We start from the raw sequence: 114835 nt of genomic DNA on the forward strand, positions 1-114835 counted from the left end.
CATCGCCACCAGCGCCCGCCCGCCGGGGACGAGCACCCGCCGCCAGGTCTCGACGGCGGCCGTGGCGGTCTCGTCGTCGAGATGCTCGAGGACGTGGATCGCCGTGAGGCCGCGGAACCCGTCCGTCGGCAGGTCCTCGGGCGACGTGTAGACAGGGCAGCCGGGCGCGGTGCGGCGCGCGACCTCGGCCGACCAGGCGGAGACCTCGACGCCCGACGCCGGGCCGTGCTCGGCGAGCCGGCGGACCAGGTGCCCGGTGCCGCAGCCGAAGTCCAGGTACGGGCCGCGGCCGACGTACCGCAGCACCATCTTGACGTACCAGCGCAACGCGGGCCGGTCGCCCGCCTGGCCGTTCTCCGCGTAGTAGGCCTCGTCGTAGTGGTCCGGTCCGAACGACGTGCTCATGGGACGTACTCAGTGCTCATCGGACGTACTCAGGGCTCATCGGAAGTACTCAGCGTCCCCTTCGCGCATGCTTGTCGAACAGCACCTCGTAGGCGTCGAGCACGCCGTCGACCGAGAACGCCCGGCGCGCGGCGTCGGCCCCGGCCTCCCGGTCCGGCGGGTCGGCGAGCAGGCGGCGCATCGCGGCGGCCAGCGCCTCGGTGTCGGCCTTCGGGGCCAGCGTGCCGAACCCGGTCTGCGCGACCGGCTGCCGGACGCCCGGGATGTCGCTGGACAGCACCGGGACGCCGGCGAGCATCGCCACGGCCTGCACGATCCCGAACGCCTCGAACGCGTTGACGGACGGCAGGCTGAACAGGTCGAGCGAGGCGTAGAAGTCGCCGATCCGCTCCTCGGGGACGAACCCGAGCAGCCGGACCCGGGGGTCGTCGCCGATCGCGGCCCGCACCTGCTCGACGACCGACCCGCCCGCGACATGCGTGAAGTCGCCGCCGATGAGCAGCCGGGCGTCGGGGTCCTCGAGCGTCCGGAACGCGCGGACCAGGTACTCCAGGCCCTTCTCGCGCACGATCCGGCCGAGGAACCCGATGTGCGGCCCGTCCGTCTCGCGGTAGGTCGGCTCGCCCCGGGGCGGCGCGTGGCACGGCGGCGGGATGGACTCGACGGTCGGCGCGATCCACGGCCACATCCGGCTGTGCCGGCCGTAGTCCTCGCTGGTCACCGCCACGGCTCCGGCCCGGCGCATGGCCCGCCGGTTCGACGCGTCGACGACCTTCCGCTGCACCGTGTTGACCAGCCCGGGCGGCAGGGTGACGTCGCAGTGGTACGTCGCGACGATCGGCGCCGAGGTGAACTGCGCGATCGCCCCGGCCTCGAGCATCGGCAGGTGCAGGTTGACCACCCGGGCGCGGTTCGCGGTGGCGACGGCGAGCCGCACGAACTCCGGGCTCACCACGCCGCGCCCGAGCCGGAGCAGCACGGGGGCGCGCAGCACCCGGACGCCGTTGATCTCCTCCTCGCGCGGGAGGTCGGCGTCGTACCGGCTGGTCACGACGGTGACGCGGCGCCCGCGGGCGGCCAGGCCCTCGGCGATGTCCCGGGCCATGTTGGTCAGCCCGGAGACGTAGGGCGCGTAGTAGGTGAGCGCGACGACCAGGTCGTCCTCGCGGTCAGACACGGGTCAGCTCCCTGTTCCGGGTCCGGGACAGCATCAGGACCGTGCCGACCACCCACCCGACCGTCGAGCCCAGCACGAACGCGAGTTCGGCGCTGAGCAGCAGGTCGGGCACGACGAGCACGGTGACGACGGCGACCACGACGCCGGACAGCCAGGCCCAGGCGACGTGCGAGTGCCGGACGGACGCCACGAGCACCTGGGTGACCAGCACCATGCCCAGGTAGGCGGCGACGCCGACGGACAGCAGGGCCATGTCGAACGCGCCGAGGCGGTAGCCCTGCCCGAAGACGAGGCCGACCAGCCACGGCCCGATGGCGTAGCCGAGCCCGAACGCGACGACGGCCAGGGCGAGCAGACCCGCGCTGAGCCGGAGGGTGACCTTCCGCAGGACCGCCCGGTCGCCGCCGTGCAGCAGGCGGGTGAGCACCGGCAGCAGCGCCGTCTGCAGCGGGACCATGAGGAAGAGCGGGATCCGGGCGAGGGTGTAGCCCGCGACGAACCGCCCGGCCATGTCGGCCTGGGCCAGGTCGCGGGCGAGCAGCGGGACCAAGATCGGCGGACCGTTGAGCAGCAGCTGGGCGCACAGCGAACCGAGCAGCAGCGGGAGCACGGCCCGCCGTACGCCTCTCGGGGTCATGGTGGCGTCGCCCAGGTCCGGGACGCTGCCCATCCGGGTGCGTCGCCGGGCCAGCGCGAGCAGCTGCGGCCCGTGCGCCAGCAGGATCGCGAGGACCAGCGTCCAGGCGAAGATCGAGCTGTCGGGGTCGGCGATGAGCAGCGCGACCGCGCCGGCGAGCGCGACCCGCAGCACGGTGTCCCAGAGCATGACCAGGGCGTGCCGGTCCATCCGGTCCATGCCGATCAGCGCCCCGCGCATCACGAACTGGCCGGCGGAGGCGATGCACAGCACGGCGAGCGCGGCGATCGTCCAGACCTCGCCGCCGAACGCCCGGACCAGCACCGGCGACAGCGCCAGCACCACCACGACCTCGGCCGCGGCGAGCAGCAGCGCGGTGAACAGCGAGGCGTGCAGCACACGGCCGGGCCGGTCCGGCACCTGCATCAGCCGGGCGGTCTCCTGCTCGATCGGGAGGAACACCCCGAAGCCGACGACCAGGGCGATCGACCAGAAGGCGCCGAAGTAGGCGTACTCCGCGGCGGGGAGGCTCCGGGCGATGATCGCGAGGTAGCCGTTGACGAGCAGTCCGGACCCGATGATGCCGAGCCCGACCAGGCCGAGCGACCGCGTACGGGAGCGCGTCGTCGGAGTCAGGGCTCTTCCCCTTCCTGCGGACGACGTGCGGGCGGGTACCTGTGGGACGTCTGAGATTGGCGTGACTCTACCGGGCGGGTACCCGGGGGTCCCGGGACCAACGCCCCGGAAACGGCCGTCGGTTACCGGACCGCAATCATGCCCCGACCCCTCCGCGGCGGGTTGTTCGGGTGCCCGGACGGGTGGCATGACACTCTCGTTGCCGGCCAGGACGAGTGAGGAACCGAGGACTGACGACGTGGGATCGCCGCCGGAGACCAGCGGAGCGGACACCGGGACCGACACCGGGACCGCGACCGGGTCGACCGAGGGAACGGCCGTGTCGCCCGGGTCCGCGCCGGCGGCCCCGCCGGAACCGTCGACACCGACCCCGTCGGGACCGGACGCCGGGGCAGAGGCCGTCGCGTCGCCGGTGACCGACCCCGATCCGGCACGTCCGCCCCGCGACCTGGGCCGCGTCGACCCCACCGTGCGCCCGGAGCGTGAGTGCCCGGCGTGGCCGACCCGGCGCCCGCCGCGGCTGCCGTTCGACCTCCTGGCCGGCCTGTTCGGCCTGCTCGCGCTGGTGTGCGCCGCCGCGCTGCCCTTCGCGCCGGTGAGCGTGAGCACCCCCACCGTGTCCTGGCCGCAGCGCGCCACGGCGCCCGAGCCGACCACGCTGCTGCTGACCTCCTACCGGCCGTTGACCCTCGACGTCCGGGTGAGCTGCGACGCCGTCCGCGCGGCCGCCGGCACCACCGACCGGATCGTCGTCGCCACGATGCGGCCGGACTCCGCCGCCGCCGGGGCCGCGGGCCTGGTCGTGACGGCCACCGGGACCCCGGAGTCGCCCGGTGTCCGGGTGGCCGCGGTCGGCCGGGTCCTCCTCGACGCCCCGGTCCCGGGCGGGAGCTGCCGCTACACCCTCCACTCCGACGGCGACGGCACCGTGCTCGACCTCGACGGCGACCGGCTCGCGTCGGCCTTCGGCGCCACCGTGCCCGACGTCGACCTGCTCACCACGTCGATCTCCGCGCTGCCGGGCCCCGGGGACCTCGGCGTGACGATGCGCGTCGACGACGAGATGGCGAGCAGCCCCACCCCCGCCAAGACGGCGCTGACGTGGCTCACGGGGCTCCTCGCGGTGGCGGCGGTGCTCTGCCTGGTGCTCGTCGACCGCCGGGAGCCGCGGGAGAAGCGCCCGTGGAGGCTGCGTCCGCCCGCGCTCGTGGACCTGCTGGTCCCGGCGCTGATGACGCTATGGCTCTTCCTCGCCCCCAGCACGGACGACGACGGCTACTACGCGGCCATGGCCCGCAACTTCCGCGCGTCGGGGTTCGTGGGCAACTACTACCAGCTCTACGACCAGAGCTTCGTCCCGTTCACGTGGTTCTACCACCTGCTGGCCTGGTGGCAGACCGTCGCCGGCGACTCCGCGCCCGCCCAGCGCGTCCCGGCCCTGGTGTTCGGGCTGATCGCCTGGGCGGCGGTGCGCCGGTTCACGGCGACCGCGCTGCGCGAGACCGCCCCGGACCGCTGGTGGATCCGGTCGCTGTCGCGGACCGTGCTGGGTGTCGCGTTCCTCGCGTGGTGGCTGCCCCTGGACATGGGCGTGCGGCCGGAGAGCGCCGTGACCGTCGGCGGAGCGCTGGCTCTGCTCGGGGTCGCCGTGGCCGTGCGCCGGTCGCGGCTCTCGGTCGCCTGGCTCGCGTTCGTCGCGGCCGCGGCCGGATTCGCGGTGCACCCGACGGGCTTCACCGCGCTCGCGCCGATCGTCGCCGGGCTGCCGGCGCTGTGGCGGCTGGTCCGGACGGGCGGAATGGTCCGCACGCTCGCCCGCGCCGTCGCCGTGGTGTCCGGGGCGGTCGTGGCCTCGCTGCTCGCCTTCGCCGACGGCGCCTTCCGCGACTTCCTGCACGGCCAGGAGATCTTCCTCGGGATCCAGGACCAGAACGACTGGGCCGACGAGATCCAGCGCTACAACTTCCTGCTCTCGGACATCGCGATGGGCTCGTACGCCAAGCGCGTCGCGGTCCTGGTGACGATCGTCGCGCTGCTGTGGTTCGCGGTGCTGTTCGCAGCGGCCCGGGCGCGGCGGATCCCGCTACCGTGGCCGCTGGTGTTCTCCGGCTGCACCGCCGCGCTGGCGTTCCTGCTGCTCTGGCCCACCCCGTCGAAGTGGACCCACCACTTCGGGGCGCTCGCCGGCACCTGCTCGGTCTTCCTGGCGTTGCTGGTCGTGCTCGGGATCCCGGTGGCCCGGCGGCTCGAGGCGCGGTTGCCGGTGCCGCTCCTGGTGGCGATCGCGGGGTCGTTCGTGCTGGCCCTGGCGCTGGCCGGGCACGGGCCCAACGCGTGGCCGTACACCTGGCTGGTCGGCGTCCGGCGGCCGGAGCTCGCACCGGCGGTCAACCTCGTCGAGTTCGGCGACCCGGTGTGGTGGGTCCTCGGCCTCGTCGTGCTCGTCGGCCTCCTGGCCCTGGGCGCACGCCTGCGCGGCACCCGCGACCTGCGGCTGCACCTGCTGCGGGCGGTGCCGGCGATGGTGGTGCTCGGCCTCCTGGCCAATGTCGTGTACCTGGTCGGGACGTTCGGCCTCGCCGTCGACCGGACGAACGGGTCGTGGTCCTTCTGGGGCGACAACTTCCGCGATCCCGGCGCGACGGACTGCAACGCGGCCCGCGCCGTGCGCGTCCTCGATCCGGCGGGCGCCCGGGCCCTCACCCCGGCCACCGGGCTGCCCGCACCGGCCGAGCCGCAGGGCTTCGCGGAGAACGGCTTCCCGCGCGGCGACGGGCCGCCGCTGCCCGCGGGCGAGGGGATGTTCGACCGGGCGTGGGGCAGCTTCGTCGCTCGGGACGGGGCGCCGGAGTGGACGACCGGCCAGGTCACCACGCCCTGGTGGGACCTCCCGGCGCTGCCCGCCGACGGGTCCGCCGAGGTCGCCGTGCTCGCCTCCGGCACCCTCGGCGACGGCAACTCGCTGGTCGCCGAGTACGGCCGGCGCGGCGCCGACGGCACCGTCCGGACCGTGGACACGGTGCCGCTGACCGACACCGCCTCGGACACGACCTGGCGTACCTTCGCGCTGCCCGATGCCGGCGGCCAGGCCGACCTCGTCCGGCTCACCGCGGTGGACCGCAGCGGCGGTGTCGGCGGTTGGCTCGCCTTCACCGCCCCGGCCGTGGCACAGCAGGTGCCCCTGCGCGAGGCGCTCCCGGCGGGTCCGGTCGCGCTGTCGTGGCAGGTGGCCTTCCAGTTCCCGTGCCTACCGCTGCCCCGGGTGGCCGACGGCATCACCGAACCCCCGCGCTCCGCCGTGGTGTGGGGCGATCCGTCGCTCGGCGGCTTCGCCGACGCGACCTGGCAGCCCTTCCGCGGCGGCCTGTTCGGGCAGGTCCGGCGCATCTCAACGGGCCTGCAGCTGGCCACGACCCTCGACGGCGTCCCGGAGGACGAGCGCCACCTCGAGGTCTACCTCTTCGCGCCGCCCTATCCCGACGACGCCTACGACCTCACCCGCGGCGAGCGCGTGACGGGCGGGGGGAACGCCGGCTCGGACGCCCCACCGCGGCCGTCCACCCCGGAGGCGGAGCGGGCCGACCGCGACGACTCGTGAGCCGCTAGCGGGCCTGGCGCTCGGGTCCGCGCTGGCCCGCGATGTGCGGGGCGGCGTGCGGGCGGGCGTTCTTCACCCGGTGCTTCCCGCGGGCCAGCCGGGCGCCGACGAGCTGCTCGGACAGCTCCCGGGCCAGCCGCGGGTGCGGCGAGCGGAGCTCGGCATTGCGGGCGTCGAGGAGCCTGCGGAGGGGACTCGACTGCTCCGGCAGCGGCGCGACCGCGGGGAAGGCCTGGGTCGGCGGCTCGACGAGCGGCAGCGGGACCACGGTCGGCAGTGCCCGGGTCGCCGGGTCCCGCCGCGCCTCGGTGCTGTCGACTGCCGCAGCGGGCTCCGGTGCGGGGCGCGGGCGGCGGGGCTTGCGCTCCGGCCAGGAGCCGGCGCCGCTCAGCCCGATCGCGACCTCGGGCTCGAGATGGACGGCGGGCAGGACGGCCGTGGCGGGGTCGCGACGGGCCGCGTCGGTGTCGATCGGCACACCCAGAGCAGGGCCGTCGACGGCCGGGACGACCGGGAGCGGCGCGGTCCGCGGGGCGGACGGGGTGTCGGGACGGTCAGCGGCGGCCGGCCGCGGGCCGGTCGGGACGGACGGCATGCGGGCCACCTCCGGGTCGGGATCGGGAACGGCGCGGCCACCGGCGGGCGCCGCGAGCTCGGGAACGGGCGCGACGGCCCGGGGGTCCGGCGCGGTCCGCGCGGGGGGCACGACGGGAACGGGCGCCCCACCGACGCGCACGGAGCCCCCCTCCTCCGCCCGCCGCGGCGCGGGGGCCACCGGCACCGGCAGGACCACGGCGGGGCCGGTCGGGACGAGCCGGGCGAGCACCGCGGGCAGGTGGTCCCGGACCTCGGCCACGCGCTGTGCCCACAGCGCCGGCAGCTCCTTCATCGCGGCCCGTGCCGGCTCCTCGACGTGCCGGTACAGCAGGTGCGCGGCGGGCACGGCCCCGACCAGCACGAGCAGGGCGAGGACGTGCGCCAGGACGCCGTGGGGTGCGAGGAGGGAGCTGCCGCCGAAGCCGCCGTAGCGGCGCAGCGCGAGCCAGAAGACCTCGAACATCGGGATGTGGATCAGGTAGAGCGCGTAGGAGATCCGCCCGCCGTGCACCATCGCCGGCCGCGAGAGCCACCGCGCGACGCCCCGGTCGGCCAGGGCGAGCGCACCGACCAGCACCGGGAACAGCACCAGGACGGCGCCCCCGCGGCCCGGGCCGACGAGCTCGCCGGCCACCAGCCCGACGGCAATGAGCACCGGCGTGACCGAGGCGACGACGGAGGCCGGGCGGCGGACGCCGGACCGGTGCCGCAGCCGTCGCACCGCGAGGAAGGTCAGGATCCCGGCGCCGAACCCGCAGAGGATGCGGACGAGCCAGCTCCACGGGTAGTAGGGGCTGCCGGTGGTCAGGTAGGACGCGGCGATCGGCGTCATCAGCGCGAGCGCGCCGCCGGCCAGCACCCCGACGGGCAGGTTCCGCATCCGGTGGAACCCCACGGCGACCAGCGGGAACAGCAGGTAGGCGAGCCATTCGGCGCTGATCGACCAGGTGGCCCCGACCCAGGACGCGCCGTCGAGGTACGGGTCGTCCCAGAGCTGCACCATGACCAGCTGCTGCAGCCACTCGCCGGGGCTCAGCACCGGCTGGACGGCCTGGAAGGCGATGTCCCGGTCGCTGCCGTAGACGGCGCGGGCCACGAGCCAGATGCCGAACATGTGGAGGACCAGCGCGTAGGCCGGCCAGATCCGGCAGGCCCGCGCCCACACGAAGCGACCGGTCGCGCCGGCGGTGAGCCGCGGACCGAGCTGCTCCAGGTACGTGTAGGCGATCACGAACCCGCTGAGCACGAAGAAGAGGTCCACGCCGAGCGCACCCTGCGTGACCCACGGCCCGAGCAGCCCGCTCACCACGGCGACGCCCGGCAGCGCGGTGAAGTGGAAGTGGAACAGCACGACCCACGCGGCGGCGACGGCGCGCAGACCGGTCAGGGCGCGCAGCTCGCCGCCTCCGGCAGGGGGAGAACCGGGGGCCGGCCCCGTGCTCGGCATGGCGTCCGACACGGTCGCGTGCTCGGCGGTCGTGGTCACATCGACCACAACGATGCCTCCGAGTAGCCGTCACGGGCGTCCCCCACAGAGCGCCCGAACGGCCCAACGTGTTACACAGAGTGTCGTAACTACATGGATGTAGTTCTGAATGCCCGGACCGGATGACAGCCGGACGACAGTGTGCCGCACCACCCCGGAGGACGGGTCGAGCGGCCCGCCGGGCCGGGAGATAGCCTCGGGCGTCGTGCTGACCACCGACACGGTGGACGAGGCACGCCGCAGCTCCCCACCCCGGCGTGACTCCGCTCCCCCACACCACCGTCCCGGTCTGCGACGGCTCGCCGCCGGACTCGGCCTGCTCTCGGCCGTGCTCGCGCTCGCGATCCCGTTCCTGCCCGTGTCGCAGAACACCGCCCAGCTCAGCTGGCCCACGGCCGGCGGGGGCACCGCCCCCGTGACCGCTCCCCTCGTCGCCCTGCGCCCCGAGAGCTTCGACGCCACCGTCGCCTGCGCCGCCGTCCGCAGCCTCGACGCGCGGAGCCCGCTTGCGGGCACCGTCTTCACCACGACCGCACCCGGAGCCCCCGACGGCGCCGCGGTCGGCATGCGGTTCAGCGTCGACGCCGGGCGGCTCGCCGTCGACGACCGCGGCGAACGGATCGCGGAGGCCGACCTCGCGGCGGGCGACTGCACCCTGGTCGTCCACTCCGACTGGGCGAGCACGACGGTCACGGTCGGTGGCCGGCAGCTCGCCGCGTTCGACGACGACCGGCGCCCGCAGGTCGTCGGGATCTGGTCGGACCTGGACCGGGACCTCGACCCGGTGGCCGGCACGGACATCCGGTTCGCCACGGACAACCGCTTCGACAGCGCCCCCTCCGGGCTGAAGGTCGCGGCCGGGGTGCTCGCGGTCGTCGCCCTGCTCGGCTGCCTGCTGGTGCTGCGCCGGCTCGACGACCGGGACGGGCGCCGCCTCGTGCCCACCGGCCGGCTGTCGGGCCGGCTGCGCGGGCACGACTGGGTCCGCGACTCCACGGTCGTCGTGCTGCTGGGCGGCGCGACCGTCTTCGGCAGCATGACCCCCGACGACGGCTACATCCTCAACATCGCCCGCGGCACCTGGACCTCGGGTTACGTCGGGAACTACTACCGCTGGTACGACGTCCCCGAGGCGCCGTTCGGCTGGTTCTACGAGCTGTACTCGAAGTGGATCGAGGTCAGCGACGCGGTCCTGTGGCTGCGGGTCCCTGCCTTCGGAATGGGCGTCGCGTCGTGGTTCCTGATCAGCCGCGCGCTGCTGCCGCGGCTCGGCACCCGGGTGCGGCGCAGCCGGTCCGCGGGGTGGGCCGCGGCCGGCGTGTTCCTCTGCTTCTGGATCCCCTTCGACAACGGCCTGCGCCCCGAGCCGGTCGTGGTGATCGCCGCGCTGCTCTCCCTGGTGCTGCTGGAGCGCGCCCTGGTCACGCAGCGGCTGCTGCCGATCGCCGGCGCGCTCGTCTCCGGTGCCTTCGCCGTGGCCGCCACGCCCACCGGTCTGATCGCCTTCGCGCCGCTGCTCGCCGCCGCCCGTCCGCTGCTGCGGCTGCTCGCGAAACGGGCCCGCCAGGCCGGGTGGCTGGTGGTGCTGCTGCCGCTGCTGGCCGCCGGCGTGATCGTCCTCGTCGCGGTGTTCGACGACCAGACCTGGGCGTCGGTCGCGGAGGCCACCCGGGTGCGCACCGAGATCGGCCCCAACCAGCCCTGGTACCAGGAGCTCTCCCGCTACCAGCTGCTGTTCTCGGACAGCCGGGACGGCTCGCTCATGCGCCGCTTCCCGGTGCTGCTGCTCCTGCTGCTGCTCGGCGTGAGCATCGCGGTGCTGCTGCGTCGCGGCCGCATCCCGGGCGCAGCCCTGGGCGTGTCCCGGCGGCTGATCGGCAGCAGCCTGCTCGCGTTCGTCGTGCTGGCGTTCACCCCGACCAAGTGGACGCACCACTTCGGCGCGTTCGCCGCGCTCGGCGCCGGGATGGCCGCGATCGCCGCGCTCGCCACCGGCACGAGCGTGCTGCGGTCCCGGCGCAATCAGGCGTTGCTCGTGGCGGCGCTGCTCGGCGCGACCGCGCTGGCCTTCGCCGGCCCGAACACCTGGTGGTACGTCTCGAACTGGGGCGTGCCGTGGTTCGACAAGCCGCCGTCGGTGAACGGGATCTCGGCGACCTCGCTGCTGCTGGTCGCCGCGGCGCTCGCGCTGGTCTACGCACTGGCCGAGCACCTGCGCGGGCCCGCGATCCCGCGTCCCCTGCCGGCCGACGGGCGGGGCCCGCGACTGAACAACGCCCCGATCGCCGTGATCTGCGCGCTGGTGGTGGTCTTCCAGATCGCGTCGCTGGCCAAGGGCGTGCAGAAGCAGTGGGGCACGTACTCGCTGGCCGCGGACATCGTCCAGGACCCGACGGGCTCGCGGTGCGGGCTGGCCGGCCGGGTGCTCGTGGAGACCGACCCGGAGGCGGGCGTGCTCCCGCCGGCGGCCGGGCGGGGCGCCCCGCCGGAGACCGTCGGGTTCGTCCCGGACGGGCTCCCGCCGAGCGGGCCCGGCTCGTTCCGCGACTCCGACGGCGCCGGCAACCACGATCCCACCGTCACCGGCACCGGCCCGCACGGCGGGCGCGTGACCGGCAGCTGGAGCGCCGACCAGCAGTCGGTCGGCGACTACCGCAGCGGCTGGTACGCCCTGCCGCAGGCCGCGCGAAGCGGGTCGGTCCCGCTGGTCCTCGGCATTGCCGGGCAGGTGGGCGGCGGCACGTCGCTGACCCTGGAGTTCGCCCGCGGCGGCCAGGTCGTGGACCGGGTCGAGCCGGACGGCGCGTCCGGCACCGTCACGGCCACCGCGGACCCGCTCGGGACCGCCTCGTCCGGGCTGGGCTGGCGGGACGTCCGGCTGCCCCTGTCCGGGGCGGCGGCGACCGCCGACGCGGTGCGGGTCGTCGCGTCCGACCGGGCCCTCGGTCAGGACGGCTGGATCGCCGTGACCGAGCCGCGGGTCCCGCAGCTGACCCCGCTCACCACCGTGACCGCGGGCATCGCCGGCTACACCGACTGGCCGACCGCCTTCCCCAGCCCGTGCCTGCACCCCTTCGGCGTGCACCGCGGGGTCGCCGAGATGCCGGGCTACCGGATCCTTGCCGACACCCAGCAGCGCGAGGTCGGCGACAACTGGGGCTTCCCGTCGACGGGCGGCCCGCAGGGGTGGATCGACCAGGTGGCCCGGCAGCGGGTGCTGCCGACCTACCTGCAGGGCCAGTGGGACTTCGACTGGGGCCAGCTGCGGATGCTGGAGCCGTGGTCGCCGACCCCGGCCGGGCCCGACGTGGAGCGGGGCACCCGCACCACGTGGGGGTGGCAGAAGGTGGGTGAGATGGGCGAGGCCCCGGCGGACCCGCCGCTCGACCGCCCGTGACGGGTCAGGCGCCGCAGCGGGCGGCGGCCTCGGCCGCCTCCCGCGGGTACCGGTAGGACGTCCGCTCGACCGCCCCGGTCAGGTTCTGCCGGAACCGGTCGGCGGTCAGCGGGTCCCGGTACGAGGCCAGCATCTCGCGGGTCGCGGGGCAGGTCAGCGCGCGGCGGGCGTCGTCGACGAAGGCCGGCCCGACGAAGCCGGTGTCGCCGCGCACGCCGGCGTCGGCCAGGAACCACTCCGGCAGCAGGTCCTTGTCGTGCCCGATCCGTCCGCCGGGCACCCCGGTCGCGTGCCCGGCGACAGGGTTGACGAGCCCGACGCCGTCGAGCACCCGGACGTCGAGCGGCGCGAGCTCGCCGGCCACGCCGAGGTTGAGCCACACGAGCGTGCCCCGCGCCGTGTCGGCCGGGTGGACGTACCACTGCCCGCCGCCGACGATCGCGAGCGACGGTCCCGGCGTCGCGCCGAGCCGCGCGACCCCCTCGCCGACCATCGGGTGCGCCGCGTAGTCCGCGGCGGTGACCGGGTGCGGGTGGTCGAGCAGCAGGACGTAGTAGAGCCGCTCGTTGGCGATCCAGTGCGGGCCGAGGTGCTCGCCGTAGGCCGGCCGCAGCGAGGTCAGGCAGAACGCCGCCCACACAAGGGTGCCGAGCACCGGGACCAGGGCCCAGCGCGTCGCCGGGACCACCATCACCGGCAGGAGCAGCGAGAACAGCGCGGGCAGCAGCATCCGGCCGTGCATGAAGTCGCCGCCGACCCGGGTGACGTACAGGCCCAGCAGCAGCCCGGCGACGACCGGCGCCAGGGCCACCACCGCCGTCGCGCCGCGGGTGCCGGCGGGCGCCGGGCCGGTACGGCCGCGCCGGCTCAGCAGCGCGAGCGCGACGAGCGCGATACCGGCGCTCGCGAACCACAGCTCGTAGGTCTGCAGCAGGTCCAACAGGTACCAGCCGCCCTGGTCCCAGCGGGAGTCGCTCGCTTCCTTGGCCAGCGCCGTCGACGGGACGAGCAGGCCGTAGTAGCCCATCCGGAAGATCTCGTAGCCGACCGGCACCACCGCCGCGACGGCGGCGAGCGCGAGCAGCCGGCGCACGCCCCGGCGCCGCTCCAGCACCACGAACGCGGCCGCGACGACCAGCCCGGCGAGCGCGAGGTCCGGCCGCACCAGCGGTGCCAGCCCGACGACGACGGCGAGGGGTACGGCCGATCCTGCCCGTCCGGTCGCCTCGCCCCGGCGCACCTGCAGCCGCCGGACGAGCAGCCACCAGCTCAGCCCCAGCCACCCGGTGATCAGCCCGGTCTCCAGGCCGGAGGTCCCGAAGTCCCAGAACGGCGGCAGCACCAGCACCACCAGCGCGCCGGCCGGCAGGATCAGCCGCGCGCGGTGCAGCCGGCGGGCGGCGTCGACCGCGAACCCCAGCCCGGCCAGGGACAGCAGCAGCCCGAGGACGACGGCGGCCCAGTTGAGCGAGATCCCGGGCACGAGGCCCGGGATCGCGAGGAGGTAGGTCCAGAGGGTGGAGGTGTTGGCCTCCACCCGCTCGCCGGCGTTGAAGACCGGCCCCTCCCCGGCCAGCAGGTTGCGCACGGTCCGGAGCACGATCAGGCCGTCGTCGCTCACCCAGCGGCGGTTCCAGATCAGCGCCGCGAACACCCCGAGGAGCACGACCAGGACGGCGGTGTTCCAGAGGCCGGGCCGGGGCCGGCGGTCGGTGCGGGCGGGCGGGAGCCCGACCGGGGCGTGGTGGACCGGCGTGACGGTGTCGATTGCCTGCTCCTCATCACTCGCGTGCGGTGTCCTCGACGAGCCTTCCCAGGGGCAGGCCGGGACATTCTGGCGGATGGATCACGAATCGCGGCCGACCCGCCGCCCCGGGACGCCGCGTGTCGCGAGCGGGCTGGCACTGTGTCCGCGTGGTCTCCCCCGCGCGCCCCGCCCCCGACGCGACGCGGGAGGACCCTCCGGTGCCCGTCGCCCCGCCGCGGCGGCGGCCCGGGGTCCTCGCCGCCCTGCTCGGGCTCGTCGTGCTGGCGTGCGCGGTCGCCTTCCCGTTCGCGCCGGTCGTGCAGCCCGAGGCCCGCTACGACTGGGGCGGGCCGGGCGCGGTCCCCACCGCGCTGCCGCTGATGCCCTACCAGCCCGTCTCGCTCACGGCCACGACCACGTGCGACGCCGCCCGCGCGCTCGGCGAGGGCACGCTCCTCGCGACCACCCCGGCCGCGCCGGACCCCCGCGCGACCCCGCTCGACGGCCTGCGGATGGAGGTCGCCGCCGGATCGCTCCGCGTGACCACGGCCGGCGTCGACCTCGATCCGCTGCCCCTGCCCGCGGGCGGCTGCACCGTCGAGTTCCGCAGCGACACCACGGCCACGACGCTGCTGCTCAACGGCGCGCCGGTCGTCTCCCGCCCCGGCGACCTGCGGCCCGCCGTCGCCGCGGCCCTCACCGACGCCCCCGACACCTCCGGCCTGCGGCTGCAGCTCACCGCCGACACCCGCTTCCAGACCTCGATCACCCCGCTCAAGGCCGCGATCGCCGTCGTCGGTGTCCTGGCGCTGGTCGCGATGGTCGTGGTGCTGGCCCGCGGCGAGCGGCGCCGCGCGGTCCGGGTGCTGCCCCGTCGCTGGTGGCGGCCCCGGCTGCCCGACCTCGCCGTGACCGCGGTGCTCGCGGTCTGGTGGGTGTCCGGGCCGGTGACCGTCGACGACGGCTACATCGCCGGGATCGTCCGCGACCGCGGCAGCAGCGGGTTCGTCGGCAACGTCTACCGCTGGCTCAACGCCCCCGAGGCGCCCTTCAGCTGGTTCTACGACCTCTACCACGCCTGGTCGCAGGTCTCGGCGTCGACGGTCTGGATGCGGCTGCCGTCGATCCTGCTCGGGCTGGTCACGTGGGGTCTGCTGTCCCGCTGCGTGGTGCCCCGGCTGCTGCCGCGGGCCGGCCGCGGCGTCGCCTGGCTCTCCGCGCTCACGTTCCTCGCCTGGTGGCTGCCCTACACGCTCGGCCTGCGCCCCGAGCCGTGGGTCGCCGTCGGGACGGTGCTGGCCTTCGTCGGCGTGGAGCGCGCGATCACGCTGCGCCGGGTGACCCCGCTGGTCCTGGCCCTTCTCGTCGCGGGCGTGACCACGGCCGTCACGCCCGGCGGGCTGATGGCCTTCGCGCCCGTCGTCGCAGGCCTGGTACCGGTGCTGCGGACGCTGCGCCGCAGCGGCCTCGGCCCGGTCCCCCTCGTGCTGGTGCTGCTGGCGGGCCCGGCGGCCGCGGTGTTCCTCATGGTGTCCGACCAGAGCCTCGCCGCGATGCTCGAGGCCACCCGGGTCCGGACGCTGATCGGCGGAGGCCAGCCCTGGTACGACGAGTACGACCGCTACGCCCTCCTGCTGACGCAGGACGACATGCAGGGCTCGCTGGGCAAGCGCGCGCCGGTGCTGCTCACGCTCCTCGCGGCCGTCGCGGCGCTGTGGGCCGCGGGGCGCCGGTTCCCGCCGGGCCCGACGCGGCGGATCGCCGTGGTGTTCCTGCTCGGGCTCGCGTCGATGACCGCCACCCCGACCAAGTGGACCCAGCACTTCGGCGACCTCGCCGGCATCGGGGCGGCGGTGCTGCTGGTCGGGATCGTGGCCGTCGGGCGCCGGGCCCTGGCCCGGCGTACGGCGCCGTGGCTCGCCGGGCTCGGCGCGCTCGCCGTCGTCGGGTCGCTGGTGCTCGCCGCGCAGAACGTGTGGCCCTTCGTCTCCGACTGGTGGGGCCTGACGTGGAGCACCCTCCCGCCGTTCGTCGCGGGCGTCGAGCTCGCGCCCGTCTGGCTGGTGGCGGGGCTCGTCCTGGTCGCCGGGGCGCTGCTCGTGCTCGCCTGGCGGCGCTCGGGCGGCGGCACCGGGCGGCTGCCGCGGTGGCTCCCGAGCCCGGCCGCCGTCACGACCGTGCTGCTGACGGCGGTGGTCCTGCTGCAGGTCGGGTCGTTCGCGCGCACCGGCTGGCAGCACCGCGACAGCTACACGCTCCTGTCCGACGCCGTGTCGACCGCCCGCGGCGCTCCGTGCGGGCTGCAGGAGCGGTTGTCCGTCGAGACCGACCCGGCCGCGGGGCTGCTGCCCGCCCTGCCCGGACCGTCGGCGCTCCCACCGGAACCGGTCGACGCGGGCGGCACCGAGCTGCCGGGGATCCGCGTGCTCGGAACCGGCGACACGGCGTGGTTCGCCCTGGACACCACCCAGCGGTCGCGCGAGCTCCCCGTCGTCGTGACGGTCGCGGGTGCGCTGCGGCCCGGCGACACCCTCGCCGCCGAGTTCGCGGGCGACGACGGCGAGCCGCTCGAGCGCGCCGCACTGAAGCCCGACGGCCAGGTCCCGCAGGACGTCCGGCTGCTCGCCCCCGACGGCGCGACGCGGGTCCGGCTCGCCGTCGACGTCCGGGAGCCGGCCGACACCCCCGCCGTGGTGACCCTGCCCCGGGTCCCGCGGCTCACGCCCATGGACGAGGTCCTCCCGGCCGGCACCGAGGCGATCCTCGACTGGCCCGTCGCCTTCGTCTTCCCGTGCCTGACCCCGGCCCCGCTCCCACTGGGCACCACGGTGCTCCCGCAGTGGCGGGTCGCCCCGCCGCAGCGCGACGACTCGGCCGGGATCACCTACGCGCCGAGCTACGGGGGACCGTTCGCCGCAGCCCGCACGCTCGTGATCGAGCAGCGGATGGCGACCTACCTCGCCGGCGACCCGACCCGCGACGCCGCCCAGGTCTACCGCTGGGTGCCGGTCCGGCCGTTGGCCTCTGCGACGCCGCAGGTCAGTGAGCACACGGTCGGTGGCTGGACGCACACCGGCCGCACCCGTGTCCCCGGCCTCGATCCCGTCGGCTGAGGCGCGCCCGCCCGCCTGCGACGCACGTCATACCCCACAATGGGGCGACCGACGCCCTTCGGCCCGGCCCCGCCGGTCCGACCCCCGCACGGAGGACTGAGCCGCACCCATGCTTCGCACAGAGACGCCGGACGAACCCCTGGCCGCACCGGCGTCCCCGGAGCGTCGCCCGGACGGCCCGGTGCGGCTGACCGTGCAGCGCGGGCTCTTCTTCGGCCCCTCCGCGCTGGCGCCCGAGGACCTCTACTCGGTGGTGGAGAAGGGCGTGGCGCGTCGCGAGCGCGGCCGGGTCCGCCTCACCCCGGGCACCCGGGTCCACACCAACACCTACTTCGGCCGGCTCTACGCCACCTACTGGCAGCGCTGGACGGCCGTCGACCGGGTGGACGTCACGGCGGTCGCCGCGGGCGAGGGCCGGGTCCGGCTGTTCGCCTCGGACACCAACAAGGTCTCCCGCATCGTCGACGCGGTCGACGTCGGCACCGCCGCCGGTCCCGAGACGCGGGAGATCCGGCTGTCGGGCCCGATCGACCGTTTCCTCGACGGCGGCGGCATGTGGCTGGAGATCACCACCGAGACCGGTGAGCTCACCGTGTCGGAGGTGCGCTGGAGCGTCGTCGCCCCGCGGTCGGTGCCGCCGACCGACATCGTGATCTGTACGTACAACCGGGTCGAGGAGTGCCTCGACACGATGCAGGCCCTCGCGGACGACCCGGAGGCCCTCGCCGCGGTCGGCGTCGTCCGGGTGGTGGACCAGGGCAGCGACCCGCTGGAGTCGCGGGACCGGTTCGCCGCCGTGTCGAAGGCGCTGGGCGACAGGCTCGTCTACCTGCGCCAGCCCAACCTCGGCGGCGCGGGCGGGTTCACCCGCGGCCTGTACGAGGCCACCGCCGGGGCGCCGGAGGAGCACCGCGACGTCCTGTTCATGGACGACGACGTGATGCTCGAGCCCGAGATCCTGATCCGGCTCACGTCGTTCGCGGCCTGCACCCCGCAGCCGACGATCGTCGGCGGGCAGATGCTGAACCTGCTCCACCCGGCGCACCTGCACATCTCCGGCGAGCGGGCCGACCCCGAGAACCTGATCAACGGCCTGCCGACGCCGGGCTCCCTGCGCGAGGCCTACCTGCTCGGGCTCGACGAGCGCCTGCTCCCCATCAACCAGGAGCGGCGCACCGACACCGAGTACAACGGCTGGTGGTCCTGCCTGATCCCGGCCGAGATCGTCCGCCGGATCGGCTACCCGCTGCCGATCTTCTTCCAGTGGGACGACGTCGAGTTCGGCTACCGCGCCCGCGCGGCCGGCTTCCCCACGGTCTCCCTCCCCGGCGCCGGCGTGTGGCACGGCGACTTCGGGTGGAAGGACTGGGACGAGTGGCACCGCTACTTCAACCTGCGCAACGGGTTGATCATGGCGGCGCTGCACACCGGCTTCTCCACGAAGACGATCGTCGCCCGGGTCCGGCACCTCTTGTCGGTGTACCTGATCGGCATGCACTACGGGCTGTCGGCCACGCTGCTGCAGGCCGTGGAGGACTTCCTCGAGGGCCCGGAGATCCTGCGGGACGGTTCGGCCGGGTCCGCGGCGCGGATCCGCCGGGTCCGCGCCGACTACCCCGAGACGACGGTCCACAAGCTCACCGACCTGCCCGAGGACTTCCGGGCCCTCACCGTGCAGCGCGCCGGCGGCGAGCCGAGCAACGAGAGCCTGACCTGGGTCAAGCGGGCCGTCTACCAGCTGCTCGGCAAGGCGCCCTACCCGATGGGCTTCATCCCCGCCGGGGACGCGCACTGGTGGCACGTCGGGCTGTTCGAGCGGGCCGTCGTCACGGACATGGGCGAGCAGGGCGTCCGCATCCGGCAGCGGGACAAGGCCAAGCTGATCGCGCTGGCCCGCCGCGGCCTGCAGGCGATGCGCCGGCTGCACACCGAGGGCCCGGCGGTGGCCGAGCGCTACCGCGCCGCGGTGCCGGAGCTGACGAGCCGGGAGAACTGGACCCGGCTGTACGGGCTCACCGACGAGGCCCGTGAGGGCGGCAACACGTAACACAGGCGACATAGAACGTGACATTTCCTACCCCTGAGAACCACTCGTCCGGGTGACAATCGGAGGAGGGGCCGAGTCCGTCCGGCCCGACGACCTCGGTACCCGAGGTCGTGTCACGTTCGTACGCCGGAGTGTTCGATGCCGTTCTGGGCCGTCCTGGTCCTCGTTCTCCTGGCGGTGGTCGCGCTCGCGGCCGGCGCCGCCCTGTTCCTGAGGGACCGCCGGGAGGTCGGCCGGTCCCGCGCCGCGGATCCGGCGGCCCCACCGGAGGTCCGGCCCGCCGCGGTCCCGATCCCGCGCTCGTCCGCCGAGCCGATCCCCTACCGGCACCCGAACCGCCGTCTCCTGACACCGCCCCCGATGGTCGGCGACCTCCCGCTCCGGGACTGGCTGGTGCACTACTCGGTGCACGGCGACCAGGTGTGGCCCTCGGTGGTGGCGACCTTCTACGCCCGCGCGGCCGCCGTGCCGGAGATCGCCGACTACTTCGTCGGCACGGACATGGCCCGGCTCCAGCAGCACTTCGCCCGTGCCCTGACCATGCTCACCGGCGAGGGCCTCACCGAGGGCACCCTGCGGCGACTGCAGGACGCGCACCTGCCCGTGACGAACTCGCACGGCCGCGCCATCACGCCGGCGGTCTACGACGCCGCCGTCGAGACCCTGCTCGGCGTCCTGGCGGAGCACGGCGTGCCGAAGGGTGCGCTGGCCCAGCTCGCGGTCGCGGTCGGCCCGCTGCGCGACGCGATCGCGCGTCCCGCGCCCTCGGAGACCGGTTCTCGGTCCTGAGGCTCAGCGGTCGAAGATCTCCTCCGACCACGCCTGCCGGCTGGTCAGCCAGGCGAGCGCGTCGGTGTAGCGGGTGCGCAGCAGCGGCCACTGCCGGGCGACCTCGCGGTGGAGCTCGAAGGACTCCTTCACCATCCGCTTGAACATCTCCGGGTCGCGGCGGCGGAAGGTGACCCCGCGCCCGTCCGGCGTGGACACCGTGGCGGAGTCGAGCCCGGCCAGCACGAACCACTGGGCCTGCTTCCACGGCACGTTGCGCTGCGGCACCTCGGCGTGCGCCGGCTTCGGTGTCCTGAGGTTGCGCAGCACGCCCTTCGCGAGGCCGAGGCCGACCTTCACCTTGCCGACCGGGGGCTCCGGGAACAGCTGGGCGCCCAGGGCGTCGAGGGTCGACAGGGGCACCTCGGTCGCGGACTGCAGCGGGCGGCCGTCGTCGTACTCCGCGCGCTCGGCCCGGATCTCGCCGAGCACCACCGGGAGCTTCGCGAACAGCGCCTCGGGGCCCGCGAGGAAGTCCTTGAGGCCCTTGATCTGCAGCGCGACGGCCGAGTACTCCATGAGCATCAGGTGCCGCAGGGTGCGCTTGAACGACTCCTGCAGCAGCGCCTTCGGCGAGTCCGGCCCGTGCAGCGCCGCCGCGACGTACCGGTTGCGGTAGTGGAAGTACGCCTGCCAGTCCGAGCTGTCGTCCTTCTCGATGAACGACATGTGCCAGATGGCGATCCCGGGGACGGTCGCCGTGCGGTAGCCGCGGCCGCGGGCGCGCAGGCCGTACTCGGCGTCGTCCCACTTGATGAACAGCGGCAGCGGCAGGCCCAGGTCCTCGGCGACGGCGCGCGGGATCAGGCACATCCACCAGGCGTTGTAGTCGACGTCGACGCGGCGGTGCAGCCACGGCGTCTGCCGCAGGGTCTGCTCGGCCAGGTCGTGGTGCGGGTGGGTGTCCGGCGCGACCCGCCACATGAACTGGTTGCGGTCGACGACCTCGCCCATGGTCGACAGCTGCGAGCGGGCCTGCAGGGAGAGCATCTGCCCGCCGACCAGCATCGGCTCGCGGGAGAACCGGGAGAACGCGACGGCCCGCAGGATCGAGTCCGGCTCGAGCAGGATGTCGTCGTCCATGAAGAGGATCTGCTCGCAGTCGGTGGACCCGAGCGCCTCGTACATCACCCGCGCGTAGCCACCGGAGCCACCGAGGTTGGGCTGGTCGACGATCCGCAGCCGGTCGCCCAGGACCGCCGCGGCCTGCTCGTAGCCGGCCTGCTCGCGAACCTTCTGCGTGCCCTGGTCCGGCAGGATCACCGCGGTCACGGCCGCCAGCACGGCCGGGTCCTCGCCGATCGCGGTCAGGGTCGCGACGCAGTCCGCGGGCCGGTTGAAGGTCGGCATGCCGATGGTGACGGCCGCGCGACCGGGGGCGGCGGTGGGCGCGTGCCAGCCGCCCTCGTGCAGGACGAGCTCGCCGTCGTCCGTGGTGAGGTCGAACCAGTACCAGCCGCCGTCCTCGAACGGGCGCAGGTCCAGCGGGAGGTCCAGCTCCTGCCGGCCCTCGACCCGCTGCCCGGTGACGTAGATGTGCGAGCCGTCCGCCTTCGACCGGTAGACGTCGACCCGGCCCGACCCCTCGAGCGCGAGCCTCAGCCGGATGTCGGTGAGCGTCGACCAGGCGCGCCAGTAACCTGCGGCGAAGCCGTTGAAGTAGGCCCCGAAGGACACCTCGCTCTGTGCCGGCAGCACGGCCGAGGTCCGCGAGGTGACGCGCAGCGCCCGCCCGGTGCTCGCCGAGACGGTGAGCGTCATCGGCTTCTCCTGCGACCCCGGCGTCGGCTCGGTCGGCGCCAGCGTGGTGCCGGTCCGCTCGTCGACGTAGAGCGCGCGCACCGCCAGCGGGTCGGCCGGGCGGGGGAGGATGATCCGCTGCAGCAGCGTGTCGGCGGTCCCCCCGTGCGTGGGCACGGAGGCGGGCTTCTCAGCCGAGGTGGTCGTGGGCACGGTCGTCGTCACTCGGTCCTCGGTGTCTCGCTACCGGTCAGGGGCAACGGCCGAGGGTAGCCACGCCGCGTCAGGAGGCCGACGACCGGGTACCGGCCGCCTCCCTGGCGATCTCCTCGCGGAGCACGGCGAGGACCCGCTGTGCCGAGTTGCCCGCGCCGAAGAGCTCGTCGACGGTGCGCCGCTGCGCGTCGGCGAGCGGATCGGGGTGCCCGGAGAGGAACTTGTCCGCCAGCCGCCGCGCCTCGTCGACCGCGCCCACGGTGTGCACCCCGCGCACGACCCGCCGGCCGATCTCGTTGAACGGGCGGTGACCCTCGCGCTCCACGAACACCAGCGGCTTCCCGAACAGCTGGTACTCGACCAGCATCGACAGCCCGTCCGTGATCATGAGGTCCGACGCGGCCAGGGTCGGCCCGTACTCCGCCTCCGACAGCACGGCGGTGTTGGGCAGGTCCGCCCACCGACGCATCCAGTCGTCGAACTCCTCCCGCGAGATCGGGGACTCCGCCGCGTCCGGGAACGGGAGCAGGGCCGGGTGCGGCATGAACACGAACTCGGTGTCGGGGCTGCGCGCGGCCCAGTCCAGCATCTCCGCCCGCATCAGGTGGAAGGCGCCGAAGTCCGTCCAGCCGCGGGCGATCGTGTGGTGCGCCGACCAGACCACGCGCCCCGGCCGTCCCGGCCGGTCGCCGGACAACGGCCACCGCGGCGCGGCGGCACGCAGCCGGTCGGCCTTGGGGTGCCCGACGACCCGGAACTGCGTGCCCGCCCGCGCACCGTCCCGGACGGCGATCTCGCGCATCAGCTCGTTGGCGCAGAAGACGAGCCAGGCGGCGCGGTGGAACGGGGCGTCGACGGCGGTGTTGGGGGTGCGCGGGTCCGGGACGTTGCGGACGATGTTCATCGTCTCGTACGGGACCAGACAGGTCCGGGCGAAGCCGAGCCGCTCGGTCGCGAACTCGTCCGGCACGTCCGCGTCCCACTGCGACTGCCGGAAGATGACGTCCGGCTCGATGGCCTTGACCAGCTGCAGGAGGTCCTGCTCGCCGTCGGCCGCCAACCGGAGGTGGGGCACCCCGCGGCGGGTCAGGCCCTCGTGCACGTCCTCCTCGCCGTACAGGCCCCCGGACCCGCGGAAGCGGCGCGGGATCGACGCGACGACCGGCTCGAAGTCCGCGCTGTCCTGCATCGCCTCGACCAGCGACTGGGAGGCGTCCCAGGAGCCGAGCACGTGCGCGAGGAACAGCACCCGGATCGGGGTGCGGTGCAGGGTCGCGCGACGGGCGACGAGGTGGATCGAGTCGCGGAGCTCCGAGTAGCGGTCCGGCACCCCGTCGACCGTCGACCCGACGTCGTCGAGCCGGGCACGGACCGCGCCCAGCTCCTCGCGGGTGTGGTGCAGCTCGGTGTCGATCGCCGACAGGTGCCGGTCGAGCTCCCGCATCTGCACCGGCAGCTCCCGCAGCCGGCGGAACTGCGCCCGGGCACGGCGGGGCAACGCGCGGAGGGCACGCAGGCGCGCTGTGCTCACCTCGCGTGTCCCACAGGCCGACGCCGGGTGAACGTCCGGTGAACCGCCATACGTACGACCGTACGGATCATCGCGCCGCGACCCGCCCGGCCCGGCGATCGTCGTCGGGCAGCGGCCGCCCTCGATCGACGACCGGCGGACGGACCGGGACGAACCCGGCCTGCCTGACTCGTCAGTCACAACTACACAGCTAGAACTGGCCAGTTTTGCCTGTCTAGTTGTACCGTCGCCGACATGGACGAGATCTCGGAGTCGGCACTGCGGGCGTCGCAGGACGTGCGGACCGTCGTCGGACGGCTGCGTCGCAGGCTGCGCGAGGTCGCGTCGGGCGAGGGCGCTGGGCTGACCCCGTCGCAGACGGCCGTGTTCACCCGGCTCGCCAAGGAGGGGGACTCGTCCGCGAGCGTGCTCGCCGCCGCCGAGGGCGTCCGGCCGCAGTCGATGGCCACGATCCTCGCCGCGCTCGACGGGCACGGGCTCATCGAGCGCCGCCCCGACCCGGAGGACGGGCGCCGGCAGCTGATCACGCTGTCGGCCGCGGGGCGCGAGCGCGCGGCCGGCGACCGGGCGGCGCGCGGCGAATGGCTCGCCCGGCGCCTGCAGGAGGACTTCACGGAGGGGGAGCGACAGACGCTGATCGAGGCGGCTGCCCTGCTCGAGAGGCTGGTGGAACGGTGAGTGCCCTGCTCGACCGCGTGCGCCGGTCCGACGACGGGGCCTTCGACCGCAGGCTGATCGCGCCGATGATCCTCGGCGCGATCCTCAACCCGATCAACTCGTCGATGGTCGCCGTCGCGCTGGTGCCGATCGGGATCGCCTTCGGCGCGCCCCCGGCCGAGACGGCGTGGCTGGTGTCCGGGCTGTACCTGGCGACGGCGATCGGCCAGCCCGTCGTCGGGCGCCTGGTGGACACCTACGGGCCGCGGCCGCTGTTCCTGGTCGGGACCACGCTCGTCGGGCTGGCGGGCGTCGTCGGTGCGCTGTCCCCACAGCTCTGGGTCCTGGTGCTGGCCCGGGTGCTCCTCGGCTTCGGGACCTGCGCCGGATATCCCGCGGCGATGTACCTGATCCGCAGCGAGTCCCGGCGCACCGGGCTGGCGAGCCCGGCCGGCATCCTCACCGTGCTGTCCGTGTCGACCCAGACGATCTCGTTGGTGGGGCCGACGCTGGGCGGCCTGCTGATCGGCCTGGGCGGCTGGCGGGCGGTGTTCGCCGTGAACGTGCCGCTGGCGGTCGTCGCCTTCACGCTCGGGGCGTGGCGGCTGCCGCGCACTCCGCGCACCGGACCGGCACCCCGGATCGACGTGGCCGGGATCGCGCTCTTCGCGGCCACACTCGTCGCGCTGCTGCTGTTCCTCATGGAGCCGGAGCGCTGGTGGCTCCTGCCGGTGGCCGCCGCGGCCGGTGCCGGGTTCGCCCGGTGGGAGCTGCGGAGCGGCGACCCGTTCCTCGACCTGCGGGTCTTCGGCGGCAACGGCCCGCTGCTCGCGACGTACGGGCGCACGCTGCTGAGCTACGTCGTCGCCTACGCCTTCCTCTACGGCTACACCCAGTGGCTGGAGGAGGGGCGCGGGTTGTCGGCGTCGGTGACCGGGCTGATGCTGCTGCCGATGTCGGTCACGGCGGTCGCGGCCTCCGCGCTCACCGGCCGGCGCCCCGAGGTGCGCGGCAAGCTGCTGGTCGGGGCGACGGCGCAGGTCCTGGCCTGCGCGGCGCTGCTGACCTTCGGTGGCAGCACCCCGCTCTGGCTGATCGTCGGGCTCGCGATCCTCATCGGGATCCCGCAGGGCCTGGTCAGCCTGGCCAACCAGAACGCGCTCTACCACCAGGCCGACCCGGAGCGGACCGGCGCGTCGGCCGGGCTGCTGCGGACCTTCGGCTACCTCGGCGCGATCGTCGCGTCCGTGGGAAACGGCGCCTTCCTCGCCGAGCGCGCCGACACCCCCGGCCTGCACCACCTCGCCGCGTTCCTGCTCGCCGTGGCGTGCGGGTTCCTCGCCGTCAACCTCGCGGGCCGCTCGCTGCGGAAGGTCGGCGGCGACGCCTAGTCCTCGGCCTCGGTGCCGGACAGCGCCTTGCCGTCGACGAAGTGCGGGGTCAGCCGGTTGTCGAACATGGTCAGCGCGGAACCGATCGCCATGTGCATGTCGAGGTACTTGTAGGTGCCGAGGCGGCCGCCGAACAGCACGTTGCGGTTCGCGGTCTCCTTGCGCGCCAGCTCGCGGTACCGCTCCAGCTTGGCGCGGTCCTCGGGCGTGCCCACCGGGTAGTACGGCTCGTCGCCGGACTCGGCGAAGCGCGAGTACTCGCGGACGATGACCGTCTTGTCCTTCGGGTAGTCCCGCTCCGGGTGGAAGTGCCGGAACTCGTGGATCCGGGTGTAGGGGACCTCTTCGTCGTTGTAGTTCATGACGGAGGTGCCCTGGAAGTCACCGGTGTCGTGCAGGACTTCGGTCTCGAAGTCCAGCGTGCGCCACGACAGCTCGCCCTCGCTGAAGTCGAAGTACCGGTCCAGCGGGCCCGTGTAGACGGTCGGGATTCCGGCCGGCAGCTCGTCGCGGATCGCGAAGTAGTCCGTGTCCAGCCGCACCTCGATGTTCGGGTGGTCCGCCATCTTCTCCAGCCACGCGGTGTACCCGTCGACGGGCAGGCCCTCGTAGGTGTCGTTGAAGTAGCGGTTGTCGAAGGTGTAGCGGACGGGGAGCCGCGAGATGATCGAGGCGCCGAGCTTGGTCGGGTCCGTCTGCCACTGCTTCGCCGTATAGCCCTTGACGAACGCCTCGTACAGCGGCCGCCCGATCAGTGAGATCGCCTTCTCCTCCAGGTTCTCCGCCTTCGCGGTGGCGAACTCGGAGGCCTGCTCGGCGATCAGGGCGCGCGCCTCGTCCGGCGTGTGCGACTTCCCGAAGAACTGGTTGATCAGCGCCAGGTTCATCGGGAACGCGTAGACCTGGTCCCGGTACCGCGCGAACACGCGGTGCTGGTAGTTCGTGAAGTCCGTGAAGCGGTTGCAGTACTCCCACACGCGCTTGTTCGAGGTGTGGAAGAGGTGCGCGCCGTAGCGGTGGATCTCGATGCCCGTCTCGGGCTCGGGCTCGGAGTAGGCGTTGCCGCCGATGTGGGAACGCCGCTCGAGCACCAGGACCTTCTTGCCCAGTTCGGCGGCGGCCCGCTCCGCGATCGTCAGCCCGAAGAAGCCCGAGCCCACCACGACCAGATCGAACTGTGCGTCAGTCACGGGCACCGAGGGTAGCGGCGTGGTGATCCGCGCCCGTGACAGGGCGGACCGGGCGACCGCCGAGATCCCTCAGCGCACGGCCACGAGGTGCCTGCTCAGGTTGCGGACGCCGCTGTGCTGCTTGTGCCGCACGGCCTTCGGCAGCAGGGTGGCCGCGTTCAGGCGCGACGACAGGTGAAGCCGGGCGACCCCGGCCGCCCGGTTCCAGCCGCGCTCCCGCATCTCCGCCGCCGTCTGCAGGAAGAACCGGCGTTCCTCGTCGAACCGCGTGCCCTCGAGGGCACGCCACGACGAGTCGCTGGCGCAGTGGCGCCGGTAGCGGAAGCAGACCGTGTCGTCGACGACGAGCGAACCGCCGGCCGTGACCACGTCCAGCACGAGGGCGAGGTCCTGCACGACGTCGAGCCCGGGACGGAACCCGCCGGGCGGCAGCGCGTCGGCCCGCCAGCACAGCGACGGGAAGTACAGCCAGTCACCGCGCAGCAGGCTCACCGCGAGCTGCTCGCCCTGCAGCTCCCGCAGGCCGGTACCCCGAGGGGCGTACCAGCGCTTCGCCCGGTCGACGAGCGGACGGGACGGCACGCCGTGCTCGTCGATGACCTCCACACCCGGCTGGACGATCGCCGCGTCCGGATGGGCGGCGAGCGCGCGACGGACGGAGTCGAGATAGTTCGGCAGCATCACGTCGTCCGCGCCCATGACCACGAAATGCGGGTGCCCGACGAATTCCAGGCACCGGCGGTAGTTTCCGTTGGCGCCGAGATTCCGCTCGTTGCGGTGGTAACGCACGCGCGGGTCCTCGACGGCGGCGAACCATTCGCGGACGGCAGGATCCGGATAACCGTCGTCGACGACCGTCAGCAGCCAGTCGGGGTCGTCCTGCCCGAGCACGCTCTCGACCGCCGTCTTCATCAGCGCGACGTCGCCGTAGTAGGGCAACAGGATGTCGACGGTCATCGTCGCCTCCGCTCCGAGTCGTGGGCCTCGGATCGTGGCGGAGCCCTTCCGGACGAACGCGCAAACCCGCCGGATCGCTTCGCGGAAACACCCGAACGCGTCACGCCGGCGGCCCGGAGCGATCTCGACCGCTCATTACTCTGATCGTCCCCGCGACGAATCACCTGTGGTGTCCCACGGCTGCACTGGAGCAGTTCATGTCGTTGCACGCGATCCTCCCGCTCGTGGCGCTGGCGCTCGTCCCCGGACTGGTTCTGGGCGCGGCGCTCGGTCTCCGGGGCTGGGTCCTCGTCGGGGCCGCCCCCGTCCTGACCTTCGGCGTCGTCGGGATCGCCGGCCCGCTGGTGCCCGCCCTCGGTCTGCGCTGGTCGCCCGTCACCTTCGTCGGCGCCGTACTCGTGCTCGCCGCCGTCGGGCTCGGGGCCCGCCTCGGGCTGGCGCAGGTCGTGCGGAGCGACCCGCCGGCCGCCGAGGAACGGCCGTTCTGGGGCCCGCACCAGCACCTCGGCGTCGCGGCCGGTCTCGTCGTCGCGACCGGGACCGGGCTGTGGATCGGCTGGAACGCCACGCAGGGGCTCACGGCGATGCCGCAGTGGTGGGACGCCTTCTGGCACATGAACGCCGTGCAGTTCATCCGGGAGACGGGCGCGTCGGGTCCGGGTGCCCTGCAGGCGCTCAACAACCCGTCGACGACGAACTTCTTTTACCCGAACGGCTTCCACGTCCTCGCCGCCACGCTGTCGATGCTCACCGGCATCGGCCCCGTCGCCGCGATCGACGCCACGGTGACCGTCCTCGGCGGCGCCTTCGCGCTCGGCACCGCCGCCCTCGTCCGGGCCTGCGGCGGCCGCGCCGCGGTCGCCGCCGCAGCGGCGCTGCTGAGCTGCGCGTTCACCGGCTTCCCGTACGACGTGGTCGCCTGGGGTCCGCTGTTCCCCTACGCGACCGGCCTGGCCATGATCCCGGCGCTGCTCGCCCTCGTGGCCACGCTCCTGCGGCGCCGCAGCGGCAACCCGGTGGGCGTGCCGGCGGCCACCGCCGTCGGCGCCCTGGGGGTCCTCGCGCTCCACCCGAGCGTCCTGATCGCCGCGCTGGTCTTCGCCGCCGCCCTCCTGGTCCAGGAGTCCCTGCGGCGGGGGCCGCGGGCCGGCGACCTGGGCGCGTCGGCCGTCGTCGGCCTGATCGCGCTGGTGCTCGGCCTGCCGTTCGTCCGCGCCGCCCTCGGCGCCACCGAGGGCACCGCCGTCGACTGGGCCGCGACCGTGACCCCGTCCGACGCGATCGGCGCGGTCCTCACCTTCGGACACGGGCAGGCCCACCCGCAGTACTGGCTGGCCGGACTGTGCCTGGTCGCGCTCCTGCGCCGCCGTGCGGTCCGACCGATGGCCTGGTTCGTCGTGTCGGGTGCGGTGTTCGCCGGGCTGTTCGTGCTCGCCGCCTCCTACGAGGGCTCGCTCGTCGCGACACTGACCCGGCCGTGGTGGAACGACCGCTGGAGGTTCGCCGCGCTCTGGTCCCTCGCGGCGGTGCTGCCGGCGGCTGCCGGCCTGGTGACGCTGTCGGACCTCCTCACCCGCGTCGTCCGGCGCCTCCGGGTCTTCCGGGGCCCACGGGTCGCGCTCGCCTCCTCGGTCTCGCTGGCCGTCGTGGCCGGTCTGGTCGTCGTCGGCACGGAAGGGCTGTACCACGGGCGGAACGAGGCGCGGCTCGCCAACGCCTATCTCGCCGACCGGTCCGTCGGCCCGGACGAGCGGCGCGTCTACGACTACCTGGCCCGGCTCGTGCCGCCCGGTCAGCCCGTGATGAACGACCCCTTCGACGGGTCCGCCGCGATGTGGGCGCTGTCCGGGGTCCGGCCGCTCTTCGCGTCGCCGACGATCGAGCCGCAGGAGCTCGTGGAGATGGACCCCGACCGCCGCATCCTGTGGACCTCCTTCCGGGACATCGGGCGGAACCCCTCGGTCCGGGCGGCGGCCGACCGGCTGGGCGTGCACTACGTGGTGCTGGGCGAGGGCTTCATCGCCGGGGAGGAGCACGTCCTGGGCCTCCGCCGGCTCGCCGGCTCCCCCGGGCTCGTCCTCGTGCACGTCGACGGCGACGCCCGCGTCTACCGCATCGAGCCGTGACGGCCACGTCGGTCCGCGCCGGCGGCCCCGTCGGCGCGCTGACCGTGGCCGGCGGTCTCCTGGTGCTGGGGGCCTCGTCGTTCCTGGTGCTCGGGATGGCGGGGCACGCCCTCGAGCCCGGCGCCTACTCCGCCGTCGCCTCCCTCTACCTGCTGGTGGCGATCGTCGGGCCCGGTGCGTTCAGCGCGGTCGAGCAGGAGACCAACCGCGAGGCGTCAGGGCTCCGGGCGGCGGGGAACCGGGACGAGCCGGTCGTCCGCGCCGGTCTGCTCGCCGCCCTGCGGCTCGCCGCGCTCGTCGGCGGCCTGGCCGTGGCCGCGGGTCCGCTGGTCGTGCCGCGGATGCTCGGCGGCTCGTGGGCGCTGCTCGGCTGCCTCCTGCTCGCGGTCGCGGGCTCGGCAGGCCTCGCCGCCGTCCGCGGTGTCCTCGCCGCCCGGGACCGGCGCAGCTGGTACGGGCTGAGCCTGGCGGTCGAGGGAGGCAGCCGCATCGCCGGGTGCGGGGCGGTCGCGGCGATTGGTGCGACGCATCCCGCCGCGTTCGGTCTGGCCTTCGCCGCGGGTGCCGGCGTGGCTTTCCTGGTGTGCCTGCCGGGGCTCCGGTCCCCCACGCACGACGGCCCGGCGGCGGGGGTCGACGTCGGTGCGATGACCCGGTCGGCGGGCCTGCTCGCGCTCGGCAGCGCGGTGACCTTCGTGCTCGCGAACGCGGCGCCGCTCGTGCTGGTCGCGCGGCTGACCGACCGGCCGGAGCTCGCGGCCTCCTACGTCTCGCTCTTCGTCCTCGCCCGCACCCCGCTCTTCGTCTTCGCCCCCGTGCAGTCCTTCCTGCTGCCGGGCCTGACGACGGCGGCCGAGCACGGCGACACCGAGGCGTTCGGGCGACGCCTGCGGCACCTCCTGGTCGCGATCTGCGCGGCGGGCGTCGTCGGGACGGCGGGCGCGGCGGTGGTCGGGCCGTGGGCGGCTCGGGTCCTCATGGGCGCCCCGCTCGACCTCCCGGCCACCGCCGCCGCGTTCCTCGGGCTGGGCACCGCCGGGATGCTGGCGGCACAGCTCCTGCAACCCGCCCTCGTCGCGACGGGCGCGCACCGGGCCGCCACGGGCGCCTGGATCGTCGGCGGGTGCGTGTTCGGCGCCCTGCTCGCGCTCCCCCTCGACCCCGTCGCCGGCGCCGTCGCCGCGCAGGTCGTGGGCCCGGTCGTCGTCGGCGTCGCCATGCTGCTCGCCCTGCGCTCCACGCGCCGGTCCCGAGCTGGTCGGAGGTCCGTCTAGGAGCTCGGAACGAGCTCGGGATCCTCAGGCGGAGGGGCGCTCCGCCGGGGCGGCCGCCTCCTCGAGCGCCTGCACCCGTAGCCGCAGGGCCCCGGTCTCCTCGGCCAGCGTGCGGCTCTGCTCCTCCAGCAGCCCGATCTCCCGGGAGAGCTGCAGGGAGACCGCGAACAGCACCACCAGGGAGCCGAAGAACAGGAGGTTGCTCGGCGTCCGGATCCCCAGCAGGCCCGCGATCCCCACCAGCACCTCGGGGAAGACGGCGACGACGAGGGTGCCCAGAGAGATCAGCACCCAGATCACGGCGTACTTCTCCCGCAGCCGCCGGCGCCGCAGCAGCTCGACCACGAGGCCGAGCGCCACGAGCGCGACGACGACGGAGACGACGGTCAGGCGAAGGCTGGGCACGGCTGCGCGCTCCCGGTGCGGCGGCGGGCGAGGGCGAGCCCGACCGCCGAGACGACGCGGAGCAGGTAGACGGCCGAGCGCAGCGGGTTGGTGCTGGCCGTGCCCGTCTCCCGGGGCCGCATCGCGACCGGGACCTGGCGGATGCGCAGGCCGGCACGGTGGGCGATGACCAGCGCCTCCACCGTGTCGCCGAGGTACTCCTCGGGGTACTGCTCGGCGAACAGGGCGACCGCGCGGCCGCGCACGAGCCGGAAGCCCGAGGTCGGGTCGGTGATACGGGTGTCGGCGATCCGGCTGAGCACCGCGCCGAGCAGGCGCATCGCCCACCGCCGCGGACCCCTGACCTCGTAGTCCCCGCGTCCGGCGAAGCGCGCCCCGATCACGATCTCGGCGTCCGTGACGGCCGCGAGGTCGGCGATGTCCCGGGGGTCGTGCTGCCCGTCGGCGTCGACCTGCACGACGGCCTCGTACCCGTTCTCGTGCGCCCACCGGTACGCGGCCCGCATCGCACCGCCCACCCCGAGGTTGAACGGCAGCTTCAGCACCGCGGCGCCGGCCTGTGCGGCGCGCCTTCCGGTGAGGTCGGTCGAGCCGTCGTCGACGACGAGCACGCGGGCCGCGGGGCACGCGGCGCGGACCTCGCCGATCACCCGGGCCACCGAGTCCTGCTCGTTGAGGGCGGGCATGACCACCAGCAGCCCGGCCCCCAGCGCCGAAGGCGGCGGGAAGTCGAGCGGCAGTTGGTCGAGATGGACAGCCGACATCAGTGCGCCTTTGCTCCTGCGGGTACACGCGGTCCCCGAATCCGACGTGTGCGAACCGAATTCGGGAAATCGCGGAGTGCGCGGCGCGTACCGGCTGAGCTGCGACGACCCCGGATCCTCGAACCCGATTCCGTCGGCGACGATAACCAGCGTGATACAGAACACCCGCCCGGACACGACGTCCCGGACGGGTGAAAGGGATCGGGGCGGCCGCCCCGGCGGCTCAGAGATAGACCGCCAGCGTCAGCATCGCGACCCACGCGATCGCGAGGACCTGCAGGACCCGGTCGCCGAGGGCGATCTCCTCGGGCTCGCCGCCGTCGCCGTTGTCGACGTCGACCGAGTATCGCAGCACCGCGACGACGAACGGGACGATGGAGATCACCGACCACACCGAGTTGTGGTGCGCCTCGCGGATCTCGAAGGCCCACAGCCCGTAGGTCATGATCAGCACCGTGGCCGACAGCGCCCACACGAACCGCAGGTAGGACGGGGAGTAGGACTCCAGCGACTTGCGGATCTTCGCGCCGGTGCGCTCGGCGAGCATCATCTCGGCGTAGCGCTTGCCGGAGACCATGAACAGCGAGCCGAACCCGGCGGCGAGCAGGAACCACTGCGACAGCGGGATGGCCGCGGCGACACCGCCCGCGATGGCGCGCATCAGGAAGCCGGAGGCGACGATGCAGATGTCGAGCACCGGCTGGTGCTTGAGCCAGAAGCAGTAGGCCAGCTGCACGCCGACGTAGACGCCCAGCACGATCAGCAGCTGCACCGAGGCCAGCAGCGACAGCGCGATCGCCGCGGCGAAGGCCACCGCCGCGACGCCGTAGGCCACCGGGACCGGGACGATGCCGGCCGCGACGGGTCGGTTGCGCTTGGTCGGGTGGGCGCGGTCGGCCTCGACGTCCTTGGCGTCGTTGACCAGGTAGACGCCGGACGCGGCCAGCGAGAACGCCACGAAGGCGATGGCGAGCTTGACCGCCACGGCGCCCTGGAACAGGTCGCCCGAGGCGAACGGGGCGGCCAGCACCAGGACGTTCTTGACCCACTGGCGCGGGCGCATCGTCTTGACGACGCCGGCCGCCAGACCGATCGGGGTCCGCTGCGGGGCCTCCATCGTCGGGGGTACGTCCGTGCTCGTCATCAGCGCTTCTTCCTGTGGATCAGGCGCGGGATCACGCGCCGGGCGGCGAGGGCGACGCCGGCGCCGAGCGCCGAACCCGTCGCCACGTCGGTCGGGTAGTGCACGCCCAGGACCAGCCGGGACAGTGCCATCACGGGCACGACGGCCAGCGGCGCGGCGGACCGCAGCAGCCCGCCGTAGAGCACGGCGGCGGCGGTGGTCGAGGTGGCGTGCGAGGAGGGGAAGGACAGCCGGCTCGGGGTGCCCACGAGCACCTCGACCGACGGGTGTTCGGGACGGGGCCGGCGCACGACGCGCTTGACCCCGATGGAGGCCCCGTGGGCGAAGGCAACGGCCGCGGCGGACCAGAGCCACTCGGCGCGCCGGCGGCGGTCGACGGCCGCACCGACGAGACCCAGCGCGAGCCAGCCGCCGGCGTGCTCGCCGAAGTGCGACATGCCCCGGGCCGCCGAGACCGTCCGCGGCCGGGCGATCCCGCGCTGGACGGCGGCCAGGACCTGCAGCTCGGGCGAGGCCGGTGCCACATCGGGCTCGAACGGCGCAACGGGGGGTACGGCGGGGACCGTGGGTGCGTCCGGCACGGCCGGTACGTCGAGCGACCGGTCGGTCACGGGCAGGCCTCCTCGCGCTCGCGGCGGGGTTTCCGCGGGCGCCGATCTGCGGGGTGTACGGCGCAGCCATGCTACGCGTCAGCCCCCGGCTCCCCGGTCCGGCGTGCCGGGGCGGATCGTCCCCGCTGGTCAGCCCCGGGTCAGAACCACCGCTCGAGGACCAGCGCGACACCGTCGTCGACGTTGGTCGCGGTGGTCTCGTCCGCCGCCGCGACGACCTCCGGGTGCGCGTTGCCCATCGCCACCCCGTGCCCGGCCCACCGCAGCATCGCCAGGTCGTTGGGCATGTCGCCGAACGCGACGACCTCGTCCGCCCGGATGCCCGCGAACTCCGGCGTGCGCTCCATGAGGTCGAGCAGTCCGGTGGCCTTCGAGACGCCCGCCGGCGCCACCTCGATCAGCCCGCCCGGGTGCGAGAAGGTGATGTCGACGGTGTCGCCGACCAGCGGTTCCAGCGCGGCGGCCATGGCGTCGCTCGACATCCCCTTGGCTCGGACGAGCAGCTTCACCGCGGGGTGGGACAGCAGCCGGTCGCGCTCCTCGGTCGGGGGCCCGCCCCCCGGCCAGGCGTGCTCGTAGTCAGGTTCGGCGACGAACTGGGCCACCTGGTCGTCGAACGCGTGCTCGCCCACCCGCTCCACCCCGAGGGTGGCACCCGGCAGGGCCTCGGCGACGGCCAGCTCGAGCCGGGTGAGGTCCTCCGGGTGCAGGGGGCGGGAGCCGACGATCCGGTCGGCCTCGACGTCGTAGAGCACCGCGCCGTTGGCGCAGACCGCGTACCGGACCACGCCGAGCTGCGTCGCCACGGGCGGGATCCAGCGCGGCGGGCGCCCGGTCACCAGGACGAACGGGACACCGCGGGCGACCAGCCTGCCGACCACGGCCGCGGTGCGGGGGCTGACCTCGTGGTCCTCGCCGAGCAGGGTGCCGTCGACGTCCGTCGCCACGAGGCGTGGGGCCTCCATTGACTACACCATCCACCCGGACACGCCCCCAGCGTACGGGCAGCGGCCGACGCGATCTCCGGGATAGCGTGCGCCTATGCGCGTGCTGCTGGTGTCGGCGCCGCTCACCGGGCACCTGCTGCCGATGCTGCCCCTCGGTGAGGCGCTGTGGGAGGCGGGGCACGACGTGCTCGTCGCCACCGGCGGGGACGCGATGGGCGCCGACACGGGCGACCTTCCGGTGATCGACATCGCGCGGGACCTCTCGTTCGCCCGGATCGCCGCGCGGAGCATGGCCGCCCATCCCCTCGACGCCCGCGCCGAGCTGGCCGGCACCGCGGGCACCCGGATGGTGGCCCGGCTGTTCGGGGCCGTGAACGAGGAGCTCACGGACGGGCTGGTGACCGTCGTCGAGCAGTGGCGGCCCGACGTCGTGGTCCACGAGCCGCTCGCGGTCGCCGCCGCCGTCGCCGCGGCCCGGTACGACCTGCCCACGGTGCTGCTGGAGAACTCGCTGTTCGACGGGCCGTCGCTGGTCCGGGTCACGTCGGAGTCGAAGATCATGCGGCGCGCCCTGCGCCGGCACGGGCTGGAGGATCGCGGGCTCCCGCCCCCCGAGGTGGTGCTGACGACGGCGCCGCGCAGCGTCGTCGGCGAGCGGACCGGGCTGCCGATGCGGCCGGTGCAGCGCGGCGGCGGGGAGATCCCGGCCTGGCTGCGGGTGCCGTCGGACGCGGCGGACCGGCCGCGCATCCTGGTCTCGCGCAGCACGGCGCCCGGCCCGGGTGCCGACCCCATGCCGGGTGCGCTGGCCGCCGCGGCGGAGGTCGACGCCGAGATCGTGCTGGTCCGACCGGAGCCGCGGATCGAGCGCCGGGCGCGCGACGTGGACCGGGTCCGGACGGTCGGGTGGGTGCCGCTGGTCGACGTCATGCCGCTCTGCGCGGCGATCGTCCACCACGGCGGTTCGGGCACCGCGATGGGCGCGCTGTCCGCCGGGATCCCGCAGCTCGCGGTGCCCGGGGCCGGGGACCGGCGGCACAACGCCGAGCTCATCGCGCGGCGCGGGGCGGGCCTGTCCGGGAAGGTGACCGCCGAGGCGCTGCGCCGGCTGGTCGCCGACGGCGAGCTGGCCGCCAACGCCCGCGAGGTCCGGACCGAGCTGGAGGCGATGCCGCCGCCCGAGGCCCGGGTGCCGGACGTGGCCGCCCTCGGCTGAGGCTCGTTTCCGCTGCTCATCCGTGGTGGTGAGTGGCGGGCGCCCCTCTAGGGGCAGTTGCCGCTCACGGTTCCCAGGCCAGCAGCGCCGTCCGGAGCAACGCGGCCAGCGACTCGCGCTGGGCCGGGGTGAGGGCCTCGAGCAGCTCGGCCTCGGCGGCGAGCTGGCGCGGGAGGACCTCGTCGACCAGGCGTTCACCCGACGGGGTCAGCGCGACCCGGGCGGCGCGGGCGTCGTCGGGGTCCGGGGTGCGGGTGACCAGGCCCGCGGCGGTGAGCTTGTGCAGCCGCTTGGTGGTCGCGGCCGGCGAGCCCACCACCCCGGCGGTGAGGTCTCCGGGACGCAGCGGGGCGTCGTTGCGGCGCAGCTGGCTGAGGACGTCGAACTCGGCGCGGGTCACGCCGGCGTCGGCCAGCCAGTCGTCGGCCGCCTGCTGGAGGAACCGCGCGGCCCGCAGGATCCGCCCGACGACGGCGATGGGCTCGGTGTCCAGGTCAGGGCGCCGGTCCGCCCAGACCGCCCGGATCTCGTCGATCGCGTCACGGTTCGCCGTCATCGGCTTCCCCTTTCGTACACCCGTGAAGTAAATTGCTACACCGGTGAAAGGAGTATGCGTGCAGGGGACGCTGGTCCGTGAACTGGTCCGCTTCGAGGCCCACGCCGGGGCGCACCGGCCCGCGCTGCGGTGCGGGATCTCGGTGGGCGTCCCGATGCTGGTGCTGCTCGCGCTGGGCCGGCTGGACCTGCTCGGGGCGGCCACCTTCGGCGCCTTCGCCGCCATCTACGGCCGGAACCTGACGGTCCCGGCGCGGACGGGGGTGCAGGCGGTCACCGGCCTCGGGCTGGTCGCGAGCGTGGCCGTCGGGCTGCTCGCCGCGCACCTGCCCGCCTCCCCCTGGCTCGCGCTGCTCGCCCTGGTGGGGGTGGCCGTCGCCGGCACGATCGGCGGCGAGGTGGTCGGCTGGAAGCCGGGCGGGCCGCTGTTCTTCGTGTTCGCGGCCGGCGCGTTCGCCGGCGCCCCTCCGCTCGGTCTCGCCGCGTCGTTGCAGGTCGTGTCCGTCGCCGCGGGCTCGGCGGGGTTCGCAGTGCTCGTCGGGAGCGCCGGCGCGCTGCTGCCCGGGCACGTCCGGCGGCGGGCGCCGCTGGTCGCGGTCCCACTGCGCGAGGCCGTGCGCCGGGAGATCGTGCTCGAGGTGCTGCTGACCTGCGCGGTCACCGCGCCGCTCGCGGTGCTGCTCGGGGTGGAGCACCTGTACTGGGCGCTGGTCGCGGCCGTCGTCCCGCTGTCCGTGCCGGGCTCCCGGGCCCGGGTGACCCGGGGCGTGATGCGCATCGGCGGCACGCTGGGCGGGCTGGCCGTCGCCGCGGTCCTGCTGGCCCTGCACCTGCCGGGGTGGGCGATCGTCGTCACGGCGGTGGTGCTGCAGACCGGGGCGGAGCTGCTGGTGATGCGGAACTACGCGATCGCGCTGCTGCTCATCACGCCGCTCGCGCTGGTCGTCGGCACGACGATGCATCCGGCCGACACCGCGACCCTGCTCACCGACCGGCTCGTCGCCACGGTGGTCGGGGTGCTGGTGGCGCTGGCCGTCCTGGGCCTGCGCGGCCGTGCACGGGCCCGCCGCGCCGGGTACCCGGAGGGATGAGCACGCCTCAGGACACCGTGACCGCGCTGCTCGACGAGGCCGGCGAGACCTACGCCGAGCAGGCCGGGATCACGCTCAAGGACACCCCCGCACCGCTGTACCGGCTGCTGGTGCTCGCGGTGCTGCTCTCGACCCGCATCCGGGCGGACATCGCCGTCGGCGCGGCGCACGAGCTCGTCCGCTCCGGCATGGGCACGCCCGAGAAGATGCGCGACGCGAGCTGGCAGGACCGCGTCGACGCCCTCGGCCGCGCCCACTACACGCGCTACGACGAGAGCACCGCGACCGCCCTCGGCGAGGGCGCCGAGCTGCTGCTCGACCGGTGGAAGGGCGACCTGCGGCGGCTGCGCGAGGAGGGCCGCGGCGACCCGGCCCACCTCCGCGAGCTGCTCACGGAGTTCCCCCGGCTCGGGCCGACCGGCGCGGACATCTTCTGCCGCGAGGCCCAGGCCGTGTGGCCCGAGCTGCGTCCGGCCCTCGACGGCAAGGCGCGGCAGGGCGCCGAACGCCTGGGCCTGCCGACCGATCCCGACGACCTCGCCGCGCTCGTCCCCGACGACAGGCTCGCGCACCTCGCGGCCGCGCTGACCCGCGCGGCGCTGGCGAAGGACGTCGTCGCGAAGGTGCGCGAGGACGCGTGACCCGGCTCAGATGATCGCGACGGCCACCACGAGGCCGAGCGCCACGTGCGCGGCCGCGACCACCCATGCCTCGGCGTTGAGCTCGTCGGCCGCCAGCACCTCGCCGATCCGGATGCCGGTGACCCACTCCAGCAGCCGCACCGCCGCGACCTGCGCGATGATCCCGACCAGGCCGAAGATCAGGGCCGCGAGCAGCCCCTCGGCCAGCAGGCCCGAGGCGCTCCAGATCGCCACGACCACGATGAACGCCATCGAGATCATCCCGGCGGCGGTCACCAGCACCGCGCCCGGGCGGCCGTCGCGGACCAGCCGGTTCAGCTTGCCGGGTGTGGTGATGTCGATGGCCCAGAAGCCGATGAGCATGAGCAGCGCGCCGAGCAGCGCGTAGAGCAGGATCGCGCCGACGCCACGGCCGATGTTCGCGAAGTACACCGCATCGAGGGCGAGGGTCATGGGGTCCTCCGGGAGGAAGGGGACGGGGAGCGGGGTGCGGGGCGAGGATCAGTCCTCGGGGATGCGGTGCGGCACGAACGCGGCGCCGTCGTCCGTCACCAGTCCGGCGGTCTCGCGGATGCCGAGGCCGGCCGAGCCGTCGCCCACGATCCACGCGCCCAGCGCGGGCCGGAAGCCGTCGAACTCGGGCAGCGGGTCGAAGAGCTGGTAGACGTAGCCCTCCTCGCCGTACACGCCGCCGGTCGAGACCTGCGAGCCGGGCGAGACGATGTCGACGTTCGCGCCCTCGCGGCCCAGCAGCGGCTTGCGCACGTACTCCGTGAGCAGGCCCGGGTCGTGCAGGTACGCGGGCAGCAGGTTCGGGTGCCCGGGGTACATCTCCCACAGCACGGCGAGGATCGCCTTGTTCGACAGCAGCGTCTTCCACAGCGGCTCGAGCCAGAGCGTCTCGGGCAGGCTGCGCACGACGTGCTTGCCGAACTCCTCGGCGAGGATCCACTCCCAGGGGTAGAGCTTGAACACCGTGGCGATCGACGCCTCGGCGAGGTCGACGAAGCGGTCGAGGTCGACGTCCCAGCCGAGGTCCTCGATGCGCAGGCCCACCGTGTCGAGGCCGGCCTCCGCCGCGGTCTCCTGCAGGTACCCGACGGTCACGTGGTCCTCGCCGGTGGAGTCGCCGCCGGACCAGGTGAAGTGGACCTCGGAGCCCGGCAGCGTGCCCTTGATCTCGCCCCACCGCTCGACCAGGCGCTCGTGCAGCGAGTTCCACTGGTCGTCGTCCGGGTGGGTGTCCTTGAGCCAGTACCACTGAAGGATCGACGCCTCGAGCAGCGTGGTCGGGGTGTCTGCGTTGTACTCCAGCAGCTTGGCCGGGCCGGAGCCGTCGTAGCGCAGGTCGAAGCGGCCATAGACGTGCGGGTCGTGCCGCTTCCACGAGGCCGCGACCTTCTCCCACGCCCACTCGGGCAGGGCGAAGTCGCGGAACCGCTCGGTGGTGACGATGTGGTCGACTGCCTCCAGGCACATCGAGTGCAGCAGCTCGACGTCCGCCTCGAGGGAGAGGATCTCGTCCATCTCGAAGACGTAGTGCACCGACTCGTCCCAGTAGGGACGCGCCAGCCCGTTCCGGTCCCGCCCCGGGGCGTCGTACACCAGCCCCTGGTCGCGGACGATCTGCTGCCAGCCGGGGCGCGCGGCCCCGCGTTCACGGCGCACCGCTCAGCTCCCGCTGCTTCCGCCGGACTTCCCGCCCGACGACGAGGACCCGCCCGACGTGCCCTTCGACCCGCCGGAGGACGAACCGCCGTTGCTCACGCCGAGGCCGCCGCGCGAGATCGTCTTGCCCGAGGGCGTGCGGACGGTCCCGTTCTGGGGCACGGTCGTGGTCCCGCCGGTGGCGACCTGGCCGATGTTGCCCGTGCCGCCGTAGTTGTAGTGGTACTGGCGGCCGCCGGTCCCGATGAAGATCGGGAAGAAGCCGCCACCGCCGTAGTAGGTGTTGTTGCTGGCCGAGGCGGGGGTCACGCAGTTCGCGTCGTCGACGACCACGTTGTTCTCGTCGACGCAGCGGGCCTCGACCTCCTCGTCGTCCGAGGCCACGGCGTACCCGACGGCGATCAGCGCGACCACGCCGACCACGACGCCGGAGCCGATGAGGATCCGCTTGCGCTTCTTCCGGCGCCCGGCGTCCTCCTCCGCCTGCCGGGCCTCCTCGGCACGGCGGCGGGCGCCCTGCTCGCGGGCGCGCTTCTCGGCGAGGGTGGGTTCACGGGGCGTGGTGGAGGCGTCCTGCTGCGCCATGCGCCCGCGGACCCTCTCGACGGGCCGGGTCTCCCCGGTCTCGTCCGGCGGCCCGGGCTGGTCCCGGCCGTCGTTCTCCGTCATGCGTCCACCCCCGCCGCGCACCGTATCCGGTCGGGGCGGACGTGCGGAACCGCCCTCGGTCTCGGCTCGGTATCGACCCGACCAAGATCGTGACACCGTTCACCCGACCCGGGAGGCCTCCCGTCGCGCAGGATCACCGGATCGGGGTTCCTCGTCGTCCCCCGGCGACACCTCGCAGCACACGCCCGACCGATGACCGAGCGACGGCGGCACCGGATCGGGGTCGCCCGGACGGGGACGGCAAGATGGTCGCCGACATGGACGAGCTCCCCACCCCGTCCGGCGGCCGCTCCCCCCTCGCCGTCGCCGACCGCCCGGCCCGCTCCCCGCGGACGAGCCCGCCCGCGCCACCCCGCCGGGGTGCGCGCCTGCCGGGCCGCCGCCAGGCGCGGCGGATCGTCGCGGCCGTACTCGTGGGCGCCGGGGTGATGCTCGGCGTGGCCACGCTCGACACCGTCGCCGGCGCCACCGTGCCGGTGCTCGGCTCGCTGGCCGCGCTGCCCTCGCCCAACGGCACCTCGGCGGACGTCCAGGACATCCCGCCGCCGCCGACCACCCCCGGCACCTGCCTGAACTGGGCCCGCGCCGACGCCGCGGACACCGCGGTCGTCGACTGCGCGCAGCCGCACCTGTTCGAGCAGTCGGGCACGGTCCAGCTCGCCGACCAGCAGGCCCTGCCGGACGACGCGACGATGCGCCAGCTCGTCAACGAGCGGTGCACCCCGGTCGTCCTGCAGTACCTGGGCGGCAAGTTCGACCCCAACGGCAAGTTCCGGGTGGGCGCCCTCAAGCCGTCGCAGAAGAAGTGGGACGAGGGCGACCGCGAGCTGCGCTGCGGCGTGCAGAGCGCCTCGCGCTCCGGCGCGCTCTACCCGCTGACCGGCAAGGCCGCCGACCAGGACCAGTCCGGGGTGTACGAGCCCGGGACCTGCCTGGCGATCGACGGGCCGCGGGTCGGCGACCCCACGGACTGCGCGGGGCCGCACGCGGTGGAGACGGTCGGCGTCGTCGACCTGTCCCAGAAGTTCCCGGAGGGCTTCCCCGCGGTCGGCGACCAGGACGGGTTCCTGCAGCCCGAGTGCAGCCGGATCGCGGGCGAGTACGCCGGCGGCCCGCAGGTCATCACGGACAAGAAGCTCACCGTCTACTGGGACAACATCACCGAGGACTCCTGGAACGCGGGCACCCGCAAGGTCAACTGCAACCTGGCGGCGCTGCTGCCGGACCGCAGCGGGTTCGCGCCGGTGACCGGTCCGGTGAAGGGCGCCGTGACCGTCGGCGACCAGCCCGCGCCGCCCGCGACCACCACGCCGAAGCCGGGCGTCCCCGCCCCGCCGACGCAGTCCACCACGCCGACCACGGACCCGAGCGCGCCGCCGTCGAGCTCGGACCCGGCGGCTCCGCCGAGCACCGAGGCGCCCGCGCCGTCGGAATCCGAGTCGGCGGCGCCCGCGCCGCTGCCGGTGGAGGTCCCTGCGGCACCCTGACGTCGTGGTGGAGATGAGCCGGGCCCGGTTCGACGAGCTGGTGTCCGACGCCCTGGACACGATCCCCCGGCGGCTGACCGCGGCGATGGACAACGTCGTGGTGCTGGTCGAGGACCGGCATCCCGACGAGCCGGGGCTGCTGGGGCTGTACGAGGGCGTCGCGCTCACCGACCGGACCAGCGACTACGGCGGCGTCCTGCCCGACCGCATCACCATCTTCCGGGACGCCGTGCTGGACATCTGCGCGACCGAGGAGGAGGTCGTGCACGAGGTCGCCGTGACGGTGGTGCACGAGATCGCCCACCACTTCGGGATCGACGAGCACACGTTGCACGAGCTCGGCTGGGGCTGACCCCGTGAGTGCCGAGTGACCCTAGAGGGGCAGCCGGCACTCACGACCCCCGCTGAGCTGCGCAGATCCGGTCAGGGGGCGTAGGCGCGCAGGAACGCGTCGACGCCGGTCGCGACGATCGTGTCGATCTCCGCCTTCGGCACCGGGAGCGCGCCGTGGAAGGACCGGCTGGTCACCTCGCCCGCCGCGAGCAGCACGAGGTGGCGGGCCGTGCGGTGCGGGTCCGCCTCGCGCAGCCTGCCCTCCGCCATGAACCGCGCGAGGTGCCCGGTCAGCGCGCGCTGCACCCGTCGCGGGCCGGTCTCCTGCCAGGCCTCGAGCGCCTCGGCGGGGATGTGCAGCACCTCGGCCTGGATCTGCCGGACGAGCGCGAAGTGCTCCGCCGCCGTGGGCTGCGCGTGGGCCCGGCCGAAGGCGAGCAGCGCCTGCTCCAGCGCCTCCGGACCCTCGCCGACGTGCGCGAGGTGGCGGTCCATCTCGGCGATCTGCTCCTCGGCGACCCGCTGCGCACTCTCCTGGATCACCGTCTCGAACAGCGCCGCCTTGTCACGGAAGTGGTTGTAGATCGTCCGCGTGGAGACCCCGGCCTCCCGGGCGATGAGGTCGATGCTCGCGCGGGTGTAGCCCTCGCGCGCGAACACGGCGAGCGCGCCGCGCAGGATCGCCCGCCGCTTGTCCGCGAGCCCCCGGCGCATCCCGGTCCCGACCGTCGTCACGGTCGACTTCCTACCGGATGCAACGAGCGTTGTCACTTTGCCATGCACGTTGTACTTTACCGGTCGTGAACAGCGACATCAGGATCGGGATCATCGTGGGCAGCACGCGCCCGCAGCGTCGGGGCGGGATCGTGGCGGGCTGGGTCCAACGGGTCGCCGAGGCCCACGGCGCGACCGTCGAGCTCCTCGACCTGGCCGCCTTCGACCTGCCCATGCTCGACGAGCCGAGCCCGGCGATCCACGGCGACTACACCGGCCCGCACACCCTGCGCTGGGCCGCGGCGGTCGCGGCCTGCGACGCCTTCGTCTTCGTCGTCCCGGAGTACAACCACTCCTTCCCGGCCGCGGTGAAGAACGCGATCGACTACCTGTTCGCCGAGTGGAACGACAAGGCCGCCGGCCTGGTCGGGTACGGCGTGCAGGGCGGGGTCCGGGCCGTCGAGGCGCTGCGGCCGGTGCTGGCCGAGGTCGGGATCGCCGACGTCCGGACGCAGGTCTGCCTCAACCTCATGACCGACTTCGTGCTCACGGGCCCGACCGACGTCGGCCGGATCGCCGCGGCCGAGCACCAGGAACCGATACTGCGCCGGATGCTCGACGAGGTCACCGCCTGGGCCGGTGCCCTGCGGAGCCTCCGAGCCCCGGTGTGACGATCCGGGACCCCGCGACCCGGAGGATCGCCGCGGTCGTGGTGCTGGGGGCCCTGCTCTCGATGCTCGACGCGACGGTGGTCGCCGTCGGGCTGGAGTCGATGGCCCGCGACCTCGGCGCCGGCCTGGGTGCCGCACAGTGGATCGCGCACTCCTACCTGCTCGCGCTGGCCGTGGCGTTGCCCGCGTGCGGGTGGCTGGGCCGTCGGATCGGCGCCGGGCGGCTGTGGGTGCTCGCGCTCGCCGGGTTCACGGCGGCCTCGCTGCTCTGCGCCGCTGCACCGACTCTCGGGCTGCTGGTGGCCGCGCGGGTGCTGCAGGGAGTGGCGGCGGGGTTCCTCGTGCCGACCGGGCAGGCGCTGCTGGGCCAGGCCGTCGGGCCGGACCGGCTCGGCCGGGTGATGGCGGTGCTCGGGTCGGTGGTCAGCCTCGGCCCGGCGCTCGGCCCGGTCGTGGGCGGCGTGCTGCTCGACGTGGCGTCCTGGCCGTGGCTGTTCCTGGTCAACCTGCCGATCGGCGTGGTCGGGCTCGTCGCGGGGCTGCGCGTGCTGCCGCGCGGGGTGCCGACGCGCACCGGGACGCTCGACGTCGTGGGCCTGCTCCTGGCGGGGATCGGCCTGTCCGCGCTGGTGTACGGCCTCACGGCGTGGGGCGAGCAGGGCGCGCCCGCCGTCGTGGGCGGGACGGTGCTCGGTGGAGGAATCGCGCTCGTCCTGTTCGTGGCGCGGTCGCTGCGCCGCCCGCACCCGCTCACCGACCTGCGCCTGTTCGCCGACCGCCGGTACGCCACCGCGACCCTCTGCAGCACCCTCACCGGCGCGTCGCTCTTCGGCACCGTGCTGGTCTTCCCGCTGCTCCTGCAGCTCGGCCGCGGCACCGACACGACCGGCACCGGCCTCGCGCTGCTCTCCTACGGGCTCGCGACGGCGGTGTCGACGCCCCTGGCCGGCCGGCTCACCGACCGTGTCGGCGGCGGCGTCGTCGCGACGGCGGGCTGCGCAGGGCTGGTGCTCACCGCGCTCCCCTTCGCAGTCGCCGAGCCGGGGCCGGTGCTCCTGCAGGTGTTGCTGGTCCTGCGCGGGATCGCGATCGGCTTCGCGGCCATCCCACCCACGGTCGCGGCCTACGCGGCGGTGCGGCCGGAGCAGCTGCCGGACGCGACGACCCAGCTCAACGCCCTGCAGCGGGTCGGCGGGGCGGTGGGCGGCGCACTGGTGGCCACCACCCTGGCGGCGCTGCTGCCGCACGGCGCGGGGCCGGCCTTCGCCGCGGTGTTCTGGCTGCTCGCGGGCCTGGGGGCGGTCGCCCTGGTCCCGGCGGCCCTCCTCGCCCGGAGTCCGGTCACCGCCACGGGTCGGTGATCTCCCGCAGGTCGGCGAGGAGGGTGCGGAGCTGCGCCATCCGCCGCGCGCCGAGGTGCGCGGTCCACTCCGCCTCCACCTCCGCGACGATCCCGCGGGACACCTCCACGCTGCGTGCGCCCCGCTCCGCGACCCGGACGAGGCGGGCCCTGCCGTCGGCCGGATCGGGCACGCGCTCGACGTACCCGGCACGTTCCAGCTGGTCGACGAGGAAGCTCGCGCTCTGCTTGGTGATCCCGGCCTGCTCGGCCAGCTCGGTCGTGCGGCTGCCGCCGGGGGCGATCCGCTGGAAGACACGGGCCTGGGCGGGGGTGAAATCGTCGAACCCGGCCGCAGCCAGACCCTCGAACACGCGGAACTCGAGAGCCCGGTAGGGCAGGAAGAGCAGCAGCCCGGTGTTCAACGACTCCGTCACGCTTGACGATCCTACGAGATGGTAAGAGACTCTGACGAAGTTGGTCAGTTTCTCTGACTGAATCGGGGTGGCCGATGGAGCGCGACGAGAAGTGGGCGGTGATCGCCGGACGCCGGCGGGAGCTCGCCGACCTGCTGGCCGGGCTGCACGAGGAGGAGTGGGAGCGCCCCTCGCTCTGCTCGGAGTGGCGGGTCCGCGACGTCGCCGCGCACGTCGCGCTCACCCCGCAGTCGCCGGGCATGCTGCGCATCCTCGCCGCGGGCGTGCGCGCCGGCGGCGACCTCCAGGCCGTCAACAGGGACCTCTCGCTGGCGCACGCGCGGCGCCCCACCACCGAGCTCGTCGCCGAGCTGCGGGAGCTCGCCGACAGCCGCGCCCGACCGGCGATCACGACGCTGGACAACCTGCTGTTCGACGTCCTGGTGCACGTCCAGGACATCGCCCTGCCCCTCGGGCGCGCGGTGCCGATGCCGCTCGCCGCGGCGCGGGAGGGGCTGGACCGGGTGTGGCGGATGGGCTGGCCCTTCTGGGCGCGGCGGCGCTTCCGTGGCACGCGGCTCGTGGCCACGGACGTCGACTGGACCGCGGGCGACGCCGACGGCGCGGAGGTCCGCGGGCCCGCCGCGGCCCTGCTCCTGCTGCTCACGGGGCGCAGCGCGGCCGCGCTGCCCCGACTCGCCGGGGACGGGCTCGTCCGGCTCGCCGCACCCTGACGGCCTCCGGGGGGTGGCCGTCAGGGCGCCCGCGTCAGTGCGCCTCGGGTGCGGCGCCCGCCGTGACGTCGCCGACCAGCGCGGGACCGGAGTCCCACAGCTCCAGCGCCCACCCGGTCTCGACGGACCGGTCGCGGCGCAGCACCACCCGGCCGGCGTTGGGCACGTACCGGGTCTCGGCGGTGTCGCCGAGCAGCGCGGCGGCGGCGAGCCGGATCGCGGCGCCGTGGCTCACCAGGACGACCATCCCGCTCGGCCCGTAGGCCCGCTCCGTCTGCTCGACGATCCGGTCGACGGCCGGCAGGTACCGGGCGCGCAGGTCCAGGGCCGACTCCCCGCCCGGCAGGGTGCGCGCGAGGTCGCCGCCCCACCAGGCGTCGTACACCTCGTCGAACTCCCGGCGGGCGGGCTTGTCGGAGCGGCCCTCCAGCTCGCCCACGAAGATCTCGTGCACCCCGTCGACCACGGTCACGCCCAGCCCGTGGGCCAGCGCGACCGGCTCGGCGGTCTGCCGGGCGCGGATCGCCCGGGAGGCGTGCACCGCGCGGATCGGCCAGTCCGCGATCAGCTCGGCGACGCCCGCCGCCTGGGCCCGGCCCGTCTCGTTGAGCGGCGCCCCGGGCGGGACGGTGTCCAGCGCCCGCGCGACGTTGGCGTCCGTCTGACCGTGCCGCAGCAGGACCAGGCGCAGCTCGTCCTGCTCGGGCTCCTCGGGGGTCATGTCCACTCTCCGTTCCGCACTCCCTGCAGCCACTCCTGTGCCGCCCGGTACGCCGCCGCGTCGGCCCCGTGCAACGGGACCGCGGGCGCCCCGACCCCCTCCACCGGCTCGGGCGCGCCGGCCGCCCGTGGGTAGGAGCCGAGGAACCGGACGCGGTCGCAGCGGCGGTGCAGCGCGGCCAGCGCCTCGCCCATCGCCGGGTCCGCGACGTGCCCGCTGCAGTCGAGGTGGAACCAGTAGTCCGCGTGCCGGTCCTTGATCGGGCGGGACTCGATGCGGGTCAGGTCGATCCCGCGCACGGCCAGCTCGGTGAGCAGCCCCAGCAGCGAGCCGGGCCGGTTCTCCGTGGTCAGGGCCAGGGTCGTGCGGTCGTGCCCGGTGGCGGGCGGCGGCGTGCCGGGCCGGGTGACGAGCACGAAGCGGGTGACCGCGCCGGCGTTGTCGGCGATGTCGTCGGCCAGGACCTCGAGCCCGTGCTGCTCCGCGGCCAGCGGCGACGACACGGCGGCGTCGACCTCGCCGCGCGCGACCTGCGCCGCACCCTCCGACGTGGAGGTGGCCACCCGCACGTCCGCCTCCGGCAGGTGCGCGGCGATCCAGCCGCGGGTCTGCGCGATGCCGTGGCCGTGCGAGGCGACGGACCGGACCCCGGCGAGGGTCGTGCCGGCGCGGCCGAGCAGGACGAACCGCACGGGGATGACCGCCTCGCGGACGATCACCAGCGGCGGCTCCTCCACCAGCCCGTCGAGCACGGGCGGGACGGCGCCCTCCACGCTGTTCTCGATCGGCACACAGCCCGCGTCGACGGTGCCCTCGCGCACGGCGCGGAGGACGGCCGGGTTGCCCGGCAGCGGCACCAGCTCCGCGTCCTCGGACTCCGGCAGCGTGCGCAGCGCCTGCTCGGTGAAGGTGGCGTGCGGGCCGAGGAAACCGATGCGGGATCGGGGACGGGGCACGATCGGCCAGCCTAGTCGGGCCGCCGGCGGCCGCCGCGCTGCCCCGTCCCGACCAACGGAGAGGGCCGGAGGGCCGAACTTCGCGATCCGGTCGAACCGGCGCGCCCTCGCGCTCGTAGGTCAGGACAGGGAGTCGCGATCCGAGGTGACGGGGGGTCTTCGGTGCGCGGACGCCCCCAGGGGTCGCCGGACCCCGCGCCCGGGGTCCGGCGGCTCACCGACGCGCCTACAGCAGGCCGAGGGTGGCGAACTCGCTGATCGACATCGGGTCGGGGTCGATCCCGCAGCAGGTGAACAGCCCGCGCACCGTGTCGACCGTGCGTCCGGACAGCGCCTCGGCCTCGGCGACGAGCGCCTGCCCGTCCGTCTCGCGGAGGGCGTCGGCCACGGTGCCCGCGCCGCCGGTGCCCAGCTCGCGGGCGACGGCGAGCAGCAGGTTGAGCACGCCGTGGCGGCCCCGGTCCGTCTCGTTCTCCGGCATCGGCCGGACGGCCTCGCGCAGCCCGATCGCGGTGAACCCGCGCCCGGCCCCCACGGTGACCTGCAGGAACCGCTCGACCTCGGCGACCGACGGCACGTCCGACTGGCGCGGACCACCGCAGCGCAGCTTCGGGGTGCACCCGTGCTCGGCGACCCGCTGCACGGCGTCGAGCCAGGCGTCGATCTCCTCGGCGGTGCCGCCGAGCGGGCGCCGCGGCTCGACCACGGGCGTGACCTCGTCCGGCACGAACTCGGACACGCGTTCGAGCCAGACGGCGTCGACGTCCGGCGGCGCGGCCGTCTCGACCGTGCGCGGCGTGAGCAGGCTCGACCGGGAGAAGACCGTGGACAGCGCCTTCGGCACCGCGCCGAGCCCGGTGTCCACGACCAGCGAGAGGTCGACGGGCCGCGACGGCGCCGAGCGGGCCAGCTCGGTGACCAGGGCGGGCAGGCGCGAGACGGGGCAGACCAGGTGACCGATCATGCCCCCGTAGGCCCCGTCGCGGGCCGACAGGTAGCGGGCCACCACGGCGTCGATGCTCGGGGCGACCATCCGCGGCTGGACGAGGCTCGCGTCGTCGACCAGGCCGGCGAGCAGGGGACGGATCGGCCACGGGTCGGCGGAGGATCCCGAGGGCACGGTCGTCACGGGTACGCACGCTAACCCGCCGTTCACACGGGCCCGACAAGGGGTGGCGCTCCGGCCCTGGACAGGCTCGTCGTCCGGCAGCTAACTTAGCCTCACCTAACTCGGAGGTGAGCTACGTGGGACAGACCCGGCTCCGGCGTCCGCCGGCACCTGCGGACGCCGAACGCGCCCGGAGCGTCGCGGCGCGCGGCGGGGAGGCGGCACTGGTCGGGACGGGCGGACCGGAGCCCGTCGTGCCGCTGGTGCACCACGTCCACGCCGACGGCTCGGCCGTCGTGCTGCTGCCCGACGAGTCGCCGGTCCTCGAGGCGATCCGCACCTCGGACCGGGGCGAGATCCCGGTGATGCTCGAGCTGACCGACCGCGCGCCGGTCGAGCTGCGCGAGCCGGTCCGCGCGCTGCTGTGGATCAGCGGCTGGCTCCGGATCCCCGACGCGATCTCGGCCCGCCGGGCCGCGATGCAGGTCGCCGACGTCGCGCCGCACCCGCGGCTGCTCGACCTGGGCCACGGCGCCACGCTGGTGAAGCTCACCCCGAGCTCGGCCGTGCTGGCCGACGCCGAGGGCACGGCCGCGCTCGCGCCCGTCGACCTGGCCGCCGCGCGTCCGGACCCGTTCTGCCGGATGGAGGACCACTGGCTGTCGCACCTCGAGGAGGCGCACCCCGAGGTCTTCGACGCGCTCGCGCGGCACCTGCCGGCGCCGCTGCGCTGCACGATGGGTGCGCGCGTGCGCCCGCTCGGCGTGGACCGGTGCGGGCTGCGGCTGCGGGTGGAGACGCCGGAGGGCGACCACGACGTGCGGCTCGCGTGGCCGCAGGAGGCCACGACGGCCGAGGAGCTGCGCGTGCAGCTCGGGCTGCTGGTCGGGTGCCCGTTCCGCCAGGTCGGCGGCGGCGCGCACGACCGGGTCGACGAGGCCGTCGACGAGGCCTGAGCTACGCCTCCTGCTGCAGGGCGCGCTCCCGCTCCTGCACCCGGTGGGTGACCTTGCGCTCGGCGATGAACGAGCAGATCGGGATCGTGCCCGCGAGCAGCACCAGCAGCGCGAACACCGGCGTGAACCGTGCGCGCTCGGCCAGCACCAGCGTGGCCACGATGTAGGCCATGTAGAGGAAGCCGTGCAGCATGCCGATGATCGCCGTGGGCCGCGGGTCGCCGGCGAAGTACTTCATCGGCATGGCGTAGAACACGAGCAGCAGCAGCCCCACGCCGGTGATGTAGGCGAACACGCGGTACAGCGGCAGCCGCCACCCGACGGGTCGCCGGGCGGTGGACGTCCTGGGGCTGGTCACGCCTCGACTCTAACCGCGGCGGCTCACCGCTCGTCCGCGGTCTCCCGGTCCCGGGCGACGCCGTGAGCGGCGTCGCGGGCGGCCAGGCCGGCCAGCATCCGGTTGTACTCGGCCAGGCCGGGCGCCTCCGCGTCGGTGACGGGGGCCGGCGCGGCGACGGGGCTTCGGGTGAAGGGGCTGGCGTCCCACGGCGGCGGGGCGTCGTCGGCACTCGTCCCGGCCCGGACGTCCGCGCCGGTCCCGGCGCCGGTGTCGGCGCCGGCTTCCAGCGGGGCGGGCTCGGGTGGTGTGGGAACCGTCTCGGGCTCCGCAGCCGCGGGCCCCTCGGCCGCCGCGGTCTCCCGGTGCTCCAGTAGCTCCAGCCGCAGGAAGCGCCACCACATGTAGGCGAAGAACACGGCGAAGATGGGCCACTGGATGCCGTAGCCGACGTTCAGCGCGGAGCCCAGCGCCGATCCGGCGCGGTCCCACTGCCAGATCGCGGCGAGCACGCACCCGGCCACCGCGAGGATCGCCAGCACGTGCCAGAGGATCCAGCGGGGGGACAGGACCACGCGCCACACGCCGCCCACGATACGCGGTCCGGCGCAGGCCCCGGCCGCCCTCGCCGCGCCCGGGTGACCACCGGCGAGGAGGCCGCGCACGGGGTCCGGTACCTGCGGCGGCGGTGGGCGGTAGTTTCGGGTCGTGGCGGCAGGTCGGGTCGGGCGGTGGCTCGCGGCCCCGCCGTCCGGGATCGCGGAGGTCACCGATCCCCGGGCGCGCCGGCTGATCGGGCTGGAGATCGCCGTGGTGCTCACGGTGACGCTCGGGCTCTCCGCCCTGCGCAGCGCCCTGTCCCTGATCGACGCGCTCCTCTCCCCCACTCCCCTGTCGGAGCAGCAGGTCGCACTCAACGCCCCCGCGGCCCAGGCCGACCTGGTCGACCTCGCGCTGCAGCTGGTCCGGGTGCTGCAGCTCGTCGGCTGGGGCGCCCTGGCGGCGTACCTGCTGCTGCGGGCCGGGATCCCGCTCGCGCGGATCGGGCTGGACCGGACGCGCCCCGGGAGGGACGCGCTCGGCGCCGTGGGGCTGGCCGCGCTCATCGGCATCCCCGGCCTCGGGCTCTACCTGCTGGCCCGGGCCCTCGGCGTGAGCCTCGACGTGGCCCCCAGCACGCTCGACGACGTCTGGTGGCGCACCCCCGTCCTGATCCTCGCGGCCGCGGCGAACGCCTGGGCCGAGGAGATCGTGATGATCGGGTACCTGCTGACCCGGTTGCGCCAGCTCGGCTGGTCGGCCGACCGCTCGGTGCTCGCGGCCGCGGTGCTGCGCGGGGCGTACCACCTGTACCAGGGCGTGGGCGGGTTCGTCGGGAACCTGGTGATGGGGCTGGTGTTCGGGCGGGTGTGGCAGCGGACCGGCCGGCTGTGGCCGCTGGTGGGGGCGCACGCGCTGATCGACGTCGTGGCCTTCGTGGGGTACGCCCTGCTGCCCGCGAACCTTCGCCCGTAGGGTCGCCGAGGTTACCCTTCCCGGGTGTCCGACTCGAAGTTCCTCGCCCTGCTCAAGGACCAGATCCGCAGCGAGTTCACGGCCTCGCAGCAGTACACGGCCGTCGCGGTGTGGCTCGACGGGGAGGACCTCCCCCAGCTGGCCGCGCACTTCTACGCCCAGGCGCTCGAGGAGCGCAACCACGCGATGAGCATGGTGCAGTACATCCTGGACACCCACGAGCGCGTGCAGATCCCGGGGATCGACGAGGTCCGGAACGACTTCGCGACGGTCGAGGACGTCGTCTCGCTGGCGCTCGAGCAGGAGAAGCGGGTCACCGAGCAGATCACCACGCTGGCCCGCACCGCGCGCGACGAGGGCGACTACCTCGGCGAGCAGTTCATGCAGTGGTTCCTCAAGGAGCAGGTCGAGGAGGTCGCGTCGATGTCGACGCTGCTCACCGTGGCGCGCCGGGCCGGCGACAACCTCTTCCACATCGAGGACTTCGTGGCCCGCGAGCTCACGAAGGGCGAGGCGGCGGACCCGTCCGCCCCGCCCGTCGCGGGCGGCCGCGTCTGAGAATGCGCATTACGGAACCATGATGCGCACAATCCGGCCCGAGAATCGCGTTATGGAACCATAATGCGCTCGATCCGGGCTCGAACGCGCATTATGGTTCCATAGCGCGGTCAGCGCAGGGTGATCTGCTTGCCCGCGAGCGCGTCCCGGGCCGAGCGCTCGGCCGGGGTCAGCTCGTCCGTGGAGGCCAGCGCCTGGGACAGCCGCTTCGCGAAGGCCACCGCCGGGGCGGCCCACTCCTTGGCGTGCATCTCCCGGTCGACGTCCCACACCGGTACGAGCAGGCCGTGGGCGCGGAAGGCGCCGGCGTAGCGGCTGCCCTCACCGAGGTCGAGCTCGCCGGCCGCCTGCAGCCGGGCCAGCGCCGGCATGAGCGCGTCCTCGGCCTCCGGGCGCACCCAGCGCACGTGCGCCTTCGTGCCGGTGTCGACCCAGTACGCCGCCCGGACGCCCTCGCCGCCGAGCGCCTCGGTCGGCATGATCACCGAGTTCGCGCGCTCGATGGTCGCGGCGATCTCGGCGCCGGGCTCCTCGCCGTCGGCGGGCAGCCACCAGGCGAAGTCCTGGTGCAGCTCGAGGTCGAGCTCGGCGTCGGCGACCAGCAGGTCCTGCAGCCGGACGACCTCCCCTTCGCCCACCCCGGGCCCGACGACGGGCAGCGCGGACCCCGGCTCGGCCGCCTCGGCCCAGCGCAGCGCCTTGGTGAGGTCGGCGGACAGGTCGCCCGAGCGGGTCTGGACCTGCATGCCCAGCAGGATCTCGCCGTTCGGCCGCACGAGCGCCGCGGAGGCGCCCGGCAGCACCGTGGCCAGCCGGACGGCGCGCTCGCCGGTCTCGCGCAGCGGGAGCGGGGCCACGGCCGACGGCAGGAACTCGCGCATCGCGACGAGGTCCGGCTCGGCGGCGAGCCCCTCGAAGGGCCGGGTGACGATCACGTCGTCGCCGGCGCCGTGGCACGCCTTGTACCGCTTGCCCGAGCCGCAGGGGCAGGGGCGGCGCGGGTTCTCGCCGGTCGCGGCGCTGGACTTGTCGCGGTTCTTCTTGGCCATCAGGGCGCCACCGTAGCGCCGGGCGCCGCCTCGTCCTCCGCCGGTCCCGGCGGCCGCACGGCGACGAGCGTCTCGCGCCGGACCGGCCGGGCCGGCTCCAGCAGCGCCGTGAGGTAGCGCAGGACCCGCACCGTGACCAGCGCGGTCGCCGCGGCGAGCAGGTCGAGCACCGCGTGCAGCAGGACGCCGTCGGCCATGGCCTGCACGCCCCCGCGGAACGACCACAGGAACACCACGACGCCGAGCACCACCCCGGCGCCCCACAGCCCCCACCACACCAGCAGCAGCCGCGACGGCCGCGGGCGCTCGGCGGGCGGGCGGTCCAGCCCGGCGTGCTCGATCTCGGCCAGCAGCGAGCCCGGCAGCGACAGGTTGAGCCCGGGCACCACCCACCCGGCGACGACGGCGGCCGCGGGCCGCGCCGGCACGGTGCCGGTCCGTTCGGCGGCGGCCTCGCGGGCACGCAGCGTCCAGAGCACCATCAGCACACCGCTGCCGACCAGCCCCGCCAGCGACGCCCAGCCGCCGAACGCGACCGCGGCGTCGGAGAACGCGACCAGCCCGGCCGGCAGCGCGTCGGCGCGGCTGAGCACCAGCAGGACGTACCGCAGGATCTCGGCGAGCGCGGCCACGACGGCGACGCCGGCGGTGACCCGCAGCAGGACGTCGAGCGGGTGCGCGATCCGGGCGGCCCGCTCGAGCGCCGGCACACGCTCGGCCTCGGGCTCGCCGCGCCACGGGAGCGGCGGGAAGCCCCAGCGTGGCACCTCCCGGTAGCGGGGCGGGCCGGTGTACCGGAAGCGGGGGCGGACGGGCGGCCGCGGCTTCCCGTCCGGCGGTGGCTCAGCCACCCAGGCCAGCGCGGCGAGGTAGCGGCCGCAGTACGGGCAGAAGGGCCCGGACCCGGGCGGCGCTACCCGCCCGCACCGCGAGCACGCCGGTGGCCGGGCGGGGGCCCCGCCCGTCGGGCGTGCGGACGCGTCCGGCATGAGGCTCACCCGGTCGCTCAGATGATCTCGGGGGTCCGGTCCGGGTCGGCGACGATCTCGCGGCCGGAGCCGGCCCAGGCCTGCATCCCGCCGTCGACGTTCACGGCCGGGTAGCCCTGCTGGGTCAGGTAGGCGACGACGCGGGCGGAGCGGCCGCCGGAGCGGCACACGACGTAGAGCGGCTCGTCGCCGGGGATCTCGTCGATCCGCCGGGTGAGCTCGGACATCGGCAGGTGCCGGGAGCCGGGGGCCCGGCCGGCGGCCCACTCGTCCGCCTCGCGGACGTCGAGCAGGGCGGCGTCGGCCGGCAGGTCCGCGACGGGCACGGACGGAACGCTGGTCATGTCCCCATGATGGCACCCGGCCCCGTCAGGCTCCCGTGAACGCACGAACGGCACTCCCGTGCGGACCTACCGCACGAGAGTGCCGTTCGTGGGTGCAGCGCGTCAGGCGTCGACGGTGGCCTTCTCGGACCCGGCGCCGGTGAGCGAGCGGACCTCCATCTCGGCGTACTTCTCCGAGTCGAACGGCTCGCGCCGGCCCGCGAACGTGCCGATCACACCGAGCAGGAACGACACCGGGATGGAGACGATGCCCGGGTTCGACAGCGGGAACCACGCGAAGTCCGCGCCCTTGATCATCGCGGTCTCGCTGCCGGAGACGGCCGGCGAGAACACGATGAGCACGAGGCAGACGGCGAGGCCGCCGTAGATGCTCCAGAGCGCGCCCATGGTGTTGAACCGCTTCCAGAACAGCGAGTACAGGATCGTCGGCAGGTTCGCCGAGGCGGCCACGGCGAACGCCAGCGCCACGAGGAAGGCGACGTTCTGTCCGTTGGCCAGGATGCCGCCGGCGATCGCGACGATGCCGATGAGCAGCGCGGTGCGCCGCGCGACCTTCACCTCGGCACCCGGCGAGGTCTGCCCCTTCTTCAGGACGTTGGCGTAGACGTCGTGCGCGAAGGAGGCCGACGCCGTGATCGTCAGCCCGGCGACGACCGCGAGGATCGTGGCGAAGGCGATCGCGGAGATGAGCCCGAGCAGGATCTCCCCGCCGAGCTCGAAGGCCAGCAGCGGCGCGGCCGAGTTGACCCCGCCCGGCGCCTTGCTGATCACGTCCGGGCCGACGAGTGCGGCGGCACCGTAGCCCAGGACCAGCGTGAACAGGTAGAACACGCCGATCAGCCAGATCGCCCACACCACGGACTTGCGGGCCTCCTTGGCCGTCGGGACCGTGTAGAAGCGCATCAGGATGTGCGGCAGGCCGGCGGTGCCGAGCACCAGCGCGACGCCGAGCGAGATGAAGTCGATCTTGTTCTTGTACTGCAGGCCGGGCGCCAGGAGGGCCTCGCCCTTCGACGACTTCTCCACCGCCCCGCCGAGCAGGGCCGAGAAGTTCAGGCCGTACTTGCCGAGCACCCAGAAGGTCATCACGAACGCGCCCACCACCAACAGCGCGGCCTTGATGATCTGCACGTACGTCGTGCCCTTCATGCCGCCGACCAGCACGTACGCGATCATGACGAGACCGACGACGGCGATGACGATCGACTGCCCGAGCTTGTCCGAGTTCGGGATCTGCAGCAGCAGCGCGATCAGCCCGCCCGCGCCCGCCATCTGCGCGATCAGGTAGAAGAACGACACGACCAGCGTCGACGTGGCCGCGGCGGCCCGGACCGGGCGCTGGCGCATCCGGAAGCTCAGGACGTCGCCCATCGTGAACTTGCCGGTGTTGCGCAGCAGCTCGGCGACCAGCAGCAGCGCCACCAGCCAGGCGACGAGGAAGCCGATCGAGTACAGGAAGCCGTCGTAGCCGTAGACCGCGATGGCCCCCGCGATGCCCAGGAACGACGCGGCCGACAGGTAGTCGCCGGAGATCGCGATGCCGTTCTGCGAGCCGCTGAAGGAGCGGCCGGCGGCGTAGTAGTCCGACGCCGTGCGGTTGCTGCGGCTGGCGCGGTAGACCACCACCAGCGTGAGCAGCACGAACGCCGCGAAGATGCCGATGTTGAGGCCGACGTTGCCGACCGTGCCCTGCGCCTGCGCGAGCTGCGCGGTCACGCCTCCCCCTCGATCTCGTGCCGCAGGCGCTCGGCGGCCGGGTCCAGCGTCCGGTCGGCGAAGCGCACGTACAGGGTCGTGATCAGGAACGTCGAGACGAACTGCAGCAGGCCGATCAGCAGGCCGACGGTGAAGTTGCCGGCCAGTCTGGTCGCCATGAAGGCGGGCGCGTACGAGGCCAGCAGGACGTAGACCAGGTACCAGATCAGGAAGAGCGCGCTCATCGGGAAGACGAACCGGCGCAGCCGGCGGCGCAGGTCCCCGAACTCGGGGCTCGCCTGGACCCGCTGGTAGATCGTCCCGTGGGCGCTCCGTTCCCCGGTGGTGCTCATGAGAAGTCCTTCCGTGCGTGTCCGGCGCCCTCCTCCGGCGCCGGAGCCACTACAGGGCGAACGACTCGGAACGACGATCGAGACGGTTCCGCGACGAAACCGTCCGTGTCAGCGCAGCCACGGAGCGTGAGCGGTCGGTCGGGTCAGTCGGACGGCCGGCGCACGTTCTCGACGTGCTCGCGGAAGAGTCCGAGCCGTTCGGGCGCGTGCAGCCGCAGCAACAGGGCGTCCGTGTTGGCCGGGCGGTGCTTCCGCGTGACGAGGCTGACCACGATCATCACCAGGAAGGCCAGCGGGACCGTGACGATCGCGGGCCGGTAGAGCAGGACGCCGACCCAGCCGCTGCCGCCGACGCCGGCCAGGCTCACCGCCACCGCGCCGGCCGAGAGCAGCCCGCCGACGAGCAGCCCCGAGATCGCGCCGCGCGCGGTGAGCCCCCGCCACCAGATGCCCAGCACCAGCAGCGGGCAGAAGGTCGACGCGGCCACCGCGAAGGCCAGCGCCACGGTCTCGGCGAAGTCCAGCCGGGTCACCCCGAGGGTGAGCGCCAGCGGCGCCGCTGCGGCCAGCACCGTCGAGATCCGCAGCTCGGCCATCCGCCGGTCGGCCGCCGCCGAGCGACCGCGCAGCACGTCCGTGGACAGCACCCCGGCCAGGCTGACCAGCAGGCCGGACGCCGTGGACAGGAACGCGGCCCACGCCCCGGCCGCGACCACCCCGCCGAGGATCGCCCCGGCGAGCCCGCTGCCGAGCACCGCCTCGGGCAGCAGCAGCACCGCGGCGTCCGTGGGGCCGGCGACGAGCAGCTGCGGGGTGTAGAAGCGCGACAGCGCGCCGATCAACGTGACCAGCAGGTAGAACCCGCCGAGCAGGGCCAGCACGATCACCGCGCTGCGGCGTGCCGCCCGGCCGTCCGGGTTGGTGTAGAAGCGGCCGAGGACGTGCGGCAGCCCCATCGTGCCGAGGAAGGTCGCCATGATCAGCGAGTAGATGGCCAGCAGCTGGTACGGTCCGTCGCCGGCCAGCGGGGTGAGCCAGCGGGCGTCCGTGGTCGGCCGCCCCGCCGTGGTCGGGACCGGCGAGCCGGCCGGGAACACCAGCTCGGAGCCGGCGCTCACCTCGTGCCGGGTGCCGGTCTCCCAGGTGAGCACGGTGCCGGCCGGCACCGGGGCGCCGTCGACCACCCCGCCCGCCGGGCCCACCTGCACGCGGGTGGGCGCGCCGGTGTCGAGCCGGACGTCCGTCTCGACCGTGACGGTGGTCTGCTCGCGGAAGTCCGGCGCCTGCGGCCGGTCGAAGGTGTGCCCGCTGTTGAGGAAGAAGACCAGCGCCACCGCGGCGGGCACGGCGAGCGCGGTGAGCTTGAGCCAGTACTGGAAGGCCTGCACGAAGGTCACCGAGCGCATGCCGCCGAACACCACGGTGAGCACCACGATCACCCCGGCCCCGACCGTGCCGATCCACTGCGGCAGCCCGGTGACGACCTCGACGGTCAGCCCGGCGCCCTGCAGCTGCGGCAGCAGGTAGAGCCAGCCGATGACCAGCACGAACACGCTGCAGAGTCGGCGCAGCGACGTCGAGCGCAGGCGCAGCTCGGCGAAGTCCGGCACCGTGTACGCGCCGGAGCGGCGCAGCGGCGCGGCCACGAACAGCAGCAGCGACAGGTAGCCCGCGGTGTAGCCGACGGGGTACCAGAGCGCGTCGACGCCGTCGCGGAGCACCAGTCCCGCCACCCCGAGGAACGAGGCCGCGGACAGGTACTCGCCGGAGATCGCGCCGGCGTTGGCGGAGGGCCGGACCGTGCGCGAGGCGACCAGGAAGTCCGACGTCCGGCGGGCCCGGTGCCCGAGCATGCCGATGACCGTCGAGGCCACCGCGACCAGCAGGATCGCGGTGAGCGCAGCGACGGCCGTCGCACTCACGAGGGTTCCCGGCTCAACCGGTCGCGGGACAGGCCCAGGCGTTCGGGGGCGTGCAGCTGCAGGAGCGTGTGCTCGGCGTCCATCGGCACGGCGCGGCGGGTCGCCCGGCTGACCACGACCATGGTGAGGAAGGCCAGCGGCACGGCGACGGCGGCGGGCCGCAGCAGCAGCACGCCCACGGCTCCCTCCGGCACGCTCCCGGCCAGCGCGAACCCGACCCCGATCGCGGACAGCACCCCGCCGACGAGGATGCCGGCCGTCGCGCCGGCGGGGGTGAGCCCGCGCCACCAGACGCCGAGCACGAGCAGCGGGCAGAAGGTGGCGGCGGAGACCGCGAAGACGAGCGGCACGGTGAGCGCCAGGTCCAGCCGCGTGACGAGGAGGGCGGGCGCCACCGGCACGATCGCCGACAGCAGCGCGGCGAGCCGGAAGTCCCGCAGCTTCCCCTTCAACACGTCCGTGAACAGTACGCCGGCCAGGCTCACGACCAGGCCCGACGACGTCGACAGGAACGCCGCCGCGGCCCCGGCGGACACGAGGCCGCCGAGCAGCCAGCCCGCCCACCCGTCGCCCAGCGCGGCGGTCGGGACGAGCAGGACCGCGCCGTCCGTGCGGCCGTCGACCAGCAGCTGCGGGGTGAACGCCCGCGACAGCAGGCCCATGAGCGTGACCAGCACGAACACCCCGCCGATCAGGGCCAGCACGACGACGGTGGTGCGGCGGGCGGCCCGGCCGTCCGGGTTCGTGTAGAAGCGGACCAGCACGTGCGGCAGGCCCATCGTGCCGGCGATGCCGGCGACCAGGATCGAGTAGATCTCGAGCAGGTTCAGCGGGCCGGACCGCGGCTCCAGCCACTCCCGGTCCGTCGCGGGCGTGCCGGCCGGGACGGGGACGCCGGTGCCGGCCTCGAACCGCAGCTCGGTCCCGGCCTCGACGCCGTGCAGGCCGGGCTGCCAGACCAGCGGGCCGTCGACGGGCGCGCCGTCGACCTCGCCGCGGGCCTCGAGCGGGGTGGGCGCGACGACCTCGAGTTCCACCGGCGTGCGGACGTCGATCGTGGTGGCCTCGGGGAACTCCGGCGCGGCGGGCCGGTCGAGCTCGCGGTCGCCCCCGAGGAACAGCGCGAGCGCGACGAGCGCGGGCACCGTGAGGGCGGTGAGCTTGAGCCAGTACTGGAAGGCCTGCACGAAGGTGATCGAGCGCATGCCGCCGGCCACCACGCACAGCACCACCAGCACGCCCGCGCCGAGCACGCCGACCCACGAGGGCAGCGAGGTCAGGGTGGTGAGCGAGAGTCCCGCACCCTGCAGCTGCGGCAGCAGGTAGAGCCAGCCGATCAGCAGCACGAGCGCGGTGCACAGCCGGCGCAGCCGCGGCGAGTGCAGCCGGGCCTCGGCGAAGTCCGGGATCGTGTAGGCGCCGGAGCGGCGCAGCGGGGCGGCCACGAACAGCAGCAGCGCCAGGTACCCCGCGCAGAAGGCGATCGGGTACCAGAGTGCGGTCGCGCCCTCGCGGAGCACCAGGCCGGCGATCCCGAGGAAGGTCGCCGCGGAGAGGTACTCGCCGGAGATCGCCGCGGCGTTGGGGACGGCGCCGACCGTGCGGGAGGCGACGAGGAAGTCCGAGGTGCTGCGGGCGACGCGCACGCCCAGCGACCCGATGACGACGGACGCCACGCCGACGAGGGCGATGGCGACCAGCGCGATGACGGACGGGGTGGGCAACGGCGAGCTCTCTGGGGGATCGGGCGCGGGGGAACGGGCGGGGTCAGTCCTGGACGTGGTCGGCGAAGTTCTGCTCGACCCGCTCGGCGGCCTTCGTGTGCCACCAGCCCAGGACCAGGAGGAACGGGTAGACCAGCACGCCGAGGAGCAGCCAGGGCAGCCGCAGCCCCAGCACCTCGAGCCGGCCGAGCTCGGGGTAGAAGGCGAACAGCGCGGGCAGCATGCCGAGCACCAGCAGCGCGAGGCCGCCGATGCGCAGCGCGACCGCGAGCTGGCCCCCGATGAGGTTCGTGCGCAGCAGCTCGCCGACGGCGGTGCCCTCCTGCACGTCGACCACCGTACGGACGGTGCGGGCGACGCCCTTGCGCTCGGACAGCACCACGCGGACGCGGCGGGGCGCGCCTTCGGGCTGTTCCTCCTCGACGGGCCGGAACCGGGCGCCGACGGGGCGGCCGGGGCCGGTGTCGCCGGTGGGCGCCGTGGGGGCGGTGGGAGCGACGGCGGGCGAGGGTGCGCCGGCGGTGCGGGCGGAGAGCGGGAGCCGGCTCGCGGGGTCGACGGCCTGTGTGGCGTCGGCCGTCCCGTGCGGCGCGGTCCCGGGCTCGGGGGCCTGCTCGAACGCCGGCGCGGGGTGCCCGGGCTGTCCGGGGGTCTCCGTGGGCGGGACCGGCGGGATGACGCCGACGTCCGTGCGTTCGGCGTCGGGGTCCGGCATCGGGCGCGGGAGCCCGGGGTGGGTGCCCGGCGGGGCCATGGGCGCGGACGGGGGCGGCGCGGGCATCGCGCGGAAGGACGGCTCCGGGGTGAACTCGCCGGTGAAGGCCTGGGGGTACGGATCACCCGACGGGGGCCGGACGGCCGGCGGCAGCCCGCCCAGGGAGTCCGGCGCGAGCGCGGGGCGGCCCGCCCGGGACAGCGGGCTGCCCGGGGCGCCGCTCTGCCGCATCCCGCCGGAACCGCCCGACGGGCCCTGCGGGTCCGGTCCGGGGCCGCCGCGGCCGTCGTCGTAGGTCTCGGGCGGCGGCATCCGCAGCGGCACGCTGGCCGGGCCGAGGACCCGCTCGAACCGCTCGACCTCGGGGCCGCCGAACGGCTCGTCGTCCCCGTCGTCGTAGTCGTCGTCGTAGTCCGGGTAGGCGGTGTAGTCCGGCCCGCCCGGCGGCGGGGTGTCGCCGCGGGCCACCCGGGCCCGCAGCTCGCCGACGCCGAACTGCTCGGTGTCCGCCTCGTCCCGCGCGTGCCGGCCGCGGCCGGAGCGGGCGTTGGCGTCCATCCGGCGGCGCATCTCCTCCTGCAGCCACAGCGGCCCGGAGTCCTCGGGACCGCCCGGCGCCGCGCGCCGGCGCCGGGTGGACCCCTCCCCGTCTCCCGGGTCGGGGCTCATCGACGGCGGGGAGCCGTCGACGGCAGCGCTCATGCCTCCTCCGCGGGAACGAGTGCGTCGTCGGCGCTCACCTCTGGCTCCACGCCTGCTTCGTCGCGCGGACCAGGCGGTCCTTCAGCTCACGGGTGTGCCGGCGGGAGACGGGCAGCTCCGCGGTGTCGGGGCCGGAGCCGACCCGCACCACGTACCCCGACCCGGACAGCCGCAGCTCGGTGACCAGCGGCAACGCCACCAGGAACGAGCGGTGGATGCGGACGAACCCGGCGTCGCGCCAGCGGTCCTCCAGCACCGACAGCGGGATGCGGACCAGGTGGCTGCCCTCGGTGGTGTGCAGCCGGGCGTAGTCGCCCTGGGCCTCCACGTACCGGACGGCCGAGCGCGGCACCAGCTTCGTGGTGCCCGCGAGCTCGACGGGGATGACCTCGTCCTCGTCCCGCTCCTGCGGGGCGGGCTCGACGGGCGCCGCGGTCGCCCGGTTGGCGATGATCCGGTCCAGGGCGGCGGCGAGCCGCTCCTCGCGCAGGGGCTTGAGCAGGTAGTCCTTGGCGCCGACCTCGTAGGCGTCGACCGCGCGGTCGTCGTGCGCCGTGACGAACACGACCTCCGGCGGCTGGGCCATGGAGGAGAAGACGCGGGCGAGCTCGAGGCCGTCGAGACCCGGCATGCGGATGTCGAGGAAGACGACGTCGACGTCCGTCTTCTCGGCCACGCGCGTGCCGGCGGCCGGGTGCGGGGCGCCCGCGGCGCGGGCGGCGTTCGCGGCGTGCACGCTCTCCCGGGAGCTGCGGGCGTTGAGGATGCGGAGGGCCTCGGTCGCGTCCGAGGCCTTGAGCACCTCGCCGACCCGCGGGTCCTCGTTCAGCAGGAACGCCAGTTCTTCGAGAGCCGGCTGTTCGTCGTCCACTGCGAGGACGACCAGACCTCCGGAGCTGTCGGTGCTGTCCACGATCTCCTCATCCTGCGTTCCCGGTGCGCGGCCGGGCGCGCACCTCGTCGGTGGCGGCCCCGGGCCCTGCCGACCATGGTGACGGTGATCGGTGCGGGATGCCAGGGCATCTCATCAATCTGCGACCGATCGGCTACTGATCGAACGGGTGAGGACCGGGGCTCCTCTCGGGCTCGCCCACCGCCGGCGAGGCTACAGACCGTAGCGCGCCCATGTCGCCCTGATGTCGGCCGCCTGGACCAGACCGAGCGCGGCGTCCGCCGCACCGCCTGCACCGAGGGCCCCGGGGAGCCCCGCGGCGGGGGCGCCCAGGCCCAGCCGGGCGAGCAGCGGCTTGCGTCCCTCGACCGGGGCCAGCTTGGCGTCCGGGAAGCGCTCCGTGAGGACGGACCGCGCCGTGCCCAGGCCGTCGACCAGGCCGAGCTCCAGCGCCCGCGCCCCGGTCCAGACCTCGCCCGTGAAGAGATCGTCGCCACCGGTCAGCCGGTCGCCCCGGCGGTCGACGACCCACTGCCGGAACAGGCCGTGCAGCTCGTCCTGCAGCCCGCGCAGCCAGGCGACGTCCTCGTCCTTCTCCGGCAGGAACGGGTCGAGCCGGGACTTGGACTTCCCGGCGGTGTGCAGCCGGCGCTCGATCCCGAAGCGCTGGATGAAGCCCTCCAGCCCGAACCCGGAGCTGATCACGCCGATCGAGCCGACGATCGAGGTCGGGTGGGCGTAGATCTCGTCCGCCGCGCAGGCCAGCCAGTACCCGCCCGAGGCCGCGACGTCCTCGCAGAACGCCAGCACCGGCACCTCGTGCTCGGCCGCCAGCCCGCGGATCCGGTCCGCGACCAGGGCGGACTGGGTGGGCGAGCCGCCGGGCGAGTTCACCAGCAGCCCCACCGCGACGACCCGCTCCGTGCCGAACGCCCGCTCCAGCACCTTCTCCGTGGAGGCCGCGTTGATCACCGCGCGAGGTACCGGACCGGGCTGCGGCGAGATCACGCCGTGCAGCCGGACGAGCGGGACGACCGGCGCGTCGCCCTTCTCGCCGAGCCGTCCGGGAAGGCGCGAGGTCAGGCGGTCGGGCAGGCGGAGGGCGTCCATGTGCACACGCTACAGATCAGGACCCGCCGTTGAGGCGATCTTCGAGGGGCCGCGCGTCAGACCCGGATCCCCGCGCGGAACTTCGGCACCCGCAGCGTGATCTTCATGCCGGCGCCGACGGCCGTGTCCACGACCAGGCCGAAGTCGTCCCCGAAGGCCGAGCGCATGCGGTCGTCGACGTTGCCGAGGCCGACGTGCGCGCCGGACAGGTGGGCGTCGTCGAGGTCCTCGGTGAGGCGGGCGGGGTCCATGCCCACGCCGTCGTCCTCCACGATGATCACGCACTCGGCGCCCGCGTTCTCGGCGGTGATGGTGATCGTGCCGCCGTTGGGCTTGCCGGACAGGCCGTGCCGCACCGCGTTCTCCACCAGCGGCTGCAGTGCGAGGAACGGCAGCACGACGTTGAGCACCTCGGGCGCGATCTGCAGCTTGATGTTCAGCCGGTTGCCGAAGCGGGCCTTCTCCAGGGCGATGTAGCGCTCGATGTTGGTCAGCTCGTCCGACAGCGTCGTGTACTCGCCGGCGGTGCGGAACGAGTACCGGGTGAAGTCGGCGAACTCGATCAGCAGGTCGCGGGCGCGCACCGGGTCGGTGCGGATGAAGCTCGCGATCGTGGTCAGCGCGTTGTAGACGAAGTGCGGCGAGATCTGCGCGCGCAGCGCCCGGACCTCGGCCCGGTTGAGCCGGGCGCGCGACTCGTCGAGCTCGGCGAGCTCGAGCTGGCTGGAGACGTACCGCGCGACCTCGGCGGTGGCCCGCAGCAGCACCGGGCCGGCGGTCAGGGTGGTGAGCGCGGCCAGGGTGCCGATGATCGCGCCGTCGCTCTCCAGCGGCACCACGACGATGCCGCGGACGTCGCAGCTCGGGTACTGGCAGGCGATGGCCGAGTGCGAGAGCACCTGCTGGCGGCCGGTGGAGATCACCTGGTCGGCGAGGGCCACCACGTCGGGCTTGTGCTGGTCGGCGTCGCCGTCCCAGGCCAGGACCTCGCCCCGGGCGTCCGTCATGGTGAGCGCAGAGGTGTCCAGCAGGGTGCGCAGGTAGGGCAGCGCGTACGCGGCGGAGTTGGGGTTGAGCCCGTCCCGCAGCGCGGGCGCGGCGAGCGCCACCGTGTGCAGCGTGGAGAAGGTGGCCCGCTCGAGCGGGCTCGCGAAGGTGTGCCGGCGGGCACGGCGCACGAGGAGCACCACGATCACCACGACCAGCGCCACGATGACCGCCGCGAGGACGAGCACCAGCGGCGACGAGAGCACGTCCGCCACCGTGGTCACCTCACCAGTCTGGAGAGCCGCCGGTCGGCCAGGGGTTTGCCGCCGGTCTGGCAGGTCGGACAGTACTGGAACGACCGATCGGCGAACGACACCTCCCGGACGGTGTCGCCGCACACCGGGCAGGGCAGCCCGGTCCGGGCGTGGACCCGCAGGCCGGAGCGCTTCTCGCCCTTCAGCGAGGCGGCGCGCTGGCCCACGGAGCGGTCCACGGCGTCGCTGAGGACCCCGCGCATCGCCTCGTACAGGACGTCGACCCGGTCCTCGTCGAGCCGCCCGGAGACGGCGTACGGGGACAGCCGGGCGGTGTGCAGGATCTCGTCGCTGTAGGCGTTGCCGATCCCGGCCAGCACCTTCTGGTCGGTGATCAGGTTCTTGATCCGCTCGGTGCGCCCGGCGAGCAGCGCGCCGAACCCGGCGCGGTCGATGTCGAGCGCGTCCGGCCCGAGCTTCGCGACGCCCGGCACCTCCTGCGGGTCGTGCACCAGGTACACCGCGAGCCGCTTCTGCGTGCCCGCCTCGGTGAGGTCGAAGCCCGGCCCACCGACGGCGTCGAGGTGCACCCGAAGGGCCAGCGGGCCGCGCCCGCTGGGCTTCGGCGGGGTGGCGGCGGCCTGGTCGTGCCAGCGCAGCCAGCCCGCCCGCGACAGGTGCGTGACCAGGTGCAGGCCCGGCTCGTCCTTGCGGTCCTCGAAGTCCACCGAGAGGAACTTGCCGAACCGGCTCGCCCCCGTGACCACGCGGCCGGCCAGCCCCGACACCGGCGGGTCGAAGGTCTTCAGCACGCTCATGCTGGCCACGTCGACCCGCGCCACCGGCCGGTACAGGGCGTGGTCGCGCAGGTGCTGGGCGAGCGCCTCGACCTCGGGGAGCTCGGGCATCAGTTGACCGGCTGCAGGGGGCTGTCGGCGTGGCCGGGGGTGCCGCGCTGGCGCAGCGACAGCACCACCACGCGCATCTCCTCCTGGGCACGGCTCATCCCGCGGACCTTGCCCACCCAGTGCTCGCGGCCGGCGTCGGAGCCGTAGTGCCCGTCCGTCTCCGCGACGATCTTCCACGGCCGGCGCAGCCACCAGCGGACCGGGAAGAAGCCGAGGATCACGATCGCGGCGAACCAGTAGGCCAGCGGCACGTACACCTGCGACTGGGCGAGCAGCGGCCAGGCCACGATGGCGACGCCGAACACGATCAACGCGCAGACGACCATCACGACGGCCCCGCGGCCGCCGTCCACGTCGTGCTCGAACTCGTCCCCGACGGCGGGCGGCGACCAGTCGATGCGCCTGCTGACCTCCCACGTCCGCCCGTCGTTGGCGGTCACGGTCTTCCTCGCCATGCACTCCGCCCGGTCAGAAGGGTCCCCGACGCGGACCATCGTCCCACACCCGCGAGCCCGGGTGCCGCCTCTTCCACCCCGGCGGCGGACGCGTCACCCCTTCACCGCACCCTGCGTGAACCCGGCGACGAAGCGGTCGAGGAAGAGGGTGAACACCACCGCGATCGGCACCGCGACGAGCACGGCGGCCGCCTGCAGCGACTGCCAGAAGAACACGTCGCCGCGGACGAGCTCGGTGGGCACGCCGGTGCTGATCACCTTCTCGGAGGTGGGCGAGATGAACGCGAGGGCGTAGATGAACTCGCTGGCCGTGAGCGTGAACGCGAACACGACCACCGCGACGAGCCCGGGCAGGAGCAGCGGGACGACGACGCGCACCATCGCCCCCACCCGGCTGTAGCCGTCGACCATGGCCTGTTCCTCGATGTCCTTCGGAATCGTCTTGAGGAAGCCGAGGAGCAGCCACACCGAGACCGGCACGGTGATCGTCGGGTAGATGACCACGAGGGACCAGGTGGAGTCCTGCAGCCCGAGGGCCACCACGAGCCGCGAGAGCGAGAGGAACAGCAGCGTCGGCGGCACGAGGTAGACGAAGAAGATCGCGATGCCCATCCGGCCCGCCCACGGGCGGTCGAGGCGGGCCAGGCTGTACGCGGCCGGGAGCGCGAGCACCAGCGTGATCAGCACGACGAGCAGGCCCACCCAGAGGGTGTTCCAGGCGAACGTCGCGAAGGCGGTGCGGGCGAACAGCAGCCGGAGGTGGTCGAGCGTCGGCGTCTCGTTGAAGACGAAGGGGTTGTTGCGCCGCCGGTAGAGGTCGCTGTCCTGCTTGAACGCGGTGATCGCCGCCCAGACGAACGGGCCCGCGGCGAACAGCGCGGACAGGACCGCGATCACGTAGAGGGTCGCGCGGGCGGCCCGGTGCCGCCACGCGTAGCGGCGGCGGTCGGCCTCGGTGACGACGAGCGTGCCCGCCACGGCTCAGCTCACCTCCATCCGGCGGACCGCGCGCAGGATCGCGATCGCCGCCGCGAGCAGCAGCGGGAACAGGAACAGCGCGATCGCCGCGCCCTGCCCGACGTCGCCGCCCTCGATGCCGCGGAAGAACGCCCAGCTGGCGAGCACCTGCGTCTCGTTGGTCGGGCCGCCGCGGGTGAGGACGTAGACGACGGTCATGTCGGTGAAGGTGAAGATCGCCCCGAAGAGTGCCGAGATCGCGATGACCGGCGCGGTGAGCGGGATCGTGATCTCGACCATCCGCCGCCAGTAGCCCGCGCCGTCGACCAGCGCCTGTTCCTGAACGTCCTTCGGGATCGACAGCAGACCGGCCATCATGATCACCGCGGCCAGCGGCACCAGCCGCCAGACGTGCACCGCGATCACCGAGGCCATCGCCAGGGTCGGCCGGCCCAGGTAGAACATGTTGGCCTGGATGAGGCCGACCTGGCGCAGCACCCAGTCGATCGGGGAGAACACCGAGTCGAGCATCCAGAGCCAGGTGATGGTGGACAGCGCCACCGGCGTGGTCCAGGGCAGGAGCACGAGGAAGCGCACCAGCCACCGGCCGCGGAAGTCGGCGATCAGGACGTTGGCGAGCACCTTCCCGAACAGCACGATGAAGACCATCGACAGCGCGGTGAAGACGAGGGTGTTGCGCAGTGCGCGCCAGAAGACCGGGTCGGCGAAGACGCGCCCGAAGTTCTGCAGCCCGGTCCAGTCGAAGCTCGGGTCGCCGCCGGTGACGTCGGAGAAGCTGAAGGCCACGGCCAGCAGGAACGGCACCCCGACCAGCGCCAGGATGTAGACCACCGCCGGAGCCAGGAACAGCCAGGCCAGGGCACCGTCCCGGTCGGTGAGGCGGCGCCGGTACCGGGTGGGCGCCGGCCGCTCCCGCTCCGCGGCGGGACCGGCGGGCCGCGTGGCCGCCGGGGGTGCTCCGCCTGGGCCGGTCATCGCTCAGGTCCGGACCGGGACGGGGTCCGTGCGCAGCCCCGAGTCCTCGTCGAAGAACCGCAGCCGGCGCACCGGCACCGCGAACCCGTGCCGCTCGCCCGCGGCGAGGGGCGTGTCGACCGTGGCCGGGAGCCGGGCGATCACCCGCGTCGGGCCCGCACCCAGGTCGACGGTGCCGTAGACGTGCCGGTCGCCGGACAGGTACTCCATCCGCTGCACCTCCAGCGTCACCGTGACGCGCTCGCCGGGCACGTTCTCCACCGGCAGCAGGTGCTCGGGGCGGAAGCCGACCAGCACGTCGCCGCGGGGCACGAGGTTCATGGGCGGCGAGCCGATGAAGGTCGCCACGAAGGTGTCCGCCGGGTCGTCGTAGACCTCCACCGGCCTGCCGATCTGGCGCACCCGGCCCTGGGACATGACGGCGATCCGGTCCCCGAGCCCCATCGCCTCGCTCTGGTCGTGCGTGACGTAGACCGTGGTCGCCCGGATGTCCTGCTGGAACCGCTTGAGCTCGTCGCGGGCGCTGGTCCGCAGCTTGGCGTCGAGGTTGGACAGCGGCTCGTCGAGCAGGAACACCGAGGGGTCGCGGACCAGGGCCCTGGCCAGGGCGACCCGCTGGCGCTCGCCGCCGGAGAGCTGGCGGGGCTTGCGGCCCAGCAGGTGCTCGATCCCGAGCATGCCCGCGGCGCGCCGGGCCTTCTGCTCGCGGTCGCCGTGCGGGACACCGGCCGCCCGCAGCGGGAACACGATGTTGGCCAGCACGCTCTTGTGCGGGTAGAGCGCGTAGCTCTGGAACACCATCGCGATCCGCCGGGCCCGCGGCGGCAGCCCGGTGACCACCTGGCCGTCGATCACGACGTCGCCGCTCGACGGCTCCTCCAGCCCGGCGATGGTGCGCAGCAGGGTGGTCTTGCCGCAGCCCGAGGGGCCGAGCAGCACCAGGTACTCGCCGTCGGAGGTCGCGACGTCGACGCCGTCCACGGCGCGCACCCGTCCCGCGTCGAAGTGCTTGTGCAGGTCGCGGACCTCGACCGTGGCCACGTCAGCGCCCGCCGGTGCCGATCAGGCCGCGGGCCCGCCAGTTGTCGAAGATCGGCGTGACCTGCGCCTCGGCGTCGGCCACCGCCTGCTGGGCGCTGACCTCCCCGCGCGCCGCCCGGGCGAACATGTTGGGGATGACGAAGGTCGCGAAGACCTCGCCCTCGGCCGTGTTCGCCGTGCCCGGGTAGCCGACGTTGGTGCTCCAGCTGACGGCGTCGCCGAGCAGCGCGAGCTTGCCCGGGGGCTGGGCGCCGAACGGGTCGGCGTCGAGCCACTTCTTCAGGTCGGGCACCACGTCCGGGTAGGCCGGGAAGTCGTAGAGCTTCGACTGCCAGGCGACCACGTCGAGGTTCGCCGTGTAGTGGAGCAGGAACTCCTTGGCCGCGGCGGGGTTGGTGGCGTGGTTCGGGACGATCCAGTTGTACATGACGTGGCTGGCGGCCCGGGCGTCCGCGGGCCCGCGCAGCGGGGCGGTGAAGAAGATGTCGTGCGCCGTCTCCGGATCGGTCTCCTGGGAGGTCCGCCACGCCGAGATCGAGTTGAGGATGTAGGACAGCTGCCCGGCGGCGAGGCCCTGGTTGTTCGACGCCGCGTTCCAGGAGAACACCTCCGGCGTCATCGCCTGCTGGTAGAGCCGGCTCATGAACGCCACGGCCTCGACGGTCTCCGGCGAGTTGAGCACGACCTCCTCGGCCTCGTTCTGGATCGACGCCCCGTACGACCACAGCAGCGCCCGGCCCGCCATGTTGGAGTCGATCTCCTGCGACATCCCGACGCCGAGCTGCACGCCCTGGGTGCGCTTGATCTCCGCGCCGCCGCGCAGCAGGTCGTCCCAGCTGGCGGGGCCGTTCGCCAGCCCGACGGGCGCCCACAGGCTCTGCCGGTAGTCACCCGGGTCCGGCACCCAGGCGGGGGCGTAGGCGAAGAACTTCCGCGTCGTCGGGTTGACGCTGGACCGGCGGCACAGGTCCAGCTGGGTGCCGTGCCGCTTCTCCGCCTCGGTCACGACGTCCGTGAGGTCGAGCACGCTCGGCTCGTACTGCGGCACCGGCGCGATGTGCAGGATCAGGTCGTGGCCCTGCTTCGCCTGGATCTCGGCCTGCGTGCGGGCGGGCAGCTCGGCGTAGTTGATGTGGTCGACGGTCACGGCCACCCCGACCTTGGAACCCCAGTCCTTCACCCACGGGTCGAACCAGGCGTCGTGCGCCGGGACGAAGTGGCTCCACATGAGCAGGGAGAGGGCGCCGCTCAACGACGTCGACGGCGGGGTGAAGGTGCCCGGCGGGGCGGCCTGGGTGGGCGCAGGGGCACCCCCGCCGCCCCCTCCCCCGCAGGCGACGAGCGCTCCCCCGAGCGCCGCCAGCCCCGTGACCTGGAGGAACCGTCGCCGGTCGAACTCGGACCCGTTCGCCATGGGACACGCTCCTGAGACGTCGTCGGCTCAGATCGCGCGATCGTAGGGGGTGGTGTCGTCCGGCGCAGGCTGGAGCGCCGGATCGTTATCCGGTGGCGGCCGGGGGCTCCTCCGGGCACGCCGAGGGCACCGGGGTGGCCGCGGGCGCGCCCTGGGCGAGGAAGCTGGTGACGACCAGCCTGGCGGGCTCCGTGCCGATGTTGCGCACGACGTGCGCCACCCCCTCGCCCACCACGGCGACCTGGCCCGGCGCGAGCACCCGCGGCGCGCAGGCGCCGGCCTCCTGCACCGCGACCTGCCCGGCGTCGAGCAGGGTCAGCTCGGTGCCGGGGTGGGTCTCCCAGCCGAGGGCCCCGCCCGGGGCGAGGTCGAGGGTCCGCACGGTGTAGTCGGCGGGCGCCGGGGTCCGGAACCGCAGCGGGATGTCGACGACGCCCTGCCCGACCGTCTGCGGACCGGCCGGGGCCGCTGATCTCGCGGCGGCCGGGGCACCGGGAGCAGGGGCCGCGGTGGGGGCCGGGGCGGGTTGGCCGAGCTGGCCCGGCTGGGCGCATCCGGCGAACGCCAGCACGCACGCGAACCCCGTGACCGCACTCCCGATCCGGCCCGTCCGACCCATTGGCACGCCTCCCGTGATCGCTGCGGCGGAGACTAGGCCGTGTCTCTCGACCTGGCGCCGCCGGGCCCGGTGATCCACGTTGTTCCCGGCAAGGCAGCCGGGCTGCCCTCATACCGGGCGTATTCGGGTGGCCCGGCAACGCCGGCGGGGACGGCGTGGGCGCCGGGAGCGGTGGTGGCGGGTTGGGAGACACGGCCTGGACGGGGGTCACCAGCGCAGCGGCAGCCGGGTGACGCCGTTGATGAAGTTCGAGGTCAGCCGCCGCGGCTCGCCCGCGAGCTCCACGTGCGGCAGCCGGGTGAGGAACTCGGTGAGGAACTCCCGCAGCTGCAGCCGGGCGAACGCCGCGCCCAGGCAGAGGTGCGGCCCCTGCCCGAAGGCGAGGTGGTCGTTGGGCGTGCGGCCGATGTCGAAGCGGTGCGGGTCGGGGAAGCGGCGCTCGTCGTAGTGCGCGGACACGTGGTAGACGACGACCTTGTCCCCCGCCGCGATCGCCTGCCCGCCGAGCTCCAGGTCCCGGGCGGCCGTGCGGCGGAACGTCAGCACCGGCGGGTGCCAGCGCAGCATCTCCTCGATCGCCCCCGGCAGCAGGCCAGGATCGGCGCGCAGCCGGGCGTACTCCCCCGGGTGTTCGACGAGCGCCAGCACGCCGCCCGGCAGGGCGCTGCGGACGGTGTCGTTGCCCGCGATGACGAGCAGGAAGAAGAACATCTTGAGCTCGGCGTCGGTGAGCCGCTCGCCGTCGACCTCCGCCTGCACCAGGGCGGTCATGACGTCGTCGGCCGGGTGCCGGCGCTTGGCCTCGGCCAGCTCCTCGGCGTAGGCGAACATGTCCGCGAGCTGCGCGGGCGAGCGCGGGTTGACCGGGCGACCGTCGGCGTCGAGCACGACCTGGGCGTGCTCGGGGTCCTGGTAGCCGATCACGCGGTTCGTCCAGTGCAGCAGCTGCGCGCGGTCCGCGGCGGGCACGCCGAGCAGGTCGGCGAGGTTCTGCAGCGGGAAGTCGTCCGTGACGTCGGCGGGCAGGTCGCAGCTCCCCCGCGCCGCCACGCCGTCGAGCAGCGCGGCGGCCCGCTCCCGCACGGTCGCCGCGAACCGCTCCAGCCGGCGGCGGGTGAACGCGCCGGTCACGAGCGTGCGCAGCCGCACCTGCTCGGGCGGGTCCATGTTGAGGATCATCCGGCGGATGAACGGCAGGTCGGCCGGGTCGGGGTCGCGGATCTGCGTGGCCCCGAGCGACGACGAGAAGTCGGCCGGGCTGCGCAGCACGTGCCGGACGTCGTCGTAGCGGGTCACCGCCCAGTAGCCCGGGCCGGCCGGCCAGATGCCGACCTCGTGCTCCTCCTGCCAGGAGACCGGCGCCTCGTCCCGCAGCCGGCGCAGCGCCTCGTGCGGGACGCCGCGGGCGAACACCCGGGGATCGAAGACGTTCTCCACCACCGTCGGCCGCGCCACGGGGGCACGGTAACCCGGCCCGGTGGTGCGGATCACCGCCGAGAAGGGGGTAATCGCTTTGCGCGGGAGGCCCGCGCGGGTCCATGCTTGCGTAGAGCAACTCGTTGCGTGATACACGCAAAGTACAGGTAAAGAGACCTTCAGGAGCAGGCATGACGGCCGAGATCGACGGCGCGCCCCCGCTCTCCGACCGGACCCTCGACGACCGGGACATCGACGTCGCCGACCGGCTGGTGCACCAGATCGTGATGCTCATGCGGCTGGTCAAGCGGGTGGCCCCGGCCTACCGGGCCGAGCTCGAGACGGCGGCGTTCCCGCTGCTCGCGCGGCTGGCCACCGAGGGCCCGCAGCGCTCCGGGGAGATCGCCGCGGCGATGTGCGCGGACCCGTCGACCATCAGCCGGCAGGTCGCCGGCCTGGTCCGGTCCGGGCTCGTCGAGCGCCGCGCCGACCCCGAGGACGGCCGCGCCAGTCTGCTCGCCGCGACCACCGAGGGCCACCGGGTCCTCGACACCGAACGACGGCGCCGGGCCGGCCAGCTCGTCGACGCCCTGGCCGACTGGACCCCCGAGTCCCGCGGCCAGTTCGCCGACCTGCTGGGCCGCTTCGTCGCCGATCTCCAGCGCACGACCGAGGGGGACCCCCGATGACCAGCCCAGCCGCCGCCGCGCCCGCGCGGCCGGCCCCTCCGACCGACCGGGGCGGTGAGCTGTCGCACAAGCAGATCGTGACGATCCTGATCGGCCTCATGCTCGGCATGTTCCTGGCCGCGCTGGACCAGACCGTCGTCTCGACCGCCATCCGCACCATCGCCGACGACCTGGGCGGGCTCTCCCAGCAGGCCTGGGCCACGACCGCGTTCCTGATCACCGGCACGATCAGCACGCCGCTCTACGGCAAGCTCTCCGACATCTTCGGCCGCAAGCCGCTGTTCCTCACCGCGATCTCGATCTTCCTCGTCGGCTCGGTGCTGTGCACCTTCTCGACGTCGATGTACATGCTCGCGGGCTTCCGCGCGGTGCAGGGCCTCGGCGCCGGCGGCCTGTTCGCGCTGGCCCTGACGATCCTGGGCGACATCGTGCCGCCGCGGGAGCGGGCCCGCTACCAGGGCTACATGCTCGCCGTGTTCGGCACGTCGAGCGTGCTCGGCCCGGTCATCGGCGGCGTGTTCTCCGGCCAGGCCACGATCGCCGGCATCGACGGCTGGCGCTGGATCTTCCTGGTCAACGTGCCGATCGGCGCCGTCGCCCTGGTGGTCGTGGCGAAGGTCCTCAACGTCCCGCACACCCCGCGCCCGCACCGCATCGACTGGCCCGGGGCGCTCACCCTGGCCATCGGCCTGGTGCCGCTGCTGATCGTCGCGGAGCAGGGCCGGGAGTGGGGCTGGGGCTCCAACCAGGCGATCGTCTGCTACATCGTCGGCGCGATCGGCCTGATCGCCTTCGTGTTCTGCGAGCGCGGCTTCGGCGACGACGCCCTGCTCCCGCTGCGGCTGTTCCGCAACGGCGTGTTCACCCTGAGCAGCATGGCCGGCGTCGTGATCGGCATGGGGATGTTCGGCGGCATCGCGCTGTTCCCCCAGTTCCTGCAGATCGTGCACGGGGTCACCCCCACGGAGTCCGGCTTCCTGATGCTGCCGCTCGTCGGCGGGATCATGACGGCGTCGATCGTGTCCGGCCAGGTCACCTCCCGGACCGGGCACTACAAGATCTTCCCGATCATCGGCACCGCGCTCATGGCCGGCGCACTGGTGATCCTGCACTTCCGGCTCAGCGTCGACATCGCGCTGTGGGAGTTCGACCTCTACATGGCGATGTTCGGCCTCGGGCTCGGGTGCTGCATGCAGACCCTGGTCCTGGCCGTGCAGAACGCCGTGCCCGCGCGGGACATGGGTGTGGCGACGGCGTCGGCGACCTTCTTCCGGCAGATGGGCGGCACGCTCGGTACCGCCATCTTCCTGTCGATCATGTTCTCGACGGTCGGCGACAAGATCACGGCGGCCTTCCGGGGCGACGCCGGACAGGTCTTCCGCTCGGCGCTCGCCGACCCCGCGGTCGTCGCGGACCCCGCCAACCGGCAGATCGTGCAGGGCGCGCAGTCCGGCGACCTGTCCGCGGCCTCCGGCGTGCTGAACGACTCCGCGTTCCTGCAGCAGATCGACGCCCGGCTCGCCCGGCCGTTCCTGGTCGGGTTCACCGACTCGATGACGCTCACCTACCTGGTCGCCGCCTGCGTGATCGCGCTGGCGTTCGTCATCGTGCTGTTCATCAAGGAGTTGCCGTTGCGCACCATGTCCGGCGCCCAGGCCCGGCTGGCCGAGGAGGCCGGCACCCCGCCCGCCCCCGCGGCCGTGACCGCGGCCGTCGAGCCGATCGAGGAGTTCCAGGCCCTGCACACGGGCGACGGGCACACCGGCAACGGGCACACCGGCAACGGGCACGCCGGGTCGCGCACCGTCGCCGAGGCCGTGGCCGCGCGCAACGGGACCGGGCAGGGACCCGTCGACGGCGGCCGGCACCACCTCGTCGGGGAGCCGGCGCCCCTGCCGGCCGAGCCGGCCGAGCCGGCCGCGGGGGGTGCTCCCGGCGGGTACGGCCCCGGACCCGAGGTCAACGGCATCGTGCACCGCGCCGACGGCACCGGGCTGGCCGAGGCGGTCGTGACCGTCACCGACCCGGGCGGGCACCAGGAGGGCCGCGCCGTGACCGGCCCGGACGGCGGGTACCGCATCCCGCTGGCCAACGGCGGCACGTACCTCGTCGTCGCCACCTCCGGCGCCTTCCAGCCGTACGCGGCGATGGTGGCGGTGGCCGACCGGCCGGTCCGGCACGACGTCCCGCTCGCCGGCACCTGCGCGGTCCGCGGGCTCGTCCGCGACGCCGAGGGCACGCCGATCGACGACGCGACCCTCACCCTGATCGACGCGCGGGGCGACGTCGCCGCCACCGGCCGGCCCGACGCCGGCGGGCGCTACCGGCTCGAGGGCGTCCCCGAGGGGCGGTACACGCTGACCGTCACCGGGCCCACGTTCGCGCCGGTCGCCGCGGCGGTCGAGCTGCGGACCGGGCTGGTGACCGACCACGACGTCGAGCTGCCCCGGCGGGCCCGGCTCGTCGGCACGGTGGTGGCCGCGAGCGACGGCCGCGGGGTCGGCGAGGCGCTCGCCACCCTGATCGACGGGCGGGGCACCGTGGTCGCGTCGACCGTGACCGGCCCGGACGGCTCGTTCGTCTTCGAGAACCTGCCCGGCGGGACCTACACGCTCACGGCCAGCGGCTACGCGCCGGTGGCGTCGGTGGTGCAGGTGGGCTCCGGCGGGGTGACCACGGCCGACGTCGAGTTCCCGGCCCCCGCGCAGCACGGCGCCGTTCCGAACGGGGCGGCGCAGAACGGGGCGGCGCAGAACGGGGCGGCGCCAGACGGGGCGCTCGGGACCGCGGCGACGCAGAACGGGACGACGGAGGGAATCCGATGAGCGACGTGACCGGCAGGCTGATGACCCCGGACGGCTGGCCCGTCACCGGGGGCACGCTGACGGCCGTCGACGCGACGGGCGTGCAGCGCGGCCGCGCGGCGAGCCGCGAGGACGGCGGGTTCGTGATCGAGGGGCTCGACCGGGGCCCGTACACGGTGATCGCGGCGGCGGCCGGGCACGAGCCCGCCGCGCGCACGGTCCAGGTGGCCGGCGAGCGCTCCACGATGGGCGTGCTGGAGCTGGCCAAGGTGGGCGGCGACGTCCTGCCCATGCCCGGGACCTGGACGATCGACCCGCACCACTCGAGCATCCGGGCCACCGCCCTGCACCTGGGTATGAGCCGGATCCACGGGCGGCTGCGCGGCTTCGGCGGCCGCATCCAGGTGGCCGACCCGCTCGAGAACAGCTCGGTGGAGGTCTCGATCGACCCGGGCAGCGTCGACTCCGACGACGCCGACCGGGACGCGCACCTGCGCAGCGTGGACTTCCTCGACATCGACGTCTACCCGGAGATCAGCTACAAGTCCGACGGGCTCGTGCGGATCGACACCCGGCACTGGCGGGTCGACGGGGTGCTCACGCTGAAGGGCGTGAGCGCGCCGGTCGCGCTCGACGTCCAGTACCGCGGCACCGGCCCCGACCTGTGGGGCGGCACCCGGGCGGCCTTCTCGGCCACCACCGAGATCTCCCGGGACGACTTCGCGATCTCCTGGAACCAGAGCGTCCTCGCCGGCGTGCTGGCGATCGGGCGCACGCTGCGGATCGACATCGACATCCAGGCCGTCCTGGGCTGACATCCCCCGCCGTATGGCTCCATGACGCACGTTCCCGGGCCCGCCCGAGTGCGTTGTGGAGCCATCGAGCGTTCTCAGGGCCGTCTTCGGCGCGCTATGGAACCACAATGCGAATCGAGGGGCGAAAACTCGCGTCATGTTCCATGACGCGTTCCTCAGAGGGCCGCGGCGGAGCCCACACCGCTGCGGCGGTCGGCGGCGGCGGCGAGCAGGCCGTCGTCACCCCGTCCGACGGCCGAGAGCCGGCCCAGCGCCCACGGGCCGGCGTCGGTGACCCGGTGGCCGCGGCGGGCGAGCTCGTCGACCGTGTCCGCGCCGAGCCGCGACTCGACGACGAGCCCCGCCGGCTCCCAGCCGCGCGGCGCGAACGAGGCGGGGAAGGACGTCGTGTGCCAGGCCGGGGCGTCGATCGCCGCCTGCAGGTCGAGGCCCGCCCGGGTGTGGGCGAGCAGGAAGCACAGCTGCCACTGGTCCTGCTGGTCGCCGCCGGGCGTGCCGAAGGCGACGCGGGGCTCCCCGTCGCGCAGGCCGAGGCTGGGCGAGAGGGTGGTCCGGGGGCGCCTGCCCGGCACCAGCGAGCTGGCCAGGCCCTCCTCCAGCCAGAACATCTGCGCCCGCGTCCCCAGGCAGAACCCCAGCTCGGGGATGACGGGCGAGGACTGCAGCCAGCCGCCCGACGGCGTCGCGGAGACCATGTTCCCGGCGGCGTCGACGACGTCGATGTGCACCGTGTCCCCGCGCGCCACGCCCTGCCGGGTCAGGCTGGGCTCGCTCGGCGCGGGCTCGCCGGTCGCGGCCCCCTCGCCCAGCCGCGCGACCGTGGGCTCACCCGTGCCGGGGCCCTCGGTGCCCTTGCCGATCGGCCGGTCGTGGTCGGTGGCGAGCGCCGCGAGCCGGGGGTCGCGGCCGCCGGGCGCGCCGGGCCGCAGCTCGCGGCACGCCAGCTCGCCGATCAACCGGCGCCGGGCGGCGGTGTAGTCCTCCCCCAGCAGGTCCGCCATCGGCACCGGCGCGCTGTCGCCGTACCAGGCCTCCCGGTCGGCGAACGCGAGCTTCGCGGCCTCCGCGGTGACGTGCACGGTGTCGGCGGTCGCGATCCCGTCGGCGTAGGTCAGGTCGGTGCCGTCGAGCAGGCGCAGCGTCTGGGCCAGGGCCGGGCCCTGCGACCACGGCCCGCACTTGGCGACCTGCCAGCCCGCGCCGGCGTCGACGACCAGGGCGTCCTCGTAGGTCGCCGACCAGCCGGCGAGGTCGTCGGCCGTGAGCACGCCGGCATGGTCCTGGCCGGTCTCGTCGCGCACGGGGGTGCGGCAGAAGCGGTCGACCTCCTCGGCGACGAACCCGCGGGACCAGGCCGCCCGGGCCGCGTCGAGGCGCGCCTCGCGGCTCGGCCCCTGCGCCTCGCCGAGCAGCCGCTCCCAGGTCGCCGCGAGCACCGGCAGCCGGTGCGACCGGCGCGGGATCCCGCCGTCCGGCAGCCACTGGGCGGCCGAGCTCGGCCAGTGCGTGCGGAAGTGTTCCGCGACGGTGGCGATCGTGTCCGGGATGCGCGGGACCAGCGGGAACCCTCCGGCGGCGTAGCCGAGCGCGGGAGCCAGGACATCGGCCAGCTCCCAGGTCCCGTGGTCGCGCAGGAGGGTCAGCCAGGCGTCCCACGCGCCCGGGACGGTGGCGGCGAGCAGCCCGGTGCCCGGCACGATCGTGCAGCCCTCGGCGCGGTAATGGTCGATCGTCGCCGCGGCGGGCGCCACGCCCTGCCCGCACAGCACCCGGGGCCGCGGGTCGGCGGCGGTGCTGAACACGACCGGGACCTCGCCGCCGGGGCCGCACAGGTGCGGCTCCACGACCTGCAGGACGAACCCGGCCGCGACGGCGGCGTCGAAGGCGTTGCCGCCCCGGGCCAGCACGGTCAGGGCGGTGGAGGTGCCGAGGTGGTGGGTGCTCGCGGCCGCGCCGGTGGGCCCGAGCTTCTCGTAGGTGCGGGGTGCCACGCTCCCACCCTCGCACCGGGCGGCCGCCGTCGCCGACCGAGGCTCGTTCCTGTCCCACGAGGCTCGGACCGGCGGGCGCGAGCACTGCCCGGTAGGACGGACGCGGATCCGTGAACAGGGCGGAACGCCATGCACCAGCCATGATCGTCAGTTGTGACCATTGAGCGCCGCATCCGGCGCCTACCGGTCCCGAGCGGTGATCATGAACGCGACGAGAGCGCCCGTTCGGTGACGCCCTCAGAACAGGGTCGGCGCCAGCACGCCCTCGTGGGCGAGCAACCACTCCTTGGTGGCGCGGCCGCCGCCGAAGCCGCCGAGCCCACCCGCCGCCATGACCCGGTGACACGGCACCACGACCGGGATCGGGTTCGAGCCCATGATGGAGCCGACCCCGCGGGCGGCCGTGTAGCCGTGGCCCTGGTACGCCCCGCTGAGCGCGGCGAGCTTCGCGTAGGTGGTGGTCGCCCCGAACGGGACGTGCGCGAAGAGCGCCTGCAGCACGGTGCGCTGGGTGCCGTGCGTGAGCCGCCAGTCCAGCGGCAGGTCGAACGCCCGGCGCTCCCCGGAGAGGTACTCCACGAGCTGGGCGGCCGCTTCCTCCGTCCCGGCCGGGTCCTCCTCGGGCTCGGCGCCCAGCCGCTCCGCGGCCGCCGCCGCCCGCTCCGGCACCGCCCCGAACCCGACGAGGCACAGGCCGGCCTCGCTCACCGCGACGGTGAGCGCGCCGATCGGCTCGGGCGCCGGGAGGATCCGCCAGCTCAGTTGCACCCGGACAGCATGCTCCCGGTCCTCGGGTGCGCGCTGGCGGGTTTCGGACACGGTCAGAGCTCCGCGGCGAGCGGGACCTCGTCGACGGCGCGCGAGGTCATCCACTCCCGCAGCGCCTGGGTGGCCAGCACGTCGTCCGTGTTGTAGCCGAGCAGCCGCTCCCGCTGCGCCTGGTCCGGCGGGGCGCCGTCCATGCCCACCGCGTCCCGGTACCAGCGCATCGAGTTCTCGCCGCCGGCCTCCGGGTCCCGCCAGCTGAACCCGGCGACCGGGGCGATCTTCTTCAACCCCTTGCCCTGCGCGCACAGGAACCACTCGTTGACCACGGCGAACAGGTCGACCCACCAGTCCGCGGCGATGAACTCGCGGACCTCCTCGACCGGCGGGACGCCGGGCATGCCCGCGAACCGGGTGGCCGAGGACAGCAGCCAGCGGTTCTCGGCCTGCTCGTTGTAGCAGTAGGCGGCGAACGTGCGGCCGGTCCGCGCGGCAGCCGCCCGGACGCCGGAGAGCCAGGTCCAGAACTCGGCGAAGGAGCGGCCCTCGTCCGGCGTGGGCACGGGCTCCCAGGTGGCGAAGGCGCGGTAGCCCTCGGGTTCGTCCCGCTCGCGGCGCCCGCCCGGGTAGGAGAGCGCCGCGCCCCACAGGTAGGCGCCGGACTCGCCGAAGCTCTCCATGTCGACGTCGACCTCGACGTCCGCGCGGTACACCGGCACCCGCTCGACCCGCCGCGCCACGGCCAGCCCGCGCCGCCAGCCCCGGGCCAGCGCCACGACGTCCGGGAACGGGGTGCCGGGCAGCGGCACCGGCGGCTCGACCCGGGGGTCGAGGTCGGCCAGCTCGTCGACCGTGCGGATCCCGATCTCGCGCAGCGCCACGGCGGTGTCGCCGCGGACCACCAGGCTCACGTCCCGCTCCGCGGTGAGCCGCGCCTCGCAGGTCGGCCACCACGGGCAGCGCCGGCACTCCAGCACCCGCGAGGGCTCGGCGAGCGGCTCGGCGCCGGTGGCCGCTGCCAGCGCGACGGCCGCGCGGTCGGTGAACCGCTCGTCGTACTCCTCCAGGGTGCTGCGGTCGCCCGGCCAGTGCCCGGCCCGCAGGTCGTGCCACACCACCACGTCCGCGTCGAGGCCGACGACGCCGCCCCGGTCCGCGCCCTCCACCTCGGCCGGCGGGGCCCACCCTGCCGTCCGCAGCATCCGGGTGAGGTGCGCGAGCCGCAGCAGGTCCCGCGGCTGCGAACGCACCTTCCGCTCCTCGTCCTCGGCCGCGAGCTGCGGGAACGGCGCGGTGAGCGGAGTGGTGGCGGCACCGGTGCCGGGATCGGTGATCCGGTGCCGCACGACGATCACGGGCACGTACCCGCCGCCGGGGACCCGGACCAGGAGCTCGGCCGAGCCGCGCCGGCCCGCCGGGTCGATCGGCAGCACCGCCCCGCCGATCACGCCGGCGCCCGCGACGACCAGCTCCCCGGTCAGCCGGGCGCGCTCCGCCGTCGGCAGGCCCTCGGGCACCGCCGACCACGCCCCCGGCTGCGCGCCGGACACGACCTCGGCGATCCGGGCGCGGTGCTCCCGCACGTCCGCCCGGCGCTGCTCCAGCGCCGGGTCGGGCAGGGCCCGCGGCGCCGAGGCGGCCGACGGGTCGTGGTCCAGGTGCACCCGGCGCCGGCACCGGGTCGTGGCCGCCGCGTCGAGCAGGGGAACGCGAGGAGCGGGCGCCGACCCCTCGCCGTGCCCGGGCACGGGGCCACCGGGGCCCGCCTGCCCGCCCGCACCGCTGATCGTCGCCGTCACACCCCCGAGGGTAGAGACCGACACCGACAACTCCGCGCCTGCCACGGCGCGCCACGCCCTCTAGGCTGCCGCTGATCACCGGGAACGGGCACGCGACGCGGGAGGCACGGGACACATGGCACTGCGACGAGGTGGGTCGCCTGCCGCCGCGAAGGCCGCGAAGATCGAGAAGAAGGCGGCGAAGGCCGCCGACAAGGCGGAGCGCAAGGCCCGCCGGGCGGCCGAGCAGGCCGGCGACTCGGTGAGCCGCGCCGCCGGGACCGCGCTGGCCGCCGTCGAGGCCGTCACCTCGGACAAGCCCGGGAGGAAGGCGGCCAAGAAGGCCCGCAAGGAGGCCGGGAAGGCGCAGAAGGCGCTGTCCAAGGAGGCCGGCACCGCGGCCCCCAAGGACCTCACGCCCGCGCACACCAAGCGGCTGATCGCCGTCGGGAAGGCCGTCGCGCCACTGCTCGCGCCCTACGCGATCGCCGCGGGTGCGGTCGCCCGGGACCGCTGGGACGCGCACCGCGCCCGGCAGCTCGGCGTGTCCGCGGACCAGCTCGGCCGCTACAGCGGCCGCGGCGGTGCCCTGCACGCCCGCATCTCCCGCGCGGGCGAGGCGCTCACGGAGCTGGAGAACTCGCCCGACGCCACGGCCGCCGCGACCTCCTTCGTCCGCGAGATGCGGCCCCGGCTCGCGGACCTGGCCGTGGCCGTCCGGGCCGCCGAGCAGATGCCGTCGGCCCGCCGCCGGACCGCGTTCCGCGCCGTCGCGGGCGAGCTCGACCGGATCGAGGACCAGCTGCTCGACCTCCTCGGGATCCGCCCGTAACCCGACCCGCACCGGAACCGGCCCGGGGCTCGGCTACCGTCTGTGCCCATGCAGTCCCGGCCCGGCTCGTTCGGGGCCGGCCCGACGACCGGACCGGCCCACGCGCGGGTACTGCGCGGCGCCGTCCTGGCCTCGCTCAGCACCCTGTTGACCGCCCTCGGCCACCTGGCGGGTGGCGGCACCCTGCCCGACCTCGGGCTGCTCGCCGTGCTGCTCCCGCTGCTGGCGCTGGCCGTCACGTCCACGGCCGAGCGGGTGCGCGGGCCGGTCGGCACCCTGCTCCTGCTCGGCGGCGGCCAGTTCGTGCTGCACGAGCTGCTGGAGTTCCTCGGGCACGACCACACCGGCATCGCGTCCGGCCCGTCGATGCTGGCGGGCCACGCCGTCGCCACCGTGCTGTCCGGGCTCCTGCTCCGCGACGCCGACCGGCTGCTCTCGGCCCTGGCCCGCGCGCTGCGCCGGGTCCTGCCGCGCCGGTCCGCACCCCTCCCCGCCGACGCCCCGCTGCGCACGCTCGCCGTGCCCGCCGCCGGGGTGGCCGGGCACGTCCGCCGCGCCGCCGTCGGCGCCGTCCTCCGCCGGGGTCCACCGGTGCCGGGTCCGATCCCCGCCCCCTGATCGAACCCGCCGGCCCCGCCGGGGGCCGGTCCGCACCCCGCGCGCCCACGCCGGCGCGCCGAGAGGACCACCGTGTTCACCCGCACCCGCCGCACCGCGCTGCGCGCGACGGCCGTCACCGCCGCCGCCGGCGGCCTCCTCCTCGCCGGGACCGTCCCGGCGTTCGCCCACGTCACCGCCCAGCCGAGCACCGCGGAGCAGGGCGGCTACGCCGTGATCTCGATGCGCGTGCCCAACGAGTCCGACACCGCCGGCACCACCAAGCTCGAGGTCACCTTCCCGACCGACCACCCGGTCACCTCCGCCCGCACCACCCCGCAGGCGGGCTGGACGGCCGAGGTCACCAAGGGGAACCTGCCCGCGCCCGTCGAGGTCAACGGCCGGCAGGTCACCCAGGCCGTCACCAAGGTCACCTGGACCGCGCAGCCGGGCACCCGGATCGGCCCCGGCCAGTTCGTCGACTTCCCGCTGTCGCTCGGCCCGCTGCCGACCGGCACCGACCAGCTGGTCCTCCCCGCCACCCAGACCTACGACGACGGCCGCGTCGTCGCCTGGGACGAGCCGACCACCCCGGGCGGGGCGGAGCCGGAGCACCCGGCCCCGACCGTCACCCTGACGCCCGCCGCCGCGGGCGGGCACGGCGGCCACGACGGCGCGGCGGCCGCGGGCACCGAGGACACGGCCGCGTCGACCACGGACACGACCGCCCGCTGGCTCGGCGGCGTCGGCCTGCTGCTCGGCGCGCTCGGGCTCGGCCTGGGCGGTGGGGCGCTGCTGCGCAGTCGCCGGCCGGCGCCGACCCCGGCACCGAGGAGCGAGGACAAGGTGGGGAGCGACACATGATCCGTCTGGCTCGTTTCGCGGCCGCCGGTCTGCTCGCCGGGCTCGCGCTGCTGCTCGGCGCCACCCCGGCGCTCGCGCACGCCGAGTTCGAGGGCAGCGACCCGGCGGACGGCGCGACCCTGGACACCGGGCCGCAGAAGGTCACGCTGACCTTCAGCGACACCATGCAACAGGGCTTCAACACGATCACCGTGATCGGCCCCGACGGGAAGGACTACGTCTCCGGCGAGGTCCAGGCCCAGGGCGACGAGGTGAGCGCGACGGTCGGGCCGCTCGGCCCGGCCGGCCGGTACGAGATCGGGTACCGCGTGCTCTCCGACGACGGCCACCCGGTCTCGGGCAAGGTCGGGTTCACCCTGACCGCGGCCGGGACGGGCACCGGGAGCTCTGCCGCGCCGATCCCGTCGGCCGACGCCGCACCGAGCGCCGCTCCGGCCGCGCAGTCGGCCCCGGCCGAGTCCGGCGGCATGCCGGTCTGGCCGTGGATCGTGGGCGCCGTGGTGCTCGTCGGTGCCGGCGTGGCCGTCGCGATGCGGCTGGGCCGGTCGTGACCGCGCTGGTCACCGAGCAGGAGCGGGCGTGATGGGGGCGCCGACCGCGAGCCGGGGCTCGTCCGCCGAGCGGGTGGCCCCGCTCGTGTGGGCCGCGCTCGCGGTCGGCGCCGCCCTGCTCGCCGCCGTCCTGGCGCAGGCCGCCGGGATCACCCTCGCCGCCACCGCCCTCCGGGCTCTGACGGACGCCGCCGCGGTCGCCTGCGTGGGGCTCGGCCTGGTCACCGTGCTGGTCCCGACCTCGGCACGCGACGCCCGCGGCACCACGGTGATCCGCCGCGGCGACCGGGCGACGGTGGTCGTGGCCGGTGTGTGGCTCGCCGCGGTGCTGGTGTCGGTCGCGGTGCGCTCGGCCGAGGCGGTCGGCCGCCCGCTCGGCGCGCTCACTGCCGGCGACGTCGGCGCCTTCGTCACCCGGGTCGCCGCCGGTCGCGGGACCGTCCTGACGGCGTTGTGCGCGGCCGCGGTCCTCGGCTGCGCGGTCGCCCGGATGCGCAGCCCGGAGTCGGTGCCGGGGCGGGTCGTGCTGGTCGCGGCCCTGCTCGGGTCCCTGACCCCGGCCGTCACCGGGCACACCGGATCGTCGCCGGAGCACTCGCTCGCCGTGGTCACGGTGGCGTTCCACGTCGGGGCCGCCGCACTGTGGGTCGGCGGGCTCGGCGTGCTGCTCCTGCTCGTCGCGCCGCACCGGGCGCTGCTCGACAGGGGCCTGCCGCGCTTCTCCCGCATCGCCACGGTGTGCCTCGTCGGCACGGCGCTCACGGGGGTGGCCAACGCGGTGCTCCGGCTCCCGGTGCTCGGTGACCTGTTCACCAGCAGCTACGGCGCGCTGATCCTCGTCAAGACCGGACTCGTCGTCGTCCTCGCCCTGCTCGGCGGCCTCGCCCGCCGACGGCTGCAGCGCGGCACCCTCCCCGTGCTGCGCTGGGCGGGGGTCGAGGTCACGGTCATGGCGGTGACCATCGGGATCGCCGCCGCCCTGAGCCAGACCGCCCCCTGAGCGCTCGACCGGCGCCTCTCCGCCGAACGTGACAGGAGCGCTGCCGCCACCACCGCCACGTGCCGCTCGAAACGATCATCCGCGGCGGGAGTGACAGGGCGGTTCTCGCCGGAACGGTGCAGGGACACTCGGATGGATCTTCGAGCCGGCTGCCTCGTGCTCACCGGCCGACGGTCTCAGCGCTGCCGGGCCCGGCGGCGCCCCGGGCCGCGCGGGCGGACGGGAGCGGGACTGGTCCAGTGGGCGGGGCGCTCGAACCCGGCGGGCAGGCGGGTGGTGGTGTCACCCTGCGCCGCGGTGAGCTGCGGCGGCACCAGGAACAGCACCCCGCGCAGGTCCGCCCCCTCCAGCCGCGCACCGCGGAAGTCGGCGCCCGTGACGTCGGCGCCCCGCAGGTCCGCCCCGCGCAGGTCGGCACCCAGCAGCAGCGCGCCCCGCAGACTCGCCCGCCGCAGGTCCGTGCCGCGCAGGCGGGCGCCGATCAGGTCGGCGCCGCGGTGGTCCGGCCCGTCGCCGCGCGCGGCTTCGCTGGCCGCGACCAGCAGCGGGTTGACGGCGCGGCGGTGGGCCTCGACGTCGAGCGTCGCCAGCTCCACAGGCTCCAGTTCGGCGAGCTCGGAGGTGCGGGCCACCGCCGCCCCGAGGTCCTCCGCGAGCGCACCCTGCCCCAGCTCCCGCGCCTCGACGAGGTAGCGCAGCAGCTCGTGCAACGTCCTGAGCTGCGGGAACGCGGCGAACACCGCATCGCGGTCACCCGTCCGCCAGTCCGCCCGCGCCGACAAGGCCTGCCCCGCGCCGAAGCAGTCGAAGACCGTGCAGCCGACCATTCCCCGCGGCCTCAGCTCGGCATGGACACCGCACCGGGCGTCGGGTCGTAAGTGCCGGCACGGGGTGCCCGCGGGCTTGGCGAAGGCGAAGTCGGCGGAGCGCGCGAAGGCGGGCGCCACGCAGCACAGCCCGGTGCAGCGGCCGCAGTCGGCGCGCAGGTCGATCAGGTCGAGCACGTGCTCCGACGCTACGCCTGCGGCTCGGACCGGTACGACTCCAGCAGCCGGAGCCAGATCTCGCTGATCGTCGGGAACGACGGGACCGCGTGCCACAGCCGCCCGAGCGGCACCTCGCCGGCGATCGCGACGGTCGCGGAGTGCACCAGCTCGGAGAGGTCCTGGCCCACGAACGTGGCCCCCACCAGCACCTCCCGCGCGGTGTCGACGACGAGCACCGCGGCGCCGTCGTAGCCGTCGGCGTGCAGCGAGGCCCCCGCGACGGCGATGTCCAGCTCCACCGTGCGCACGTCGATCCCGGCCTTGCGCGCCTCCTCGGCCGTCTTGCCGACGTGCCCGACCTCGGGATCGGTGAACACCACCTGCGGCACGGCGTGGTGGTCGGCGGTCATCGCGTGCTCGCCCCAGGCCCCGGTGTCGAGCGTGGCGCCGTTCGCCCGCGCGGCGATCGCGTTGCCGGCGATGCGGGCCTGGTACTTGCCCATGTGCGTGAGCGGCGCGCGGCCGGTGACGTCGCCGGTCGCGTACAGCCACCCGCCGTCGACGCCCTGGACCAGCCCGGAGTCGTCGATCACGAGCGGCTTGCCGGGCTCGAGCCCGACGCTCTCGGCCCCGACGTCTCCGGTCCGGGGACGACGGCCAGTGGCGAGCAGCAGCTCGTCGACCTCGATCGTCTCGCCGCCCACGGTCAGCAAGATGGCGTCGCCCGACTTCGCGACGGCGTCGAGCCCCTGGCCGAGCCGCAGGTCGATCCCGTCCTCCCGCAGCGCCTCGGCCACCTTCTCCCCCGCGACGGGCTCGGCGGAGGTGAGCAGCCGGGCGCCGCGGACGAGCATCGTGACCTGCGAGCCGAGCCGGGCGTAGGCCTGGGCCATCTCGCAGCCGACCACACCGCCGCCGAGGACGCCGAGCCGGCGCGGTGCCTCGTCCGCCGAGGTCGCGTCGCGCGAGCCCCAGGTCCGGACGGTGTCGATGCCGTCGACCGGCGGGGTGACGGGCGTGCTCCCGGTCGCGACGACGACGGCGTGCCGGGCCCGGTAGACGTCGTCGCCGACGGCCACGGCCTTCTCCCCCGCGAGCCGCCCGTGCCCCCTGACCAGGGTGATCCCGGACGACCCGACCCACTCCGCCTGGCCCGAGTCGTCGCCGCGGGAGGTGAAGGAGTCGCGGCGCGCGAACACGGCCTTGGGGTCGAGGCCCGCGGTCACCCCCGGCAACCGGCGGGCGGCGGCGACGGCGTTGGGCGTGCGCAGCAGCGCCTTCGACGGGATGCAGGCCCAGTACGAGCACTCGCCGCCGACCCTCTCGGCCTCGACCAGCGCCACCGACAGGCCGCCCCGGTGGGCGTAGTCGGCGGCGTTCTCCCCGACCGGGCCCGCCCCGATCACGACGACGTCGAACTCGTGCTCGCTCACCCGAACTCCTCCCGTGCCGACGGCTGCGGGGACAGCCCGCCGCCGGAGGCGATCATGCCCCGGCCGGCCGGGCACCGTGCGGGAACCGCCCGACCGGGGATCCTGCCGTCAGTCCTGGACGGCCGCCACCGCCTCGAGGATGTCGGCGTCGCCGCCCATCAGCTCGAGCGTCAGGCCGGCGGTGCCGGGCGCCTCGAGCAGCGTGGCGAGGACGGCGGCGGTGTCGTCCCGGGTGATCTCCGTGCGGTCGAGGTGGTCCTTCGACAGCGCCACCCGCCCGACGCCGGGGTCGTCGGTGAGCGGGCCCGGGCGCACGATCGTGAGGTCGAGGTCGGAGCGGGCGCGCAGGGCGTCCTCCGCCGCCTTCTTGGCCCGGATGTACGCGACCCAGACCTGGCCGCGGTCCGGGTCCGGCTCCTGGTCCACGCCGGTCGACGAGATCAGCAAGTAGCGCCGGACCCCCGCCTGCGCGGCGGCCTCGGCCAGCAGCTCGGCCGCGGCCCGGTCGACGGTGTCCTTGCGCTCGGCGGTGCTGCCCGGGCCGGCGCCGGCCGCGAAGACGACCGCGTCGGCGCCCTTCAGGTGCGGCGCGAGGTCGCCCGGCGCCGCCTGCTCGAGGTCGACCACGACCACCGCGGCCCCGGTCGCCTCGACGTCCGCGCGGTGGTCCGGGTTGCGCACCACGCTCACCACCTCGTCGCCCCGGTTCGCCAGCAGCGTGGCGAGCCGGAGCGCGATCTTGCCGTGTCCTCCCGCGATGACGGTCCGCATGGACGCGACGCTAGCGGCGCCCACGCAGGTGTGCCGCCCGACGATCGCCCGCGTTCCACGTGGAACACGTGCGGGTGAGGTCGGGCTCCGCTCCTCCCCCGAAGAGCAGGCCGTCGCAGGATGAGACACCGGGCCGGACGGACCTCGTATCGCCCACGCCGAGAGCGTCGTCGCAGGTCAGGGCCGAGCATATGGGCTTCTCATGATCGCCCCACTCGGCCGATCGAACGCAGTACGTGCCCGATTAGTCCTTTTTCTCGCATGGCGGAATTTGCCGCCTTGTGACGCCACACACCGTGATCGACGGTGATCGGGACCACAACGGCAGCGACTCCGAGGAGGTACGGGCGTGAAAGCCGTCCGGGTGCACGAGTACCACTCCGATCCGAAGATCGACGACATCCCGGAGCCCGAGCTCCAGGGTCCGCTCGACGTGATCGTCAAGATCGGGGGCGCCGGTGTCTGCCGTACGGACCTGCACATCATCAACGGGGACTGGGCGGAGGCGCAGAACCCCACGCTGCCGTACGTGATCGGCCACGAGAACGCGGGCTGGATCGAGGCGGTCGGCGACGGGGTCACCAACGTCGCCGTCGGGGACACGGTGATCCTGCACCCGCAGCCGTCGTGCGGGCTCTGCCTGGCCTGCCGGCGCGGGCGGGACATGCAGTGCGAGAACGCGTTCTTCCCCGGCCTGTCGAACAACGACGGCGGCATGGCCGAGTACCTGCGGACCACCGCGCGCGCCTGCATCAAGCTGGACCCGAACACCAACCCCGCCGACGTCGCCGCCCTGGCCGACGCGGGCATCACGGCCTACCACGCGGTCCGCAAGGCGGTCCCGGACCTCTACCCGGGCACCACCGCCGTGGTCCAGGGCGCGGGCGGGCTGGGCCACATCGCGATCCAGACGCTCGCGGCGATCACCGGGACCCGGATCGTCGTCGTCGACAAGAACCCGGACGCGCTCGCGCTCGCCAAGCAGATCGGTGCCGACGAGACCGTCCAGGCCGACGGCAACCACGTCGACGCCGTGAAGGACCTCACGAACGGCCGCGGCGGCGACGTGGTGTTCGACTTCGTCGCCGAGCAGGGCGCCGAGCTGGACGCCTGGCAGATGACCGCCCCCGCGGGGTCCCAGTACATCCTCGGTTACGGCGGTGAGTTCAAGGCCCCGACGCTCGACTTCGTCGGTGGCGAGAAGAACGTCATCGGCAACATCGTCGGCACCTACGCCGACCTCACCGAGCTCATGGTCCTGGCGCAGGCCGGGAAGGTCACCCTGCACACCAAGCAGTACCCGCTGGACGCGGCGCTCGACGCCCTGCACGACCTCGACGCCGGTCGGGTCCGCGGCCGGGCGATCCTCGTCCCCTGATTCACCCCCTCTGAACAGCACCGACGCTGACGGAAGGAACCACCACATGTACGAGAAGGACGGCGAGAAGTACTTCATCGTCGATGCGCACAGCCATTTCTGGGACGCGTCGAAGGAGAACTGGGTCGAGGGCAAGGAGCAGTTCGCCAAGGGCTGGATCGACTGCTTCTACGGCTACCACCAGCTCGGCCCGCCCGAGACCCACTGGGACTGGGAGAAGTACCTCAAGGTCACGCCCGAGGACTTCGAGCGCGACATGTTCGTCGAGGGGCACGTCGACCACGCGATCTTCCAGTCGACCTACCTCAAGGAGTGGTACAAGGAGGGCTTCAACACGGTCGAGCAGAACGCCCAGCTGCTGGAGCGCTGGGGCGACAAGCTCATCGTGAACGGCCGCTTCGACCCGCGTGAGGGCGACGCCGGCCTCAAGCAGCTCGAGGCCGACGCCCAGAAGTACAAGCTCAAGGGCGTGAAGCTCTACACCGCGGAGTGGAACGGCGACTCCCGCGGCTACAAGCTCACCGACCCCGAGGCGTACCACTTCCTGCAGGCCGCGCAGGACCTCGGCATCAAGAACATCCACGTCCACAAGGGCCCGACGATCTGGCCGCTGGACAAGGACGCGTTCGACGTCGCCGACGTCGACCACGCCGCGACGGACTTCCAGGGGCTCAACTTCATCGTCGAGCACGTGGGCCTGCCGCGCATCGAGGACTTCTGCTTCATGGCGGTACAGGAGCCCAACGTCTACGCCGGCCTCTCCGTCGTCATCGGCGGCCTGATGCACGCCCGCCCGAAGTTCTTCGCCAAGGTCATGGGCGAGCTGCTGTTCTGGGTCGGCGAGGACAAGATGACCTTCGGCTCGGACTACAACATCTGGACGCCGAAGTGGCAGGTCGAGGGCTTCGTCGACTGGCAGATGCCCGACGACGACCAGTTCGCCGACTACCCGCGCCTCACCACGGCGTCGAAGAAGAAGATCCTCGGGCTCAACGCCGCCAAGCTCTACGACATCCCGGTGCCGCAGGAGCTGCAGCTGCCGACCTCGGCCGACGAGGCCATGCAGCCGGGCGAGGAGCTCGTCGAGGACAAGGCGGGTGCCCAGGCATGAGTCTGGAGCCTGCCGTCTGGCAGGCGCTGGGGACGGTGCTCGACCCGGAGCTGGACGAGCCGATCACGGACCTCGACTTCGTCGAGTCGTGCACCGTCTCCCCCTCGGGGGAGGTCACCGTGGGGCTGCGCCTGCCGACGTTCTTCTGCGCACCCAACTTCTCCTTCCTCATGGTCGCCGACGCCTACGACGCCGTGTCGGCGGTCCCCGGGGTCACCGGCGCCGTGGTCTCGCTGGCCGACCACCACGCGTCGGCGGAGATCAACGGCGGGGTGGCCGCGCACGCCGGGTTCGTCGGCTCGTTCGAGGGCGAGGCGACGGCGGAGCTCGACGAGCTGCGGCACACCTTCCTCGCCAAGGCGGCGCTCGCCGGTCAGGACCGCCTCGCGCGGCCCCTGGTCGACGAGGGGGTGGGGCCGGACGAGCTCGCCGGGCTCACCCTGGCCGACGTCCCCGACTCCATGGAGCTGCGCCGGCTCCGGGACCGGCGGATGGCGATCGGGCTGCCCTACGAGGACGACGCCCCGCTGCTCATCCACCCCGACGGCAGCCGGGTCACGGCCGCCCAGGTGCCGCTGCACCTGCGGCGGGCGCGGCTGCAGCGGGTGGGGATCGAGACCAACGGCGAGTACTGCAAGTCGCTGCTCAAGACGCGCTACTCGGAGGAGGCGAAGGCCAGGGCGTGACGTGCTGATCGACGACCGGGGTCCCGCGGGGGTGGTGGGCCCCGGTCCGTCGTTCTCGGGGCTGGTCGCCGGCGGATCACCGGGCTAACTTTGATGCAGCTGGATCAAAGGTGACCGGCGACGGGGCCGTGGTCCCGGCGAGGGCGTGAGGAGCTGCGACCTTGGGTGTGCTCGACGGGCGGACCGCGATCGTCACGGGCGGCGCGAACGGTATCGGGGCCGCGATCTGCCGGCGGTTCGCCGCGGAGGGCGCGGCGGTCGTCGTCAACGACCTGGGCGGCGGGACGGACGGCAGCGGCGCCGACGCGGGCCGTGCCGAGGCCGTCGCCGCGGAGATCCGGGCCGCGGGCGGCCGGGCCGTCGCCGACGGCGGCGACGTCTCCGACACCGCGACCGGCGCGCGGCTCGTGGAGACCGCCGTGCGCGAGTTCGGCGGGCTGGACGTGCTGGTGAACGCGGCCGGCATCCTCCGCGACCGGATGATCTTCAACATGTCCGACGAGGAGTGGGACGACGTGATCCGCGTGCACCTGCGCGGGCACTTCTCCACCTCGCGGGCCGCGGCGGCGCACTTCCGCGAGCAGCGGCGGCCCGACGGCCACTTCCGGATCATCAACTTCACCTCGCACTCCGGGTTGGAGGGCTCGCCGGGGCAGGCCAACTACGCCGCCGCGAAGATGGGGATCGTCGGGCTGACCTGGTCGCTGGCCCAGGGCCTGTCCCGCTACGGCGTCACGGCCAACGCGATCGCCCCGGCCGCCGCGACCCGGCTCGTCGCCACCGTGGCGGAGAAGGACCGCGCGGTCGCGGACCGGCCCGCGGACGACGACCTGGTCCGGTCCCCGGACAACGTGGCCGAGCTCGCGCTCTACCTGGCGAGCGACCGGTCCGACTGGCTGACCGGGCGGGTGCTGGGCTCGGTCGGCTTCGGCGTGACCGTCTACGAGAACCCGACGGTCGTGGCCGAGGCGCGCTCGGACGGGCCCTGGTCCTTCGACGACCTGGCGTCGTCCTTGGAGAAGGAGGTCCGGGCGGTGGCCGACGGCCTGCCGCCCAGCCTGTTCGCGGACCAGGTCGCCCGGCGGTCCTGACGCCCCGCTCAGGACGCGGTGCTGGGGGCGGGCTGCGCCGCCGGGACGACGACGGGCGCGGTGCGGCGCGGGCGGAGCAGGAACGCCGCGACGAGGGCCCCGAGGAACGCCAGGACGGCCGAGACCTCCAGGGCGAGCCGGACGCCGGAGGTCTGGGCGACCGCGTAGGCCGCCTGCACGGCGTGGGCGGAGGTCAGGGCGGCCGCGCCGCGCAGGTCGCCGGCGGCGAGCAGGTCCGCGGCGACCGGCAGCTCGGTGCGGGCGGACGCCAACGCGCCCGCGTGGATGATCGCGCCGAGCACCGCGATGCCCAGCGCGTTGCCGAGCTGCCGCGCGGTGTTGGCCGCGCCGGCGGCGACCCCGCTGCGCTCCGGCGCCACCCCGACCACCGCCGCGGCACCGAGCGCCGGGTTCGCCAGGCCCATCCCGAGCCCGGCCAGCACGAAGCCGGGCAGCAGGAGCGGGAAGGTCCACGACGTCTGCACGAAGGCCAGGGCCGCGAGCCCGGCCCCGGAGAGCGCGAGCCCGGCGGTGAGCCGGGTGCGCAGGGAGAACCGCGCCCCGATCCGCGCGCCGAACAGGGCGACGAGCGTGGAGAGCAGCGTCGCCGGGAGGAACCACAGCCCGGCCTGCAGCGCCGACAGCCCGAACACGACCTGCAGGTACGGGCCGAGCAGCACCAGCATCGACAGGATCGACAGCGCCATCGCCATGCCCGCGACCAGGCCGCCGGCGTAGGTGGGCAGGCGGAGGAGCCCGACGTCGATCATCGGGACCGCGCGCCGGCGCTGCTGCAGCACGAAGACCGGCAGCAGGACCACCGCGAGCCCGAAGGCGACCCACACCCGCGGGGCCGAGGCGCCGGCACCGACCCAGCTCACGCCGAGGATCAGCCCGCCGAGCCCGACCGTGAGCAACACGGTGCCGACCAGGTCGAACCGGCCGCGCGCCGCCCCGCGGGGCGTGGGGAGGGCGAGGACGCCGAGCAGCGCGGCCGCGGCCGAGACGGCGGCGAGCACGGCGAACGCGGGCCGCCAGCGCCCGAACTCGAGCGCCAGCCCCGCCCCGACCGGGCCGGTCGACAGCCCCGCGCCGATCGCCGCACCCCACAGCGCGACCGCGCCCGCGCGCCGCTTCGGCTCCACCGTCGCCGCGATCAGGCTCAGTGACGACGCCATCAGCGCCGCCCCCGCCCCACCCTGCACGATCCGGGCGGCGACGAGGAGGGGCACGGTGGTCGCGAGGGCGCAGGCGGCGGAGAAGACCGCGAAGCCGACCATCGCCCCGATCCACACCCGCGCCGCCCCGAAGCGGTCGCCGAGGGAGCCGCCGGTGAGCAGGAACGCACCGAGTCCCAGCGCATAGCCGCTGACCAGCAGGTTCAGCTCCGCGATCCCGACGCCCAGGTCCGCCCCGATCGCCGGCAGCGCCACGATCGGCAGCGGGAAGCTCGCGAACACCACGAACGGGGCGAGCGCCGCGGCGCCGACGGTGACGAGCTGAGTTTTCGACACGAACTCAAGCTACGGACGTGAGGGTGGGGCGTCAACGGGCTTCCCGAGGTTCGTGTTCGGTGCCTCTGCTTGTGGTGATCGGCGGTGGCGTCGGGGCTCGGCTCCTGCCGGCGGCGGTCATGATCGGCGGAGGTGTGCGGGGGCGGTCGTCGATGGAGCCGCCGGTGCACGGAGGCAGCGATCAGCTGCTGCTTGGCCCGAGCGGCGGTCGACGGGGACGCCGGGGACGCCCGCCGACACCGTGATCAGCGGTGATGTGCAGGAGCGGTCGTGGGCCGAACCGCTGCCGCATACAAGCGGCGATCAGCTGTGGACGGCAGCCGACGTCAGGGTCGGCGGCGGCGACATGATCAGCAGCCGAGTGCACGGACGGTCGTCAGGGGGACAACAGCTGCACGGAAATGGCGATCAAGCGGTGGGTGGGGGCTGACGCGGACGCCGGCGGCGCGAGCAGCATAGTGATCAGCATTTGTGTGCAGGGACGGTCGTAAGCGGACCGCTACTCCACGGAAGCGGCGATGCGCTGTGCGGGGCCGACGTTGTCGGCACAACGATCAGCAGTCGGGTGTGCGGACGGTCGCGAGCGCAACCGCCGCTACACAGAGGCGGCGATCAGCCCTGGGCGGCGGCCGGCGTGGGTGCCGGCGGCAACACCATGATCAGCAGACGGGTGCACAGACGGTTGCGAGCGCAACCGCTGCTGCACCGAAGCGGCGATCAGCTCCGTACCGGTCGCCGTGATCGCCGGGGGTGGGCCAGGATGGCTGTGCGCCGCGCCCTCCCGGCACGGCACCGCGCTCGGCACCTGATCCAGCGCGTCCCTGGTCGGGGTGGGTCAGGCGGAGCGGGCGTCGAGGACGCGGAAGAGGTTCCAGAGCCGGTAGCCGTCGCCGTGGCGGTGTGGGGCGAAGGCGGCGAGCACCGCGTCGCGCACGGCCGCGGGACCGGCGGTGTTGACCGCGTACCGCCCGATGTCGGCCGTGAGCAGCGGGCCGACCAGGGCGTCCTCGTCGGGGTAGTCGAAGGGGCAGCGGACCTCGTCGAGCGCGACGACCTCCAGACCAGCGGTCCCGGCGATCTTGCGGAAGCGGTCGGGTTGGGTCAGCGGGGGCGGTCCGGCCGGGACGCGTCGTGCCCCGCGGGGCGGGAGGAACGGGGCGAGGGCCTCGCCGAAGAGCCGGACGTCGGACTCCTCCTCGCGGCCCCAGACCGTCGCGCGCACCAGCCCGCCGACCCGTGCCGACTCCTTGAGCACCTTGAGCGGGTTGGTGACGTGCGCCAGCACCTGGACGAGTGCGACGAGGTCGTAGGAGCCGTCGAGCTGGTGGGCGTCGCCGACCTCGAAGGTCGCCCCCGGCACCTCCCGCTGCGCCGCTGCGACCGCGGACCGGTCCGCGTCGATGCCGGTGACCCTGAGCCCGCGCTTCGTGGCGAAGGCGGCGAACACTCCGGGCCCGCACCCGACGTCGAGCACCGAGGCGCCCTCCGGGACGCCGGCCAGTACCCGCTCGTACAGCGGCTCGCCCCAGCCCGCAGGCCCCTCGCTCACCCGCCCGAGCCTAGCGGGACGTGGTGCCGCTCACTGTCACCTGCCGCGGACGGGCGAGTCGACGGGGCAGGGCGCCGACACGCGCGTGTTCGCACACCCGTAGGAGCGCAGCACACCCGGTCGCCCGAACACCCCGCCCCACCTCACTTCGGCGGGAGCGTCTTCACGAACCCCACTCCCTCGGCGACCCAGCGGGCGAGGTCGGCGTCGGGGAGGTCGTCGACGTCGGGATGGCCCGAGACCCGGAGCCAGCCGTCCATCTCCCGCCCCTGCATCACCATGCGCTCGACCCCGGCGCCGGCGACCAGTTCGGCGGAGCGGGCCGGGTCGACGCGCACCATCAGCCCGCCCCGCCCGCTGGCGGCGACGGCCATGTGCCCGCCGAGCAGGAAGGCGAGCCCGCCGAACATGCGTTTCTCGGTCAGCCCGGGCTCGTCCGTTACGAGCGCGCGGATCCGGGCGGCGAGTGCCTCGTCGTAGGCCACGGCCGGAGCGTAGCGCCGCAGGTCAGCCCCAGACGTCCTCCGCGACCTGCACGATCAGCCGGAGCTTGGCGATCTCCTCGTCGACGGTGAGCGTGTTGCCCTCGACGGTGGACGAGAAGCCGCACTGCGGGGACAGGCAGAGCTGGTCGAGCGGGACGTACTTCGCTGCCTCGTCGATGCGGCGCTTGAGGGTGTCGGGATCTTCGAGACGGCCGTTCTTCGTGGTCACGAGCCCGAGCACCACCTGCTTGCTTGGCGGGACGAAGCGCAGCGGGGCGAACCCGCCGGAGCGCTCGTCGTCGAACTCGCAGAAGAAGCCGTCGACGGCGAGCTCGCCGAAGAGCGCCTCGGCCACGAAGTCGTAGCCGCCCTCCGCGGCCCACGAGGACCGGTAGTTGCCGCGGCACATGTGCGTGGTGATCCGCATGCCCTCGGGCTTGTCGGCGATCGCGGCGTTGATCTGGCGGATGTAGCGCTCGTGCAGGTGGTCGGCGTCGTCGGCGGCGTGCTCGGCGCGCTGGGCGGGGTCGTTGAGGTAGGCGAGGCTGGTGTCGTCGAGCTGCAGGTAGCGGCAGCCGAGCTCGCCGAGGGCGCGGACCTCGTCGGCGTAGGCGGCGGACAGGTCGTGCCAGAACTCCTCGACGTCCGGGTACACCGAACGGTCGATCGCCGCCGTGCCGCCGCGGTAGTGGACCATGCTCGGCGACGGGATCGTCAGCTTCGGGACCGCGCTCGTGGTGCACGAGGCGAGGAACCGGAAGGCGTCGGCGAAGATCGGCTCGCGCAGCCGGACCTTCTCCGTGATCGCCAGGCCGGCCGAGGTGAAGGCGCCCTCCCCCTCGGCGTTGACCATCCGCACGCGGATCTGCTCGTCCGTCTTCGTGACGCCGCCGAGCTGGTAGATGAAGTCCATGTGCCAGGAGGTGCGCCGGAACTCGCCGTCCGTGGCGGACCGCAGCCCGATCTCCTCCTGCAGCCGGACGACGTCGCGGATCGCCTCGTCCTCCACCGCCTTCAGCTCGGGTGAGCCGGACGCGTGCTGCGCGCGGGCGTCGAGCAGGGCCTTCGGTCGCAGGAGGCTGCCGACGTGGTCGGCGCGGAACGGGGGTTCGGTGCGGAGCGCCATGGCCAGAACGTAACGCGCACCACGCAGGTGTGGCGCGACGGAACCACCGGGATGGCACAGTCCGAGCATGGACATCGGCGTCAGCACCTTCCTCACCGACTACGGCATCGACCCGCTGGTGCTCGCCCGGGGCGTCGAGGAGCGGGGCTTCGCGGCGCTGTTCCTCACCGAGCACACCCACATCCCGACGAGCCGGCGCTCCCCCTGGCCGGGGGGCGCCGAGCTGCCGCGGCAGTACAGCCACACCTACGACCCGTTCGTCGCGCTGGCCGCCATGACCGCTATGACCAGCAGGATCACGCTCGGTACCGGTGTCACGCTGATCAACCAGCACCACCCGATCAACCTCGCCAAACAGGTGGCGAGCGTCGAGCGGCTCGCGCCGGGCCGCGTCGAGCTGGGCGTGGGGCCGGGCTGGAACAAGGAGGAGATGGCGCACCACGGGATCGACCCGCGCCGGCGGACCCCGGAGATGCTCGAGCGGATCGAGGCGCTGCGCGCGATCTGGACGCAGGACGAGGCCGAGTACCACGGCGAGTTCGTGGACTTCGACCCGATCTGGTCCTGGCCGAAGCCCACGGCGGCGCCGCCCGTGCTGATCGGCGGCGGCGGGCCGACCGTGCTCGACCGGGTCCTGTCGCACGGCGACGGCTGGATCCCGCTGCGGGTCCGGCTGAAGGAGCTCGACGCCTTCGCCGAGCGGATCGCCGAGCTGCGTCGCCGCACCGCCGACGCCGGCCGCGACCACCTGTCCGTGACGATCTTCGGCGCGGTCCCGAAGCCCGACGCGCTGGACTCCTACGCGCAGGCGGGCGTCGACCGCGTGCTGTTCACCCTGACCGACCGCGAGGGGCCCGACGCCGACGCCGCCACCCTGGCCGAGCTGGACACCCTGGCGGACCTGCTCAGGCCGTGAGCACCCGGGACACGCGGTCCGCCGCCTCGCGGACCGCGTGCTCGAGCTCCCAGCGCCGCGCCGTGAACTCGGCCCGGCTCACCGCGACCCCCACCGCCGCCGTCGACCCGCGCAGCGCGACGGCGACGCCGGCCACCCCGCGGTGGAACTCCTCGACCTCCACCGCCGCGCCGGCCGCCCGGATCCGCCGCAGCTCCCGGTCGAGTCCGCGCCGGTCCGCGAGGGTGCGCGGGGTGTAGGCGGTGAGCGGCGTGCGCTCCAGGACCTCGCCCAGCTCGGCCGGGCCGAGGCCCGCGAGCAGCACCTTGCCCAGGGCCGTCGCGTGCACGGGCGCGGGCTCGCCGACGCGCAGGCCGAGCGGCCCGGGATGGTCCGCACAGCGGTCGACGTGCGCGACCACCACGTCGACGTCCCGCCGGACCGCGAGGTAGGCGGCCGCGCCCACGCCGTCGTGCACCTCGTGGAGCAGCCCGCGGACCGCCGCCGAGGGCCGGACCTGGGTGGTGAGGCCCCGGTGCAGCTCGGCGACCTTGTAGCCGAGCCCGTAGCCCCGCACCGCGTTGAGCCGGACCAGGTAGCCCTCCTCGACCAGCGTCCCGAGTGCGCGGTACACGGTGGGCAGCGGGCAGCCGAGCCGGCGGGCGATGGCCTTCGCGGTCACCCCGTCGCCCAGCGCGGAGACGGCCTCGAGCACGCGCAGCGCCCGGACCAGTGAGCCGCCCTGCCCCGAGGTCACGCGACTAGTGTCTCAAAGTGCAGTGATCTACCGGCAAGCACTTCAGCGGAGGATCCACCATGACCGACGACGCCGACCTGCGGCACCGCATCACGGAGCTCGTCGACGAGGAGCACCGGCTCGAGCGCTCCCACATCGGGAAGCCCCTCAGCGACGACGAGAAGGCGCGGCTGGACCGCATCGGCGTCGACCTGGACCGGTGCTGGGACCTGCTGCGCCAGCGCGACGCCCGCCGCGCGGCCGGCCAGGACCCCGACGAGGCACGGACCCGGGACGCCTCGGTCGTGGAGAACTACCGCCAGTGAGCCCGACGCGCTCGATCCGCGCGGTGAGCCGGGAGGCGCTCGCGGAGCACCTGGTCGAGCGGACCGACGCGCTGCCGGGGCGGGTCCGCGTCGCGATCGACGGTCCGCCGCCGACGGCGACGGCCGAGCTCGCCGAGGCGGTGGCCGAGGGGCTGCGGCTGCGCGGCCGGGAGACGGTGGTCGTGCGGGCCGGGGACTTCCTGCGGCCCGCCTCGCTCCGGCTCGAGTACGGCCACCACGACGAGGACATGTACCTCGACGGCTGGCTCGACGAGGGCGCGTTGCGCCGCGAGGTCCTCGACCCGGCCGGCCCGCACGGGGCGGGACGCGTGCTGCCGCGGCTGTGGGACGCCGAGCGCGACCGCGCCTACCGCGAGGACTACCGCGAGCTCGGCCCCGCCGGCGTGGTCCTGGTGTCCGGCGCCCTGCTGCTGGGCCGCGGGCTGCCGTTCGAGCTCGTGGCGCACCTGCACATGGGCCGCGCCGCGCTCGCCCGCCGCACCCCGCCCGAGGAGCGCTGGACCCTGCCCGTGTTCGAGCGGTACTCCCGCGAGCGGGATCCCTCCGGGGCCGCCGACGTGCTGGTGATGGCCGACCACCCCGAGCGGCCGGCGATGCGGGAGTGAGCGCCGTGATCGACCGGTCGCCGCAGGGAGCGGGCGGCTCACCGACCCGAGAACGGACGAAGGCCCGCCGGCGACCGGCGGACCTTCGGGGGGTGGTGGGCGAGGAGGGAGTTGAACCCTCACGTCCTTTCGGACACACGGACCTGAACCGTGCGCGTCTGCCATTCCGCCACTCGCCCGAGCGACTGGGAGAAGTTAGCACGGGCCCCGGAACCCCCGTGCGAGGGGGGTCCCCTACGCGATCGTCACCCGTCGATCCGGCGCGCGCGGGCGGACGGTCACCGCACCACCGGTCCGGGTGTCACCGGACGTGGGCCTACCACGGATACCATCGGGTAAGCCGGTAACACGCCGAGCGGACGAAAGGAAGATCGAGTGGGCCGTGTCGATCGCTTCGAACGCCGCCTCCAGGGGATGGTGGACGACGCCTTCGCGCGGGTCTTCGGAGGCAGCGTCGTTCCCCAGGAGGTCGCCCAGGCGCTGCTCAGGGAAGCCGAGGACCATCTCCGGCAGCTCGCGGGGGGTCGGGTGCTCGCACCCAACGCCTACACCGTGCAGCTCAGCCCCGCCGATCTGGACCGCATGGCGGGCGACACCGCGGGGGTCGTGGACTCGCTCTCCGCCCACGTCGCCGCACAACTCGCCGACCAGGGATGGGACACCTACGGCGAGGTCGTAGTCTTCCTGGAGCGCTCCGAGGCGCTGCACACGGGACAGTTCCGCACCCGCTCGGCCGTGGACCCCGACGCTTCCCGTCGGTCCGCCGGACGAGCACGCAACGCAGGAGAAGCACCCATGAGCCAGCAACCGGGCCACCCCGAGGAGAACGGGCAGTACGGCTACGACCGTGGTGCCCCGTACGGCCAGCAGACCTACGCCCCGCCGCAGGACCAGCACGGTCAGCAGGGCGGCCAGCAGGGCTACGGCCAGCAGGGCCAGCAGGGCTACGGCCAGCAGGGCGGGTACGACCAGCAGGGCTACGGCCAGCAGGGCGGCTACCCGCAGCAGGGCTACGACCAGGGCTACGGCCAGCAGCAGGGCGGGTACGGCCAGCAGGGCGGGTACGGCGACCAGCAGGGCTACGGCCAGCAGGGTTACGGCCAGCCCCAGTACGGCGGCCAGCAGGGCTACGACCAGGGCTACGAAGGCGGGCAGCAGTACGGCGGCCAGCAGGCCTACGCCCAGCCCGGCTACGGCCAGCCCCAGTACGGCGGCCAGCAGGGCTACGCGCAGCCCGGGTACGACGGCTACGGCCAGCAGTACGACCAGGGCTACGACGGCGGCTACGACCAGCAGCAGGGCTACGGCCAGCAGCAGGGCTGGGGCGGGCAGCCGGGCTACGGCCAGCAGCTGCAGGCCACGCTGACCCTGGACGACGGCTCCGGCCGCAGCTACCCGCTGACCGAGGGCACGCACGTCATCGGCCGCGGGCAGGACTCGAACTTCCGGCTCCCGGACACCGGCGTGTCGCGCCGGCACCTGGAGATCAGCTGGGACGGCCACGCCGCCACGCTGTCGGACCTGGGCTCCACGAACGGCACCACGGTGAACGGCAACCCGGTGCAGCAGTGGCAGCTCACGGACGGCGACGTGATCCGGGTCGGCCACTCCAGCCTGGTCTTCCGCACCCAGGGCTGAGCCGACCCGCGTCCGGGCGGGAGGTCGCGCGGGCGGGGTCGGTACGCTGCACCGTCCCTGCCGTGTCCTTTGCCCACCGAACGAGATCGGAGTGCCCGGCGAGTGCCCGAATTGGTGCTGCAGCTGACCAGAGCGGGTTTCCTCGCCCTGCTCTGGCTGTTCGTGCTGGTCGCGCTGCGGGTGGTCCGCTCGGACCTCTACGCGGCGTCCGGCCTGCGGGCGATCATGCCCGGTGGCGGCCGGGTGTCCGCCAAGGCGGGGCGCAGCCGCACCGCCCGCCAGCTCCAGGTCACCCAGGGCCCGCTCGCGGGCACCCGGATCACGCTGGACTCCCGGCCGATCCTCATCGGCCGGGCGGACGACTCCACGCTCAAGCTGGACGACGACTACGCCTCGACCCGCCATGCGCGGATCAGCCAGCAGGGCGAGGAGTGGTACGTCGAGGACCTCGGGTCGACGAACGGCACCTACCTGGACCGGGCTAAGGTCACCGGACCCACCCGGGTGCCCCTCGGGGTCCCTGTCCGTATCGGCAAGACGGTGATCGAGCTGCGCTCATGACGCTGGTCCTGCGCTACTCCGCCCGCAGCGATCGCGGGCTCGTCCGGCAGAACAACCAGGACGCGGTCTACGCCGGTCCGCGGCTGCTGGCCCTGGCGGACGGGATGGGCGGGCACGCCGCCGGCGAGGTGGCGTCGTCCCTGGTCATCTCCGCACTGGCCCCGCTCGACGAGGACCAGCCGGGCGACGACCTGCTGGCCGAGCTGCGCGAGGCCACCTTCGAGGGCAACGCGGCGATCACCCGGCACGTCGCGGAGTCCCCCGACCTCGAGGGCATGGGCACCACGCTGACCGCGATCCTCTTCGCGGGCACCCGGCTCGGCCTGGTGCACGTCGGCGACTCGCGGTGCTACCAGCTCCGCGACGGGTCCTTCGCCCAGATCACGAAGGACGACACGTTCGTCCAGTCGCTGATCGACGAGGGCCGGATCACCGAGGACGAGGCGCACACGCACCCGCAGCGCTCGCTGCTGCTGCGGGCGATCACGGGGGCCGAGGTCGAGCCCTCGCTGACGATCCGCGAGGCCCGCGCCGGGGACCGCTACCTGCTCTGCTCGGACGGGCTGTCCGGCCCGGTGAGCGACGAGACGCTGGCCGAGACGCTGCGCCAGTACCAGGACCCGCGCGAGTGCGCCGACCGGCTCATCGAGCTGGCCCTGCGCGGAGGCGGGCCGGACAACATCACCTGCATCGTCGCCGACGTCCTCGACGTCGACTACGGCGACGACGCCCCCATCATCGGCGGCGCGGCCGGGGACGGCAGCGAGGACGGGATAGTCGGCGCCGACACGGCCGCGTCCCGGGCCTCCGCGACCACGCTCCCCCGGGCCCTGCCCCGCCGCGTCGAGCCCGCGGCCGCGTCCCACCCGGACCGGCCGCACCGCCGCACCGCGGTGCGCGTGGGCATCGCCGTGGCCGGGCTGCTCGTGCTTCTCGCCGTGGGCGGCTGGCTGGCGCGCAGCTGGGTGATGCAGCAGTACTACGTCGGGACCGACTCCCAACAGGTCGTGATCTACCAGGGGGTGCGCGGGAGCGTGCTGGGCGTGCCGTTGCAGACCGTGGCCGAGCGGTCGGACATCACGTTGTCCGACCTGCCCGAGGACGCGCGCAACACGGTCACCGCCGGCATCCCCGCCTCGAACGGCCTCGACGGCGCCCGCGGCACCGTCGCCCGGCTGCACCAGCGCATGCTGCCGGTCTGCCCCACCGAACAGCCCGCCACCACGACCCCGCCCGCGCCCGCCGGCGCCGCACAGCCCGACCCGAACGCCCCGCCGGACCCGAACGCGCCGCCCACGGACACCACTCCGCTGCCGACCGTCACCCCCGAGCCGGGCTTGACCTGCCGGCCGGCGAGCTGATGGCGGCCCCGGGACTCAGTGCGGCCCGGCCGGGCGGGGCGAACGGTCGGGAGGGCGCTCCCGCGCTGCCCACCGGACGCACCATCGAGCTGTTGCTGCTGGTGTTCGCCGCGGTCATCGTGACCGGCGCGCTGGTGCTGGTGGAGGCCAACCAGGAGCAGGAGCTCACGCCGACGCTGCTCTACGTGGGCCTGGCGTACCTGGTGGTGCTCACGCTCGCGCACCTGGCGGTCCGGAAGTTCGCGCCGTACGCGGACCCGCTGATCCTGCCCTCGGTCGCGCTGCTCAACGGGCTGGGCCTGGTGATGATCCACCGGCTCGACCTGGCCGACCAGGATCGCGCCGCGCTGCTCGGCCAGCCCGTGCCGGACTCGCTGGTGTTCAAGCAGATCCTGTGGACGGCCGTCGGGCTGGCGCTGTTCATCGCCGTGCTGTGGCTGGTGAAGGACCACCGGACGCTGGCGCGCTACGGCTTCACCTGCGGCCTCGTCGGCCTGGTCCTGCTCGCCCTGCCCGGCCTGCTGCCGTCGTCGATCTCCGAGGTCAACGGCGCCAAGCTGTGGATCCGGATCGGTGGCGCCGGCATCCAGCCCGGTGAGTTCGCCAAGATCCTTCTGATCATCTTCTTCGCCGCGTTCCTGGTGCAGAAGCGGGACCTGTTCTCCACCGCCGGGCGCCGGTTCCTCGGCATGGAACTGCCCCGCGCCCGCGACCTCGCGCCGCTGCTGGTGGCGTGGGGGCTGTCGGTCGGCGTGCTCGTCGTCGAGCGCGACCTCGGGTCCTCGCTGCTGTTCTTCGGGATCCTCCTGGTCCTGCTCTACGCGGCGACCGAGCGCGTGTCGTGGATGCTCATCGGCATCGGGTTCTTCGTGATCGGCGCGCTGATCGCGTACCAGCTCTTCGGGCACGTGCAGGTCCGCGTGCAGGTCTGGCTCGACCCGTTCTCGGACTACGACAACCGCGGCTACCAGATCGCGCAGGCGCTGTTCGGGCTCGGCACCGGCGGCGTCGGCGGCACCGGCCTGGGCGCGGGCCGCCCGGACCTGGTGCCGTTCGCGGAGAGCGACTTCATCTTCTCCTCGCTCGGCGAGGAGCTGGGGCTGATCGGGCTGGCGTCGATCCTCGTGGTCTACCTGGTGCTGATCACCCGCGGCCTGCGCAGTGCCCTCGCGGTGCGGGACAGCTTCGGCAAGCTGCTGGCCACGGGCCTGTCCTTCGCGGTCGCGCTGCAGATCTTCGTGGTCATCGGCGGCGTCACCAAGCTGATCCCGCTGACCGGCCTGACCCTGCCGTTCCTGTCCTACGGCGGGTCGTCGCTCGTCGCGAACTACGCTCTCGTCGCGATGCTCCTGCGGATCTCGAACGCGGCGCGGGCCCCGCTCACGCGCCGCCCCGCCGCCCCGGCCGTCCCGATCGCCGACGCCGGCACCGAGCTGGTCCAGCGGCCCGCGGTCGGCCCGACCACGGGACCGGTCCCCGGCCCGACGGGGGGCCGCCCGTGAACACCCCGATCCGCCGGATCGCGATCGCCGTGATGGCGCTGATCCTGCTGCTGCTCGGCAACCTGACCTACGTGCAGGTCGTGAAGGCCGGCGACTACCGGGACGACCCGCGCAACCAGCGCGTCCTGCTCGCCGAGTACGCCCGCAAGCGGGGCCAGATCTCGGCCGACGGGCAGGTGCTCGCGCAGAGCGTCGAGACGGACGACCGCCTCAAGTACCAGCGCCAGTACACGGACGGGCCGGCCTACTCGCCACTGACCGGCTACTACTCGGTGATCTACAGCTCCAGCGGCCTCGAGCGCTACGCCGACCCGGTGCTCAACGGCAGTGACGACCGGCTGTTCGCCCGCCGGCTCTCCGACCTGATCACCGGGCGGGACCCGAGCGGCGGCAACGTCGTGCTCACGGTCAAGCCGTCCGTGCAGGAGCGGGCGTACCAGGAGATGTCCGAGAAGGGCTACGAGGGCGCCGTCGTGGCCCTGCAGCCGAAGACGGGCGAGATCCTGGCGATGGTGTCCACGCCGTCGTTCGACCCGAACCCGCTGGCCAGCCACAACTCGGCGACCCAGCAGCAGGCGTGGAAGGCCGAAAACGCCGCGGACCCGGCGACCCTGCCGAACCGCGCGATCGACCAGACCTTCCCGCCCGGGTCGACGTTCAAGCTCGTCGACGTCGCGGCCGCGCTGCAGAACGGCTACACCCCGGACAGCCAGCTCACCGCGGCGCCGAACATCAAGCTCACCAACACGAACACCACGCTGGAGAACTACGCCGGCACCCAGTGCGGCACCGGCCAGACGGCGTCGCTGCGCGAGGCGCTGGCCCGCTCCTGCAACACGGCGTTCGCGCAGCTCGGCGGCGAGCTCGGGGCGGACAAGCTGCGCGCCCAGGCGGACGCGTTCGGCATCGGCCGCTCCGACCTGTCCATCCCGATGCCGGTCACGGCCTCGGGCGTCGGCGACCTGCCGGACACCGCCGCGGTGCAGCAGTCCTCGATCGGCCAGCGGGACGTGCGGCTGACCCCGCTGCAGAACGCGATGATCGTCGCCTCGATCGCCAACGGCGGGCAGACCATGGCCCCGCACGTGATCAAGGAGGTGCAGGGCCCGGACCTCGACGTCATCGACACCACCGAACCGGACCGGCTCGGCCGCTCGATGCCGGCCGGCGTCGCCGCCACGCTCACCGACATGATGATCGGCTCGGAGGCCCGCACCTCCGGCGGCGGCAAGATCACCGGCGTCCAGATCGCGTCGAAGACCGGCACCGCGGAGCACGGCACCGATCCCAAGAACACGCCGCCGCACGCCTGGTACGTCGCGTTCGCCCCGGCCAACGACCCGCAGGTCGCGGTGGCCGTGCTCGTCGAGAACGGCGGCGACCGGGCCCTCGAGGCCACGGGCGGCTCCGTCGCCGCCCCGATCGGGCGGGCCGTGATCGCGGAGGCGTTGCGGGGCGGCCAGTGACGGCCGCGGGCGGGCCGATCCCCGTCCCCGGCAGCCTCGCCGCGGGCCGGCTGATCGCCGACCGCTACAAGCTGGAGCGGCGGATCGCCGTCGGCGGCATGGGCGAGGTCTGGGAGGCGCTCGACGAGCGGCTCGGCCGCAACGTGGCCGTCAAGGTGTTGCGCGGCGAGCTCTCGGACGACGACGAGTTCCTCCACCGCTTCCGCATCGAGGCCCGCACGGTGGCCTCGCTCAACCATTCCGGCGTCGCCTCCATCCACGACTACGGCGAGGACGAGGTCACCGAGGACGGGCGGCGCACCGCCTACCTGGTGATGGAGCTCGTCCGTGGCGAGCCGCTGTCCGCCGTGATCGCGCGCGGGCCGATGGAGCCGGCCGAGACGCTGCGGATCATGGAGCAGGCGGCGCACTCGCTCTACGCGGCCCACGAGCGCGGGTTCGTGCACCGGGACGTCAAGCCCGGGAACATCCTCATCCGCGTCGACGGCACGGTGAAGCTCACGGACTTCGGCATCGCCAAGGCCGCCAACGCCGTGCCCGTCACCCGCACCGGCATGGTCATGGGCACGGCCCACTACATCGCGCCCGAGCAGGCCAGCGGCGGCGAGGCCGGGCCGGAGGGCGACGTCTACTCGCTCGGCATCGTCGGCTACGAGTGCCTGGCCGGCCACCGGCCCTTCCGCGCCGACAACGCCGTGGCCGTCGCGATGATGCAGGTCCGCGACGAGCCGCCGCCGCTTCCGGAGTCCGTGCCGTGGCGGGTCCGGCAGTTGATCGAGACGATCCTGGTCAAGGACCCGGACCGGCGCTACGCCGACGGCGCCGAGCTGGCCGCCGCGGTCGCCGCCGTGCGCCGGGACGAGGCACTGCCCACGCCCGCGCGGATGACCGCGCAGGGCCTGCGGCTGCCGTCGGCGGGGTCGGACGGCGCCGACCCGGGCACCGACACCCCCACGAGCCACCGTCGGCGCAGCAAGCGGGAGCGGCGGGCGACGCGCGGGCGGGACCGGAGCCGCGCCGGGTCGTCGTCCGCCGCAGGAACGTCGTCCGGCGAGGTGTCCTCGGACGGGGTGTCGTCGGGCGGGGTGTCCGCCGCGGGCTCGTCGACCGGTTCCCCGGCGGCCGGGGTGTCGTCCGCGCCGTCCCTGCCGCCCGTGTCCCCCACCTCCTCGCCCTCCGCGGGCGCGCGCCGGGCGATCGAGCAGGCCGGGTCCGCGGATCGGGACGGAGCGGGTCCCGGCCGCGACCGGTCCCGCCCCTCGCCGGAGCGGAACACCCCCGACCGGAACACCCCCGGCCGCGGCACCTCCGACCGGAGCGCTTCCGACCGCGGCACCTCCGACCGCAGCGCCCCGGACCGCGGCGCCCGGGACAGGGCCGCCGCGGACGGGCGTCCGGCTCCGGCCGCCGCCGCGTCGGGCCCGCAGGCGCTGCGCTCGCCCGCCCGGGGTGCCACACCCGCCCGGCCCTCGCCGACCCCCACGAGCTCCGGCGGCGCGGCGCGCACCGCCACGCCCAGCCCGACCCCGACGCCCACACCGACGCCCGGTGGCACCGCGCGCCCGGCGACCGGCCCGGCGACGCCCGGAGCCGCATCCCGCACGCCCCCACCGCGCCCGCCGGTCGCGCCCGCGCCGCCCACCGAACCGCTGAAGCTCGTCGCCCGGCAGCAGTCGCAGCGCTCCGGGACCGTGCTGCTCGTGGCCTTCGTGCTGTTGATCGTCGCGGCCGTCGTCGTGGCGGCGCTCACGGTCCCGAAGCTGTTCGCCGACGCCGCGGCGCCGTCCACCGGGCTCACACCGAACGGGACGCACGCGGACACCTCGACAGGTAGCGTGTCGGGCCAGGTGGCCGTCCTCGCCCGTCCGGCGGCACCGGCCGGGCCCGCGGGGTCCGCGGCCGCCCCGACCCGCACGGAGGAGGTCCGGTGAGCCCTCGCAGTCGCCGGGTCGGCGCACGCCCGGGGTGGCCGGGGACCGCGGTCCCACCCGGGCCGGGCATGATGAGTCCCGCCCCCGACCCCCTCAGGAACCGGACCCGATGACGACCCCCAAGCTGCTCTCCGAGCGCTACCAGCTGGGCGACACGCTCGGCTACGGCGGCATGTCCGAGGTCCATCGCGGGATGGACACGCGACTGAGCCGGGACGTCGCCATCAAGGTGCTGCGCGCCGACCTGGCGCGCGACCCCCAGTTCCAGCTGCGGTTCCGCCGCGAGGCCCAGAACGCGGCCGCGCTGAACCACCCCGCGATCGTCGCGGTGTACGACACCGGCGAGACGCAGACCGAGTTCGGCCCGCTGCCGTACATCGTCATGGAGTTCGTCGACGGCCAGACGCTGCGGGAGATCGTCAAGACCACCGGGCCGCTGTCCCAGCAGCGGGTCATCGAGGTCATGGCGGACGTCTGCGCGGCCCTCGACTTCAGCCACCGGCACAACATCATCCACCGGGACGTCAAGCCCGCGAACGTCATGATCACCCGCAACGGCGCGGTGAAGGTGATGGACTTCGGCATCGCCCGCGCGCTGGGCGAGGGCCAGAACGTCACGCAGACCGCGGCCGTCATCGGCACCGCGCAGTACCTCTCCCCGGAGCAGGCGCGGGGCGAGCAGGTCGACGCGCGGTCGGACGTCTATGCCGCCGGCTGCGTGCTGTTCGAGCTGCTCACGGGCGAGCCGCCGTTCACCGGCGACACGCCGGTCGCGGTCGCCTACCAGCACGTGCGGGAGGACCCGCGCCGCCCGTCGGACGTCAACCCGCAGATTCCCCCGTCGCTCGACGCGGTGGTGCTCAAGGCGCTGTCGAAGAACCCGGCCAACCGGTACCAGTCGGCCGCCGAGATGCGCACGGACCTCATCCGGGTGCGCAACGGTCAGCAGCCGCTCGCGCCGATGGTGATGAGCGAGGACGAGCGCACCGCGCTGCTCGCCGAGCACACCGCCGCCACCCGGCGGATCTCCGGCGGCGGCCGGCACGCCCCGCCGCCGCCCCCGCAGGCCTGGGAGGACGAGGAGCCCCCGCGGCGCACCGGCCGCACAGTGGGAATCATCGTCGCGGTGGTCGCCGCGCTCGGCCTGATCGGCTTCTTCGCCTACCAGGTGCTGGGCGGGCCGGCGCAGCCCGACCAGGTCGCCGTGCCCAACGTCGTCGGCCAGGATCCCGACGCGGCGCGCACCGCCGTCGTCAACGCCGGACTGCTCGTGGACCTGAAGCAGGAGCCGTCGGACGTGGCGCAGGCCAACAAGGTCACGCGCACGGACCCGGGGTCCAACGTGCAGGTCGCCGAGCGCAGCCGGGTCACGATCTACGTGGGCACCGGGCCCGCGTCGGCCACCGTGCCGGCGCTGACCGGCAAGACCCCGGACGAGGCCGCCTCGCTGCTCGAGCAGCGGGGACTCAAGCTGGGCGAGCAGAAGACGCAGGAGACCTCGGACTCGAGCCTCGTCGGCACGATCATCTCGTCGACGCCGGCGGCCGGGGTCGACGCGCCGGGCGGCAGCGCCGTGGCCGTCGTGGTCGGCACGAAGCAGACCACGGTCGCGGTGCCGGACGTCAGCGGCCAGAGCGAGGACCAGGCCAAGTCGACCCTGGCGAACTCCGGGTTCAGCTCCGTGCAGACGCAGAACGTCGACGGTGGCGGCCAGGAGGGCACCGTGGTGGGCACCAACCCGGCGGCCGGCACCCGGGTCGCGCCGGGCACCACCATCACGCTGCAGATCTCGCGCGGCAACCAGGTGCAGATGCCCAACGTCGTCGGCCAGTCCGTGAACGACGCGGTCGACCAGCTGCGCTCGGCCGGCATCCGGAACTACCAGCTGCAGGCCACGCAGGTGAACGACTCGTCGCAGAACAACCGGGTGGTCCAGACCGACCCGTCGGCCGGGCGGTCCGTCGACCCGGACGAGACGGTCACGCTGGTGGTCGGCCAGTCGTCCAACGGCGGCGGCGGGTTCTTCGGAGGCGGGAACTGATGCGCGTCCTGGTCGTCGACAACTACGACAGCTTCGTCTACAACCTCGTCCAGTACCTGGCACAGCTCGGCGTCGAGCCGGTCGTCCTGCGCAACGACGAGCTGTCCGCCGGGCTCGACGAGCTCGGCGAGGTGGGCGCGGTGCTCGTCAGCCCCGGCCCCGGCACCCCCGAGGAGGCCGGCCGGAGCATCGACGTCATCAAGGCCGCCGGGGACCGCAACCTCCCGCTGCTCGGGGTGTGCCTCGGCCACCAGGCCATCGGTGTGGCCTGGGGCGGTGTGGTGGAGCGGGCGCCGGAGCTGCTGCACGGCAAGACCTCGCAGGTCTTCCACGACGGCGTCGGCGTGCTGCGCGGGTTGCCCGAGCCCTTCACCGCCACCCGGTACCACTCGCTGTCGATCCGGCCGGACACGCTGCCGGTCGAGCTCGAGGTCACCGGGCGCACCGAGTCCGGCCTGATCATGGCGGTGCGGCACAAGGACCTGCCGATCGAGGGCGTCCAGTTCCACCCGGAGTCCGTGCTCACCGAGGGCGGGCACCGGATGCTGGCCAACTGGCTCGCCGGCGCCGGGTTCGAGGTGCCGGAGGAGCTCGTCCGCCGGCTCGGCGACGAGGTCGCCGCCCTCACCGCCCAGGTCTGACCGCCCCGGATCCGCGGCACCCCGCCCGATCCGGGGTGTTCGCGCTGATCGCGGGGCTCTCGTCCGGCCCGCGCCGCCCGTGTGTCCGATACGGTGGTCGCGAGCGGTGCGCGCGACCGGCGTGCACCACCCCGCACCACCGCAGAAAGCTCCACGAGGTCCCCGATGCCGAAGTCCAAGGTCCGCAAGAAGGCCGTCTACACGCCGCCGGCGAACGACCGGAGGCCGGTCAAGATCAAGGGCCCCACCCATCCCGCGTACGTCGCCATCATGCTGGGCGTCGGCCTGCTCGGGCTGGCCTGGCTGATCACCGACTACCTGGCCCGGGACGCGATCCCCTTCATGCAGGCGCTGGGCGGCGCGAACTTCCTCGTGGGCTTCGGATTGATCGTCATCGCGCTGCTCATGTCGATGCGCTGGCGCTAGTCGATCAAGTAGTCACGCTGCGTGATCCTGGCCATATATGCTCGGGCACGTCGCTGACCAGCAGGAACTACGAGTGTGTGATTCATCCCCACTGTGGACAAGCCCTGTGGACAACTTTCACAGCTACCGTGCGTGAACACCGGTGGGCCCCCGCTCCGGGGCTCGTCGTGCTCGCCTGGGTCCTCACCGCGGCCGCCCTGGGCTGGCTCGCGGTCCTGCTGCTGGGCCACGCCGACCCGGCCGGGCGGCTGATCGCCGGCGTCGCCGCGCTCGGGCTCGGGTACGCCGCGCTGGTCGGCACCATCGCCCGGCCCCGGCTCGCCCTGCACCGGCACGGCCTCGAGGTGCGCAGCCTCACCCGCACGCGGTCCGTCGACTGGCCCGCGGTGCAGCGGGTGCGCGTGCTGCGGACGCGGCGCTTCGGCCGCGAGACCAGCCTGCTGGAGCTGGACCTGCTGGCGGGTGGCGAGGAACGGCTCGTCGTCCTGGGCCGGCTGGACCTGGGCGCGGATCCCGAGGACGTCGCCGAGGCCGTGCGGCCGTACCTGCCCAGCCGCTCCTGATCACCCTGACGGCCCAGTGATCCTCACCCTCCGCCGAGCGCCGCTGGCCCGCCGTGCCACCTCCGGAGGCTCGCCCCGGTGGCCGCGGCCTTCCTAGGCTCGACCTGCCGACGAGGAAAGGGAGATCGCCATGATCGCCAGGACGCCGATGCGTGGGACCGACGGCTGCTCCACCGGCTGCGGGTGCAGCAAGCCGGAGTGATTCCGGTGGCCGGGGACCGACGATGCTCCCCGGCCCACCCCGATCGCGCGGTCAGACGAAGGCGACCGCGGCGGCCCGCCCGGCGATGACGGTCAGCACCGCGACCGTGAGCACCACGAGTGCCCCGGTCTGGAGCAGGGTGCGGTTGCGCACGGGCGGCACGTGCACCAGCGCGGCCGCGGCGGCGGCGCCGAGCACCAGCCCGCCCAGGTGGCCGACCAGCGAGATCCCCGGGATGACCACGCTCAGCACGAGGTTCACCACGACGAGTCCGACGACCTGGCCCGTGGGGACCCGCAGCCGCCGGGCCACCACGAACAGCGCCCCCATCAGCCCGAACACGGCGCCCGAGGCGCCGGCCACGAGCGAGCCGGGCGCGGAGAACAGCATCACGGCGGCCGCGCCGCCGAGCAGCGCCACCAGGTAGACCGCGAGGAAGCGCACCCGGCCCAGCACGGGTTCGAGCTCCCGCCCGATGATCCACAGCGCCATCATGTTGAACACGAGGTGCAGCGGCCCGTAGTGCAGGAAGCCGGCCGTCAGCGGCCGCCACCAGTCGCCGGCGGCCACCAGCCCGGGCACGAGCACCCACTCGCGGAAGAGCGGCGCGGCGTCGTTGGAGCCGATGCTCTGCGCCTGGGCCGCGGTGAGCACGAACAGCGCCACGTTGAGCGCCACGAGCACGGGCACCACGACCGGGCGGCCGCCCGGCTCGGCGCCCGCCACCGTCCTTCCCCGCCGGACACCCCGGCCGGCCTGGTACACGCAGTCGACGCACTGCTGGCCGACCGCGGCGTCGCGCAGGCACTCCGGGCAGGCGGGCCGTCCGCAGCGCGTGCACCGCAGGCCCGTCGGGCGGTCCGGGTGCCGGGCGCAGGCCGGCAGCGCGGCCGTCGGGTCCGGCGGTCCGGCGGGGTACGTCACTCGGCTCCTACTCGACGTCGATGTGCTGGATCACGACGTCCGTGAGCGGCCGGTCCGCCCGGTCGGTCGAGGTGTTCGCGATCGCGTCGACGACGGCCCGGGACTCGGCGTCGGCCACCTCGCCGAAGATGGTGTGCCGGCGGTTGAGGTGCGGCGTCGGGCCCACGGTGATGAAGAACTGCGAGCCGTTGGTGCCGGGGCCCGCGTTCGCCATCGCCAGCAGGTACGGGCGGTCGAACTTGAGCTCGGGGTGGAACTCGTCGCCGAACTGGTAGCCGGGGCCGCCGCGGCCGGTGCCGGTCGGGTCGCCGCCCTGGATCATGAAGCCGCTGATCACGCGGTGGAAGACCGAGCCGTCGTAGAACGGCCCGCTGTCGCCGCCGGCGGCGTTCGGCTGCGAGTACTCCTTCTTGCCGGTCGCGAGGCCGACGAAGTTCTCCACCGTCTTGGGCGCGTGGTCCGGGAAGAGGATGATCCGGATGTCGCCCTCGGACGTCCGCAGCGTCGCGGTCTGCTTCGAGTTGCCTGGTGCAGTCACGTCGTCCATCGTGCCAGGGTCGGTGGGGCACGCCACCCCGGCACACCACGAGCGGAGGCCCCATGAACGCCCCCAGCATCCCCACCGGTACGCGCGAGGCGCTCGGCCGCGCCCGCGACCAGGCGGGTGCCGCCCTGTCGTCGTCGTTGTCCTCGCTGGGCGGGACGGTGGAGGAGCTCGCCCACGAGGTCGCCGGGAAGGTGGAGGAGAACCTCCCGGTGCTGGCCGAGCGGGCCGGCCGGCTCGCCGGTCAGGCCGAGGCGGTCGCCGGCGCCGCCGCCGCGACGGCCCTCGAGAAGCTCGACGAGGGCGTGCTCACCGCACGCCGCGAGCTGGCCGCCCGCATCGACCCCGGGACCCCGTCTCCGCGCCGCTGGTGGTGGATCGGCGCGGGCCTGCTGCTCACGGCCCTGTCGATCGCCGGCTGGCTCGTGCTGTCCCGGCGCCCGCAGCCCGTCGAGCAGGTCACCGAACCGCCGGCGACGAACCCGCCCGGGAGCGTCGACCTCGACGCCGGCTCCCCCGCCGCGGCGGCCCGCAACGGTCACTCCTGAGGGAGCACCTCCGTGAGGAACCCCGTGACCGCGCGCTCGTAGCGCTCGGGATCGGCGTTCCAGGCGGCGGTGTGCTCCACGCCGCCGACCTCGACGTACCGGATCGGCCAGCCCAGGTCGCGCCCCGCCGCGGCGAGCGCGCGGCTGGGCCCGACCGGCACGGCCGTGTCCGGCGTGCTGTGCACGAGGAGCGTCGGCGGCCTGCGCGCGGGCGGGTGCCGCAGCAGGTCGAAGTCGTCG

The 114835-nt window shown here is 74.3% G+C and carries 104 protein-coding genes and 1 tRNA gene (2 of these 105 cut by a window edge); 46 read left to right on the top strand and 59 right to left on the bottom strand.

Features of this window, described 5'->3' with window-relative positions:
- The 3 genes in view from PKE99_RS00295 to PKE99_RS00305 are tightly spaced (at most 49 nt apart) and all read right to left on the bottom strand, a layout consistent with a single transcriptional unit that may run on beyond the window.
- On the bottom strand, window positions 1-405 hold the 5' portion of the coding sequence (locus PKE99_RS00295; RefSeq protein WP_051736994.1) for a class I SAM-dependent methyltransferase. Its footprint begins 297 nt before the window's first position; only the first 405 of its 702 coding nucleotides appear in the window; its start codon is at window positions 403-405; its stop codon lies beyond the left edge, outside the window.
- 49 nt (window positions 406-454) lie between these two features.
- Window positions 455-1582 (bottom strand): glycosyltransferase family 4 protein, encoded by a 1128-nt coding sequence (locus tag PKE99_RS00300; RefSeq protein WP_037042281.1) that lies wholly within the window; start codon window positions 1580-1582, stop codon window positions 455-457.
- Window positions 1575-3044: a lipopolysaccharide biosynthesis protein gene (locus PKE99_RS00305; protein ID WP_156067314.1), complete on the bottom strand. Its 1470-nt coding sequence runs from the start codon at window positions 3042-3044 to the stop codon at window positions 1575-1577. Before PKE99_RS00305 ends, PKE99_RS00300 begins: the two co-directional genes overlap by 8 nt.
- 223 nt (window positions 3045-3267) lie before the next feature.
- Here PKE99_RS00305 and PKE99_RS00310 point away from each other — a divergent pair, with 223 nt between their 5' ends.
- Window positions 3268-6453, top strand: a complete 3186-nt coding sequence (locus PKE99_RS00310) for an arabinosyltransferase domain-containing protein (protein WP_197040511.1) — start codon at window positions 3268-3270, stop codon at window positions 6451-6453.
- Between the two features lie 4 nt (window positions 6454-6457).
- Here the strand turns inward: PKE99_RS00310 and PKE99_RS00315 are convergent, their stop codons facing one another.
- The gene (locus tag PKE99_RS00315) at window positions 6458-8536 is read right to left on the bottom strand and encodes an acyltransferase family protein (protein ID WP_051736993.1); all 2079 of its coding nucleotides are present in this window, start codon (window positions 8534-8536) and stop codon (window positions 6458-6460) included.
- 205 nt (window positions 8537-8741) lie between these two features.
- On the opposite strand from PKE99_RS00315, the gene PKE99_RS00320 reads away from it, so the two are divergent.
- Window positions 8742-11933, top strand: a complete 3192-nt coding sequence (locus PKE99_RS00320; protein ID WP_197040510.1) for an arabinosyltransferase domain-containing protein — start codon at window positions 8742-8744, stop codon at window positions 11931-11933.
- 4 nt (window positions 11934-11937) lie between these two features.
- Here PKE99_RS00320 and PKE99_RS00325 read toward each other — a convergent pair whose 3' ends face one another.
- Window positions 11938-13599: an arabinofuranosyltransferase AftB family protein gene (locus tag PKE99_RS00325; protein ID WP_051736991.1), complete on the bottom strand. Its 1662-nt coding sequence runs from the start codon at window positions 13597-13599 to the stop codon at window positions 11938-11940.
- 299 nt (window positions 13600-13898) lie between these two features.
- Between PKE99_RS00325 and PKE99_RS00330 the strand changes: the two genes are divergently transcribed.
- The 3 genes from PKE99_RS00330 (at window position 13899) to PKE99_RS00340 (ending at window position 19629) form a co-directional block, all read left to right on the top strand.
- Complete coding sequence (locus tag PKE99_RS00330) at window positions 13899-16793, top strand: arabinosyltransferase domain-containing protein (RefSeq protein ID WP_051736990.1); 2895 nt, start codon at window positions 13899-13901, stop codon at window positions 16791-16793.
- 109 nt (window positions 16794-16902) lie between these two features.
- Window positions 16903-18840, top strand: a complete 1938-nt coding sequence (locus PKE99_RS00335; protein ID WP_051736989.1) for a glycosyltransferase — start codon at window positions 16903-16905, stop codon at window positions 18838-18840.
- Between the two features lie 138 nt (window positions 18841-18978).
- On the top strand, window positions 18979-19629 hold the full coding sequence (locus PKE99_RS00340; RefSeq protein ID WP_037042275.1) for a group I truncated hemoglobin: 651 nt from the start codon (window positions 18979-18981) through the stop codon (window positions 19627-19629).
- Window positions 19630-19632: 3 nt separating this feature from the next.
- On the opposite strand, the gene PKE99_RS00345 is transcribed toward PKE99_RS00340, so the two are convergent.
- Both PKE99_RS00345 and PKE99_RS00350 read right to left on the bottom strand, forming a co-directional pair.
- Window positions 19633-21585 (bottom strand): glycosyltransferase, encoded by a 1953-nt coding sequence (locus PKE99_RS00345; protein ID WP_037042588.1) that lies wholly within the window; start codon window positions 21583-21585, stop codon window positions 19633-19635.
- A 106-nt stretch (window positions 21586-21691) separates the two neighbouring features.
- Complete coding sequence (locus PKE99_RS00350) at window positions 21692-23155, bottom strand: hypothetical protein (RefSeq protein WP_156067312.1); 1464 nt, start codon at window positions 23153-23155, stop codon at window positions 21692-21694.
- Window positions 23156-23389: 234 nt separating this feature from the next.
- On the opposite strand from PKE99_RS00350, the gene PKE99_RS00355 reads away from it, so the two are divergent.
- Window positions 23390-23833: a MarR family winged helix-turn-helix transcriptional regulator gene (locus PKE99_RS00355; RefSeq protein ID WP_037042271.1), complete on the top strand. Its 444-nt coding sequence runs from the start codon at window positions 23390-23392 to the stop codon at window positions 23831-23833.
- A 65-nt stretch (window positions 23834-23898) separates the two neighbouring features.
- Window positions 23899-25203 (top strand): MFS transporter, encoded by a 1305-nt coding sequence (locus PKE99_RS00360; RefSeq protein WP_197040518.1) that lies wholly within the window; start codon window positions 23899-23901, stop codon window positions 25201-25203.
- Here the strand turns inward: PKE99_RS00360 and glf are convergent.
- Window positions 25200-26393, bottom strand: a complete 1194-nt coding sequence (gene glf, locus PKE99_RS00365) for a UDP-galactopyranose mutase (RefSeq protein ID WP_197040509.1) — start codon at window positions 26391-26393, stop codon at window positions 25200-25202. The genes PKE99_RS00360 and glf overlap by 4 nt on opposite strands.
- Before the next feature lie 69 nt (window positions 26394-26462).
- The gene (locus tag PKE99_RS00370) at window positions 26463-27350 is read right to left on the bottom strand and encodes a glycosyltransferase family 2 protein (RefSeq protein WP_037042266.1); all 888 of its coding nucleotides are present in this window, start codon (window positions 27348-27350) and stop codon (window positions 26463-26465) included.
- 197 nt (window positions 27351-27547) lie between these two features.
- On the opposite strand from PKE99_RS00370, the gene PKE99_RS00375 reads away from it, so the two are divergent.
- Both PKE99_RS00375 and PKE99_RS00380 read left to right on the top strand, forming a co-directional pair.
- Window positions 27548-29476, top strand: a complete 1929-nt coding sequence (locus PKE99_RS00375) for a DUF6541 family protein (RefSeq protein WP_037042264.1) — start codon at window positions 27548-27550, stop codon at window positions 29474-29476.
- A complete protein-coding gene (locus PKE99_RS00380; RefSeq protein ID WP_037042262.1) occupies window positions 29473-30750 on the top strand; it encodes a lipopolysaccharide biosynthesis protein in 1278 nt (425 codons plus the stop codon). The genes PKE99_RS00375 and PKE99_RS00380 overlap by 4 nt, the downstream gene beginning before the upstream one ends.
- Before the next feature lie 24 nt (window positions 30751-30774).
- Here the strand turns inward: PKE99_RS00380 and PKE99_RS00385 are convergent, their stop codons facing one another.
- The 5 genes from PKE99_RS00385 to PKE99_RS00405 form a co-directional block, all read right to left on the bottom strand.
- A complete protein-coding gene (locus PKE99_RS00385) occupies window positions 30775-31155 on the bottom strand; it encodes a DUF2304 domain-containing protein (RefSeq protein ID WP_037042260.1) in 381 nt (126 codons plus the stop codon).
- Window positions 31137-31841: a glycosyltransferase family 2 protein gene (locus tag PKE99_RS00390; protein ID WP_037042586.1), complete on the bottom strand. Its 705-nt coding sequence runs from the start codon at window positions 31839-31841 to the stop codon at window positions 31137-31139. The genes PKE99_RS00385 and PKE99_RS00390 overlap by 19 nt, the downstream gene beginning before the upstream one ends.
- 301 nt (window positions 31842-32142) lie before the next feature.
- Complete coding sequence (locus PKE99_RS00395) at window positions 32143-33063, bottom strand: decaprenyl-phosphate phosphoribosyltransferase (protein WP_037042258.1); 921 nt, start codon at window positions 33061-33063, stop codon at window positions 32143-32145.
- Window positions 33063-33674, bottom strand: coding sequence for a phosphatase PAP2 family protein (locus PKE99_RS00400; RefSeq protein WP_425566469.1), 612 nt, complete (start codon window positions 33672-33674; stop codon window positions 33063-33065). Before PKE99_RS00400 ends, PKE99_RS00395 begins: the two co-directional genes overlap by 1 nt.
- Window positions 33675-33814: 140 nt before the next feature.
- Window positions 33815-34639, bottom strand: coding sequence for a Cof-type HAD-IIB family hydrolase (locus PKE99_RS00405; RefSeq protein WP_037042255.1), 825 nt, complete (start codon window positions 34637-34639; stop codon window positions 33815-33817).
- Window positions 34640-34715: 76 nt separating this feature from the next.
- Here PKE99_RS00405 and PKE99_RS00410 point away from each other — a divergent pair, with 76 nt between their 5' ends.
- Complete coding sequence (locus tag PKE99_RS00410; RefSeq protein ID WP_037042253.1) at window positions 34716-35837, top strand: glycosyltransferase; 1122 nt, start codon at window positions 34716-34718, stop codon at window positions 35835-35837.
- 64 nt (window positions 35838-35901) lie between these two features.
- On the opposite strand, the gene PKE99_RS00415 is transcribed toward PKE99_RS00410, so the two are convergent.
- On the bottom strand, window positions 35902-36393 hold the full coding sequence (locus tag PKE99_RS00415; RefSeq protein ID WP_037042251.1) for a MarR family winged helix-turn-helix transcriptional regulator: 492 nt from the start codon (window positions 36391-36393) through the stop codon (window positions 35902-35904).
- A 58-nt stretch (window positions 36394-36451) separates the two neighbouring features.
- On the opposite strand from PKE99_RS00415, the gene PKE99_RS00420 reads away from it, so the two are divergent.
- Window positions 36452-37483 (top strand): FUSC family protein, encoded by a 1032-nt coding sequence (locus PKE99_RS00420; RefSeq protein ID WP_037042248.1) that lies wholly within the window; start codon window positions 36452-36454, stop codon window positions 37481-37483.
- Window positions 37480-38124, top strand: coding sequence for an endonuclease (locus PKE99_RS00425; RefSeq protein ID WP_037042245.1), 645 nt, complete (start codon window positions 37480-37482; stop codon window positions 38122-38124). The genes PKE99_RS00420 and PKE99_RS00425 overlap by 4 nt, the downstream gene beginning before the upstream one ends.
- Window positions 38125-38130: 6 nt before the next feature.
- Here PKE99_RS00425 and PKE99_RS00430 read toward each other — a convergent pair whose 3' ends face one another.
- Genes PKE99_RS00430 through PKE99_RS00440 form a run of 3 tightly spaced genes read right to left on the bottom strand, consistent with a single transcriptional unit; the run spans window position 38131 to window position 40461 of the window.
- The gene (locus PKE99_RS00430; RefSeq protein WP_037042243.1) at window positions 38131-38577 is read right to left on the bottom strand and encodes a DUF350 domain-containing protein; all 447 of its coding nucleotides are present in this window, start codon (window positions 38575-38577) and stop codon (window positions 38131-38133) included.
- Window positions 38578-38625: 48 nt separating this feature from the next.
- Window positions 38626-39792 (bottom strand): glutathionylspermidine synthase family protein, encoded by a 1167-nt coding sequence (locus PKE99_RS00435; RefSeq protein ID WP_037042241.1) that lies wholly within the window; start codon window positions 39790-39792, stop codon window positions 38626-38628.
- 3 nt (window positions 39793-39795) lie between these two features.
- Window positions 39796-40461 (bottom strand): hypothetical protein, encoded by a 666-nt coding sequence (locus tag PKE99_RS00440; protein ID WP_063739679.1) that lies wholly within the window; start codon window positions 40459-40461, stop codon window positions 39796-39798.
- A 257-nt stretch (window positions 40462-40718) separates the two neighbouring features.
- Between PKE99_RS00440 and PKE99_RS00445 the strand changes: the two genes are divergently transcribed.
- A complete protein-coding gene (locus tag PKE99_RS00445; RefSeq protein WP_197040508.1) occupies window positions 40719-41948 on the top strand; it encodes a septum formation family protein in 1230 nt (409 codons plus the stop codon).
- Between the two features lie 13 nt (window positions 41949-41961).
- Window positions 41962-42300: a metallopeptidase family protein gene (locus PKE99_RS00450; protein WP_037042576.1), complete on the top strand. Its 339-nt coding sequence runs from the start codon at window positions 41962-41964 to the stop codon at window positions 42298-42300.
- Between the two features lie 71 nt (window positions 42301-42371).
- On the opposite strand, the gene PKE99_RS00455 is transcribed toward PKE99_RS00450, so the two are convergent.
- Entirely contained in the window at window positions 42372-43016 is a 645-nt protein-coding gene (locus tag PKE99_RS00455; protein ID WP_231498092.1) for a TetR/AcrR family transcriptional regulator, read from the bottom strand.
- Between the two features lie 65 nt (window positions 43017-43081).
- Here PKE99_RS00455 and PKE99_RS00460 point away from each other — a divergent pair, with 65 nt between their 5' ends.
- Window positions 43082-43666, top strand: a complete 585-nt coding sequence (locus tag PKE99_RS00460) for an NADPH-dependent FMN reductase (RefSeq protein ID WP_231498091.1) — start codon at window positions 43082-43084, stop codon at window positions 43664-43666.
- Window positions 43663-45027, top strand: coding sequence for a DHA2 family efflux MFS transporter permease subunit (locus PKE99_RS00465; RefSeq protein WP_063739678.1), 1365 nt, complete (start codon window positions 43663-43665; stop codon window positions 45025-45027). The genes PKE99_RS00460 and PKE99_RS00465 overlap by 4 nt, the downstream gene beginning before the upstream one ends.
- Here the strand turns inward: PKE99_RS00465 and PKE99_RS00470 are convergent.
- Window positions 45008-45442: a MarR family winged helix-turn-helix transcriptional regulator gene (locus PKE99_RS00470; RefSeq protein ID WP_037042237.1), complete on the bottom strand. Its 435-nt coding sequence runs from the start codon at window positions 45440-45442 to the stop codon at window positions 45008-45010. The two genes, PKE99_RS00465 and PKE99_RS00470, sit on opposite strands and share 20 nt — an antisense overlap.
- 74 nt (window positions 45443-45516) lie before the next feature.
- Between PKE99_RS00470 and PKE99_RS00475 the strand changes: the two genes are divergently transcribed.
- Entirely contained in the window at window positions 45517-46155 is a 639-nt protein-coding gene (locus PKE99_RS00475; RefSeq protein WP_037042235.1) for a maleylpyruvate isomerase family mycothiol-dependent enzyme, read from the top strand.
- Window positions 46156-46189: 34 nt separating this feature from the next.
- On the opposite strand, the gene PKE99_RS00480 is transcribed toward PKE99_RS00475, so the two are convergent.
- The 3 genes from PKE99_RS00480 to PKE99_RS00490 form a co-directional block, all read right to left on the bottom strand.
- On the bottom strand, window positions 46190-46876 hold the full coding sequence (locus PKE99_RS00480) for a histidine phosphatase family protein (RefSeq protein WP_051736985.1): 687 nt from the start codon (window positions 46874-46876) through the stop codon (window positions 46190-46192).
- Complete coding sequence (pheA, locus tag PKE99_RS00485; protein WP_051736984.1) at window positions 46873-47832, bottom strand: prephenate dehydratase; 960 nt, start codon at window positions 47830-47832, stop codon at window positions 46873-46875. The genes PKE99_RS00480 and pheA overlap by 4 nt, the downstream gene beginning before the upstream one ends.
- 226 nt (window positions 47833-48058) lie before the next feature.
- Window positions 48059-48961 carry a hypothetical protein gene (locus PKE99_RS00490; RefSeq protein WP_051736983.1) on the bottom strand — a complete coding sequence of 301 codons (903 nt, stop codon included), beginning with the start codon at window positions 48959-48961 and terminating at the stop codon, window positions 48059-48061.
- Between the two features lie 116 nt (window positions 48962-49077).
- On the opposite strand from PKE99_RS00490, the gene PKE99_RS00495 reads away from it, so the two are divergent.
- A complete protein-coding gene (locus tag PKE99_RS00495) occupies window positions 49078-49896 on the top strand; it encodes a DUF2470 domain-containing protein (RefSeq protein ID WP_037042232.1) in 819 nt (272 codons plus the stop codon).
- Window position 49897: 1 nt separating this feature from the next.
- Here the strand turns inward: PKE99_RS00495 and PKE99_RS00500 are convergent, their stop codons facing one another.
- Both PKE99_RS00500 and PKE99_RS00505 read right to left on the bottom strand, forming a co-directional pair.
- Window positions 49898-50254: a DUF3817 domain-containing protein gene (locus tag PKE99_RS00500; RefSeq protein WP_037042230.1), complete on the bottom strand. Its 357-nt coding sequence runs from the start codon at window positions 50252-50254 to the stop codon at window positions 49898-49900.
- Window positions 50255-50277: 23 nt separating this feature from the next.
- Window positions 50278-50817 carry a hypothetical protein gene (locus tag PKE99_RS00505; protein WP_063739688.1) on the bottom strand — a complete coding sequence of 180 codons (540 nt, stop codon included), beginning with the start codon at window positions 50815-50817 and terminating at the stop codon, window positions 50278-50280.
- A gap of 124 nt (window positions 50818-50941) precedes the next feature.
- Between PKE99_RS00505 and PKE99_RS00510 the strand changes: the two genes are divergently transcribed.
- On the top strand, window positions 50942-51748 hold the full coding sequence (locus PKE99_RS00510; protein ID WP_037042229.1) for a CPBP family intramembrane glutamic endopeptidase: 807 nt from the start codon (window positions 50942-50944) through the stop codon (window positions 51746-51748).
- A gap of 24 nt (window positions 51749-51772) precedes the next feature.
- Window positions 51773-52306, top strand: a complete 534-nt coding sequence (locus PKE99_RS00515) for a ferritin (RefSeq protein ID WP_037042228.1) — start codon at window positions 51773-51775, stop codon at window positions 52304-52306.
- A 110-nt stretch (window positions 52307-52416) separates the two neighbouring features.
- Here PKE99_RS00515 and PKE99_RS00520 read toward each other — a convergent pair whose 3' ends face one another.
- The 19 genes from PKE99_RS00520 to PKE99_RS00610 all read right to left on the bottom strand — a co-directional run bounded on the left by PKE99_RS00520 (window position 52417) and on the right by PKE99_RS00610 (window position 72887).
- The gene (locus PKE99_RS00520) at window positions 52417-53355 is read right to left on the bottom strand and encodes a DUF5926 family protein (protein WP_037042225.1); all 939 of its coding nucleotides are present in this window, start codon (window positions 53353-53355) and stop codon (window positions 52417-52419) included.
- Window positions 53355-54206 (bottom strand): DUF4328 domain-containing protein, encoded by an 852-nt coding sequence (locus PKE99_RS00525; RefSeq protein ID WP_037042568.1) that lies wholly within the window; start codon window positions 54204-54206, stop codon window positions 53355-53357. Before PKE99_RS00525 ends, PKE99_RS00520 begins: the two co-directional genes overlap by 1 nt.
- Window positions 54207-54361: 155 nt before the next feature.
- Window positions 54362-54688: a rhodanese-like domain-containing protein gene (locus PKE99_RS00530; RefSeq protein ID WP_037042223.1), complete on the bottom strand. Its 327-nt coding sequence runs from the start codon at window positions 54686-54688 to the stop codon at window positions 54362-54364.
- 102 nt (window positions 54689-54790) lie between these two features.
- Window positions 54791-56404: a monocarboxylic acid transporter gene (locus tag PKE99_RS00535; RefSeq protein ID WP_037042221.1), complete on the bottom strand. Its 1614-nt coding sequence runs from the start codon at window positions 56402-56404 to the stop codon at window positions 54791-54793.
- Window positions 56401-56736 (bottom strand): DUF485 domain-containing protein, encoded by a 336-nt coding sequence (locus PKE99_RS00540; RefSeq protein WP_037042219.1) that lies wholly within the window; start codon window positions 56734-56736, stop codon window positions 56401-56403. Before PKE99_RS00540 ends, PKE99_RS00535 begins: the two co-directional genes overlap by 4 nt.
- 143 nt (window positions 56737-56879) lie before the next feature.
- Complete coding sequence (locus PKE99_RS00545) at window positions 56880-58658, bottom strand: sodium/solute symporter (RefSeq protein WP_037042217.1); 1779 nt, start codon at window positions 58656-58658, stop codon at window positions 56880-56882.
- Complete coding sequence (locus tag PKE99_RS00550; protein WP_037042215.1) at window positions 58655-60382, bottom strand: sodium/solute symporter; 1728 nt, start codon at window positions 60380-60382, stop codon at window positions 58655-58657. Before PKE99_RS00550 ends, PKE99_RS00545 begins: the two co-directional genes overlap by 4 nt.
- Window positions 60383-60425: 43 nt before the next feature.
- Window positions 60426-61799: a hypothetical protein gene (locus PKE99_RS00555; RefSeq protein ID WP_197040507.1), complete on the bottom strand. Its 1374-nt coding sequence runs from the start codon at window positions 61797-61799 to the stop codon at window positions 60426-60428.
- Window positions 61800-61833: 34 nt separating this feature from the next.
- A complete protein-coding gene (locus PKE99_RS00560) occupies window positions 61834-62712 on the bottom strand; it encodes a LytR/AlgR family response regulator transcription factor (protein WP_037042213.1) in 879 nt (292 codons plus the stop codon).
- A gap of 192 nt (window positions 62713-62904) precedes the next feature.
- Window positions 62905-63801 carry a S49 family peptidase gene (locus PKE99_RS00565; protein WP_037042212.1) on the bottom strand — a complete coding sequence of 299 codons (897 nt, stop codon included), beginning with the start codon at window positions 63799-63801 and terminating at the stop codon, window positions 62905-62907.
- 56 nt (window positions 63802-63857) lie between these two features.
- Entirely contained in the window at window positions 63858-65063 is a 1206-nt protein-coding gene (locus PKE99_RS00570) for a sensor histidine kinase (protein ID WP_197040516.1), read from the bottom strand.
- A gap of 5 nt (window positions 65064-65068) precedes the next feature.
- Window positions 65069-65950 carry an Fpg/Nei family DNA glycosylase gene (locus PKE99_RS00575; RefSeq protein ID WP_037042211.1) on the bottom strand — a complete coding sequence of 294 codons (882 nt, stop codon included), beginning with the start codon at window positions 65948-65950 and terminating at the stop codon, window positions 65069-65071.
- Window positions 65950-66405: a hypothetical protein gene (locus PKE99_RS00580; protein ID WP_037042209.1), complete on the bottom strand. Its 456-nt coding sequence runs from the start codon at window positions 66403-66405 to the stop codon at window positions 65950-65952. The genes PKE99_RS00575 and PKE99_RS00580 overlap by 1 nt, the downstream gene beginning before the upstream one ends.
- Before the next feature lie 93 nt (window positions 66406-66498).
- Window positions 66499-67383, bottom strand: coding sequence for a carbohydrate ABC transporter permease (locus PKE99_RS00585; RefSeq protein ID WP_037042208.1), 885 nt, complete (start codon window positions 67381-67383; stop codon window positions 66499-66501).
- A gap of 3 nt (window positions 67384-67386) precedes the next feature.
- Window positions 67387-68358 (bottom strand): carbohydrate ABC transporter permease, encoded by a 972-nt coding sequence (locus tag PKE99_RS00590; protein ID WP_051736981.1) that lies wholly within the window; start codon window positions 68356-68358, stop codon window positions 67387-67389.
- Window positions 68359-68361: 3 nt separating this feature from the next.
- Complete coding sequence (locus PKE99_RS00595) at window positions 68362-69399, bottom strand: ABC transporter ATP-binding protein (protein WP_037042207.1); 1038 nt, start codon at window positions 69397-69399, stop codon at window positions 68362-68364.
- 1 nt (window position 69400) lies between these two features.
- Window positions 69401-70813 carry an ABC transporter substrate-binding protein gene (locus tag PKE99_RS00600; RefSeq protein WP_037042206.1) on the bottom strand — a complete coding sequence of 471 codons (1413 nt, stop codon included), beginning with the start codon at window positions 70811-70813 and terminating at the stop codon, window positions 69401-69403.
- Between the two features lie 85 nt (window positions 70814-70898).
- Window positions 70899-71432, bottom strand: coding sequence for a cupin domain-containing protein (locus PKE99_RS00605; protein WP_051736980.1), 534 nt, complete (start codon window positions 71430-71432; stop codon window positions 70899-70901).
- 207 nt (window positions 71433-71639) lie between these two features.
- Complete coding sequence (locus tag PKE99_RS00610; protein WP_037042556.1) at window positions 71640-72887, bottom strand: cytochrome P450; 1248 nt, start codon at window positions 72885-72887, stop codon at window positions 71640-71642.
- Between the two features lie 152 nt (window positions 72888-73039).
- Between PKE99_RS00610 and PKE99_RS00615 the strand changes: the two genes are divergently transcribed.
- From PKE99_RS00615 to PKE99_RS00625, 3 genes are read left to right on the top strand one after another with little or no spacing between them, the layout of a single operon-like run.
- Window positions 73040-73537, top strand: a complete 498-nt coding sequence (locus tag PKE99_RS00615) for a MarR family winged helix-turn-helix transcriptional regulator (protein ID WP_051736979.1) — start codon at window positions 73040-73042, stop codon at window positions 73535-73537.
- The gene (locus PKE99_RS00620) at window positions 73534-76362 is read left to right on the top strand and encodes an MFS transporter (RefSeq protein ID WP_063739677.1); all 2829 of its coding nucleotides are present in this window, start codon (window positions 73534-73536) and stop codon (window positions 76360-76362) included. The genes PKE99_RS00615 and PKE99_RS00620 overlap by 4 nt, the downstream gene beginning before the upstream one ends.
- Window positions 76359-77156: a YceI family protein gene (locus tag PKE99_RS00625; protein WP_037042205.1), complete on the top strand. Its 798-nt coding sequence runs from the start codon at window positions 76359-76361 to the stop codon at window positions 77154-77156. The genes PKE99_RS00620 and PKE99_RS00625 overlap by 4 nt, the downstream gene beginning before the upstream one ends.
- Window positions 77157-77311: 155 nt before the next feature.
- Here PKE99_RS00625 and PKE99_RS00630 read toward each other — a convergent pair whose 3' ends face one another.
- From PKE99_RS00630 to PKE99_RS00640, 3 genes are all read right to left on the bottom strand, one after another.
- Window positions 77312-79147 (bottom strand): gamma-glutamyltransferase family protein, encoded by a 1836-nt coding sequence (locus PKE99_RS00630; RefSeq protein ID WP_037042200.1) that lies wholly within the window; start codon window positions 79145-79147, stop codon window positions 77312-77314.
- Between the two features lie 237 nt (window positions 79148-79384).
- On the bottom strand, window positions 79385-79915 hold the full coding sequence (locus PKE99_RS00635) for a methylated-DNA--[protein]-cysteine S-methyltransferase (protein ID WP_051736978.1): 531 nt from the start codon (window positions 79913-79915) through the stop codon (window positions 79385-79387).
- Between the two features lie 53 nt (window positions 79916-79968).
- A complete protein-coding gene (locus tag PKE99_RS00640; protein WP_197040515.1) occupies window positions 79969-81660 on the bottom strand; it encodes a TM0106 family RecB-like putative nuclease in 1692 nt (563 codons plus the stop codon).
- 166 nt (window positions 81661-81826) lie between these two features.
- On the opposite strand from PKE99_RS00640, the gene PKE99_RS00645 reads away from it, so the two are divergent.
- The 5 genes from PKE99_RS00645 to PKE99_RS00665 all read left to right on the top strand — a co-directional run bounded on the left by PKE99_RS00645 (window position 81827) and on the right by PKE99_RS00665 (window position 85534).
- Entirely contained in the window at window positions 81827-82522 is a 696-nt protein-coding gene (locus tag PKE99_RS00645) for a DUF6474 family protein (RefSeq protein ID WP_051736977.1), read from the top strand.
- 48 nt (window positions 82523-82570) lie between these two features.
- Window positions 82571-83140 (top strand): hypothetical protein, encoded by a 570-nt coding sequence (locus PKE99_RS00650; protein WP_051736976.1) that lies wholly within the window; start codon window positions 82571-82573, stop codon window positions 83138-83140.
- Between the two features lie 72 nt (window positions 83141-83212).
- On the top strand, window positions 83213-83983 hold the full coding sequence (locus PKE99_RS00655) for a YcnI family copper-binding membrane protein (protein ID WP_081923875.1): 771 nt from the start codon (window positions 83213-83215) through the stop codon (window positions 83981-83983).
- Complete coding sequence (locus tag PKE99_RS00660; protein WP_051736975.1) at window positions 83980-84534, top strand: copper resistance CopC family protein; 555 nt, start codon at window positions 83980-83982, stop codon at window positions 84532-84534. The genes PKE99_RS00655 and PKE99_RS00660 overlap by 4 nt, the downstream gene beginning before the upstream one ends.
- Before the next feature lie 31 nt (window positions 84535-84565).
- Window positions 84566-85534, top strand: a complete 969-nt coding sequence (locus tag PKE99_RS00665; protein ID WP_037042199.1) for a CopD family protein — start codon at window positions 84566-84568, stop codon at window positions 85532-85534.
- A 176-nt stretch (window positions 85535-85710) separates the two neighbouring features.
- On the opposite strand, the gene PKE99_RS00670 is transcribed toward PKE99_RS00665, so the two are convergent.
- From PKE99_RS00670 to PKE99_RS00680, 3 genes are all read right to left on the bottom strand, one after another.
- Window positions 85711-86538, bottom strand: a complete 828-nt coding sequence (locus PKE99_RS00670) for a pentapeptide repeat-containing protein (RefSeq protein ID WP_037042198.1) — start codon at window positions 86536-86538, stop codon at window positions 85711-85713.
- Between the two features lie 11 nt (window positions 86539-86549).
- Window positions 86550-87953, bottom strand: a complete 1404-nt coding sequence (locus tag PKE99_RS00675; RefSeq protein WP_037042197.1) for a dihydrolipoyl dehydrogenase family protein — start codon at window positions 87951-87953, stop codon at window positions 86550-86552.
- A 108-nt stretch (window positions 87954-88061) separates the two neighbouring features.
- Window positions 88062-88724, bottom strand: coding sequence for an SDR family oxidoreductase (locus PKE99_RS00680; RefSeq protein WP_037042196.1), 663 nt, complete (start codon window positions 88722-88724; stop codon window positions 88062-88064).
- 349 nt (window positions 88725-89073) lie between these two features.
- Between PKE99_RS00680 and PKE99_RS00685 the strand changes: the two genes are divergently transcribed.
- The 4 genes from PKE99_RS00685 to PKE99_RS00700 all read left to right on the top strand — a co-directional run bounded on the left by PKE99_RS00685 (window position 89074) and on the right by PKE99_RS00700 (window position 92990).
- Window positions 89074-90102, top strand: a complete 1029-nt coding sequence (locus tag PKE99_RS00685; protein WP_037042195.1) for an NAD(P)-dependent alcohol dehydrogenase — start codon at window positions 89074-89076, stop codon at window positions 90100-90102.
- Between the two features lie 46 nt (window positions 90103-90148).
- Complete coding sequence (locus PKE99_RS00690) at window positions 90149-91213, top strand: amidohydrolase family protein (protein ID WP_037042194.1); 1065 nt, start codon at window positions 90149-90151, stop codon at window positions 91211-91213.
- Window positions 91210-91899 (top strand): iron-sulfur cluster assembly protein, encoded by a 690-nt coding sequence (locus PKE99_RS00695; RefSeq protein WP_037042192.1) that lies wholly within the window; start codon window positions 91210-91212, stop codon window positions 91897-91899. The genes PKE99_RS00690 and PKE99_RS00695 overlap by 4 nt, the downstream gene beginning before the upstream one ends.
- Window positions 91900-92066: 167 nt before the next feature.
- A complete protein-coding gene (locus PKE99_RS00700) occupies window positions 92067-92990 on the top strand; it encodes an SDR family NAD(P)-dependent oxidoreductase (protein WP_231498107.1) in 924 nt (307 codons plus the stop codon).
- An 8-nt stretch (window positions 92991-92998) separates the two neighbouring features.
- Here the strand turns inward: PKE99_RS00700 and PKE99_RS00705 are convergent, their stop codons facing one another.
- The 4 genes from PKE99_RS00705 to PKE99_RS00720 form a co-directional block, all read right to left on the bottom strand.
- Window positions 92999-94504 (bottom strand): MFS transporter, encoded by a 1506-nt coding sequence (locus PKE99_RS00705; protein ID WP_037042188.1) that lies wholly within the window; start codon window positions 94502-94504, stop codon window positions 92999-93001.
- Between the two features lie 835 nt (window positions 94505-95339).
- On the bottom strand, window positions 95340-96053 hold the full coding sequence (locus tag PKE99_RS00710; RefSeq protein WP_037042186.1) for a class I SAM-dependent methyltransferase: 714 nt from the start codon (window positions 96051-96053) through the stop codon (window positions 95340-95342).
- Window positions 96054-96196: 143 nt separating this feature from the next.
- Window positions 96197-96538, bottom strand: a complete 342-nt coding sequence (locus PKE99_RS00715; protein ID WP_037042183.1) for a TfoX/Sxy family protein — start codon at window positions 96536-96538, stop codon at window positions 96197-96199.
- 22 nt (window positions 96539-96560) lie between these two features.
- Window positions 96561-97664 carry a 5-methyltetrahydropteroyltriglutamate--homocysteine S-methyltransferase gene (locus PKE99_RS00720; protein WP_037042181.1) on the bottom strand — a complete coding sequence of 368 codons (1104 nt, stop codon included), beginning with the start codon at window positions 97662-97664 and terminating at the stop codon, window positions 96561-96563.
- A gap of 67 nt (window positions 97665-97731) precedes the next feature.
- Between PKE99_RS00720 and PKE99_RS00725 the strand changes: the two genes are divergently transcribed.
- Window positions 97732-98580 (top strand): LLM class F420-dependent oxidoreductase, encoded by an 849-nt coding sequence (locus PKE99_RS00725; RefSeq protein WP_037042179.1) that lies wholly within the window; start codon window positions 97732-97734, stop codon window positions 98578-98580.
- Here the strand turns inward: PKE99_RS00725 and PKE99_RS00730 are convergent.
- Window positions 98570-99316, bottom strand: a complete 747-nt coding sequence (locus PKE99_RS00730) for an IclR family transcriptional regulator (RefSeq protein WP_037042177.1) — start codon at window positions 99314-99316, stop codon at window positions 98570-98572. The genes PKE99_RS00725 and PKE99_RS00730 overlap by 11 nt on opposite strands.
- 59 nt (window positions 99317-99375) lie before the next feature.
- On the opposite strand from PKE99_RS00730, the gene PKE99_RS00735 reads away from it, so the two are divergent.
- Window positions 99376-99621, top strand: a complete 246-nt coding sequence (locus tag PKE99_RS00735; protein WP_037042175.1) for a DUF2630 family protein — start codon at window positions 99376-99378, stop codon at window positions 99619-99621.
- Window positions 99618-100247: a nucleoside/nucleotide kinase family protein gene (locus tag PKE99_RS00740; RefSeq protein WP_231498090.1), complete on the top strand. Its 630-nt coding sequence runs from the start codon at window positions 99618-99620 to the stop codon at window positions 100245-100247. Before PKE99_RS00735 ends, PKE99_RS00740 begins: the two co-directional genes overlap by 4 nt.
- Window positions 100248-100340: 93 nt before the next feature.
- On the opposite strand, the gene PKE99_RS00745 is transcribed toward PKE99_RS00740, so the two are convergent.
- Window positions 100341-100426, bottom strand: a tRNA-Leu gene (locus tag PKE99_RS00745).
- A 196-nt stretch (window positions 100427-100622) separates the two neighbouring features.
- Here PKE99_RS00745 and PKE99_RS00750 point away from each other — a divergent pair.
- The 10 genes from PKE99_RS00750 to PKE99_RS00795 all read left to right on the top strand — a co-directional run bounded on the left by PKE99_RS00750 (window position 100623) and on the right by PKE99_RS00795 (window position 112377).
- A complete protein-coding gene (locus tag PKE99_RS00750; protein WP_037042173.1) occupies window positions 100623-101885 on the top strand; it encodes an FHA domain-containing protein in 1263 nt (420 codons plus the stop codon).
- 102 nt (window positions 101886-101987) lie between these two features.
- Complete coding sequence (locus PKE99_RS00755; protein ID WP_037042171.1) at window positions 101988-102446, top strand: FHA domain-containing protein FhaB/FipA; 459 nt, start codon at window positions 101988-101990, stop codon at window positions 102444-102446.
- A complete protein-coding gene (locus PKE99_RS00760) occupies window positions 102443-103807 on the top strand; it encodes a PP2C family protein-serine/threonine phosphatase (RefSeq protein ID WP_037042170.1) in 1365 nt (454 codons plus the stop codon). The genes PKE99_RS00755 and PKE99_RS00760 overlap by 4 nt, the downstream gene beginning before the upstream one ends.
- A complete protein-coding gene (locus PKE99_RS00765) occupies window positions 103807-105309 on the top strand; it encodes an FtsW/RodA/SpoVE family cell cycle protein (protein WP_081923874.1) in 1503 nt (500 codons plus the stop codon). The genes PKE99_RS00760 and PKE99_RS00765 overlap by 1 nt, the downstream gene beginning before the upstream one ends.
- A complete protein-coding gene (locus tag PKE99_RS00770) occupies window positions 105306-106775 on the top strand; it encodes a peptidoglycan D,D-transpeptidase FtsI family protein (RefSeq protein ID WP_037042168.1) in 1470 nt (489 codons plus the stop codon). Before PKE99_RS00765 ends, PKE99_RS00770 begins: the two co-directional genes overlap by 4 nt.
- The gene (locus PKE99_RS39560; protein WP_051736974.1) at window positions 106772-108706 is read left to right on the top strand and encodes a serine/threonine-protein kinase; all 1935 of its coding nucleotides are present in this window, start codon (window positions 106772-106774) and stop codon (window positions 108704-108706) included. The genes PKE99_RS00770 and PKE99_RS39560 overlap by 4 nt, the downstream gene beginning before the upstream one ends.
- 109 nt (window positions 108707-108815) lie before the next feature.
- A complete protein-coding gene (gene pknB, locus PKE99_RS00780; RefSeq protein WP_037042167.1) occupies window positions 108816-110747 on the top strand; it encodes a Stk1 family PASTA domain-containing Ser/Thr kinase in 1932 nt (643 codons plus the stop codon).
- Complete coding sequence (locus PKE99_RS00785) at window positions 110747-111388, top strand: aminodeoxychorismate/anthranilate synthase component II (RefSeq protein ID WP_037042166.1); 642 nt, start codon at window positions 110747-110749, stop codon at window positions 111386-111388. Before pknB ends, PKE99_RS00785 begins: the two co-directional genes overlap by 1 nt.
- Before the next feature lie 165 nt (window positions 111389-111553).
- Entirely contained in the window at window positions 111554-111814 is a 261-nt protein-coding gene (crgA, locus tag PKE99_RS00790; protein WP_037042165.1) for a cell division protein CrgA, read from the top strand.
- Between the two features lie 128 nt (window positions 111815-111942).
- Window positions 111943-112377, top strand: coding sequence for a PH domain-containing protein (locus PKE99_RS00795; protein WP_037042163.1), 435 nt, complete (start codon window positions 111943-111945; stop codon window positions 112375-112377).
- A 253-nt stretch (window positions 112378-112630) separates the two neighbouring features.
- Here the strand turns inward: PKE99_RS00795 and PKE99_RS00800 are convergent, their stop codons facing one another.
- Window positions 112631-113503: a rhomboid family intramembrane serine protease gene (locus PKE99_RS00800; protein ID WP_037042161.1), complete on the bottom strand. Its 873-nt coding sequence runs from the start codon at window positions 113501-113503 to the stop codon at window positions 112631-112633.
- Between the two features lie 7 nt (window positions 113504-113510).
- On the bottom strand, window positions 113511-114050 hold the full coding sequence (locus tag PKE99_RS00805) for a peptidylprolyl isomerase (RefSeq protein ID WP_037042159.1): 540 nt from the start codon (window positions 114048-114050) through the stop codon (window positions 113511-113513).
- A gap of 53 nt (window positions 114051-114103) precedes the next feature.
- On the opposite strand from PKE99_RS00805, the gene PKE99_RS00810 reads away from it, so the two are divergent.
- Window positions 114104-114595: a hypothetical protein gene (locus PKE99_RS00810; RefSeq protein WP_037042157.1), complete on the top strand. Its 492-nt coding sequence runs from the start codon at window positions 114104-114106 to the stop codon at window positions 114593-114595.
- On the opposite strand, the gene PKE99_RS00815 is transcribed toward PKE99_RS00810, so the two are convergent.
- Window positions 114586-114835 carry the final stretch of an alpha/beta hydrolase family protein gene (locus tag PKE99_RS00815; RefSeq protein ID WP_231498089.1) on the bottom strand. Its footprint extends 866 nt past the window's final position, so only the last 250 of its 1116 coding nucleotides appear in the window; its start codon lies beyond the right edge, outside the window — the gene reads right to left on this strand; the stop codon is at window positions 114586-114588. The genes PKE99_RS00810 and PKE99_RS00815 overlap by 10 nt on opposite strands.

This window comes from Pseudonocardia halophobica, assembly GCF_027922425.1.
GTDB lineage: Bacteria > Actinomycetota > Actinomycetes > Mycobacteriales > Pseudonocardiaceae > Pseudonocardia > Pseudonocardia halophobica.

Coding starts and splice junctions, on each gene's coding strand:
- PKE99_RS00785 (WP_037042166.1), top strand. CDS start 110,747: ATGCGCGTCCTGGTCGTCGACAACTACGACAGCTTCGTCTACAACCTC.
- PKE99_RS00305 (WP_156067314.1), bottom strand. CDS start 3,044: ATGCCACCCGTCCGGGCACCCGAACAACCCGCCGCGGAGGGGTCGGGG.
- PKE99_RS00335 (WP_051736989.1), top strand. CDS start 16,903: ATGCTTCGCACAGAGACGCCGGACGAACCCCTGGCCGCACCGGCGTCC.
- PKE99_RS00720 (WP_037042181.1), bottom strand. CDS start 97,664: ATGGCGCTCCGCACCGAACCCCCGTTCCGCGCCGACCACGTCGGCAGC.
- PKE99_RS00540 (WP_037042219.1), bottom strand. CDS start 56,736: ATGAGCACCACCGGGGAACGGAGCGCCCACGGGACGATCTACCAGCGG.
- PKE99_RS00360 (WP_197040518.1), top strand. CDS start 23,899: ATGATCCTCGGCGCGATCCTCAACCCGATCAACTCGTCGATGGTCGCC.
- pknB (WP_037042167.1), top strand. CDS start 108,816: ATGACGACCCCCAAGCTGCTCTCCGAGCGCTACCAGCTGGGCGACACG.
- PKE99_RS00580 (WP_037042209.1), bottom strand. CDS start 66,405: ATGGCGAGGAAGACCGTGACCGCCAACGACGGGCGGACGTGGGAGGTC.
- PKE99_RS00405 (WP_037042255.1), bottom strand. CDS start 34,639: ATGGAGGCCCCACGCCTCGTGGCGACGGACGTCGACGGCACCCTGCTC.
- PKE99_RS00725 (WP_037042179.1), top strand. CDS start 97,732: ATGGACATCGGCGTCAGCACCTTCCTCACCGACTACGGCATCGACCCG.
- PKE99_RS00340 (WP_037042275.1), top strand. CDS start 18,979: ATGCCGTTCTGGGCCGTCCTGGTCCTCGTTCTCCTGGCGGTGGTCGCG.
- PKE99_RS00590 (WP_051736981.1), bottom strand. CDS start 68,358: ATGACCGGCCCAGGCGGAGCACCCCCGGCGGCCACGCGGCCCGCCGGT.
- PKE99_RS00600 (WP_037042206.1), bottom strand. CDS start 70,813: ATGGCGAACGGGTCCGAGTTCGACCGGCGACGGTTCCTCCAGGTCACG.
- PKE99_RS00680 (WP_037042196.1), bottom strand. CDS start 88,724: ATGCGGACCGTCATCGCGGGAGGACACGGCAAGATCGCGCTCCGGCTC.
- PKE99_RS00480 (WP_051736985.1), bottom strand. CDS start 46,876: ATGACCCCCGAGGAGCCCGAGCAGGACGAGCTGCGCCTGGTCCTGCTG.
- PKE99_RS00660 (WP_051736975.1), top strand. CDS start 83,980: ATGATCCGTCTGGCTCGTTTCGCGGCCGCCGGTCTGCTCGCCGGGCTC.
- PKE99_RS00395 (WP_037042258.1), bottom strand. CDS start 33,063: ATGACGAGCACGGACGTACCCCCGACGATGGAGGCCCCGCAGCGGACC.
- PKE99_RS00695 (WP_037042192.1), top strand. CDS start 91,210: ATGAGTCTGGAGCCTGCCGTCTGGCAGGCGCTGGGGACGGTGCTCGAC.
- PKE99_RS00555 (WP_197040507.1), bottom strand. CDS start 61,799: ATGAGCGCTGCCGTCGACGGCTCCCCGCCGTCGATGAGCCCCGACCCG.
- PKE99_RS00375 (WP_037042264.1), top strand. CDS start 27,548: ATGTCGTTGCACGCGATCCTCCCGCTCGTGGCGCTGGCGCTCGTCCCC.
- PKE99_RS00355 (WP_037042271.1), top strand. CDS start 23,390: ATGGACGAGATCTCGGAGTCGGCACTGCGGGCGTCGCAGGACGTGCGG.
- PKE99_RS00760 (WP_037042170.1), top strand. CDS start 102,443: ATGACGCTGGTCCTGCGCTACTCCGCCCGCAGCGATCGCGGGCTCGTC.
- PKE99_RS00605 (WP_051736980.1), bottom strand. CDS start 71,432: ATGGGTCGGACGGGCCGGATCGGGAGTGCGGTCACGGGGTTCGCGTGC.
- PKE99_RS00450 (WP_037042576.1), top strand. CDS start 41,962: ATGAGCCGGGCCCGGTTCGACGAGCTGGTGTCCGACGCCCTGGACACG.
- PKE99_RS00445 (WP_197040508.1), top strand. CDS start 40,719: ATGGACGAGCTCCCCACCCCGTCCGGCGGCCGCTCCCCCCTCGCCGTC.
- PKE99_RS00650 (WP_051736976.1), top strand. CDS start 82,571: ATGCAGTCCCGGCCCGGCTCGTTCGGGGCCGGCCCGACGACCGGACCG.
- crgA (WP_037042165.1), top strand. CDS start 111,554: ATGCCGAAGTCCAAGGTCCGCAAGAAGGCCGTCTACACGCCGCCGGCG.
- PKE99_RS00530 (WP_037042223.1), bottom strand. CDS start 54,688: ATGACCAGCGTTCCGTCCGTGCCCGTCGCGGACCTGCCGGCCGACGCC.
- PKE99_RS00620 (WP_063739677.1), top strand. CDS start 73,534: ATGACCAGCCCAGCCGCCGCCGCGCCCGCGCGGCCGGCCCCTCCGACC.
- PKE99_RS00370 (WP_037042266.1), bottom strand. CDS start 27,350: ATGACCGTCGACATCCTGTTGCCCTACTACGGCGACGTCGCGCTGATG.
- PKE99_RS00665 (WP_037042199.1), top strand. CDS start 84,566: ATGGGGGCGCCGACCGCGAGCCGGGGCTCGTCCGCCGAGCGGGTGGCC.
- PKE99_RS00625 (WP_037042205.1), top strand. CDS start 76,359: ATGAGCGACGTGACCGGCAGGCTGATGACCCCGGACGGCTGGCCCGTC.
- PKE99_RS00520 (WP_037042225.1), bottom strand. CDS start 53,355: ATGGCCAAGAAGAACCGCGACAAGTCCAGCGCCGCGACCGGCGAGAAC.
- PKE99_RS00810 (WP_037042157.1), top strand. CDS start 114,104: ATGAACGCCCCCAGCATCCCCACCGGTACGCGCGAGGCGCTCGGCCGC.
- PKE99_RS00410 (WP_037042253.1), top strand. CDS start 34,716: ATGCGCGTGCTGCTGGTGTCGGCGCCGCTCACCGGGCACCTGCTGCCG.
- PKE99_RS00475 (WP_037042235.1), top strand. CDS start 45,517: ATGGAGCGCGACGAGAAGTGGGCGGTGATCGCCGGACGCCGGCGGGAG.
- PKE99_RS00415 (WP_037042251.1), bottom strand. CDS start 36,393: ATGACGGCGAACCGTGACGCGATCGACGAGATCCGGGCGGTCTGGGCG.
- PKE99_RS00690 (WP_037042194.1), top strand. CDS start 90,149: ATGTACGAGAAGGACGGCGAGAAGTACTTCATCGTCGATGCGCACAGC.
- PKE99_RS00430 (WP_037042243.1), bottom strand. CDS start 38,577: ATGACCCTCGCCCTCGATGCGGTGTACTTCGCGAACATCGGCCGTGGC.
- PKE99_RS00735 (WP_037042175.1), top strand. CDS start 99,376: ATGACCGACGACGCCGACCTGCGGCACCGCATCACGGAGCTCGTCGAC.
- PKE99_RS00645 (WP_051736977.1), top strand. CDS start 81,827: ATGGCACTGCGACGAGGTGGGTCGCCTGCCGCCGCGAAGGCCGCGAAG.
- PKE99_RS00765 (WP_081923874.1), top strand. CDS start 103,807: ATGGCGGCCCCGGGACTCAGTGCGGCCCGGCCGGGCGGGGCGAACGGT.
- PKE99_RS00565 (WP_037042212.1), bottom strand. CDS start 63,801: ATGGACGCCCTCCGCCTGCCCGACCGCCTGACCTCGCGCCTTCCCGGA.
- PKE99_RS00425 (WP_037042245.1), top strand. CDS start 37,480: ATGAGCACGCCTCAGGACACCGTGACCGCGCTGCTCGACGAGGCCGGC.
- PKE99_RS00575 (WP_037042211.1), bottom strand. CDS start 65,950: ATGCCCGAGCTCCCCGAGGTCGAGGCGCTCGCCCAGCACCTGCGCGAC.
- PKE99_RS00615 (WP_051736979.1), top strand. CDS start 73,040: ATGACGGCCGAGATCGACGGCGCGCCCCCGCTCTCCGACCGGACCCTC.
- PKE99_RS00440 (WP_063739679.1), bottom strand. CDS start 40,461: ATGACGGAGAACGACGGCCGGGACCAGCCCGGGCCGCCGGACGAGACC.
- PKE99_RS00805 (WP_037042159.1), bottom strand. CDS start 114,050: ATGGACGACGTGACTGCACCAGGCAACTCGAAGCAGACCGCGACGCTG.
- PKE99_RS00390 (WP_037042586.1), bottom strand. CDS start 31,841: ATGCCCGCCCTCAACGAGCAGGACTCGGTGGCCCGGGTGATCGGCGAG.